This is a genomic window from Brevundimonas sp. EYE_349 (genome assembly GCF_023147505.1).
Lineage (GTDB): Bacteria > Pseudomonadota > Alphaproteobacteria > Caulobacterales > Caulobacteraceae > Brevundimonas.
Genome location: NZ_JAHXPB010000001.1, coordinates 109,468 through 221,595 on the forward strand (window position 1 = coordinate 109,468; position 112,128 = coordinate 221,595).

At 64.6% G+C, this 112,128-nt stretch carries 114 protein-coding genes, 4 tRNA genes and 3 pseudogenes (2 of these 121 cut by a window edge); 75 read left to right on the forward strand and 46 right to left on the reverse strand.

Features of this window, described 5'->3' with window-relative positions; all coding sequences use genetic code 11:
• Positions 1–369, reverse strand: the beginning of a protein-coding gene (gene gor / locus KZX42_RS00615; RefSeq protein WP_248116124.1) for a glutathione-disulfide reductase. 1,014 nt of this gene lie to the left of the window's left edge; only the first 369 of its 1,383 coding nucleotides appear in the window; it begins with the start codon at positions 367–369; its stop codon lies off the left edge, out of view.
• A 167-nt stretch (positions 370–536) separates the two neighbouring features.
• Here gor and KZX42_RS00620 point away from each other — a divergent pair, with 167 nt between their 5' ends.
• From KZX42_RS00620 to KZX42_RS00660, 9 genes are all read left to right on the forward strand, one after another.
• A complete protein-coding gene (locus tag KZX42_RS00620; RefSeq protein WP_248116126.1) occupies positions 537–1,001 on the forward strand; it encodes a hypothetical protein in 465 nt (154 codons plus the stop codon).
• Positions 1,002–1,149: 148 nt separating this feature from the next.
• Positions 1,150–3,498 (forward strand): TonB-dependent receptor, encoded by a 2,349-nt coding sequence (locus tag KZX42_RS00625; RefSeq protein ID WP_248116128.1) that lies wholly within the window; start codon positions 1,150–1,152, stop codon positions 3,496–3,498.
• Positions 3,499–3,577: 79 nt separating this feature from the next.
• Positions 3,578–4,741, forward strand: coding sequence for a metallophosphoesterase (locus tag KZX42_RS00630; protein ID WP_248116131.1), 1,164 nt, complete (start codon positions 3,578–3,580; stop codon positions 4,739–4,741).
• 401 nt (positions 4,742–5,142) lie between these two features.
• Positions 5,143–7,194 carry an AAA family ATPase gene (locus KZX42_RS00635; protein ID WP_248116133.1) on the forward strand — a complete coding sequence of 684 codons (2,052 nt, stop codon included), beginning with the start codon at positions 5,143–5,145 and terminating at the stop codon, positions 7,192–7,194.
• 305 nt (positions 7,195–7,499) lie between these two features.
• The gene (locus tag KZX42_RS00640) at positions 7,500–8,072 is read left to right on the forward strand and encodes a hypothetical protein (protein ID WP_248116135.1); all 573 of its coding nucleotides are present in this window, start codon (positions 7,500–7,502) and stop codon (positions 8,070–8,072) included.
• Complete coding sequence (locus KZX42_RS00645; RefSeq protein WP_248116137.1) at positions 8,062–9,837, forward strand: phage terminase large subunit family protein; 1,776 nt, start codon at positions 8,062–8,064, stop codon at positions 9,835–9,837. Before KZX42_RS00640 ends, KZX42_RS00645 begins: the two co-directional genes overlap by 11 nt.
• Positions 9,838–9,918: 81 nt before the next feature.
• Positions 9,919–10,809, forward strand: coding sequence for a hypothetical protein (locus KZX42_RS00650; RefSeq protein WP_248116139.1), 891 nt, complete (start codon positions 9,919–9,921; stop codon positions 10,807–10,809).
• Positions 10,806–11,261, forward strand: coding sequence for a hypothetical protein (locus tag KZX42_RS00655; RefSeq protein ID WP_248116141.1), 456 nt, complete (start codon positions 10,806–10,808; stop codon positions 11,259–11,261). Before KZX42_RS00650 ends, KZX42_RS00655 begins: the two co-directional genes overlap by 4 nt.
• Positions 11,258–11,803, forward strand: a complete 546-nt coding sequence (locus KZX42_RS00660; RefSeq protein WP_248116143.1) for a hypothetical protein — start codon at positions 11,258–11,260, stop codon at positions 11,801–11,803. Before KZX42_RS00655 ends, KZX42_RS00660 begins: the two co-directional genes overlap by 4 nt.
• A gap of 518 nt (positions 11,804–12,321) precedes the next feature.
• On the opposite strand, the gene KZX42_RS00665 is transcribed toward KZX42_RS00660, so the two are convergent.
• Entirely contained in the window at positions 12,322–12,624 is a 303-nt protein-coding gene (locus KZX42_RS00665; protein ID WP_248116145.1) for a hypothetical protein, read from the reverse strand.
• Between the two features lie 655 nt (positions 12,625–13,279).
• On the opposite strand from KZX42_RS00665, the gene KZX42_RS00670 reads away from it, so the two are divergent.
• The 3 genes from KZX42_RS00670 to KZX42_RS00680 are packed head-to-tail and all read left to right on the forward strand — an operon-like array spanning position 13,280 to position 14,483.
• A complete protein-coding gene (locus KZX42_RS00670) occupies positions 13,280–13,837 on the forward strand; it encodes a hypothetical protein (RefSeq protein WP_248116147.1) in 558 nt (185 codons plus the stop codon).
• Positions 13,834–14,154, forward strand: coding sequence for a hypothetical protein (locus tag KZX42_RS00675; protein ID WP_248116149.1), 321 nt, complete (start codon positions 13,834–13,836; stop codon positions 14,152–14,154). Before KZX42_RS00670 ends, KZX42_RS00675 begins: the two co-directional genes overlap by 4 nt.
• A complete protein-coding gene (locus KZX42_RS00680) occupies positions 14,154–14,483 on the forward strand; it encodes a hypothetical protein (RefSeq protein WP_248116151.1) in 330 nt (109 codons plus the stop codon). Before KZX42_RS00675 ends, KZX42_RS00680 begins: the two co-directional genes overlap by 1 nt.
• Positions 14,484–15,099: 616 nt before the next feature.
• Here the strand turns inward: KZX42_RS00680 and KZX42_RS00685 are convergent.
• On the reverse strand, positions 15,100–15,288 hold the full coding sequence (locus KZX42_RS00685) for a hypothetical protein (protein WP_191559102.1): 189 nt from the start codon (positions 15,286–15,288) through the stop codon (positions 15,100–15,102).
• 9 nt (positions 15,289–15,297) lie between these two features.
• On the opposite strand from KZX42_RS00685, the gene KZX42_RS00690 reads away from it, so the two are divergent.
• Complete coding sequence (locus tag KZX42_RS00690) at positions 15,298–15,558, forward strand: site-specific integrase (protein WP_191559104.1); 261 nt, start codon at positions 15,298–15,300, stop codon at positions 15,556–15,558.
• Positions 15,559–15,589: 31 nt separating this feature from the next.
• Here KZX42_RS00690 and KZX42_RS00695 read toward each other — a convergent pair whose 3' ends face one another.
• The 5 genes from KZX42_RS00695 to KZX42_RS00715 form a co-directional block, all read right to left on the reverse strand.
• Positions 15,590–16,069 (reverse strand): phosphate-starvation-inducible PsiE family protein, encoded by a 480-nt coding sequence (locus KZX42_RS00695; protein WP_191559101.1) that lies wholly within the window; start codon positions 16,067–16,069, stop codon positions 15,590–15,592.
• Between the two features lie 115 nt (positions 16,070–16,184).
• Positions 16,185–16,676: an Hsp20/alpha crystallin family protein gene (locus tag KZX42_RS00700; RefSeq protein WP_191559100.1), complete on the reverse strand. Its 492-nt coding sequence runs from the start codon at positions 16,674–16,676 to the stop codon at positions 16,185–16,187.
• Between the two features lie 20 nt (positions 16,677–16,696).
• Positions 16,697–16,789, reverse strand: coding sequence for an HSP20 family small heat-shock protein (locus KZX42_RS00705; RefSeq protein WP_248117234.1), 93 nt, complete (start codon positions 16,787–16,789; stop codon positions 16,697–16,699).
• Positions 16,753–17,094: an Hsp20/alpha crystallin family protein gene (locus KZX42_RS17295; RefSeq protein ID WP_248116153.1), complete on the reverse strand. Its 342-nt coding sequence runs from the start codon at positions 17,092–17,094 to the stop codon at positions 16,753–16,755. The genes KZX42_RS00705 and KZX42_RS17295 overlap by 37 nt, the downstream gene beginning before the upstream one ends.
• Before the next feature lie 14 nt (positions 17,095–17,108).
• Positions 17,109–17,627 (reverse strand): Hsp20/alpha crystallin family protein, encoded by a 519-nt coding sequence (locus tag KZX42_RS00715; protein WP_248117236.1) that lies wholly within the window; start codon positions 17,625–17,627, stop codon positions 17,109–17,111.
• A gap of 107 nt (positions 17,628–17,734) precedes the next feature.
• Here KZX42_RS00715 and KZX42_RS00720 point away from each other — a divergent pair, with 107 nt between their 5' ends.
• The 12 genes from KZX42_RS00720 to KZX42_RS00775 all read left to right on the forward strand — a co-directional run bounded on the left by KZX42_RS00720 (position 17,735) and on the right by KZX42_RS00775 (position 28,042).
• Entirely contained in the window at positions 17,735–18,163 is a 429-nt protein-coding gene (locus tag KZX42_RS00720; RefSeq protein WP_191559099.1) for a MarR family transcriptional regulator, read from the forward strand.
• 65 nt (positions 18,164–18,228) lie between these two features.
• The gene (locus KZX42_RS00725) at positions 18,229–18,672 is read left to right on the forward strand and encodes an ATP-dependent metallopeptidase FtsH/Yme1/Tma family protein (RefSeq protein ID WP_248116155.1); all 444 of its coding nucleotides are present in this window, start codon (positions 18,229–18,231) and stop codon (positions 18,670–18,672) included.
• Positions 18,651–18,866 (forward strand): AAA family ATPase, encoded by a 216-nt coding sequence (locus tag KZX42_RS17185; protein ID WP_348983602.1) that lies wholly within the window; start codon positions 18,651–18,653, stop codon positions 18,864–18,866. Before KZX42_RS00725 ends, KZX42_RS17185 begins: the two co-directional genes overlap by 22 nt.
• An 8-nt stretch (positions 18,867–18,874) precedes the next feature.
• Positions 18,875–20,029, forward strand: coding sequence for an AAA family ATPase (locus KZX42_RS17190; RefSeq protein WP_282438758.1), 1,155 nt, complete (start codon positions 18,875–18,877; stop codon positions 20,027–20,029).
• Positions 19,911–22,745 carry an AAA family ATPase gene (locus KZX42_RS00740; protein WP_348983607.1) on the forward strand — a complete coding sequence of 945 codons (2,835 nt, stop codon included), beginning with the start codon at positions 19,911–19,913 and terminating at the stop codon, positions 22,743–22,745. Before KZX42_RS17190 ends, KZX42_RS00740 begins: the two co-directional genes overlap by 119 nt.
• 77 nt (positions 22,746–22,822) lie before the next feature.
• Positions 22,823–23,965 carry a sigma-70 family RNA polymerase sigma factor gene (locus KZX42_RS00745; RefSeq protein ID WP_248116157.1) on the forward strand — a complete coding sequence of 381 codons (1,143 nt, stop codon included), beginning with the start codon at positions 22,823–22,825 and terminating at the stop codon, positions 23,963–23,965.
• A gap of 27 nt (positions 23,966–23,992) precedes the next feature.
• Positions 23,993–24,640, forward strand: coding sequence for an HdeD family acid-resistance protein (locus tag KZX42_RS00750; RefSeq protein WP_248116159.1), 648 nt, complete (start codon positions 23,993–23,995; stop codon positions 24,638–24,640).
• A gap of 211 nt (positions 24,641–24,851) precedes the next feature.
• Complete coding sequence (locus tag KZX42_RS00755; protein ID WP_248116161.1) at positions 24,852–25,157, forward strand: hypothetical protein; 306 nt, start codon at positions 24,852–24,854, stop codon at positions 25,155–25,157.
• Positions 25,097–25,468, forward strand: coding sequence for a hypothetical protein (locus KZX42_RS00760; RefSeq protein WP_248116163.1), 372 nt, complete (start codon positions 25,097–25,099; stop codon positions 25,466–25,468). The genes KZX42_RS00755 and KZX42_RS00760 overlap by 61 nt, the downstream gene beginning before the upstream one ends.
• A 1-nt stretch (position 25,469) precedes the next feature.
• Positions 25,470–26,024 (forward strand): NADH dehydrogenase ubiquinone Fe-S protein 4, encoded by a 555-nt coding sequence (locus KZX42_RS00765; RefSeq protein ID WP_191559094.1) that lies wholly within the window; start codon positions 25,470–25,472, stop codon positions 26,022–26,024.
• Between the two features lie 56 nt (positions 26,025–26,080).
• Positions 26,081–27,270 (forward strand): IS3 family transposase gene (locus tag KZX42_RS00770; RefSeq protein ID WP_248116165.1). Its coding sequence is split into 2 segments (ribosomal slippage): positions 26,081–26,339 and positions 26,339–27,270, totalling 1,191 coding nucleotides; the frame shifts between segments, so codons are not numbered across the junction.
• A gap of 145 nt (positions 27,271–27,415) precedes the next feature.
• Positions 27,416–28,042, forward strand: coding sequence for a tyrosine-type recombinase/integrase (locus KZX42_RS00775; RefSeq protein ID WP_191558956.1), 627 nt, complete (start codon positions 27,416–27,418; stop codon positions 28,040–28,042).
• A gap of 545 nt (positions 28,043–28,587) precedes the next feature.
• Here KZX42_RS00775 and KZX42_RS00780 read toward each other — a convergent pair.
• A complete protein-coding gene (locus KZX42_RS00780; protein WP_224762270.1) occupies positions 28,588–30,066 on the reverse strand; it encodes a methyl-accepting chemotaxis protein in 1,479 nt (492 codons plus the stop codon).
• 162 nt (positions 30,067–30,228) lie between these two features.
• Between KZX42_RS00780 and KZX42_RS00785 the strand changes: the two genes are divergently transcribed.
• Entirely contained in the window at positions 30,229–30,690 is a 462-nt protein-coding gene (locus tag KZX42_RS00785) for a MarR family transcriptional regulator (protein WP_191558957.1), read from the forward strand.
• Between the two features lie 195 nt (positions 30,691–30,885).
• Here KZX42_RS00785 and KZX42_RS00790 read toward each other — a convergent pair whose 3' ends face one another.
• From KZX42_RS00790 to KZX42_RS00815, 6 genes are read right to left on the reverse strand one after another with little or no spacing between them, the layout of a single operon-like run.
• Positions 30,886–32,757 carry an ATP-binding protein gene (locus KZX42_RS00790; protein WP_248116167.1) on the reverse strand — a complete coding sequence of 624 codons (1,872 nt, stop codon included), beginning with the start codon at positions 32,755–32,757 and terminating at the stop codon, positions 30,886–30,888.
• On the reverse strand, positions 32,690–33,751 hold the full coding sequence (locus KZX42_RS00795) for a zinc-dependent alcohol dehydrogenase family protein (protein WP_248116169.1): 1,062 nt from the start codon (positions 33,749–33,751) through the stop codon (positions 32,690–32,692). The genes KZX42_RS00790 and KZX42_RS00795 overlap by 68 nt, the downstream gene beginning before the upstream one ends.
• A 16-nt stretch (positions 33,752–33,767) precedes the next feature.
• Positions 33,768–34,223 (reverse strand): cyclophilin-like fold protein, encoded by a 456-nt coding sequence (locus tag KZX42_RS00800; RefSeq protein ID WP_248116171.1) that lies wholly within the window; start codon positions 34,221–34,223, stop codon positions 33,768–33,770.
• A 31-nt stretch (positions 34,224–34,254) separates the two neighbouring features.
• Positions 34,255–34,779 carry a cupin domain-containing protein gene (locus KZX42_RS00805; protein WP_224762272.1) on the reverse strand — a complete coding sequence of 175 codons (525 nt, stop codon included), beginning with the start codon at positions 34,777–34,779 and terminating at the stop codon, positions 34,255–34,257.
• A gap of 12 nt (positions 34,780–34,791) precedes the next feature.
• Positions 34,792–35,856, reverse strand: a complete 1,065-nt coding sequence (locus KZX42_RS00810; protein ID WP_248116173.1) for an alpha/beta hydrolase — start codon at positions 35,854–35,856, stop codon at positions 34,792–34,794.
• A gap of 23 nt (positions 35,857–35,879) precedes the next feature.
• Positions 35,880–36,386, reverse strand: a complete 507-nt coding sequence (locus tag KZX42_RS00815; protein ID WP_248116174.1) for a hypothetical protein — start codon at positions 36,384–36,386, stop codon at positions 35,880–35,882.
• 107 nt (positions 36,387–36,493) lie between these two features.
• Here KZX42_RS00815 and KZX42_RS00820 point away from each other — a divergent pair, with 107 nt between their 5' ends.
• On the forward strand, positions 36,494–37,390 hold the full coding sequence (locus tag KZX42_RS00820) for a LysR family transcriptional regulator (protein WP_248116175.1): 897 nt from the start codon (positions 36,494–36,496) through the stop codon (positions 37,388–37,390).
• 74 nt (positions 37,391–37,464) lie between these two features.
• Here KZX42_RS00820 and KZX42_RS00825 read toward each other — a convergent pair whose 3' ends face one another.
• Entirely contained in the window at positions 37,465–38,295 is an 831-nt protein-coding gene (locus KZX42_RS00825; RefSeq protein ID WP_248116177.1) for an aldo/keto reductase, read from the reverse strand.
• On the opposite strand from KZX42_RS00825, the gene KZX42_RS00830 reads away from it, so the two are divergent.
• The 3 genes and pseudogenes from KZX42_RS00830 to KZX42_RS00845 all read left to right on the forward strand — a co-directional run bounded on the left by KZX42_RS00830 (position 38,294) and on the right by KZX42_RS00845 (position 42,158).
• Positions 38,294–39,841, forward strand: a complete 1,548-nt coding sequence (locus tag KZX42_RS00830) for a hypothetical protein (RefSeq protein WP_248116179.1) — start codon at positions 38,294–38,296, stop codon at positions 39,839–39,841. The two genes, KZX42_RS00825 and KZX42_RS00830, sit on opposite strands and share 2 nt — an antisense overlap.
• Positions 39,842–41,098: 1,257 nt before the next feature.
• Positions 41,099–41,614 (forward strand): annotated as a pseudogene (locus KZX42_RS00840) (TMEM175 family protein); the annotation flags it as partial.
• A gap of 196 nt (positions 41,615–41,810) precedes the next feature.
• Positions 41,811–42,158: an antibiotic biosynthesis monooxygenase gene (locus tag KZX42_RS00845; RefSeq protein ID WP_248116183.1), complete on the forward strand. Its 348-nt coding sequence runs from the start codon at positions 41,811–41,813 to the stop codon at positions 42,156–42,158.
• A gap of 331 nt (positions 42,159–42,489) precedes the next feature.
• Here the strand turns inward: KZX42_RS00845 and KZX42_RS00850 are convergent, their stop codons facing one another.
• Positions 42,490–43,035 carry a nicotinamide-nucleotide amidohydrolase family protein gene (locus tag KZX42_RS00850; protein ID WP_248116185.1) on the reverse strand — a complete coding sequence of 182 codons (546 nt, stop codon included), beginning with the start codon at positions 43,033–43,035 and terminating at the stop codon, positions 42,490–42,492.
• 113 nt (positions 43,036–43,148) lie between these two features.
• On the opposite strand from KZX42_RS00850, the gene KZX42_RS00855 reads away from it, so the two are divergent.
• Both KZX42_RS00855 and KZX42_RS00860 read left to right on the forward strand, forming a co-directional pair.
• Positions 43,149–43,649 carry a ferritin-like domain-containing protein gene (locus KZX42_RS00855; protein ID WP_248116187.1) on the forward strand — a complete coding sequence of 167 codons (501 nt, stop codon included), beginning with the start codon at positions 43,149–43,151 and terminating at the stop codon, positions 43,647–43,649.
• Between the two features lie 186 nt (positions 43,650–43,835).
• Positions 43,836–44,864: a hypothetical protein gene (locus KZX42_RS00860; RefSeq protein ID WP_248116189.1), complete on the forward strand. Its 1,029-nt coding sequence runs from the start codon at positions 43,836–43,838 to the stop codon at positions 44,862–44,864.
• A gap of 8 nt (positions 44,865–44,872) precedes the next feature.
• Here the strand turns inward: KZX42_RS00860 and KZX42_RS00865 are convergent, their stop codons facing one another.
• The 10 genes from KZX42_RS00865 to KZX42_RS00910 all read right to left on the reverse strand — a co-directional run bounded on the left by KZX42_RS00865 (position 44,873) and on the right by KZX42_RS00910 (position 54,364).
• The gene (locus KZX42_RS00865; RefSeq protein WP_248116191.1) at positions 44,873–45,136 is read right to left on the reverse strand and encodes a DksA/TraR family C4-type zinc finger protein; all 264 of its coding nucleotides are present in this window, start codon (positions 45,134–45,136) and stop codon (positions 44,873–44,875) included.
• A 46-nt stretch (positions 45,137–45,182) separates the two neighbouring features.
• A complete protein-coding gene (locus KZX42_RS00870) occupies positions 45,183–46,184 on the reverse strand; it encodes an SDR family oxidoreductase (RefSeq protein ID WP_248116193.1) in 1,002 nt (333 codons plus the stop codon).
• Positions 46,185–46,270: 86 nt separating this feature from the next.
• Complete coding sequence (locus KZX42_RS00875; RefSeq protein ID WP_248116195.1) at positions 46,271–47,449, reverse strand: zinc-dependent alcohol dehydrogenase; 1,179 nt, start codon at positions 47,447–47,449, stop codon at positions 46,271–46,273.
• Between the two features lie 27 nt (positions 47,450–47,476).
• Positions 47,477–48,046, reverse strand: a complete 570-nt coding sequence (locus KZX42_RS00880; RefSeq protein WP_248116198.1) for an SRPBCC family protein — start codon at positions 48,044–48,046, stop codon at positions 47,477–47,479.
• A gap of 1,246 nt (positions 48,047–49,292) precedes the next feature.
• Complete coding sequence (locus KZX42_RS00885) at positions 49,293–49,922, reverse strand: TetR/AcrR family transcriptional regulator (RefSeq protein WP_191559152.1); 630 nt, start codon at positions 49,920–49,922, stop codon at positions 49,293–49,295.
• A 192-nt stretch (positions 49,923–50,114) separates the two neighbouring features.
• Positions 50,115–50,552, reverse strand: a complete 438-nt coding sequence (locus KZX42_RS00890; protein WP_248116200.1) for a thioesterase family protein — start codon at positions 50,550–50,552, stop codon at positions 50,115–50,117.
• Positions 50,533–51,903: a Dyp-type peroxidase gene (locus KZX42_RS00895; RefSeq protein WP_248116202.1), complete on the reverse strand. Its 1,371-nt coding sequence runs from the start codon at positions 51,901–51,903 to the stop codon at positions 50,533–50,535. The genes KZX42_RS00890 and KZX42_RS00895 overlap by 20 nt, the downstream gene beginning before the upstream one ends.
• 1 nt (position 51,904) lies before the next feature.
• Positions 51,905–52,603: a hypothetical protein gene (locus KZX42_RS00900; RefSeq protein WP_191559149.1), complete on the reverse strand. Its 699-nt coding sequence runs from the start codon at positions 52,601–52,603 to the stop codon at positions 51,905–51,907.
• Between the two features lie 17 nt (positions 52,604–52,620).
• Positions 52,621–53,733, reverse strand: coding sequence for a catalase family protein (locus KZX42_RS00905; protein WP_248116204.1), 1,113 nt, complete (start codon positions 53,731–53,733; stop codon positions 52,621–52,623).
• A gap of 412 nt (positions 53,734–54,145) precedes the next feature.
• Positions 54,146–54,364: a hypothetical protein gene (locus KZX42_RS00910; RefSeq protein ID WP_248116206.1), complete on the reverse strand. Its 219-nt coding sequence runs from the start codon at positions 54,362–54,364 to the stop codon at positions 54,146–54,148.
• 342 nt (positions 54,365–54,706) lie between these two features.
• Between KZX42_RS00910 and KZX42_RS00915 the strand changes: the two genes are divergently transcribed.
• On the forward strand, positions 54,707–54,970 hold the full coding sequence (locus KZX42_RS00915; protein ID WP_248116208.1) for a DUF2171 domain-containing protein: 264 nt from the start codon (positions 54,707–54,709) through the stop codon (positions 54,968–54,970).
• Positions 54,971–55,431: 461 nt separating this feature from the next.
• On the opposite strand, the gene KZX42_RS00920 is transcribed toward KZX42_RS00915, so the two are convergent.
• Complete coding sequence (locus tag KZX42_RS00920) at positions 55,432–55,818, reverse strand: hypothetical protein (RefSeq protein WP_248116210.1); 387 nt, start codon at positions 55,816–55,818, stop codon at positions 55,432–55,434.
• A 157-nt stretch (positions 55,819–55,975) separates the two neighbouring features.
• Between KZX42_RS00920 and KZX42_RS00925 the strand changes: the two genes are divergently transcribed.
• From KZX42_RS00925 to mnhG, 6 genes are read left to right on the forward strand one after another with little or no spacing between them, the layout of a single operon-like run.
• Positions 55,976–58,906, forward strand: a complete 2,931-nt coding sequence (locus KZX42_RS00925) for a monovalent cation/H+ antiporter subunit A (protein ID WP_248116212.1) — start codon at positions 55,976–55,978, stop codon at positions 58,904–58,906.
• A complete protein-coding gene (locus tag KZX42_RS00930; RefSeq protein ID WP_248117242.1) occupies positions 58,906–59,247 on the forward strand; it encodes a Na+/H+ antiporter subunit C in 342 nt (113 codons plus the stop codon). The genes KZX42_RS00925 and KZX42_RS00930 overlap by 1 nt, the downstream gene beginning before the upstream one ends.
• Positions 59,244–60,842, forward strand: coding sequence for a monovalent cation/H+ antiporter subunit D (locus KZX42_RS00935; protein WP_248116214.1), 1,599 nt, complete (start codon positions 59,244–59,246; stop codon positions 60,840–60,842). Before KZX42_RS00930 ends, KZX42_RS00935 begins: the two co-directional genes overlap by 4 nt.
• Positions 60,839–61,324: a Na+/H+ antiporter subunit E gene (locus KZX42_RS00940; protein WP_248116216.1), complete on the forward strand. Its 486-nt coding sequence runs from the start codon at positions 60,839–60,841 to the stop codon at positions 61,322–61,324. Before KZX42_RS00935 ends, KZX42_RS00940 begins: the two co-directional genes overlap by 4 nt.
• A complete protein-coding gene (locus KZX42_RS00945; protein ID WP_248116218.1) occupies positions 61,321–61,602 on the forward strand; it encodes a K+/H+ antiporter subunit F in 282 nt (93 codons plus the stop codon). The genes KZX42_RS00940 and KZX42_RS00945 overlap by 4 nt, the downstream gene beginning before the upstream one ends.
• Positions 61,599–61,964, forward strand: a complete 366-nt coding sequence (gene mnhG / locus KZX42_RS00950; protein WP_248116220.1) for a monovalent cation/H(+) antiporter subunit G — start codon at positions 61,599–61,601, stop codon at positions 61,962–61,964. The genes KZX42_RS00945 and mnhG overlap by 4 nt, the downstream gene beginning before the upstream one ends.
• A gap of 771 nt (positions 61,965–62,735) precedes the next feature.
• Here mnhG and KZX42_RS00955 read toward each other — a convergent pair.
• Positions 62,736–62,945, reverse strand: a pseudogene (locus KZX42_RS00955) (IS6 family transposase); the annotation flags it as partial.
• 22 nt (positions 62,946–62,967) lie between these two features.
• Between KZX42_RS00955 and KZX42_RS00960 the strand changes: the two are divergent.
• Positions 62,968–63,309 (forward strand): annotated as a pseudogene (locus tag KZX42_RS00960) (integrase core domain-containing protein); the annotation flags it as partial.
• A 64-nt stretch (positions 63,310–63,373) separates the two neighbouring features.
• Positions 63,374–64,563 (forward strand): IS3 family transposase gene (locus KZX42_RS00965; protein WP_248116222.1). Its coding sequence is split into 2 segments (ribosomal slippage): positions 63,374–63,626 and positions 63,626–64,563, totalling 1,191 coding nucleotides; the frame shifts between segments, so codons are not numbered across the junction.
• A 15-nt stretch (positions 64,564–64,578) separates the two neighbouring features.
• Here the strand turns inward: KZX42_RS00965 and KZX42_RS00970 are convergent.
• From KZX42_RS00970 to KZX42_RS00980, 3 genes are all read right to left on the reverse strand, one after another.
• Positions 64,579–64,773, reverse strand: coding sequence for a hypothetical protein (locus KZX42_RS00970; RefSeq protein WP_248116224.1), 195 nt, complete (start codon positions 64,771–64,773; stop codon positions 64,579–64,581).
• Between the two features lie 167 nt (positions 64,774–64,940).
• Entirely contained in the window at positions 64,941–65,510 is a 570-nt protein-coding gene (locus KZX42_RS00975; protein ID WP_248116226.1) for a hypothetical protein, read from the reverse strand.
• A gap of 306 nt (positions 65,511–65,816) precedes the next feature.
• Entirely contained in the window at positions 65,817–66,548 is a 732-nt protein-coding gene (locus tag KZX42_RS00980) for an OB-fold nucleic acid binding domain-containing protein (RefSeq protein ID WP_248116228.1), read from the reverse strand.
• 532 nt (positions 66,549–67,080) lie between these two features.
• Between KZX42_RS00980 and KZX42_RS00985 the strand changes: the two genes are divergently transcribed.
• Both KZX42_RS00985 and KZX42_RS00990 read left to right on the forward strand, forming a co-directional pair.
• The gene (locus tag KZX42_RS00985) at positions 67,081–67,968 is read left to right on the forward strand and encodes a DNA-processing protein DprA (protein WP_248116230.1); all 888 of its coding nucleotides are present in this window, start codon (positions 67,081–67,083) and stop codon (positions 67,966–67,968) included.
• A complete protein-coding gene (locus tag KZX42_RS00990) occupies positions 67,965–68,612 on the forward strand; it encodes a hypothetical protein (RefSeq protein WP_248116232.1) in 648 nt (215 codons plus the stop codon). The genes KZX42_RS00985 and KZX42_RS00990 overlap by 4 nt, the downstream gene beginning before the upstream one ends.
• Positions 68,613–68,857: 245 nt before the next feature.
• Here the strand turns inward: KZX42_RS00990 and KZX42_RS00995 are convergent, their stop codons facing one another.
• From KZX42_RS00995 to KZX42_RS01010, 4 genes are all read right to left on the reverse strand, one after another.
• Positions 68,858–69,220, reverse strand: coding sequence for a hypothetical protein (locus KZX42_RS00995; RefSeq protein WP_248116234.1), 363 nt, complete (start codon positions 69,218–69,220; stop codon positions 68,858–68,860).
• A gap of 25 nt (positions 69,221–69,245) precedes the next feature.
• Positions 69,246–69,563, reverse strand: coding sequence for a hypothetical protein (locus tag KZX42_RS01000; protein ID WP_248116236.1), 318 nt, complete (start codon positions 69,561–69,563; stop codon positions 69,246–69,248).
• A 359-nt stretch (positions 69,564–69,922) separates the two neighbouring features.
• Positions 69,923–70,183 (reverse strand): helix-turn-helix domain-containing protein, encoded by a 261-nt coding sequence (locus KZX42_RS01005; protein WP_248116238.1) that lies wholly within the window; start codon positions 70,181–70,183, stop codon positions 69,923–69,925.
• Positions 70,184–70,490: 307 nt separating this feature from the next.
• A tRNA-Lys gene (locus KZX42_RS01010) sits at positions 70,491–70,566 on the reverse strand.
• 157 nt (positions 70,567–70,723) lie between these two features.
• Here KZX42_RS01010 and KZX42_RS01015 point away from each other — a divergent pair.
• Positions 70,724–72,139 carry an amino acid permease gene (locus KZX42_RS01015; protein ID WP_248116240.1) on the forward strand — a complete coding sequence of 472 codons (1,416 nt, stop codon included), beginning with the start codon at positions 70,724–70,726 and terminating at the stop codon, positions 72,137–72,139.
• Entirely contained in the window at positions 72,139–72,492 is a 354-nt protein-coding gene (locus KZX42_RS01020) for an Hpt domain-containing protein (RefSeq protein WP_248116242.1), read from the forward strand. The genes KZX42_RS01015 and KZX42_RS01020 overlap by 1 nt, the downstream gene beginning before the upstream one ends.
• A gap of 452 nt (positions 72,493–72,944) precedes the next feature.
• Here the strand turns inward: KZX42_RS01020 and KZX42_RS01025 are convergent, their stop codons facing one another.
• Together KZX42_RS01025 and KZX42_RS01030 are read right to left on the reverse strand one after the other, a co-directional pair.
• Positions 72,945–73,277, reverse strand: a complete 333-nt coding sequence (locus tag KZX42_RS01025) for a chorismate mutase (RefSeq protein WP_248116243.1) — start codon at positions 73,275–73,277, stop codon at positions 72,945–72,947.
• 40 nt (positions 73,278–73,317) lie between these two features.
• Positions 73,318–74,145 carry a ferredoxin--NADP reductase gene (locus KZX42_RS01030; RefSeq protein ID WP_248116246.1) on the reverse strand — a complete coding sequence of 276 codons (828 nt, stop codon included), beginning with the start codon at positions 74,143–74,145 and terminating at the stop codon, positions 73,318–73,320.
• A 109-nt stretch (positions 74,146–74,254) separates the two neighbouring features.
• Here KZX42_RS01030 and KZX42_RS01035 point away from each other — a divergent pair, with 109 nt between their 5' ends.
• The 5 genes from KZX42_RS01035 (at position 74,255) to egtB (ending at position 81,080) form a co-directional block, all read left to right on the forward strand.
• Positions 74,255–76,504, forward strand: a complete 2,250-nt coding sequence (locus KZX42_RS01035; RefSeq protein ID WP_248116248.1) for a S9 family peptidase — start codon at positions 74,255–74,257, stop codon at positions 76,502–76,504.
• Between the two features lie 121 nt (positions 76,505–76,625).
• Complete coding sequence (locus tag KZX42_RS01040; RefSeq protein ID WP_248116250.1) at positions 76,626–76,904, forward strand: SemiSWEET transporter; 279 nt, start codon at positions 76,626–76,628, stop codon at positions 76,902–76,904.
• 261 nt (positions 76,905–77,165) lie between these two features.
• Positions 77,166–77,471, forward strand: a complete 306-nt coding sequence (locus KZX42_RS01045; protein WP_248116252.1) for an SCP2 sterol-binding domain-containing protein — start codon at positions 77,166–77,168, stop codon at positions 77,469–77,471.
• Positions 77,472–77,575: 104 nt separating this feature from the next.
• Positions 77,576–78,787: an acyl-CoA dehydrogenase family protein gene (locus tag KZX42_RS01050; protein WP_248116254.1), complete on the forward strand. Its 1,212-nt coding sequence runs from the start codon at positions 77,576–77,578 to the stop codon at positions 78,785–78,787.
• A 121-nt stretch (positions 78,788–78,908) separates the two neighbouring features.
• Complete coding sequence (gene egtB, locus KZX42_RS01055) at positions 78,909–81,080, forward strand: ergothioneine biosynthesis protein EgtB (protein ID WP_248116256.1); 2,172 nt, start codon at positions 78,909–78,911, stop codon at positions 81,078–81,080.
• 87 nt (positions 81,081–81,167) lie between these two features.
• Here the strand turns inward: egtB and KZX42_RS01060 are convergent, their stop codons facing one another.
• Together KZX42_RS01060 and KZX42_RS01065 are read right to left on the reverse strand one after the other, a co-directional pair.
• Positions 81,168–81,386 carry a general stress protein gene (locus KZX42_RS01060; RefSeq protein WP_248116258.1) on the reverse strand — a complete coding sequence of 73 codons (219 nt, stop codon included), beginning with the start codon at positions 81,384–81,386 and terminating at the stop codon, positions 81,168–81,170.
• Between the two features lie 126 nt (positions 81,387–81,512).
• The gene (locus KZX42_RS01065; protein ID WP_248116260.1) at positions 81,513–81,671 is read right to left on the reverse strand and encodes a hypothetical protein; all 159 of its coding nucleotides are present in this window, start codon (positions 81,669–81,671) and stop codon (positions 81,513–81,515) included.
• A 127-nt stretch (positions 81,672–81,798) separates the two neighbouring features.
• On the opposite strand from KZX42_RS01065, the gene KZX42_RS01070 reads away from it, so the two are divergent.
• On the forward strand, positions 81,799–82,092 hold the full coding sequence (locus KZX42_RS01070; protein WP_248116262.1) for a hypothetical protein: 294 nt from the start codon (positions 81,799–81,801) through the stop codon (positions 82,090–82,092).
• A 3-nt stretch (positions 82,093–82,095) separates the two neighbouring features.
• Here KZX42_RS01070 and KZX42_RS01075 read toward each other — a convergent pair whose 3' ends face one another.
• Positions 82,096–82,797: an MBL fold metallo-hydrolase gene (locus tag KZX42_RS01075; RefSeq protein ID WP_282438743.1), complete on the reverse strand. Its 702-nt coding sequence runs from the start codon at positions 82,795–82,797 to the stop codon at positions 82,096–82,098.
• 204 nt (positions 82,798–83,001) lie between these two features.
• Here KZX42_RS01075 and tig point away from each other — a divergent pair, with 204 nt between their 5' ends.
• The 4 genes from tig to KZX42_RS01095 all read left to right on the forward strand — a co-directional run bounded on the left by tig (position 83,002) and on the right by KZX42_RS01095 (position 86,501).
• On the forward strand, positions 83,002–84,348 hold the full coding sequence (tig, locus tag KZX42_RS01080) for a trigger factor (protein WP_248116264.1): 1,347 nt from the start codon (positions 83,002–83,004) through the stop codon (positions 84,346–84,348).
• A 104-nt stretch (positions 84,349–84,452) separates the two neighbouring features.
• Positions 84,453–85,364, forward strand: a complete 912-nt coding sequence (locus KZX42_RS01085) for a hypothetical protein (RefSeq protein ID WP_248116266.1) — start codon at positions 84,453–84,455, stop codon at positions 85,362–85,364.
• Between the two features lie 96 nt (positions 85,365–85,460).
• Positions 85,461–86,108, forward strand: coding sequence for an ATP-dependent Clp protease proteolytic subunit (locus KZX42_RS01090; RefSeq protein ID WP_150823970.1), 648 nt, complete (start codon positions 85,461–85,463; stop codon positions 86,106–86,108).
• 72 nt (positions 86,109–86,180) lie between these two features.
• Entirely contained in the window at positions 86,181–86,501 is a 321-nt protein-coding gene (locus KZX42_RS01095) for a hypothetical protein (RefSeq protein ID WP_248116268.1), read from the forward strand.
• A 2-nt stretch (positions 86,502–86,503) separates the two neighbouring features.
• Here KZX42_RS01095 and KZX42_RS01100 read toward each other — a convergent pair whose 3' ends face one another.
• Complete coding sequence (locus KZX42_RS01100) at positions 86,504–87,151, reverse strand: HAD-IB family hydrolase (RefSeq protein WP_248116270.1); 648 nt, start codon at positions 87,149–87,151, stop codon at positions 86,504–86,506.
• A 194-nt stretch (positions 87,152–87,345) separates the two neighbouring features.
• On the opposite strand from KZX42_RS01100, the gene clpX reads away from it, so the two are divergent.
• The 4 genes from clpX to KZX42_RS01120 all read left to right on the forward strand — a co-directional run bounded on the left by clpX (position 87,346) and on the right by KZX42_RS01120 (position 91,885).
• Positions 87,346–88,614: an ATP-dependent Clp protease ATP-binding subunit ClpX gene (gene clpX, locus KZX42_RS01105; protein ID WP_087119136.1), complete on the forward strand. Its 1,269-nt coding sequence runs from the start codon at positions 87,346–87,348 to the stop codon at positions 88,612–88,614.
• 386 nt (positions 88,615–89,000) lie between these two features.
• Positions 89,001–91,397 (forward strand): endopeptidase La, encoded by a 2,397-nt coding sequence (gene lon, locus KZX42_RS01110; RefSeq protein WP_248116272.1) that lies wholly within the window; start codon positions 89,001–89,003, stop codon positions 91,395–91,397.
• 102 nt (positions 91,398–91,499) lie between these two features.
• Positions 91,500–91,775 (forward strand): HU family DNA-binding protein, encoded by a 276-nt coding sequence (locus KZX42_RS01115; RefSeq protein ID WP_248116274.1) that lies wholly within the window; start codon positions 91,500–91,502, stop codon positions 91,773–91,775.
• Positions 91,776–91,808: 33 nt separating this feature from the next.
• A tRNA-Val gene (locus tag KZX42_RS01120) sits at positions 91,809–91,885 on the forward strand.
• A 59-nt stretch (positions 91,886–91,944) separates the two neighbouring features.
• Here KZX42_RS01120 and KZX42_RS01125 read toward each other — a convergent pair.
• A complete protein-coding gene (locus tag KZX42_RS01125; protein ID WP_248116276.1) occupies positions 91,945–95,244 on the reverse strand; it encodes an autotransporter outer membrane beta-barrel domain-containing protein in 3,300 nt (1,099 codons plus the stop codon).
• A 311-nt stretch (positions 95,245–95,555) separates the two neighbouring features.
• On the opposite strand from KZX42_RS01125, the gene KZX42_RS01130 reads away from it, so the two are divergent.
• On the forward strand, positions 95,556–96,806 hold the full coding sequence (locus KZX42_RS01130) for a glycosyltransferase (protein WP_248116278.1): 1,251 nt from the start codon (positions 95,556–95,558) through the stop codon (positions 96,804–96,806).
• 214 nt (positions 96,807–97,020) lie between these two features.
• On the opposite strand, the gene KZX42_RS01135 is transcribed toward KZX42_RS01130, so the two are convergent.
• The 3 genes from KZX42_RS01135 to KZX42_RS01145 form a co-directional block, all read right to left on the reverse strand.
• Positions 97,021–97,097: transfer RNA gene (locus KZX42_RS01135), tRNA-Asp, on the reverse strand.
• 82 nt (positions 97,098–97,179) lie between these two features.
• A tRNA-Asp gene (locus KZX42_RS01140) sits at positions 97,180–97,256 on the reverse strand.
• 96 nt (positions 97,257–97,352) lie between these two features.
• Positions 97,353–98,984, reverse strand: a complete 1,632-nt coding sequence (locus KZX42_RS01145) for an AbgT family transporter (RefSeq protein WP_248116280.1) — start codon at positions 98,982–98,984, stop codon at positions 97,353–97,355.
• Positions 98,985–99,189: 205 nt separating this feature from the next.
• Here KZX42_RS01145 and KZX42_RS01150 point away from each other — a divergent pair, with 205 nt between their 5' ends.
• The 15 genes from KZX42_RS01150 to KZX42_RS01220 all read left to right on the forward strand — a co-directional run.
• On the forward strand, positions 99,190–99,567 hold the full coding sequence (locus KZX42_RS01150) for an NADH-quinone oxidoreductase subunit A (RefSeq protein ID WP_248116282.1): 378 nt from the start codon (positions 99,190–99,192) through the stop codon (positions 99,565–99,567).
• Positions 99,537–100,166 (forward strand): NADH-quinone oxidoreductase subunit B, encoded by a 630-nt coding sequence (locus KZX42_RS01155; RefSeq protein WP_248116284.1) that lies wholly within the window; start codon positions 99,537–99,539, stop codon positions 100,164–100,166. The genes KZX42_RS01150 and KZX42_RS01155 overlap by 31 nt, the downstream gene beginning before the upstream one ends.
• Positions 100,167–100,222: 56 nt before the next feature.
• Positions 100,223–100,792 carry an NADH-quinone oxidoreductase subunit C gene (locus KZX42_RS01160; RefSeq protein ID WP_248117246.1) on the forward strand — a complete coding sequence of 190 codons (570 nt, stop codon included), beginning with the start codon at positions 100,223–100,225 and terminating at the stop codon, positions 100,790–100,792.
• An 86-nt stretch (positions 100,793–100,878) separates the two neighbouring features.
• Complete coding sequence (locus KZX42_RS01165; RefSeq protein WP_248117248.1) at positions 100,879–102,057, forward strand: NADH-quinone oxidoreductase subunit D; 1,179 nt, start codon at positions 100,879–100,881, stop codon at positions 102,055–102,057.
• Positions 102,054–102,731 (forward strand): NADH-quinone oxidoreductase subunit NuoE, encoded by a 678-nt coding sequence (gene nuoE, locus KZX42_RS01170; protein ID WP_248116286.1) that lies wholly within the window; start codon positions 102,054–102,056, stop codon positions 102,729–102,731. The genes KZX42_RS01165 and nuoE overlap by 4 nt, the downstream gene beginning before the upstream one ends.
• Complete coding sequence (locus tag KZX42_RS01175) at positions 102,731–102,994, forward strand: hypothetical protein (protein ID WP_248116288.1); 264 nt, start codon at positions 102,731–102,733, stop codon at positions 102,992–102,994. Before nuoE ends, KZX42_RS01175 begins: the two co-directional genes overlap by 1 nt.
• Before the next feature lie 5 nt (positions 102,995–102,999).
• The gene (gene nuoF, locus KZX42_RS01180; RefSeq protein WP_248116290.1) at positions 103,000–104,313 is read left to right on the forward strand and encodes an NADH-quinone oxidoreductase subunit NuoF; all 1,314 of its coding nucleotides are present in this window, start codon (positions 103,000–103,002) and stop codon (positions 104,311–104,313) included.
• 2 nt (positions 104,314–104,315) lie between these two features.
• Positions 104,316–104,807 carry a hypothetical protein gene (locus KZX42_RS01185; protein ID WP_248116292.1) on the forward strand — a complete coding sequence of 164 codons (492 nt, stop codon included), beginning with the start codon at positions 104,316–104,318 and terminating at the stop codon, positions 104,805–104,807.
• Positions 104,807–106,867, forward strand: a complete 2,061-nt coding sequence (nuoG, locus tag KZX42_RS01190) for an NADH-quinone oxidoreductase subunit NuoG (protein WP_248116294.1) — start codon at positions 104,807–104,809, stop codon at positions 106,865–106,867. The genes KZX42_RS01185 and nuoG overlap by 1 nt, the downstream gene beginning before the upstream one ends.
• A gap of 3 nt (positions 106,868–106,870) precedes the next feature.
• Complete coding sequence (gene nuoH, locus KZX42_RS01195) at positions 106,871–107,944, forward strand: NADH-quinone oxidoreductase subunit NuoH (RefSeq protein ID WP_248116296.1); 1,074 nt, start codon at positions 106,871–106,873, stop codon at positions 107,942–107,944.
• 40 nt (positions 107,945–107,984) lie between these two features.
• On the forward strand, positions 107,985–108,476 hold the full coding sequence (nuoI, locus tag KZX42_RS01200) for an NADH-quinone oxidoreductase subunit NuoI (RefSeq protein ID WP_017503987.1): 492 nt from the start codon (positions 107,985–107,987) through the stop codon (positions 108,474–108,476).
• Between the two features lie 172 nt (positions 108,477–108,648).
• Positions 108,649–109,275 (forward strand): NADH-quinone oxidoreductase subunit J, encoded by a 627-nt coding sequence (locus KZX42_RS01205; protein ID WP_248116298.1) that lies wholly within the window; start codon positions 108,649–108,651, stop codon positions 109,273–109,275.
• The gene (gene nuoK / locus KZX42_RS01210) at positions 109,275–109,580 is read left to right on the forward strand and encodes an NADH-quinone oxidoreductase subunit NuoK (protein ID WP_017503985.1); all 306 of its coding nucleotides are present in this window, start codon (positions 109,275–109,277) and stop codon (positions 109,578–109,580) included. Before KZX42_RS01205 ends, nuoK begins: the two co-directional genes overlap by 1 nt.
• A 2-nt stretch (positions 109,581–109,582) precedes the next feature.
• Positions 109,583–111,688: an NADH-quinone oxidoreductase subunit L gene (gene nuoL / locus KZX42_RS01215; protein WP_248116300.1), complete on the forward strand. Its 2,106-nt coding sequence runs from the start codon at positions 109,583–109,585 to the stop codon at positions 111,686–111,688.
• Positions 111,689–111,692: 4 nt separating this feature from the next.
• A protein-coding gene (locus KZX42_RS01220; RefSeq protein ID WP_248116303.1) for an NADH-quinone oxidoreductase subunit M crosses the window boundary here: on the forward strand, positions 111,693–112,128 show its start. 1,049 nt of this gene lie beyond the right edge of the window; only the first 436 of its 1,485 coding nucleotides appear in the window; its start codon is at positions 111,693–111,695; the stop codon falls past the right edge of the window.

Consider the following 112,128-nt stretch of genomic DNA (forward strand, 5'->3'; position numbering starts at 1 on the left):
GACGGTATGGGCGTCCTTCAGCACCGCCCGCCCATGCACCAGTTCCACGCCCGCCTTGCCCAGATTGGCGGCGTAGATGCCCGACAGCCGCGCGATCTCGACGTCCTTGGCCTCCAGGAATTTGGGCCAGTCGAACGTGGCGTCGGCGAACGACCAGCCATAGCCCTCGGCGATCTCCAGCGCGTGGCTGACTTCGGAGGCCATGACCATGAACTTCTTGGGCACGCAGCCGCGGATGACGCAGGTGCCGCCGACCCGAAACTCTTCCGCGATCGCGACCCGCTTGCCATCCAGGGCCGTCAGCCGCGCCGCGCGCACGCCCCCGGAACCTGCGCCGATGACAAAGAGATCGTAGTCGTAGTCGGCCATGGCGTGCGTCCGTTCAGCAGAGACCCCATCCGAAGGGGCCTTGGCATTTAAGCCGCTCGCCGCGAAATCCAACCCCGCCCGCTTGTCGGGTTCGAGGCGCCCTCGGCGGAACGGCCGTCCATCGTTCGGGGTTCTGCCGTTGATCGAGGTCGTGAAGGGACGCGGACATGCAACCAACGAAGCTGGGATGGGCGGCGTCCATCGTCGCGTTGTGCGGATTTCTCGTCGTGGCGGGTTGCGACCGCCAGCCGGGCCAGCCCCGCGCCGAATCGACCACCCCCGCACCGACGCCCAAGCCAATCGAGGACGGGACGACCCAAAGGGCGAGCGAGACGCCGCCGGCTTCATCGACCCAGGCCTGCTACCTATCGGTCGATGGTCAGGTGCGGGTTCAGGGGCCGTGTCTGGTCTTCCCGTTCGGCGATGGCGGATACACGATGAACGCCTGGTCGAACGGCAAGCCGGCGCAGTCGCATTTCGCCGTCGTCACGACCAATGGCGACGGCGCGGCCGACGCCACCTGGAACGCCGACCCCGACGATACGCGCGCGGCGGATCCGCTCGGCACGGTCACATTCGCGGACGGATGCTGGAGCAACGACCGCGCCAGAATCTGCGCCGGGATGCGATGAGGGCGCACCCCTTCTGAAGCGGCGGACTGAACTTTAGCCTGTCTCGAAGTTGTAACGAAAGCGTAGCCGTATCGTATCCGCAGCGGCTTAGACGCGGGCCCCTCAACGGGGGATATGCGTCATGGTGTCACGTTTTAAGGGTCTGAGTTTGGCTAGCCTGCTTGCGGGCACGGCCTTGTCGGGTTGGGCCGGGGCCGCCGTAGCGGAAACCGCGGCGCCCGACCCGGCCGTCGATCAGGTCGTGCAGCGGTCGTCGGTCGATCAGCTGGACGAGATCGTGGTGGTCGGCTCGGGCCAGACCCGTTCGGTTTCGACCTTGACGCCAGCCAATCTGGAAACCCTGCCGCCGGGAACCAGTGTCCAGAAGGCGCTGAACTTCCTGCCGGGCGTCAGCGCCCAGTCGATCGACGCCCTGGGCGTCAACGAGCAGTCCCTGACCCTGCAGGTGCGTGGGTTCAACACGACCCACCTGGGCTATACGCTGGACGGCGTGCCGTTGGGCGACGGCGCCTATAACAACTACAACGGGCTGACGATCAGCCGCGCGCTGATTTCCGAGAACCTGGGCCGCGCCGACCTGGCCACCGGCATCGCGGGCCTGGCCATTCCATCCACCAGCAATTTGGGCGGCGCCCTGATCTACACCTCGCGCAATCCCAGCCGTTCGTTCGGCCTGGCCGCCAGCCAGGGCTTCGGCAGCGAGGCCTCCAAGCGCAGCTTCCTGCGTGTGGACACGGGCGAGCACAACGGGTTTTCGGCTTATGTGTCCGGCCAGTACAGCGAGCAGGACCTGTTCGTGAACCAGGGCGCCTACAAGACGTCCTGGGGGCGCCAGTTCAACGGTAAGGCCATGTACCGCTTCGATCGCGGCGCCATCACCGCCTTCGCCGACCTGTCGCGCACCAACCAGGCGGACGACGCCTATCTGTCAAAGGACATGCTGAACCGGCTGGGCTGGGACTGGGCCGGCTATGCGCCCGACTGGCAGTCGTATCTGGGCGTCGCCTATTGCGGCGTGACCAATCCGACGGCGACGGCCAGATGCGTTCCGGCGCCCGCGCCGCAGAAGAACTCGGACGTGACCTTCACCAATGGTCAGATCCTGCGCAACGACGACCTCTACTATCTGGCAGGCGACTATGATCTGACGGCCAATCTGAAGATCAACGCCAAGGTCTATCGCCACACGGACAAGGGCGCGGGCAACAACTTCATCACCGGCTGGTCCACTCAAGGGACGACGACCACGGCCGACGACGTGCCGGTTCAGATCCGCGACACGCGCTACACCATTGATCGCTCAGGCGTGCTGGGCGGCCTGAGCTGGGTCTTCGGTCCCAACCACGTCCAGGCGGGCTTCTGGTTCGAAGAAAACACCTCCAGCGCCGCGCGCTACATCCGCACCGACGTGACCGGCCCCTTCAGCCTGGCCCACTATCTGGGCGGTCAGCCGGCCCGCGCCCAATGGGTGCAGGAGACGGATTGGGAGACGCGCCAGTTCTACATCCAGGACACCCTGTCGCTGCTGAACGACGCGGTGACGATCGATTTCGGCTTCAAGAGCACCTACGCGAAGTCGGACGCCAAGGCGATCGACGGCGTCGCGGCGACCCCGCCGCCCGCCTCCAGCCAGTTCGCCAGCGGCAGCCTGACGGCCAAGGACGACTTTCTGCCCGAGATCGGCGTCCACTGGCAGGTCGCCGAGGGCCACGAACTGTACGCCAGCTACGCCGAGAACATGGCCATGTTCCAGGGTGGCTTCAAACTAGGGCCGCAGTCAGTGTCGCAGGCCCTCTGGGACCTGCAGGGCCAGTATCTGAAGCCCGAGACCTCCAAGAGCTTCGACGCCGGCTACCGCTACATCAGCGGGCCGCTTCAGATCGCGTTGGCGGCCTATCGGGTCAAGTTCGACGACCGGCTGCTGCAATACAATCCGTGCCCGACCAACCAGCAGCAGAACCCCGGCTGCGGCAACTCCTTCCACAACGCAGGAAGCGTGACCAGCACGGGTGTCGAACTGGGCGTGCTGTGGAAGCCGACCCCCTGGTTCAGCTGGTACAACTCAGCGTCCTACAGCAAGACGACCTATGACGACGATCTGAACTGGTGCACCACGACCTGCGTGGTCAAGGCGACGGCCGGCAAGCAGCAGATCGATACGCCCAAGGAGATGCTGTCCAGCGTGGTCACGGTGAACTGGCGCGGCTTCTCCGGCTCACTGATGGGCAAGTACACGGGCGAGCGGTTCTACACCTACACCAACGACCAAGGCTTCGGCGGCTATACGACCTTCGATCTGGGCCTCAGCTACGACCTGAGCGAAATCGGGGCGACCGGGGTCAAGTTCGCGGTGAACGTGACCAATCTGACCGACAAGCGCTACGCTTCAAACTTCGACGGCAGCGTCTTCGCGCCGGACGATGCGACGGGCAGCATCGTGGTCTTCCACGCATCGGCCCCGCGTCAGGTGTTCGCCACTGTGAGCTACGCCTTCTGACCCCACTCGGCGGCCTCTTTCCGCACCCGAGCGGAAAGGGGCCGTGCGTGATAAGAGACCGCATTCTGGAGACGCACCGATGACGACGCCGCGCTGGATGGTGACCCTGGGGGCGATGCTGGCGGCGTCGTGGCTGGGCCTGGCGGTGGGCGCCCGCGCCCAGGACTTCACCGTCGCGGTCGTGCCGGACACCCAGAACTATTCCGACGTGACGATGGCACAGCCGCGCGGCGAAGAGACCTTCGCCCTGGAGATGCAGTATCTGGTCGATCAGCGCGAGGCCAAGAACATCGCCTTCGTCACCTTCGTCGGCGACATCGTTCAGCACGGCGACGGGCGTTTCCGCATCCCGGCCGTGGGCGATGCCCCGGCGCGGATCATGGACACGCGGGCTGAGTGGGACATCGCCAACCGCGCCGTTTCAGTCCTGAGCCGCAGCGGCGTTCCGTTCGGGATGTCGCCGGGCAATCACGACTACGACAACTATTCCTGGTGGTCCGAGCCGGGCGGACCGGGCGCATCGCGGCCCCTGTCCGGCGGTCGCGCCTGGGGCTTCTATTTCGGGTCGACGTCGCCTCATTTCGTCGGCCGGGACTGGTATGGCGGCGCGTCCGCCAACGGGCTGAACAGCTGGCAGACCTTCGTCGGCGACGGGCAGCGGTATTTGAATCTGTCGTTGGAGATGGACCCGCCCGCCAGCGTGCTGGACTGGGCGCAGGGCGTCGTGGACGCCCATCCCGGCCTGCCGGTCATCGTCACCACTCATGAATGGCTGTCGCCCAGCAAGACCGGCGAAACCCAGCGCAGCGACAGCACCGCCAACAGCTTCGCCGGTACCGATCACCTGTCGCCGGATCAGGTGTGGGATCGCTTCATCCGCAAGAACCCGATGATCTTCCTGGTGCTGAGCGGACACGCCTATCTGCCTGCGGTCGACGGCGTCTCGCTGGGTGAAAACCTGAGGATCGACCGCAATGACGCGGGCCATCCCGTCTATCAGGTGCTTCAGGATTATCAGGCCAATACGGTCGGGCCGGACGGCCAGGCGACCTCGGCCAACGGCGGCGGCGGATGGTTGAGGTTCGTCCGCTTCGACGTGGCGCGGCGCAAGATGCATTTCTACGCCTATTCGCCGCTGCTGGACCGCTACGCCGGCCGGGACGGGGAGGCGACCTTCGGCGTGGCGCCGGGCCTGTCCGATTTCGAATTGGATTTCCCGCCGCAGATCCCGGCGAAGCGCTGAGGCGCCGCGCCAAATCGACGTGGGGAAAGTCGCCCGGGCGATGGGGCGCCGGCCGAAGCGGCGCTGCGGCCGGTCAAAGCCCGTCATTTTCCAAATGGGAAGACGATGGTGGGTGATCACAGGTTCGAACTGTGGACCCGCTGATTAAGAGTCCCCAACGTCCATTGATATTACTGAGTTCCTCCCAACCGGAGGCAAAAACGCCTGTGTCAATTCAATCAGTTAGGTCAGAAAGCCCAACCGAATCCCTGCCGGATTTGCTCGAGTTTGTTAGGCCAAGTCACAGGTCCAGCGGACCACCGGAAACGCGAAACGCCGCCCCGGCTGGTCCCCGGAACGGCGTCGCAATAGCTGAGGAAGCTGGGCAGCTTCAGGTCGAATTATATGACCTTCTCGCGGATTTGCAAACCGCCGATCTGTCGCCGCTGGATCGCCCGCTCACGGTGACAAAGTTCAAGACGGCGGGAGCGACGCGGCAAAGTCGAGACAGCATGAGCCTGCGTGACCTCGCGAACCTGGTTCGTCAGACGCGCGCCACATCCAAGGCGGAGCTGCCTTGGCTGAAGCTGGCGTCGTTCGGCAATGTCCGGACGCTGAAAGGATCTCTCCGCAGCGACCTCAACCTGATCGAGGTTGATGGCGTCGAGGGTGATTACGACGCTGAAAGAGTGAGCGTCGCCGAAGCCTGTGCGATGCTCAAGGCGGCCAATCTTGCGGCGCTGGTTTATACGACGCCGTCGCACACGGATGCAGCCCCTCGCTGGCGCGTTCTGGCGCCCGCATCCGCCGCCCTTTCACCAGAGCAGCGAGATCACCTGGCCGAACGTCTGAATGGAGCGCTTGGCGGCATTCTGGCCAAGGAGTCGTTCACCCGTTCCCAAGCCTACTATTTTGGCGCCGTCGGCAATGGCGATGCCCATGCGGTGCATCTGGTAGACGGGCGGCCGATCGACGCGGCAGCCGACATCAAACCTCTGGACCGATACGGCCGCCCATCGTCCGATGATATCGACCTGCTATCCGAGATCGCATCGATTGCGCCGGTGGCCATGGAAGATGACGAGGACGACCTGTCCGCGTTCCTCACGCCGGAATGGGAGCGGATCAAAGACGCGCTGTGGCATATCCCGGCCGATGACCGCGAGGACTGGTTGCGCATCGGCATGGCGCTGCATGCTGAAGGGCGGGGCGGTGAGGAGGCATTCGACGTCTGGGCCGAATGGTCACGCGGATCGGAGAAGTTCGATCTGAAGGATCAACGTCGCACATGGCGTAGCTTTGTCGACACGCGAGGTCGGTCGGTCGGCATCGGGTCGCTCTTCGATCTGGCCAAAGCTCATGGATGGGGCGCCAAGCTCAAGCTGGAGGTGCCGGCGGGCACCTCTCGACTGACCTTCCTCTCGCCAGCGGAATGTGCGGCGACACCCTCGCGCGGTTACATCCTGAAGGGTCTGATTGCGCCTGGCGACATCAGCTCCATTTTCGGGGCACCAGGCGCCGGGAAGTCGCTCATAGGCCCCCACATCGGATATGCCGTGGCGCAAGGGCGAGAGGTTTTCGGAATGCGGTCGAAGGCCGGCAAGGTCTTCTATGTGGCTGCTGAAGATGCTCACGGCATGCGAGGTCGCGTGACAGCGCTCAAGATGCGCCACGGTGACGCCCCAGACTTCACCTTGGTGGATGGCGTCAGCGATCTCCTTGTGAAGGACTCTCCCGACCTCGCTGCTTTGCTGGAAGCGGTGGAAGCGCAGCGGCCTAAGCTGGTTTTCATCGACACGCTCGCGATGGCATTTCCCGCGCTTGAGGAAAACACCGCCGAAGGGATGGGCCGCGTCGTTGCCGTCGCGCAGATGCTCGCTCAATGGGGCGCTGCTGTAATCCTCATTCACCACGACACCAAAGCCGAGGGCAAGACGCCGCGCGGGAGCAGCCTGCTGAACGGAGCCCTATTCATGGGTATGCACGTCTCGAAAGATGAGACTGGCGTAGTTCGGGCCAAGCTGACGAAGAACCGCAACGGGTCATGCGAAAGCGACATCGCTTTCACCATCAGCACCGAAACCCTTGGGCAGGATGAGGACGGCGATCCGATCACGGCTGCCCTGGTCGATGAGTTGAGCGCATCACCTGAGCCTGTCGCCAAGCTCTCGCCGTCCGCTGTCGCCGCGTTGGATGCTTTGAAGCAACTGGAAGCCGGACAAGGGGCGGACAACGAGCCCTTGTCCGGGTCTGTCCGGGTCAAGGTGACTGAGCAGGAATGGCGTGACGCATGCGTCGCAGGCCGCGCCGTATCGGGCTCAGAGGACATAGAGAACCGAAAGCGGGCCTTCAGGCGTGCAAGTGCGGAACTGGCCAGGGAGGGGCGGACAATCGTGCGTGACGACTTCATTGTGTCGCGTAACCCACTGAATGATTACATCTATGGAGGCGAAGGCGATGGCCTCGATGACTAAGGCGGACAGCCCGGACAAAGGGGCGGACAAGGGCGGACAGTCCGGGTTGCCATGCCGAGTGGGGCGGGCAGCACGGGTAGGCTCTCCCCCTTTAGGGGGAGCCCCCAGTGTCCGCCTTCGATGGCCGCGAAAGATGGATTTAAATCGATGCGGTCGCCGGTCGTCGGCGTCGCTCGCTCAGATCATCGATTTAAACCATCGCCCTGGTGCATCGGCTGGCGGGTCCTTCGCTGCCGGGTGGCCATCGGGGGGGCAAAGAAGCGCGGCATTCCAGTCTGATCAGATTTTTTCATTCGAGGCTTCCCATGCTGGTGGATGATGAGATCGACCTTCTGGCACCGCCAATAGACCCGGTTTCCGCTCCGCTGAGCGGCATTGGCGAGGCGCTCCGCACCGTGGAGCCATCCGCCCCTTCGACCTTGTCAGAGGGCTGGATTTCGGAGGCCGAGTTTTCGGCGCTGATCGGGGTCACATCGCGCCGCGTCCGTGACCTAGTGCGCGATGGCGTGCTGCACAAAACCACACGAAATCGGCGGCTCGGTTTTCTTCTGCCTGACGAAGTTCAATCCTACTGCAAGCACCTCCGAGAGCGGGCCGTCGCTCAGGGGCAAACAGACGAACTGAAGATTGAGCGGGTCCGGAAAGAACGGGCAGCAGCCGAGAAGATCGAGCTGCAAAACGCAGCGCTCCGTGGCGAGTTGGTTTCCGTCGCAGCCGTCAAACAGGAATGGGGCGGCGTCGTCCGCGATGTTCGCGCTGGCATGCTCGCCGTTTCAGCCCGTGTCGGCGCCGTACTGCCGGCGCTCACGCCCCACGACATCAGCATAATCGATCGCGAAATCCACTCAGCGCTGGAGGGCATGGCCGATGACAAGTGAAACCCTGGTGCGTCTGCGTTCTGACACGCTCACGCTTCTCCGTCCGCCGCCGATGATCAGTACGGCTGATTGGATCGAACAAACCATCTATCTGCCCGACTCGGCGTCCGCGTTGCCGGGCCGGATGCGGCTATGGGCATATCAGCGGGGCATTTGCGACGCCCTGGATGATCCCGAGATTGAACGGGTGTCCGTTCTGAAGTCCGCTCGCATTGGATACACAGCCTTGATCCAGGGAGTCATCGCCAACTACGTCGCGAACGCCCCCACGCTCATCATGTCGCTTCAACCGACTTCCGACGACGCCAGGCGGTTCGCCGTCGATCTTGAGGAAGTGTTTGATGCGTCGCCCGCGCTGCGTGGAATGCTGACCTCGGAAGATTCAGCGGACCGCAGCACGATGTACGACCGCCGGTTTCCCGGTGGATCGCTGAAGTTCGTGGGTGCGAGGGCCGCGCGGAACCTTCGTGGTCACACCGTGCGGATCCTGGCGATGGATGAGATCGACGGTTATGAGATGACTGACGAGGGCGATCCCATCGCGCTCGCCGAAACCCGGACCAAAACCTTCGGCCGAAACCGCAAGATCATCGCGGGCAGCACGCCAGTGTTCGACTCGGGTCCGATCACGCGCGCCTATCGCCAATCAGATCAACGCATCTACGAAGTGCCATGCCCGTCGTGCGGCGAGTTTTCCGAGATTAAGTGGGGGGACATCGAGTGGGATGAGGGAGATCCTGCGTCCGCGCACTGGGTCTGTCCGCTGTCAGGCTGCGTGGTGGATGAGCGCGCCAAGGCTGCGATGGTGGCGGCCGGCCGGTGGCGCGCGACGGCGCCGGAGGTGAAAGGTCACGCCGGTTTCAGGATCAACGCGTTGAACTCGCCGCACTACGCGCACCGGTGGTCCGTCCTCGTTGCTGAGTTCCTGGAGGCAAAGAAGAGCCCTGAGACGCTGCAAGCGTTCGTCAACACCGTGCTTGCGGAGCCATGGCAGATCGAGGGTGACGCCCTTGATGAGGATGAGTTGTGCGGACGGCGAGAGCCCTTCAGCCTGGCCGCGCTTCCCGCTGATGTCCTGTTCATCACCGTGGGGGTGGATGTCCAAAATGATAGACTGGAAGCGGTGGTCATGGGGCATGGGCGAACGGACATTTACCTCCTCGCCCATGAGATCTTCATTGGCCCTGTCGATGGCGAGTCAGTTTGGGCGGATCTCGACGCCATGCTGCGTTCGACCTGGTCTCATCCGAACGGCGGCACTATCCGAGTGGACGCCGCCGTGATCGACTCCGGCTCGGGCGGCCACGTCGAGATCGTGCACGGCTTCACCCGCTCACGGTTTGCCCGGCGCATCGTCAGCATCAAAGGCCTGCCCGGTTTCACCAGGCCATTCATCGAGAAATCGAAGAGTGGGGGGCACCCACTTTGGCTTGTCGGCGTCGACGCCGTGAAATCCGCGCTCTTTGCACGACTGGAGCGAGGGCAGGGCGTCAGATTTTCCGAGGCGCTAGGGCCCGTCTTCTTCGAGCAACTCACCTCAGAACGGCGCGTCGTTCGTATGTCGCGCGGCCGGTCGGAAGTTCGGTTCGAACGTATCAAGGGCAAGCGCGCCGAAACCCTGGACGGCGCGGTCTACGCCTGGGCAGCGCGCCATTTGGTCAACGTAAATCTAGACCATCGTGCAGAGGAATTGTCGTCGCGGGTTGAACGTCCGAAATCGCCCCCTAATCAATCACAGCCAAAATGGATTGATCGGTGGCGGTAACCTGCGACCGGGTTTGACGTACCTCGGTTATTGACTGACCACATCGCAGGATAGCAAACCTCTCAGCTCGGGAGGGAATCGATGAAGATCAAAGCGTACAGAGTCCATCAGCTAGGAGCGCGGCCATTAGCGGAGGTTGCCGGGTGGATCGCCGAGCGGCCCCTGCCTGGTCGTCAGTTTGGTGGTCGGTTCGATATCCGCCTTGAGGACATACGGGTCGGTGAACGCATTCTCTGGCTGGACTTCGCCCACCGACGCATAGGGCATGGGCCGGGGAGGATGGCTCCTGACCAACCGATACGAGATATCGATTTGGCTGAAGGCGAGCACTTCGGAGAAGACACCGCTGTCGTTGTCGATATGCAAACTGGCTATGCAGCGGTGCAATATAACCATCACGGCCCGAAGGTGAGTGCCATCGAAGAATATTTAAGATCAGCAGACATGGCCGTGGCGGGCGCTCGCGTTGCAGACGGTATCGATCCTGATCGGTTTGGATTCACTTGGGGGATGCATCTTAATCCGGACGGGTATGATCGCCTTCGCGAACTTGGGATTTATCGAGAGGTCTCCGTCCAAATCAACGTGCCTGGGGCCACACAGCATGACTTCATCCGTGGCCGAGCGCTTGGGCAGATCATCGATCACGTTGTACCCGAAGGGACCGAAACTGTGACTCTCAGCTTCAAGGCGGCGGCGCCACGCAACAGCGCGTTGGGCGATCAAGGCGTTGAAGGTTTGCTTACTGACATCCGACGGCTGGGAGACAGCGTTCAGAAGGCTGTTGTCAAAGGCCGGGTGGCCCCTCGAGAACCTATCGAAGAAATCGACCTTATCGAAGAGCAGCTTTCGCGCGATGTGCCCCTCCGCATTGCCCGAGGTGAACGGTACGCCCGCGAGGATCGATGGGAGGCACTCCGGTCAACACTGCAGCTCTGGACTGAGACAGATCAGCTTCCGGTTGGCGAATGACGTCCGCCTTCAGAGAGCGGATCGGACCTTACGTAATCGGCGCAGTCGTCGTGATCGTTTGGTGGCGAATTTTGAACGGGGCGTTCCCCGCTGACCCGGCAGGGTTGTTGGGGGCTTCGGGCACCTTCGCATCAGTTCTAGTTGGTTTTCTGGCGACGGCAAAAGCAATCATCATGTCGATCTCTAGTTCACCAACTTACAAGAAGATCCAGACGCTAGGTTATTCCGTCCAGCTTATGGATTACATACGGTCCGCGATATATGTCGGCCTATTCTTCCTAGTAGTCGTGACGCTAGGTTTCTTCATTGACTGGAAAAGCATCGGACCAGACGATTGGGAAATCCGAGGCGTGATAGCTTATAAAGCGCTTTGGGTTGCCACAGCAGTCGTCGGTCTGGCTTTGTACATCCGCGTGATCCGGATCATATTTAAAGTGCTAAAGAAGGCTTGAGCGAGCACCCGGGAGACCTTCGCGACTTCATCGCGGCCGCCCGTGAGGCCGCGGCTGCTGATAATTGGTACGCGGCGCTGCCAATGGTTCTCACATTCCCGGATATATGTGCCTCCGTAGACGATCCAGGCATCGGAAAATCCCGCGCACGCTATATCCGTTGGTGGGATCACTATATCGCACCCTCATTCTGGGTTCGGCCGGATCCCGATGAGGACTGGGTGGCGCATACCTATCTCCCTGGTCGCGACGCTTGGGCTTTGCGGAATGCCTATCTGCATGCGGGAACGGACCGCCTCGAGAACCCGGACCGGGTGATGAACCGTATTCGATTTATCGGACCCCCTTCAGCATGGCGGTTCGGGCTAGATGAGCAAACGCGTACTTTGAACATCTCAGTGGAGATGTTCGTCGAGCTGGTTTGCCGTGCCGCTGAAGAGTGGCTGCACGATCGGTCATCTGATGACGGAGCGCTTGCTCGACTTGAGAACCTGGTGAAGGTGATCCCATCGGTTATCCGAATGAAGGGGCGCCGGCCCTAGCCGGTGCGGTATCCTTGGCCCTTTGCGCGCCGTGAATTCACAGCAGCGCGCGCACGGCGTGCGCTTTTTCCACTGTTCTAGGTCACTGTGACCACGATCTGCTTGATCACCGGGCCGGTGCAGTGCACCGTCCTAGACGGCAGGGAGCGCTTCAACCTTCTCCCTGCCGTCCGCTGCGGAGCCATCCGCTGCATCGTGGACCAAGATGCCCTGTCGTCGGAACTTCCGGCGACAGGGCGACCTGCGATCACAGCGGCATCAACACCATCCCACGCTTCGCGGTCCGTGAAAGAGGGAAATCCGCTTCGGTGCCGCCAAACCGGTGGATTAACGAAGAAATGTTCTGTCTTCGTTCCCAATATCTAGTGCGTCAGCGATCCATGCTGTGACGTCGGCTTCAATCCAGACGGAAACTTTGTGGCTGATGCGGCGCCCACGTGGAAAGCGCCCTTGTTGGATGCGGCGATAGACTTCTCGCTTTGAAAGACCGACGCGATCAGCCACCTCCGGCAATCGGATCAGGCGAGTTGAGCTTTCCATTGGGATCCCTGCATTAGCTCTGCGAGACGGTGAAAAAAGCCGACTTCGACACCCGTCCAGGCATCTTGATCGGGGATGTTGCGAGCGACCATGCCTAGTAGGGTCGGGTTATCAGTCGCGGACATGTGGGCGGCTAGTGCGTCGGCGTGTGCGGCGCCGACGGCGTTGTCGGCAGCGTAATCGCCCGTTGATCTCGCCTGCCAAAGAGTAACCGGCCGCCCATCTTCGATGACGACGAAGGGCAAAACGGCCAAGGCATGGGGTTGCTGAGCTTCGAGCATGTATTCGGTCCTAGTTCTCGCGCCGGACTCCGTTTTCACTCGGGTGCCGGGCAGTTGCTGGGGTGAAAAACCGCTAGGACGGCGGCCGGGTTTGCGCCCGCCCATCAACTGCCCGGCTCAGTCACCGGGGTGACTGAACTTGGCTCCTAGCGGGTTTCCACTCCCGGCAGCAAGTCATTTGCTGCGTGATTCATGATGAACGAATAATAATCGTCGTCAATGCAACTTGATTAGTGACAATCGTCACTCAAACAATGACCCGAAATGCAAGAAAGCCGGCGGCCGCATCGCGCAGGCCGCCGGCTTTCCCACAAGGAGTTACCGATTTGACTATCTGACCTAACAGATCGGAAGTTTCCTGCCGCCCGCTACCTGGGAAGGTGATGACCCCATTCCCGACCGTTATGCATCCGCCTGCATAACGGCGCCCCCACGCTTCTCAGGCCGGCCAGCCTCGCGGGGACGATCGATGACTAAGCGATCTGCTTTAGAAAATCAAGTATAGGTATTTTTTGTTGATAGATGTCTCATTTCTATTGACGTTTATCATTCTGAATATTGCGTTTAAGCTTCATATTGTTTTCTCAGTACTATTGACATGGCGTCCGGAAAGTCTGTTTCAGTGACTTAACGCAGTCCTTCAGGCGCTCTCCAAATGTCATTTTCGCTCTCCCAAACCGCCGACGCGATCGCCACGGTTTCGCACCGGCCTGATGCACAGCGCGTCCTGGTTCAGCTTCGTGGCTTGCATCAGCGCGGTCATCTGCGGTCGGCGGCGCGCAATGGACAGGGCCATCACCTGATCAATGTCGAGGAAGCTGTTCTCGCCGCCATACTTACGGAGGCCCTAGATCAGGGCGTGACCTCCGCTGATGTGGCCATGCTGGAGTCCACTTTGCGGAACGGCCGCAATGTCGTGGATCTGATCGCAGGCACCTATCCAATCAGCCTTGGAGCCAATCTGCCGCGTATCGCGGATGGCGAGCGGTGGCTGATCGAGGTCACCCGCCGGCCGGATCCTGAAACCGGCGAGTTGCGGGCGATCCCGATTTGGGCACGAACTAGCAATGATGGTCGAGTGTGGCGGTTCGGCAGGGACCTCTATCCCGATCCGATGCGTCTCGATGCGGAAGGTGCCGTAGCTTCAGTGCTGACGATCAATGTCGCCCACATCGCAACTCGCGTTCAGGCCGCGTTAGGTGCTGTGCAATGACGCCGCTGGAGGCGCATGCGGTGATTGCCGACGTGGTCTGCCGATTGGCTCCGGACCTAGCTGGCGTGCTCGATGACTATTTGCAAGTTGTCGGAGGACGCCCCTTCATCGATGGGCATCGGGTGTCGGCGTTTCGGCAGCATTTACTCACGGCCATCGCATCCCGCGACGATGTGAAACCGCAGCAGTTGTGGGATTTTGGCGTCGCCCTTAACACTCTGCGTGCATCTGGCGATGACGCGATCGTTTGGAGCAAAATCGCTGCCGTACTGCTGCCGTTCAGCGCCGTCGCCGCACTCGCTCAAGAGCGCCGCTGATGGATCGTGTTGCGGCGACGGGCATCGTTGAGGTTACGGTCGTGGGCGCCCTGGACCGTATCGGCGCTCTGCTAGACCTCCACTGGATGACCACCGAAGCCGGGCCGCAGGTACGGCAGCCCGACTTCGACATGGCGCTGATTGCAGCTTTGCTGAAGAGCGCGGAGGCGCACGGTGGAGTCGCGGCCGCAGCCCGCGTGGGCGCTGCTGTCCAGATTCTGCGTGAACCGGGTGAATCTGGATTCAGCTCGAGTGTGTCGGCGGTCATCTGGGGAGAAGTCGCCAAGCACGACAGGCGTCCGGAACTGGTGGAGGGATTGCAGGTCTGATCGGCGGTCTGTTCCGCCACAGCGGTGGCCTGGTCGGCACGGGCGGCGGCTTTGCACCCGTGAATCCCATGCATTTCGCGAATGCCACGCAGCGCTCAGCCTGGCCCTGAGCGGTGTCGGAATAATCTACGGCGCCGAGCCTATCCTTCGGCCCCATCTTGATGACGGCGCCTTGCGGCTCGTCCTTCAGGATTGGGCATCGATGGGGCCCGGATTTCACATCTACTATTCCGGGCGTCGACAGGTGCCGACCGCGTTACGGCTGCTCGTCGATCTGATCCGCGAACTCTCCCCGCTTCGGTGACCAGTTGCGGGCGGAACGAGAGCCCGGAACATCCGCGAATTGTCGAGAGCGGATCATCGCCCAAGGGTGAGGCGGACGCCATCCTGTCTGGTCGAGGTGGCAGAGCGAAGGGGAAGTGAACACGCGGCCGCCAGACGACCGCTTCTGACTCAAAGCGGCGGTCCGGAATATCCGCTTGTAGCTGGACCACTGAGCGCCCGCGAAAGGGCTTGGTTGAACGCGATGCCGTGACCAAGACCGGCCTGCTAGTGAAGGTTCACTGCCACTGCCTGGAGATCGATGCGAAGGGTAGGGTCCGGGTGGCCGATCGGTTCAAAACAACGCCTTGGCTTCGACCTCCTGCTCTACACCGCACAGAGATCCGGCGACGTGCGGCAGATGACCGTCCACCAGATCGCCGGCGACCGGGTGATCGTGCGCCAGGACAAGACCGGCCAGCCCGTGGACATTCCGTAGCATCCACAGCTTCAGGCGTCGCTTGCCGTCCACAAGCTCGGACACCTAGTTGTTCTGACCACGCAGGACGGCAAACCCTACTCGGAAAAAGGCTTCGGAAACTGGATCAAGAAAGCTGCGATGATCGCAGGCTTGCCGCACTGCTCGGCGCACGGACTGCGCAAGGCGGCGGCCAAGCGCCTGGCCGAAGCGGGCTGCTCTCCACATGAAATCATGTCGATCACGGGCCATCAGAGCCTGAAAGAAGTCGAACGCTACACGCGCGAAGCCAACCGTCGTGGCCTCGCTGACGGCGCCATGAAACGCATCGGCTGACCCACCAGGCGGGGGCTGGCGGAGGCCGCGGTCATCGCGTCTCGTCGCCTCCGAGTTCGCGCCGGTCCTGATCGCGCACCAGCCAGTGGACAGCGCCGAGCGCAAGCGCCGCGCCCGCGAGTGCGGCAATCCTGGATGATTCCGTCTCGCCGAGGTCCAGGATGATGAATTTGCGCGCGATGGCGAGGAGCGCGATCAGCACGATCGTGCGGACCTGGAGGATCCCGAAGCTGCGTTCGGTCGCAACAAGAAGGGAGCGCTTGAACTCGAGCGCGATCACCACGGTGAAGATCATGCCGAACACCACCTGGAAGGTGGCGTAATCGAGAGTGTCGAATGCCCCGAGAACCAAGCGGTTCACGACTTCGCGCATCAGCGCCCAGACCGACGCCACGACGATCGCCGCAATGATGACGCTGAGGACGAAGATGACACCTTGCTCGAACTTCTCGTAGAGCGTCATCGCCGACCATTGTTCACGGGTCAGCCCGGATCGTTGCAAGTCTTTCATGATTGCCCCTCGAAAGCCGCCCCGGAGAGACAAGCTCCCCGGGGCTTCGCCAGACGGTGCGATATCGCACGGAGCGGAGGGGACGCCGCAAACCGGCGACACCCAATGTGGCAAATCAGCCGTTCTTGACCTCGATGCGCTTGACCTTGGCCTGCGCCTCGGGAGTCTGGGGCAGCTTGATCGTCAGAACCCCGTTCTTGAACGATGCTTGCGCCTTTTCGCCATCCACACCGGGGGGAAGCGGAATTGTCCGGTAGATCGCGCCGTAGCTGCGCTCGGAGAGATAGTATCCCTTCTTCTCCTCTTGGCGCTCGATCTTCTTCTCCCCCTTCACAGTCAACATGTCATCGTTGACCGTCACCTCGATGTCCTTCATCTCCATGCCGGGCAGCTCGATCGACACTTCGATCGCCTTGTCGGTCTCAACCATGTCAGATTTGGCTTCGCCGCTGCCCCAGGGCCATTCGAACTGACCGACCCGGTTCCAGAAGTTCTCGAACACATGGTTCATTTCGCACTGGAGCGTCGCGATCGGGTTGTCTTCGCTGCTCTTGGCGTCTGGCGCGCCGTCCTTGCGCGCCCAGGGGATCAGGTCCTTGATCTGCATGATGGTGTCTCCTTCGATTTTCAGGCGCCTTTGACGGCGATCCTTTTTGGCTGCGCTTCAGGGGCTCGGGGGAGCGTCAAAGTGAGGACGCCTCCGCGCATCTCGGCCTCGATCCTGTCGGGGTCGAAACCCTCGGAAAGCGTGAAGCCCTCTCGAAATCCCCCTCGCCATATTCGGCATAGGCAAGTTCCAGGTTTTCTGGCCGCATCGGCTCAACCTTGCCGCGGATCGTCAGCACGCGGTTTTCAAGCGTGATCTCGACGTCATCCGATCCGACGCCCGGCATTTCCAGCATCATGGAGACGCCCTGATCGGTTTCGACGATATCGGTCAGCGGGCGGTAGACGCGGCCGCCACCGATGGTCTCGGGCGTGTCGGTCGGCGTCTTTTCGGTGGCTTGCGTGATGTCGGTGCTCATCGTTCCAGCTCCTCTCAGGCTGCCTTGATCTCGATTTTCTTAGGCTTTTCTGCCTCGGGCCGGGAGATGACGATCCGCAATACGCCGTTCGTCATCTTCGCCTCGACCTTGTCATCCGAAGCGGTGAATGGCAGGCGGATAGCGCGGGAAAACTTGCCATAACCGCGTTCGTTGCGGTGCCAGCGCGCACCTTCGGGAACCTCGGGCAGCTTGCGTTCGCCCGACAGCGTCAGGACGTTGTCCTTGACCGAAATTTCAATGTCGCCCGGTTCGATGCCGGGAAGTTCAGCGGTGACGGCAACGGCCTCGGAGCCTTGCCACACATTCACCGCCGGGAACGCCGCGCGGGACGGGGGCCAGAAGCCGCGGTCGAGATCGCGCATCATGGAGCGCATCAGCGCGAAGGGATCGCTGCGGCGCAGATATGTCGGAAGAGCATTGCTGGCCTCCTGTTGCTGATCGATGCCCCCGAACCGCGGCATGGTCCGACCGGGCAACGGTGCCGGCTGGATGTCGGTTCGGAGACCGCCCATCAAGCTAGGCGGATCCATTTATTATGCAAGCAGATATGATGCTTGCATTGCACTTTGGGTGGACCGCAGTCTATCCTGTTGCTCATGCAGACGGAGGAAAGATACCCTTGATCACTTCTGATCTTGCCCTGATCGGGACGACGATCCACCGGGTCGCGCAGCTCATCCAGCAGCGGATCGACAACGAGATCAGCGACAGCGGCCTGACCCGCCTGTCCTGGATGGGGGCGGCACATGTCGAGGATTCGCCCGGGCTGACCATCGGCGATCTGGCCGGGCGGCTGGAGGTGGGCCGGGCCACTGCGGGCCAGCTCGTCGATCGCATGGTACGGGGCGGTTGGGTAGAGCGGGGGGCGTCACCCGACGACCGACGGGCGCAGATCGTCACGGCAACGCCAAAGGCCAGGGCGATGCTGGAGGAACTCACACCGCGGCAATCGGCGCTCGAAGATGAGATCCTGCAGGATCTGACGGCGGACGAGAGGCGCATTCTGCTGGCGCTGCTCGAGCGGATCAGGGCGCGGCTCGGGCGCTAGGGAAAAGGAAAAGCCGTATGGAAAAGAAGACCGAATACAACATCTGATACTGGGTGATGGCTTTCATGGCCGTGATCTTCATCCAGGATCTGATCGCCGGCTGGCAATCCGTGGCTCCCATCAGCTACAGCCAATTCGAAACCTATCTCGAGGACGGCAGGATCGCGTCGGTCGCGGTCGGGTCAGACACCATCACCGGCGCCTTCACCGAACTCGTCGACGGCAAGAGCCAGTTCGTGACGACGGTCGTGGATCCCGGGATCCTGCAGCGGATCGACCGCTCCGGCGTCGAGATCACGGGCGTTCCTCAGAATACTTTTTTCGGCACACTAATTTCCTGGGTGGCGCCAGCGCTTGTCTTCTTCGAAATCTGGATGCTGCTGTTCCGCAAGTTCGCCGACAAGCAGGGTTTTGGCGGCTTCATATCCCCAAAGGCATATTGCTCGTCGGGCCGCCGGGAACCGGCAAGACGCTTCTGGCGCGCGCGGTGGCAGGCGAGACCGGCGTGACCTTCTTTTCGATCTCGCGATCAGAGTTCGTCGAGATGTTCGTGGGCGTCGGTACCGCACGGGTGCGCGACCTGTTCGAGCAGGCCCGGAAATCGGCCCCGGCAATCATCTTCATCGACGAACTCGACGCTCTTGGATGCCGCGCTCCTCCGGCTAGATCGCCGGTGGCCATGATAAGCGTGAGCAGACGCTGAACCAGCTTCTGACCGAGCTCGACGGCTTCGACCCTTCAGAGGGCATCGTGCTCCTGGCCGCCACCAACCGACCCGAGATTCTCGACCCCGCGCTGCTGCGTGCGGGACGCTTCGACCGTCAGATGCTGGTGGATCGGCCCGACAAGACGGGGCGTGTGCAGATCTTGAACGTGCACATGAAGAAAGTGACGCTCGCCCCAGACGTCGATGCCGAGAAGGTCGCAGCTCTTACTCCCGGCTCTTCCGGCGCGGATCTTGCCAATCTCGTCAACGAGGCAGCATTGCTCGCCACGCGCCGCAAGGCTGATGCGGTGACGATGGACGACTTCAACAATGCGGTGGAACGCATCATCGCCGGGTTGGAAAAGAAGAACCGCGTGCTCAATCCGCGCGAACGCGAGATCGTGGCGCACCACGAGATGGGGCACGCGCTGGTGGCGATGGCTCTGCCGGGGGTGGACCCGGTGCACAAGGTCTCGATCATACCGCGCGGGATTGGCGCGCTCGGCTACACCATCCAGCGCCCGACCGAGGACCGCTTCCTGATGACGCGGGAGGAACTCGAAACCAAGATCGCAGTCCTGCTTGGCGGGCGCGCAGCAGAGAAGATCATCTACGATCATGTCTCGACCGGGGCGGCGGACGATCTGGTCAAGGCGACCGACATCGCCCGCGCCATGGTCGCGCGGTACGGGATGGACGAAGACCTCGGGCATGTCAGCTACGACACCGATCGGCCCGGCTTTCTCGGCACCGGCGACCAGTCGTCCTGGCTTAACCGCCGCTACAGCGACGCCACTGCTGAGCGGATGGACGCGAAGGTGCGCGACATTGTGGATGGCGTGTTCAAGCGCACCCTCACCTTTCTTGAAACCAATCTGGATCTTCTCGAGCAATCGGCGCAGGATCTCCTGCAACGAGCAACAGGTCGCTGCGTGACACTGTCACTGGCGCCTGACTGGATAATGAAGGCGGAGAAGACGAATGGCAAAAGGAGCTTGCGATATTTGCGGTCGCCCGGCGACGGCGCGTGTGCGCGCCTCGGTGAACGGCAGGGTTCAGAACATGGAGCTTTGCGACCAGCATTACAGCGAAATGGCGCGCCGGTCGGGGCGCAGCGCCTCGCCACTGGAGTCCCTGTTCGGACGGCGTTCCCTTCTTGACGAGTTCTTCGGCGAGAGCAGTTTCGGCAGCCTCTTTGGTGACAGTCCGCTGCGAGGCGGCACGCTCGGCTCTATGGGTGATGGCGATGACGCTGTCGTCGACGCCACTTTCGGCGAGGGCGCGCCGCGGCGTGGATCGCGGCGCGGCGGCGGACGCACCATCGCCGACCGGCTGAGCGAACAGGGCAACAAGCTGCTGCAGGATGCCGCACAGAAGGCCGGGGAATTCGGGCGCAGCGAGGTCGATACCGAACATCTGCTTCTGGCATTGACCTCGTCTGACGTCGTCAAGACGATCCTGGAACAGTTCAAGGTCGATGTGGACGATCTGCGGCGCCAGATCGAGAAGGAAGCGAAGCGTGGAGAGGCCGAGACGGAAGGCGAAGTCGGCGTCAGTCCTCGCCTGAAGGACGCGCTGAACCGGGCCTTCATCGCCTCGAACGAACTCGGCCATTCCTATGTCGGTCCCGAGCACCTGCTGATCGGCCTTGCCGAGGAAGGTGAAGGCCTGGCCGCGTCGATCCTGCGCAAATACGGATTGACGCCGCAGGCGCTTCGCCAGCAGGTGACCAAGGTCGTGGGCAAGGGAGCCGAGGAGGGCCGCGTGGGGGCGCCTTCCAGCACGCCCGATCTCGACCAGTTCAGCCGTGACCTGACGAAGCTCGCCCGCGAAGGCAAGCTCGATCCCGTCATCGGCCGCGCCCGCGAGATCGAGACGACGATCGAAGTGCTGGCCCGCCGCAAAAAGAACAACCCGGTGCTGATCGGCGAGCCCGGCGTGGGCAAGACCGCCATCGTCGAGGGACTTGCACAACGGATCGTCGCGGGTGAAGTGCCCGAGGCGCTGCGCGACAAGCGGCTGGTCGAGCTCAACATCAACTCGATGGTGGCCGGGTCGAAGTATCGCGGCGAGTTCGAGGAGCGAGTCCAGAAGATCCTCAAGGAGATCACCGAGGAGAAGGACAGCCTGGTCCTGTTCATCGACGAGATCCACACCATCGTCGGCGCCGGCCAGGGCGGCGGCGAAGGTGGTCTCGACATCGCTAACACCTTCAAGCCGGCGCTGGCGCGGGGGGAGCTGAACCTGATCGGTGCGACGACGCTCAACGAGTACCAGAAGTACATCGAGAAGGATGCGGCGCTCGAACGCCGCTTCCAGCCTGTCTATGTCGAGGAGCCCACGGTAGCTCAGGTCATCATGATCCTGCGCGGTCTGCGCGACACGCTGGAGGCGCACCACAAGGTGACGATCACCGACGAGGCCATCGTCGCGGCGGCCGAGCTTTCGGACCGCTACATCACTGGCCGCTTCATGCCTGACAAGGCGATCGACCTGATCGACCAGGCCGCCGCACGGGTGAAGATCAGCGCGACAGCGCGCCCCGTGGACGTCCAGGAGCTGGAGGCCGAGGTAGCGCAGATCAAGCGCGAGCAGGACTATGCCGCCGCCCGCAAGCAATTCGACCGAGCAGCGGAACTGAAGAAGGAGCTGGAGCAGAAGCAGAAGGAGCTGGACGAGCTTCTGGAAATCTGGAAGCGCGACCAGGCTTCGGCGACCGCCGAGGTGCGCGCCGATCACGTCGCGCAGATCGTCTCCAAGATCACCGGCGTTCCGGTCACGGAGCTGACCACCGAGGAGAAGGACAAACTCCTCAAGCTCGAGGAGAAGCTGCACGAGCGCGTCATCGGCCAGGAAGAAGCGATCCGCGCCGTGGCCGATGCGGTGCGCCTGGCGCGTGCGGGTCTGCGCGAAGGTTCCGGTCCGACTGCGACCTTCCTGTTTCTCGGGCCAACCGGGGTTGGCAAGACGGAACTGGCCAAGACGCTCGCCGAGGTGATCTTCGGCGACCAGGATGCGATGATCCGTATCGACATGTCGGAGTATGGCGAGCGCCACTCGGTTGCCCGGTTGGTTGGCGCACCTCCGGGCTACGTCGGATACGACGAAGGCGGGCAGCTGACGGAGAAGGTGCGCCGTCGGCCCTACTCGGTCGTGCTCTTCGACGAGATCGAAAAGGCGCATCCCGATGTCTACAACATCCTGCTTCAGGTGTTCGACGATGGCCGCCTGACAGATGGCAAGGGCCGCGTGGTGGACTTCACTAACACTATCATCATCGCCACCTCGAACCTCGGTTCGGACATCATCCAGCGCAACCTCACGAAACGCGGCAGCAGGGAGTTCGACGAGGCCAAGCAGAAATCCGAACTGATGGAGGTGTTGCGCGGTCATTTCCGGCCAGAGTTCATCAACCGGATCGACGAGATCATCGTCTTTCATTCGCTGAATCAGTCGGAGATCCGCCAGATCGTCGAGTTGCAGCTCAACCGGGTGAAGCGGACCGCCCTCACCCAGGGCGTCGAACTCGAACCCGATGTGAGCGTCGTGGATCACTTCGGCGCGGTCGGCTTCCGTCCCGAATTCGGTGCCCGCGAGCTACGCCGGCTGATCCGGTCGGAGCTGGAGACCGAGTTGGCTCGCGAACTGCTCTCGGGGCGGATCGTGGATGGCGACAAGGTCCGCGTCGCCTGGTCAGCGGACGATCAGAAGGTCGTGTTCGAAAAGATCGCAAGGGACACCGGTGAAGACAGCCCGGACGATCCGGCCCAAGCCGGGATCGGCGAGTCCAGCGCAGTCGCCGAAGACAAGACGGACGTTCCGACGCCCAGCGTTGGGGATGAGGTGCAGTCCAAGGACGACAAGTCCGCCGAGTGACAGCACAAAAGACTGGCCCGGCGCGATATCGGTCGCGCCGGACCATCTCTTCGGAGAGTTATAGGAAGGTCCACGGCATGAACGTCATCAGATCATTCCGCAATCTCGACCGGCACGGCCAACAGCGCGCGCCTGAGGTCATCGAGGAAGAGGTGCGGCAACTTGAACCGCATCTTGTACGCTTCCGCGAGGATCTCGTCCGGCTCGAAGTCGTCGCCTCCCAGACGAGCGTCAAGACGCGCATCCAGGTCAGCCTGCGCCTGCAACTTCCGTCGGGCGTGATCGCGGCGCGGGAAGATGGATTCGAGATCGAGCCTGTCCTGCGCAAGGCCTTTGCCGACCTGCGCCACCAGGTCGATCGGCATGTGGCGCGGCTCAAGCACGAGTCTGAATACAAGCGTCCCGCCCGCCGGCGCCGGATCGGCGCCCCGCTGCCGCCCGCGCGGGATGCGGCGGAAGCGGACCGGCGCCAACTCTTCTTCGACCTGATCGAGGATCATCTCGATACGGTCTACGATACAGTCAGGCGCGAGTTGACCTATCTCGAGTGTAGCGGATCGGTACCGGCTGGCTACCTGAGCGTTGGCGATATCGTCGATGCGACGATCCTCAAGGGGCTCGACCGCTTCGAGCGGCGGCCGACCGAATTCTCCGTCCGGGACTGGCTGACGCAGCTGGCCTTCGAGACCGTCGAGGCCGAGGCGCAGGCTGCGCGCCGCGCGGTGCCCGAGGATGCCGCCTCGATCTACGTAGCGCCCGAGGCGCCTGCCGGGGAGCCTACCGAGGCGGATCAGGCGATGTTCGAGTTCTACCAGCCCGACGAAGTGCTGATGCTGGAGGGCCTCATCGCCGACGACGGCGGCACAGACCCCGAGACCGAAGTGGATCGTCATGATATCGCCGTGACGCTGCACCGGGCAATCGCCGATCTTCCGTCGGTCGAACGCCGCGTTCTCTATCGGCTCCACCTAGACGACGCCACGCTTGCGGAGACGGCGGACCTCCTCGGCCTTTCCGAAGCAGAGGTCGAAGAAATCGCCGAGAAGGCGGGCGAGACACTGCGCAGAAAGCTTGTCGAAGCGGGGTTGATCAGCGAGGCATCGGGGCGCGCGCCCATCGAACGGGAAATTGCCCTGACGCAGCGCCTGCCCCAGCCAGTCGAGTACCGGCGCCGCGTGGCTGCCGCGCTCGCCGGCGCGGAGACAAACGCAGAAAACTGAGTTGAAACAGGAACAGGAGATGGACCAATGAGAACAGCGTATGAAAACCCGACCGACAAGATGCAAGACATGCTGTGCAGCCTGTCCCGGAATTGGTGGGCATTCGTGTTACGCGGCGTGCTCGCATTGATCATCGCAGTGCTAGCCTTCGTCATGCCTGCGGAAGCGCTTCTGGCGCTCACGCTGGTCTTCGGCGCGTTCGCCTTTGCCGACGGCGTGTTCGGCCTCGTCGCCGCGATACGTAAAATCCGCAAGGGCGAACGCTGGGGCTGGCTGATGTTCAGCGGCATTCTGGGCATCGCCACGGGCGTCGTCGTAGTTGTCTCGCCTTTTGTCGCGACGCTTGTGCTTGCGACATTCCTCTGGGCCAGCATCGCCTTCTGGTCCGTGTTCTCGGGTGCCCTCGAGATCGCGGCAGCGATCCGCCTGCGAAAGGAAATCAACGGCGAAATCTGGCTGATCCTAAGCGGCCTTCTCTCGGTCGTTCTCGGTGTCGTCGTGACCTGGATGCTGCTGACGCGCCCGGTCGAAAGCTTCCTCGCGCTCGGCTGGCTGATCGGCTTCTACGCCGCGGTCTTCGGGGTGATGATGATCCTCCTCGGGCTACGGCTTCGCAAGGCGGATCGTTCGGACGGTGCGGCCTTCGATGACGCTCCCCCATCGGCAAAGGCGTGAGGTGCCCTGTGGTGGATGACGAGCGACTTGCCGGCGAGGAGCACGATTTCACCCGATGGGACGAAACGATCTTCGACCGTTGCCTGAGCACCGGCTTCAATCCGTTCGGCAGCGGTCCGACGCCAATCTTCCCGCGGCACCGGGACGCAGAGGCGCCGGACGCCGATGCAAAGCCGTGCATGCCACCTGACACCGAAAATGCGGGGTGCTGATGTCGAACCGCCTGCCTGACTTGGCATTTGCTGCTGCGGCCGCTGCCTTGGGCATCGGAATCGTTTTCGTTTTTCGTTCGATGTATCTTGCCGAAGACATACTGCCTTTCGCGCAGGAGATGACGCTCATCTTCCTCGGCGCTGTCGTGACGATCATTCTGACCGCGGCGCTTCTCAATCGCCAGACCGATCTCGAGCTTCGCAAGGAAGGGTCATCATCCTCCAGCAGCAATGCGACATTTACATGGCCTGTATCGAAAAGGTCGCAGAGATCGTGGAAACCGCAAGGCACGATGCGAAGCTGATCGATGAACTGCGTGTTCTCAGCCACAAGCTGGCTGTGGTCGCGAGTGCAGGGGTCGTGTCCAGCTTCGAGCAGGTACTGGAGAGCTTGCAGTCCGGTTTTGCTGACGGCACGCTCTCGGACGGGGACGGAGAGGGCGTGATGAATGCCGTCGCCGATCTCACGATAGCGATGCGGTCGGACGTCCTGCACGCTGCTGCCTTTCCTTCGCAGAACACCGAACGCGCCGTTCGCCTGAATTCGAGGCGAATGGAAAAACTCGACGATCTCGAACGTCAACTTCTCGTATCCACCGACACCCGGGACAACTGATATGCGCGGCCATAATCGCCCACCATTCCCGCCGAAAATTCCCGGAACCGATCAGCCATCCTGGGACGTGCCGACGGCAATCATCTACCGTCCTGCCCGTTCCGCGATGACATCGGCGCCTCGGCCCAACTACTGGGTTCTCGAGTTCGAGCCGTCCCGGCCGCCGCAGGTCGAGCCGCTGATGGGATATACCTCCAGCAACGATCCCTATCGTTCGATCCGGCTGAAATTTCCCGACCGCGAAAGCGCTGTGGAATTCGCGGAGCGGCAGAACTGGCGCTATTTCGTGCGTGAGGACGTGGCTCACCGGCATGCGCCTGACCGCTGGCGGGGAGAGGAGCGGCATCGCCTCTACAAGGGAGCCGACGCCCCGAACGCCTTTCGCATACCGTCCCGCCTGGATCGGGATCGCACGGACCACCGACTCCGACGCGCAGTCGATCAGGAAGGCTCGGTGGACCTGCCGTCGCAAGAACAGGCGGAATTCGATCCAGTTATCGAAGCCAGTCTTGAATCCTTCCCGGCCTCTGATCCTCCGGCGTGGACGGTGACGTGACCCCCTGAAACTCCTCCAGGAATAGCTAGAGTCCGCCCTAACGAAGGACGGACAGAATGAAGCGATCAAGGTTCACGGAAGAGCAGATCATTGGGATCCTGCGGGAGCAGGAGGCCGGTGTGGCGACGGCGGAGGTGTGCCGGCGTCATGGGGTCAGTTCGGCGACCTTTTACAAATGGAAGGCCAAGTTCGGCGGGCTCGACGTGTCGGAGGCTCGGCGGTTGAAGGCGCTCGAGGACGAGAATGCTCGGCTCAAGCGGATGCTGGCGGACGCGATGCTGGACAACGTGGCGCTGAAGGACCTGCTGGGAAAAAAGTGGTGACGCCCGCCGGCTATCGCGAGGCGGCTGGTCATCTGCAGGCCGCCTACGAGATGAGCGAGCGGCGGGCATGCCGTGTGCTGGGCGTCGATCGGACGAGCGTGCGCTATCAGGCGACGCGCCCGGACGACGGCGCCCTGCGCGACCGGCTGAAGGCCCTGGCCCAGGAGCGACGCCGGTTCGGCTATCGCCGCCTGCACGTCCTGCTGCGGCGCGAGGGTCATGCGGTCAACAGGAAGCGGGTCCAGCGGATCTATCGCGAGGAGCGACTGACGGTCCGTCGACGCGGCGGTCGGAAGCGAGCGATGGGGACGCGGCGACCGCTGGAGCTGCCACTGGCGGCGAACCAGCGCTGGTCGCTGGACTTCGTGGCCGACCAGATGACTGACGGGCGGCGCTTCCGCATTCTGACGGTGATCGACAACTGCACGCGTGAATGCCTGGCGCTGGTGGCCGACACCTCGCTGTCGGGCGCGCGGGTCGTGCGGGAGTTGGACGCCGTCATCCGGCAGCGGGGCCGGCCCGACACCATCGTCAGCGACAACGGGACGGAATACACCTCGAACGCGGTCCTGGCCTGGTCCGACGACACCGGCGTCGGCTGGCATTATATCGCGCCCGGCAAGCCCCAGCAGAACGGCTTCAACGATAGCTTCAACGGACGCCTGCGCGACGAGTTGCTGAACGAGACGCTGTTCCGATCCCTGCCGCACGCCCGCGCAGTGCTGGAGGCGTGGCGACGCGATTATAACGAACGGCGTCCGCACTCGAAGCTCGGGTGGTTGACGCCACAGGCTTATGCAGAAGCGCTCAGCGGACAGATCGGCCGGTCCGCTGCGCTGGTTGGGGGCTGCGCTGACCGGCCTCTTGCCAACCCCGACAACCCCAGTTCAGATCAACCCAGGACTCTCGTTATGGCTGGATGAGAAACGGGGGTCACGTCACCAGTAACCAAACCCACGTCGAGCTTCTAAGTCGCGTTCTTGCAACGCCGACAGTGGCCGCTTCTGGCGCATCAGCGTTGTTTGGAGCGTATCTTGAGGAGGGGGGTGTTGATCGTGGGAGGTGGCCATGAGCCAGCCCGATCTGTTTCGTTTACCCCGCAAACCCTGGAACGCTGGTCGAATGACCGGTGCGAAGGCCCCACTTAAGCCAAAGCACATCTGGGCGATCCGTCAGCACCTGAAGTCCGTTGGATCGACACGAGATCTCGCGATGTTCAACATCGCATTGGACGCCAAGCTGCGGGGCTGTGATCTGGTAAAACTCCGTCTGGGCGATATTGCTCAAGGCGGCGTCATTCGGCAGCGGTCGACGATCATCCAGCAGAAGACCGGTCGGCCCGTGCCGTTCGAGATCACGGAGGCCGCGAGGGAAGCTCTGGCTCACTGGTTGGAGCGCCGAGGAAGACGGCGTGACGACTGGCTGTTCCCCAGCCGCAGCCGGGATGGAGAGCACATATGCACCAGGCAGTACGCCCGGCTGGTCGATACCTGGGTGAGAATGATCGACCTGAATCCCAGCGCCTATGGCACCCATAGCCTTAGACGGACCAAGGTGGCCTTGATCTATAAGAAGACCGGAAACCTACGCGCCTGCCAGCTCCTTCTCGGGCACGGAAAGCTCGAGAGCACCGTTAGGTATCTCGGCATCGAAGTCGACGACGCGCTGGAGATTTCAGAGCAGATCGACCTCTGAGCAGGCTTGGGGCGGCCCGCCGTAAAGCGGACTGCCCTATGTCTCAGAACTGTGGAAAGCGGACGTCACCACCAAACGACGGCGATCAGCGTAGCACAATAGAGGAAGAGGGCTGGCAGGGTCGCAACCGACGACCACATCATCCTGCCTCTCGAAGCCAATTGGAAACCCAATACTGGGGTTCCGAGCAGAACAGCTGTGATGGTCGTTATTCCGGCAAATGCACCGTATTCAGCCGTGCTGAATGTCCATAACCCGGCGATCAAGCACCAGAACGTAGCCAACACTCCCCCTAACGCCGTGGCCACTATCGAGAAAACTGCGGGTGCCTTGGCCCACCGATCTACGTCGGGGAGTGCGGACGACATCTGGATTTCCTTGCCAGCTAGCCGTTACACAAGCAGACGCCGTGAGCGTCTGCAACGGGTGGGAAGCGGCCATTGGCTATGGCTTGCGGTCAGTCCTCCGCTGACCCAGGGCATTCATTCAATGTGCGGCACATTATGGAGGTAAGGGCTCGATCTATGCCGGAAGCGGCTTTTTTCTTAGAACTCCTCCCAACTCGACGCCACGACCGCCAGCGCCGGGCCATTACGCCCTGGCGCCATACGGGCGCGCGAAGGGGCGGTATGAGCGCGGGCGAAGCTTTCGACGCGAGCCTGGGCCTTGTGGATCGGCGTCGGCGCCTTGGCGACTTGGCTGGTTTCGAAGCGGCCGACGAGTTCGGCCAGTTCGGCGGCTTCGCGGCTCAGGCTCAGGCTGGCGGCGGTCGATTGCTCGACCATGGCCGCGTTCTGTTGAGTGACCTGATCCATCTGGTTCACGGCGGTGTTGACCTCGGCCAGACCCACCGCCTGCTCCTGAGTCGAGGCGCGGATTTCGCTCATCAGGGTCGTGATCTCTTCGATCCGCCCCGCAATGCCGGTCAGAGCCTCGCCCGACTGACGCACCAGAACCACCCCGTCCTTGACCTGGCTGGAACTGGCCGAGATCAGCGTCTTGATCTCCTTGGCCGATTCCGCCGAACGCTGCGCCAGGGCCCGTACTTCGGACGCGACGACGGCGAAGCCACGACCGGCCTCGCCCGCACGGGCGGCCTCGACTCCGGCGTTCAGGGCCAGGAGATTGGTCTGGAAGGCGATCTCGTCGATCACGCCGATGATCTGGCTGATCTCATTGGACGAGCGTTCGATCTCGCCTATGGCGGCGACGGCCTTCTGGACCACCACGCCGCCGGTCTCGGCCTGGGTCCGGCCTTGGGTCACGACAGTGTCGGCAGCCTGGGCGTTCTCAGCCGTCTTGCGCACGGTGGCGGTTATCTGGTCCAACGCGGCGGCCGTCTCTTCCAGACTGGCGGCCTGCTGCTCGGTGCGGCGTGACAGATCCTCGGCGGCGCTGCCGATCTCCTGTGCGCCCGACTGCATCGACCCGGCGTTGACGCCGATTACGCCCAGCGCCTGATCCAGCGTCGCCATGGCTTGGTTGAAGTTGTCGCGCAGGACGGCGTAGTCGCTCGGAAAGTCGTCCTGGATGCGATAGGAAAGGTCGCCGGCCGCCATGGCCGACAGCCCCCTGGCTGTGCCTTCGACTACGGCGGCCTGAACTTGCGCGGCCTGACGGTCCGCCTCGGCCCGGCGTTCGCGCTCCTCTTCGACGGCGGTCACGTCCGTGGCGAACTTGACCACCTTGTAGGGACGCCCGTCGCTGTCCAGGATCGGATTGTAGCTGGCCTCGATCACCACCCGATGGCCGCCCTTGCCGAAGCGTACGAACTTGTCCGCCACGAACTCGCCGGCGTTCAATCGACGCCAGAACTCGGCATAGGCCGGCGTCTGCGCCTCGGCCGGATCGACGAACATCCGGTGATGGCGTCCGACGATCTCGCTGAGCTCATAGCCGATGAACGACAGAAAGTTCTGGTTCGCCTCGCGTACCGTTCCATCCAGATCGAACTGGATCACCGCCTGGGAGCGATGCAAGGCGTCCACCATGCTGCGCCGTTCCGCCTCAACAGCCTGCTGCACTGTGCGAGTCTTTGATCCGAAGCCGAACATCATCATCTCCAATCGGCTCCCGAGAGGGCCGATCTCATATTCAGACAAGAACCTTAACAGTGATGGTATCAAACTTGATTTAATTGCGGGCCGCAGTGTTAGCGTTGACCCTTTCCCTCTCGGATCGGCCTGATGAGCTCAACGCGACAGTTTGCAGAACCCGACGATTTGTCGGAGCTTCATGTCGATCAACAGCTCTGCCTGGCGCTCCAAACGAGCAGTAGTCTCATTACGCGGCTTTACCGAAAGCTCCTGGCTCCGCTTGGCCTCACGCACCCGCAGTATCTGGTCCTTATCGCGCTATGGGAACTCGACGGCCCGACGACCATGGGCGACTTGGGAGATCGGATCTCGTTGGAGACGGGATCATTGACCCCCCTCATTAAACGCATGGAGAATGCAGAGCTTGTCACCCGTAAACGCGACGATCGCGATAAGAGACGGGTGTGGGTCCAGGCGACAACAAAGGCGGGGGGACTTCGTCAGGAGCTACTCTCGGTACGACGCGAAGTCGTCCGGCAACTTCCAATCAGACCAGACCAGATCGCAGCCCTCACACGGCTGCTGCAAGACATGAACGAAGCGCTGTCGTAACCACCCGACTATCCCGCCGAGGTTCGAAGCCGACGTCAGGATCGTGGAATAGTGTCTTGGCGACTTCCGCTTGGGTTGCGCCGCCGTGGTCCCTGGCGGAATATGTCTGCTTAGGGTCGATTTCAGTCCAGAGGCCGAAAGCGGACGTTGGCCCCAGTCCGGAAAGCAGTTGCGGTCGACGTCAGCCAGGGGTTGTCAGGCGACGTTGGCGAGCTCAGTTGACCGAACTGCCGTGATCGCCTGACACACTTGGTCCAATAGACGTGTCGCCTCTATCGGCTTGGAGATATGCCCGTCGGCTCCAGCTGCCATAGACTTCGCGACATCTTCTGGCATTGCGTTCGCCGAAAGCACGTAGATCGGTGTGGTGAGGACCTCGCCCGTTGCCTCTAACGCCCTGATTTTGGTGATGGCAGTGAGGCCGTCCATAACCGGCATCTGCATATCCATAAGGATCAGATCGAAGGTCTCGCATTTTGCCGTATTGACGGCGTCGGCGCCATTCTCGACGGACGTCAGACTGGCCCCGGCCGCGCCCAGGATAAGCTCGACGACACGGCGATTGACGGGATGATCTTCGGCCAAAAGAATGCGGACGCCTTGTAAAGGCGCAGCTTCGATTTGATCTTCCTCGTCGGCTCGAACGGCCTGAGTATTTGAAGGGGCCTTGGCTAAATCCAGGATCAACGTGAAGGTCGCCCCCTGTCCGGGAGCCCCATCTGCGGTCAGCTGCCCTCCCATAGCACCCGCCAGTGCATGGGAAATCGACAGACCCAGGCCTGACCCGCCAAAGCTCCGGGTGATTGACCCATCAATCTGCTCGAACCTGGAAAACAGCTTTCCTTGCGCGGTCGCATCGAACCCGATGCCGCTGTCTCGAACCTTAATGGTGAAGCGGGTGTGAGAGGCGTCAGGTTTCGCGGCCACTGTCAGGTGGATGCTCCCGCTGCGTGTGAACTTGACGGCGTTGCTCAGCAGATTGGCAATGATCTGCCTGACCCTCACGGCGTCGCCTATGTAAGCGCCAGCAGCGTCGGGATGGACGACGACTTGAAGGTCCAGCCCCTTTGCCTGGGCCTGAGGGTCGAACAACGCCGCACAGGTATTGACGGCGTCAGCCACGTTGAAGGGCTCGGCCAAGACGGTGAGCTTTCCCGCTTCGACCCTCGCAAGATCGAGAATATCCGTGAGAAGCGTCTCTAGAGTTTTCGCGGACCCCTCGATCAAGTGGACCATTTCACGCTGATTTGAATCAAGATTCGTACGCGCCAGTGCGCCGGCCACCCCCATGACCCCGTTAAGGGGCGTGCGTATCTCATGGCTCATGTTCGCCAAGAATTCCGACTTGGCCTGGTTAGCGGCCCCCGCTTTTTCAGCTGCGGCCTTCAACGCTTCAGACGTCTTTTCCGCGAGATCCAGCGATGCCGATACGGCCCTGCTGTCCGCCAGTCCCCGTCGCGTCGCCGCAGCGAGATGAGCCAAGTACATGAAATTGGCGAGACAGACGAAGGCAGCGGTCGGTTTGCCCGGCTCGGTCACCAGCGAAATCAGAGGCAAGGCCACAAGCAGCAGGCCAAACGGCGCCGTAGCAGCCCAAACCATTGCGGCGGAGGAACTGGCGTGCAACCGCACATTCATCACCCCACCCGCAAGCACAGTGACGGCGAGCACTCGCCCCTGCCAACCTTCCATGAACCATGCCAACGGCGCGACGCTCGCAAACACGGTGGTGCTGACAACGACAGACGCGACAAAAAGCTGTTTACGCCAGTGGGGTGCGACAAACCCCTCCCTACGCATCGGCGCGCTTATCCAGGACGTGGCGAGTTGCGCGGCGACTGTCGCAATCAACCAAATGACCGGCCACGCTGCCGCGTCATGTAGAAAGACGGCTGCCGCGATTCCCACGCTGAATAACAGCCGGATGGGAAACTCCCGGACGCGGCGGCGTGCAATATCGGTCCAGTCTTCATCTCGCATCCAGGCAAGATGAGAGCGTTTAGTTGACTGGCCGTGAACGTGTCCGAAAAATGTCAAAATGATATTTGCCGACTTGGCCGTGGTCATCGGCTGCTTGGCAGCTAACGTCCGCTATGCCCTCGGCCACGTCCTCAATCGGCAAGGTCAGGTCGAAGACCTTGCCGGGATTGATCTTGCGGCTGAGGACGAGGTCCATCAGGTGGGGCAGGAAGCGGCGCACCGGGGCCGGGCCACCCATCAGGCTCTTCTGGGCGAAGAATAGGAACTCGCCGTTCAGTTCGACGCCGTGGGGGACGCCGACGAAGCCGACAGCGCCGCCGGGTCGGGCGCAGTTGATCGCCTGGTGCATGGATTCGTTGGTGCCCACGCATTCAAGAACCGAATCCGCCCCGACGCCCTTGGTCAGTTCCTTGATGCGGGCGACGCCGTCGTCGCCGCGCTCGGAGACGATGTCGGTCGCCCCGTATTCCAGCGCCAGGTTCTGGCGGCTCTTGTGGCGGCTCATGGCGATGATCCGCTCGGCGCCCATCTGCTTGGCCGCCAGAACGCCCATCAGTCCGACCGCGCCGTCGCCGACGACCGCGACCGTCGAGCCGGGCTGAACGCGTGCAGCGTCGGCGGCGTACCAGCCCGTGCCCAGAACGTCCGACACGGCCAGAAGGCTGGGGATCAGATCGTCGTCGGGGATGGTCTCGGTGGCGACCAGGGTGCCGTCGGCCAGCGGCACGCGGGCGTAGGATGCCTGCGCGCCCGACATGAACTCGCGCTGCTCGCAGGAGGACTGGAAGCCGTGGCGGCAATGCGGGCAGGTGTTGTCCGAGATGCAGAAGGAGCCGACCACGAACTGGCCGGGGCGGACGGTCTTCACGTCGGCCCCGACCTCGACCACGACGCCGCAGTATTCATGGCCCATGTGCATGGGGCCTTCCAGCGGTTGGAGGCCGCGATAGGGCCAGAGGTCAGAACCGCAAATGCAGGTGGCCGTCAGCTTGATGATGGCGTCGGTGGGCTTGAGGTTTTGGGGTTCGGCGACATCTTCGAAGCGGACGTCGCCGGGGCCGTGAAGGACAGTGGCAAGCATGGGTTTCGCCTTCTGATCAGGTTCGGGGAGGAATAAGTTCGATGCGGACGGGCGCGTCGATCTTGGCCAGCGCCTCGATGTGGCCTTCGAGGCGGCCCAGGCGGACCAGGCCGCGCGAGTAGCCGAAGTCGCGATAGAAGATCGCGAGATTGCCCCAGGGGGCGTAGTAGGCGATGTCGCCGGCTACGGGGGCGACGCCCTCGGGCGCGCCAGCCGTGGAAAGCGCGCGCGGCAGGTCGGCGATCTTCTCCGTGCGGTTGTAGTCGCTCAGCGTCAGTTCGATCGGCAGGAGGGCGGCGAGGTCCCGCGCCGCCTCGCTGTCATCCAGCACGGCCGTGAACGTCTGATCGGCGGCGATAATTCTGATCTTCATCGGCTCATCCACGGTTTGCTCCGAACGGCTCGGCTCACCGGCCGAGGCGTCGGACGTCGGCCCGCTGCAGGCGGCGGCGAGAACGGCGACGGCCAGCAAGGCGAGCGGCTGTCTCCAGGCCCGCATGATTTCAGCGCCCGCCGTCCGCTGTTGGCGGTCCAGCTAGGTATTGGTCGTCGGTCACATGCTCCATCCACTCGACCATCTTGCCGTCCAGGGCCTCCTGGATGGCGATGTGCGTCATGGCTGTGGTCGGTGACGCGCCGTGCCAATGGCGATGGCCGGGCGGACACCAGACGACGTCGCCGGCGCGGATTTCGACGATCGGTTCGCCTTCGCACTGGGTCCAGCCGACGCCGGACGTCACGACCAGGGTCTGACCCAGCGGATGGGTGTGCCAGGCGGAACGCGCGCCGGGCTCGAAGGTCACGCTGGCGGCGCCGTGACGCGCGGGGGCAGGCGCGGTGTTGAGCGGATCAATACGAACCGTGCCGGTGAACCACTCGGCCGGCCCCTTCTGTGAGGGCTGGGTTCCGTTGCGGTGGAGTATCATAGGGGCCTCCTTGATCGACTGTGCGGCCGTCGGCGCGACGGGCAGGAACAGTGCGGCGATCGTCAGGCCGATCACGAGCCGGATTGGACGACGCGTGATCATAACGCCGCGCCCTTAGACAAGATGCTGCTCGAAGAAGGACTGGAGTTTGTCGAACGGGATCACGTCCAGGCGGTCGTAGAGATCGATGTGACTGGCGCCGGGAATGATCATCAGTTCCTTCGGCTCAGCCGCAGCGGCATAGGCGGTCTCGCTGAAGTAGCGCGAGTGGGCCTTTCCGCCGTGGATCAGCAGGATCGGGCGCGGCGAGATTTCCTTGATGTAGGTCAGGAGCGGCATGTTCATGAAGGACAGCGGGTTGGTGACCGTCCACGAGCCGTTCGAGTTGACCGCGCGCGGGTGGAAGCCGCGCGGCGTCCTGTAATAGTCGTGATAGTCGACCAGGAACTGGGCTTCGCCGCCCTTCAGCTCGTTCATGGCCGGGCCATAAGCGGGCGCGCCGTTTTCTGCATCCTGCCAGCGCTGCCGGCTCAGTTGCTCCAGGGTTTGCGCGCGCTCTTCGGCGGTCACGCTGTCATTGTAGCCCCGGGACATGACGCGGGTCATGTCATACATGGTGCTGGCCACGACGGCCTTGACCCGCTTGTCCACGGCGACGGCGTTCAGGGCCATGCCGCCCCAACCGCAGATGCCGATGACGCCGATGCGCTCGCGGTCGACGGACGGATGCAGGCCGAGGAAATCGACCGCTGCGCTGAAGTCCTCGGTGTTGATGTCGGGCGAAGCGATGTTGCGCGGCTCTCCGCCGCTTTCCCCCGTGAAGGACGGATCGAAGGCCAGGGTCGCGAAGCCGCGCTCCGCCATGGTCTGGGCATAGAGGCCCGATGACTGTTCCTTCACCGCGCCGAACGGCCCGCCGACGACCAGCGCGGCCAGGCGCTGATCGCTGCGAGCCTTGGGCAGATAGAGGTCGCCCGAAAGCGTGAGGCCGTAGCGGTTCCTGAACGTGACCTTCTGGTGGTCGACGATTTCGCTTTTGGGGAAAAGCTTGTCCCAGTCGTCGGGCATGGTCTGCGCCTTTGCATTGGACGTGTTGAAGAGCGACCCGGCGGCTGCGGCGACGACGCCGGCGCTGGTCAGTTTCATAAGGTTGCGTCGGCTCGTGTCTGAGGTGGTCATGGCTATCTCCTCGTTCATGTCGGTCATCGGGGTTTCAGCAGCCTGCGGCCGTTGCCGATCAGGACCAGCGCTGCCCCGGCCAGGACCACGCTGCCGATGAAGGTCGCCCGGATCGAAAAGCCGTCCAGCAGCCAGCCGCCCGCCACAGCGCCGAGCAGGATCGAGGCCTGGACGGCGGCGACCATCAAGCTGCCTGCGGCTTCCGGCGCGTCGTCGGCGTTCTGGGACATCCAGGTCATCCAGATCACCGACATGGCGGTGTTATTTGCGCCCCACAGCGCCAGCAGCACGCCGGCCGCGAACGGTGATCCGCCCAGGAACAGAAGTCCGAGCGTGCAGCCGCCCATCAGCAGGGCTGGCAGCCGCAGAAGGCGGGCGACATCGCCTTTCAGGAAACGGCCGGAGGCCCAGGTGACTGGCATGAATTCCGAGGCGATCAGCATCGCCACGCACAGGGCCATAGACAGGACCGCGCCCCAGGCGGCGGCGGGCTTGACGGTCGTATCGGTAGTGAGGGCGACTTCGATCATGGCCGAACTTCTATCGGCGAACGCACAAAGCGATTAGTCGTCCTAATCGGCATGAACTAATCGATATGAACGAATAGTCTGACGCAGCGCCGAGGAGGAGACCGCCCGTGGAACGGACCGACTTCAATCAACTGACCTGGTTCCAGGCTGTCGCCGAGGAGCGCAGCTTCACCAAGGCGGCGGCGCGGCTCGGCGTGGCGCAGTCGACGCTCAGTCATGCGATCAAGCAGCTTGAAGCCCGGATGGGCATTCGTCTGCTGACGCGGACCACACGCAACGTCGCCACGACCGTCGCGGGCGAGCGGCTGCTGCAGACCGTCGCCCCGCGCATGAGCGAGATCGAGGAGGAGATCGCGGCGCTTACGGCGTTTCGCGACAAACCGTCCGGCTCAATCCGGCTGACCCTGTCCGACCATGCCCTGCAGACCGTAGTCTGGCCCAAGCTGAAGCCCGTGCTCCAGGCCTATCCGGACATCAGCGTCGAACTGCTGCTGGACAGCAGCTTCCGCAACATTGTCGAGGAGGGTTACGACGCCGGCGTCCGGCTCGGCGAAAGCGTCGAGAAGGACATGATCGCGGTCCGTATTGGACCTGACTGGCGCCTCGTGGCGGTGGCTTCGCCCGAATACCTGGCTAGCCATGGGCGGCCCAAGCATCCGCAGGACCTGGTCCGCCACCGATGCATCAACATGCGCCAGGAAAGCGCCGGCGGCCTCTATGCCTGGGAGTTCGAGAAGGACGGGAAGGAGTTGAGGGTCAGGGTGGACGGCCAACTGACCTTCAACAACTCCTACGCCATGATCGACGCGGCGATCAGCGGCTTCGGCATCGCCTATGTGCCGGACAGCATGGCGGAGGCGTCGATCGCCTTAGATAAATTGGAGGTGGTTCTGGACGACTGGTCGCCGCCCTTCGACGGCTACTTCCTCTACTACCCCAGCCGGCGGCAGAACCTCCTGGCGTTCCAGATCATCGTCGACGCCCTGCGGCATCGCGGGAATTGAAGTCCGCTTTCAGGCTTTGATCTAATGACCGCTTCTGGCGCTTGGCCGAACTTGCAAAGCTCGCCAGGCACTCGTCAGAGCATGGCGAGGTGCGTCTTGCGGGTTGGAGCCGGAAAATCAGCGTCGATGGCGGCGAGATCGTCCCGCGTCAGCGCCAGGTCCAGGGCGCGGCGGTTGTCCGCGACGTGCGCCGCATCACCAGCCTTGGGGATGGCGATGACCCGCGGATCGCGTAGGACCCATGCCAAGGCGACCTGGTAGGGCGTGGCGTCGTGACGCCTGGCGACAGCCGATAGGGCAGGGGACGCCGGCAGCGCGCCTTGGCCGATCGGGCTGTAAGCCATGACCGGTATCAGGTGTCGGTTCAGCAGCGGCAGGAGGTCGAACTCCGCGCCGCGCTCGGTCACATTGTAGAGGATCTGGTCGGTCGCGCAGGTCTCGCCGCCAGCGCGAAACAGCTGTTCCATATCCGTATGATCGAAGTTGCTTACGCCCCAGCGCCGGATCTTCCCGGCTTGGACGAGGGCATTCATGCCTTCGATGGTCTCGGCGAGCGGCACGGAGCCGCGCCAGTGCAACAGATAGAGGTCGAGGCGGTCTGTTTTCAGGCGATTCAGACTGGCTTCGCACGCCCGTTCGAGGCGGCCTCTCCCGGCATGCTGCGGATACACCTTGCTGATCAGGAAGACCTGATCGCCAACCCCGGCCAAGGCTTCACCGACCAAGGTCTCGGTCGCGCCGTCGCCATACATCTCCGCGGTGTCGATGAGGGTCATGCCGAGGTCGATGCCGGTGCGAAGGGCGGCGATCTCCTGTTCGCCGCGGCGCGGGTCTTCGCCCATCCGCCAGGTCCCCTGTCCGAGGGCAGAGACTTCTGTGTGGTCGGGAAGCGTCACGGTTCGCATGTCGGTCTCCTGGGCTTGGTCTTTGAAGCGAACGCCCGGGACCGCCTTTCGCCTTCAGCTAATCGCGTCCGACGCCCAGCCATCCATGACGAGGACCCGGAATGTTGCCGTCCCATGCAACCGAACGGGCTGGGCGGGACTAAGAGAAGGTCAGGATTTTTGCATGCGAGACCCCAAGGCCGCCGGCTTCGTCCGCATTCGTGGCGCGCGAGAGCACAATCTCAAGAACATCGACGTCGATGTCCCGCGCGACGCTCTGGTCGTGTTCACAAGCGTGTCGGGATCCGGCAAGTCTTCGCTGGCCTTCTCCACCCTCTATGCCGAGGCCCAGCGCCGCTATCTGGAGTCGGTGTCGCCCTATGCCCGTCGCCTGTTCCACCAGATGGAGACGCCGGAGGTCGATCTGATCGAGGGCCTGCCGCCTGCGGTGGCTTTGCAGCAGCAGAGGGGCTCGCCGACCACGCGGTCGTCGGTCGGCAGCGTGACGACCCTCTCCAATCTTCTGCGCATGCTTTATTCTCGCGCCGGCGACTATCCGCCCGGACAGCCGCATCTCGAAGCGGAATCCTTCTCCCCAAATACGCCCGAAGGCGCCTGTCCGCGATGCCAAGGTCTCGGACGGATCCACGAGGTCACCGAGGGCTCGATGGTGCCTGATCCCTCCAAGACCATACGCGAGCGCGCCGTCGCCGCCTGGCCACTGGCTTGGGGCGGCCAGAACCTGCGAGACATCCTGATCAGCCTAGGCGTCGACGTCGACAGGCCGTGGCGCGACCTGCCGAGGAAGACGCGCGACTGGATCCTGTTCGCCGAGGAGCAGCCTCAGGTTCCCGTCTATCCCGGATGGACCCACGAGGAGATCCAGCACGCAATCAAGCGCAAGACCGAGCCCGCCTATATGGGCACCTTCTCGAGCGCCGAACGCCATGTGATCCACAGCTTCGCCACAACTCAGAGCGCAATGATGAAGGCGCGCGCGGCGCGCTTCATGATCGGCCGACCTTGCCCGGTCTGCGACGGCAAGCGACTGCGTCGAGAGTCCCTGTTGGTCCACTTCGAGGGGCTCGATATCGCCGAGATGAGCGGCCTGCCCATGGCACAATTCTCCAAGACCTTCGCCCCCTATGCCGAGGCGAAGGCCGGCAAGCTGAGGGCGTTACGCCAGAGCCATCCGGAGAAAGCCTTGGTGGTCGAGCGCATCGCCGCAGATCTCTGCCGTCGGCTCTCGGTGTTGCTCGACCTCGGCCTGGGCTATCTGACCCTGGAGCGGAGCACTCCGACCTTGTCGCCGGGCGAGCTTCAGCGCTTGAGGCTCGCTACCCAGGTCGTCTCGAACCTGTTTGGGGTCGTCTACGTCATGGACGAGCCGTCCGCCGGCCTTCATCCCCGCCGACACCGAGGCGCTGTTGCGCGCCCTCGATGGTCTCAAGGCCGTCGGCAATTCACTGTTCGTCGTCGAGCACGACATGGACGTCGTGCGCCGCGCCGACTGGATTGTCGATGTCGGGCCCGCCGCCGGCGAGCACGGCGGCGAGATCCTCTATAGCGGGCCGATCGCGGGCCTCGCCAAGGTCGCCGCGTCGGAGACAAGGCGACATCTGTTCGACGAAAGCGGCGACGTCACGAGCCGGCCGCGCGAACCTGCCGGCTGGTTGCGGCTGGAAAACGTCTCACGCAATAACCTGAAGCAGGTCGACTGCGACATTCCGCTCGGGGTCATGACCACGGTCACCGGCATTTCCGGCTCGGGGAAATCGAGCCTGGTGAGCCAGGCGCTGGTCGAGCTGGTCGCCGGCGCTCTCGGCGCCGCGCCTTCGGCCAGGGATGACGTGGATGGTGAAGCCGGACTCGAGGACGCGACGGCTGTCCCCACCGAAGGTCGGATCGCCGGCGGGCTGGAAGGAGTTCGGCGGCTGATCGAGGTCGATCAGAAGCCGATCGGCCGCACCCCGCGTTCCAACCTCGCCACCTACACCGGGCTTTTCGACCACGTCCGCGCCCTGTTCGCGGCCACCCCCGAAGCCCGCAAGCGCCGCTACGACGCCGGACGATTCTCCTTCAACGTCGCGAAGGGCCGGTGTCCGCGATGCGAAGGGGAGGGCTTCGTCATGGTCGAATTGCTGTTCCTCCCCAGCGTCTACGCCCCGTGTCCCGACTGCCATGGCGCCCGCTACAATCCCAAGACGCTCGAGATCACCTACAACGGCAAGACCATCGCCGAGGTGCTGGCGCTCACGGTCGAGCAGGCCTGGGACTTCTTCGGCGACGCACCCAACGTCTGCCGCTCGCTCAAGGTGCTGCGCGAGGTCGGGCTGAACTATCTCCGCCTCGGACAGCCCGCGACCGAGTTCTCGGGCGGCGAAGCGCAAAGGGTGAAGCTGGCGACGGAACTGCAACGCGCCCAGCGCGGCGGGGCGCTCTATGTACTTGACGAGCCTACTACTGGCCTACACCCGACCGACGTCGAACGCCTGCTGGGCCAGCTCAACGCCTTGGTCGATGCTGGCAGCAGCGTCATCCTGGTGGATCATGACATGAAGGTCGCAGCCGCAAGCGACTGGGTGATCGACATTGGCCCCGGCGCCGGCGACGAAGGCGGGCGGATCGTCGCCACCGGCCCGCCGGCCAAGGTCGCGGAATCACGAGTCAGCCGCACGGCGCTCTACCTAGATCGTGCGCTCCGCGGGCCAACGGGCCCGTCGGATCAGAGCGAAGGGATTTCACCCCGATGACGTCACGCCCTCATGCGAAAACACATGGCGCGGAGCGCGGCCTGACCCGCTTTGTATGATTCAGCGATGCGGTCTTCGCCATCGCCCTGACCTTGCTGATCGTCGAGATCAAGGTGCCGGGGTCGCCTCAAGGGCAGCAGGGCTACACCGATCTGGTCCATGCCATGACGGAGCAGTGGCGCGAGCATCTGGCCCTTTTGCTCTGCTATGTCGTGATCGGCGCCTACTGGCTGCAACACCATTATTCCGGGCGGATCTACGCCCGGAGCGATCACTGGTTCGGCGCGATCAACCTTCTGTTCCTGCTGGCGATCGTCGTCGTCCCTTACCCGATCCGCATCTGGGTCTTCCATCTCGAAACAGCGTTCGAGCCCGTCGCGTCAGTGGTGTTCACAACCGGCGTCGCCCTTATCGCCTGCGCCTGGATGGCCAAATGGTTCTACGGCGTAGTGGGCCAACGGACGATGGACGAGCGGCTCGCGGCGGATTTCATCCAGGAGATGACGCGCCGCTACGGGCTTGCGCGATCACCCAGATCACTGCGGTCCCGATCTCTGCTTTCGGGCCACGCGTCGGCGTGGCCGTGACCCGCCTGTCGGTCGCCTTCTTCTTCCTGCCCCAGCCCAGGCCTCGCTACCATCCGGGCGAGGAACCGAGCGCTCGAGAAATGTCGGACGGATAGTCATCACGTCTAGGGCGATCTGCCACGACTTTGGCGCCTGACGCAGCCAATACCGTGTCGGAACGTTGGCGTGACGCCCAAGGACTTGAAAGGAGACCGAGATGGCCGATGTTGAATCCCGTCCACCCGTGAATAAGGCCCTGTTCGTGCGACTGCGCGCAAAGCCTGGCAAGGAGGCTGATCTAGAGGCTTTCCTGCGCGACGGGCTGGCGGCTGTGAAGGAGGAGCCGGACACGACAACATGGTATGCGGTCCGCTTCGGCCACGACGACTTCGCCATCTTCGACACCTTTCCGGGAGACGCGGGGAGGCTGGCTCATCTGGCAGGAAAGGTTGGCCGTGCACTCGTCGCCAAAACACCGGAACTGCTCGACGGCCTGCCGAAGATCGAAGACGCACAGGTTCTGGCGTACAAGCTTACCGACCAAAGCGGTGAGGTCCGGGACTGAGGCTCCGAGCGGCCCCTGCCTTTGACTGCAAGGCGGGGGCTTGTTGGCCGGGGTCGTGACAAGACCAAGCGTTGGCGGGCAGCTTAAAGCCGCCCAACAGTAAACTTCTCACAAATCACAAACCGCCCTCATTGCCGTGTAGCGGCCAATCCAAGCTAAAATGCTGGCTTTGGATTTGGTCTCCGATGCGACCTCCGCTTCTGGCATCGACCGGCTCGGCTGAATGTCTGGAATCCGGCACCAAGCAACTGGCGCAAAGACGTACTCACTTGGACAATAAGCGAACGGCGCTCTGGTGACCGCGGTCGGTGGTAGCCGGATTAGCCGGCAGTCAGCATCGTTGCGTAGCTTCGCCGAGAAGTTCGATGACGACGCCGAGCGCCGCGAGGCGCACCCGATTGACGCCCAATGCCCCGAAATGCTCAACGCGGCAGCGCGTCGGCAGCCCCGTTCGGGCCAGGGCGAAATGAACAAGCCCCTCCTCGTCTTGCGGCCCCGCCGGCCCGGCGAAACCGGTGACCGAGATGGCGACGTCGGCCGCTGAACGCTCAAGCACGCCTTCCGCTATGGCGCGGGCGACGGGCTGCGACACTGCGCCGATGTCGGCGATCACGGCGGGATCGACATTCAACAACCGGGTCTTCGCATTGTCCGAATAGGTGACGAAGGCGCAGTCGAGAACATGGCCAAGCCCCTCGATTCCGGAGACGGCGCTCGCCGCCAGGCCTGCGGTGCAGCTCTCGGCGAAAGCGACCTTGCAGCCCTGTGCGTCGAGCGGAACCAGCACCTTCCGCAGCGCCTCGACCCAGTCGCCGGGCAGAGGCGCCGCTAGTCCCGGAGCGTCGGTCGACCCTTTCTCACCGCTTTCCCTCGTCATGCTTCGACGGTCCGGAAACGACCCCCGGCTCGCGCGGTTTCAACGTCCGGTCTGCAACACAGGAACCGCGCGCTCGCAATGTGGTTTTTGTCCCGCCGACAGGGAGACTGATTATGGCCGAGAAGACGCTGGACACACTATTCCACGACACGCTCAAGGACATCTACTACGCCGAACGGAAGATCCTGAAGTCGCTGCCCAAGATGGCGCGCGCGGCCCAGGCGCCCGAGTTGAAGGCCGCCTTCGGAAAGCATCAGTCGGAGACGGAAGGCCAGATCGAACGCCTGCAGCAGGTGTTCGAGATCATCGGCAAGCCGGCACGCGGCAAGACCTGTGACGCCATTGAAGGCATCCTCGCCGAGGGCGACGAGATCGCCGAGGAGTACAAGGGCACAGCGGCGCTGGACGCCGGTCTGCTGGCCGCCGCCCAGGCGGTCGAACACTATGAGATCACCCGCTACGGTACGCTGAAACGCTGGGCCCTTGTGCTGGGGCTGAAGGACGCTGCGGCCCTGCTCGACGAAACCCTGCAGGAAGAGTCCAAGACGGACGAGGACCTCACCAAGATCGCCGACGCGGCCGTGAACGCCGAGGCGCTCAAGCCCGCCGCCTGACGGTGTCTCGCTCGAACGAGAGCGAGGCCAACGAAACGCCGGACGCGGTTCTGATGGACCTCGTCCGGCGGCTGGCCGATCGCGGCTTTTACGTCCTCGGCTTACTGCCTTCAGCGCCCCCGAACGACCGGCCGCCGCAAGAGCCCGCGTGACGTCCGCGCTCCGTCACGCCTTCGAGCGCATGACTTGACGGCGTTCGGCGTCGCCGAGTTCGCCGCCGGGCTCCTGCTGGCCTTTCTGACCCTGCGCGATGTCGTGGACACGGCCGTCGTGCCGGGCCGCACAGGGGGCGCGCTGAAGATACTTCGCCGTATCGTGCGGTTCAGCCTGCCGCTCTGGCGCAGGGGCCGCACGCCCGCCCAAGGCATCTCCACCGCCTTCGCGCCCTCCGCTCTGGTCAAGGCCTTTGTGTTGTGGATGGCGTTCCTGACCCTCGGCTTCGGGCTGATGGTTCACGCCTTCGCCTTCTCGTTCGAGCCGGCCCTGCCCAGCTTCCCCCAGGCCCTCTTCGTCGCGGGAAGCGGCCTGGTCACCGTCGGGCTGAGCGAAACGGACGCCATGGGATGGGCGCGGTGGGTGGTGATGGCGTCAGGGTTCTGCGGCTTCGCCGTGGTCACCCTGTCCGTCACCTATCTGCTTCAGCTGCAGGAGGCGCTGGCGGGTCGCGACACCGCGGTGCTCAAACTCATGACCTCGGCGGGCAAGCCGCCGAGCGGGCTCGGCCTTCTGGAGCGCTACGCTGACCTGGGCTGCGTCGACGACCTCGGCGATCTGATGCGGGAGGCCCGCACCTGGTGTGCGCAGACGGCGCAGAGCCACGCCTCCCACCCATCGCTGATCTATTTCCGCTCCGCCGGCACGGCCTGTGGTTGGCCGGCCGCCCTCGGCGCGATGCTTGATCTCTCCCTCATCGTCGAACGGCTGATCGACAGACCGGACTGGCGAGGCCAGGCGGTTCTGCTGCGCGACGAGGGTCGGGCCATGATCGAGCGCGTCATGGACATCGTCGATCTTGATCATCCGCCCGTCGCGGCCGGCGAGGAGGAGGTCGAGGCGCTTCTGCGGCGGCTGGGGGCCGCCGGTTATCCCCTGCGCCCCGACGCGGACCCTGAAGCTTTCCGGATCGAAAGGGGACCGCATGCGGGTTGCGTACGCCGGCTGGGCGATCACCTCGGATCGATGGCGTCTCCTCTGGTTCCCGATCAGACGCGCTGATCCAGGGTTCAGCGCAGTTGACTATCCTTGCTGCCCCGCCGGTTGATGCCGACGAGGACCACACGGCTGTCGCGTCCCGACTGGCAGTCGATGCAGGTTCGCGCACTGGGCAGGGCGCGGCGCCGTGCGTCCGGAATCGGTTCGCCGCATTCCACGCAATCGCGCGTGCCCTCGCCGACCGGCATGCGGGCGCGGGCGGTCAGAACCCCGTCGGTCACCGTGTCTTCGATCTGGTCGAGAACCGCGCCGTCGCGCGTCCATCCGCCGGCCATGGCTTCGCTATTCCTCTGTTTTATTCGTCGCTTAGATAGGAAGCGGTCAGGGCCTTCGCCAGCGTTGGCGAGGGGCGCGCCCCGTCTCGCCGCCGAGCGCCCAGATCAGGCCGGCGACCAGACCGGCGGCGACCAGTGCGAGTCCGGGGTGGAGGACGGCGCCGGTGTAGAGGCTGGACGGGATCGAGGGCTCGGACGGCGAGCGGATGCGGCCGTCGCTGCGCGGATGGTCAAGATTGTTCGAGACGTTCGCCGGCCGACGGCGATCCCGGAGCAGAGGCGGCACGAGGCTCGAGATCCGGTCCGCCAGGCCAGGCGCGAGGATCGCGCCCGCACGCTGAAACGCGCCGACGCCGCCCACGATGATCTCTCGCCGGGGGTGCTGAACGGCATGGAGGGTGGCGCGTGCGGCCACTTCGGGCGAATAGGCGGGAGGCGGGACCTTGGCGGCGGCACCCTGGTGGTTCGCCGCATGTTCGGCGAGAGGCGTGCCGATCCCGCTGGGCTTAACCAGGGTGACGCTGACGGGGGCGCGCTCGGCGAGCAGCTCGATCCGAAGGGAATCGATGAAGCCTTTCACCGCGTGTTTGGAGGCGGCGTAGGCGCCCAGGACCGGCGTGCCGATATCCGACGCCACGGATCCCACGACGACGAAGGCGCCGCCTCGAGGACGGAGCGCCGGGACGGCGACGCGGGAGGCGTTGACCACGCCCCAGTAGTTGGTCCTGAACAGCCGCTCGTGCTCGTCCGCCGGCGTCTCCAGCAAGGGGGCGTAGATCGCCACCCCCGCCGCATGAACCCAGCTGTCGAAGGGGCCGAAGGCGGCCACGGCCGCATCGGCCGCCGCCGACAGGGCCTGGGCGTCCCCGACGTCCGCCACGGCGAAGGCGGCGACGCCTCCGTCTGAAGCGATGTCGTCGCAGATGGCCTGCAGGGCCGGGCCGTTCCGGGAAATCAGGAAGACGCGCGCGCCCCGCCGGGCGGCGGCTTTCGCGGCGGCAAGGCCGATGCCGGAACCGGCTCCGACGATGACGATGGTCTGCGCCACGAGTGGCCTGAGGTTCGGCATGGGTCCTGACGGCGACGAGGACGATCGGACGCGCCGGCTCGCCGCGACGAGCCGGCCGCGTCACGTCAGTGGGGAAGCAGGACCACCTTCGTCCATTCGTTCTGCTTTTCCTTGAAGTTCTTGTAGCCCTCGGCGGCCTGCTCGAGCGGCAGCCGGTGCGAGATCAAATCCGTCGTGTCGATCTTGCCGTCGAGGATCAGCTGCAGGAGGTCGGGAAGATAGTTCTGCACATGGGTCTGTCCTGTTTTCAGGGTCAGCCCCTTTTCCATGAAGGCGCCGATCGGCCACTTGTCCGCGAAGCCGCCGTAGACTCCCGGGACCGAAACTGTACCGCCCTTGCGCACCGCCATGATGGTCTCGCGCAAGACGTGGGGCCGATCCGTGCCGAGGATCTTCGTTTCCTGTTTGATGGCGTCGACCATGTTGTCGGGCGAGAAGCCGTGCGCCTCCATGCCGACGGCGTCGATACAGCTGTCCGGACCGATGCCGGCCGTCATCTCCATCAGGGCCTCGCGCACCTTGACCTCGTGATAGTTGAGGACCTCGGCGCCGTTCTGCCTGGCCAGCTCGAGACGGCGTGGGTGATGGTCGATGGCGATGACGCGTCCGGCGCCCATCAGGATGGCCGACTTGATGGCGAACAGGCCGACCGGGCCGCAACCCCAGATGGCCACTGTGTCGCCTGGCTTGATCTGGGCGTTCTCGGCCGCCATCCAGCCCGTCGGGAAGATGTCGGAGAGGAAGAGCACCCGCTCGTCCTCGATCCCGTCGGGGATCTTGATCGGACCGTAATCGGAATAGGGGACGCGGGCGTATTCGGCCTGGCCGCCGGCGTAGCCGCCCGTCAGGTGCGAATAGCCGAAAGCCCCGGTCATGGCGTAGCCATAGGCGATCTCCGACGCGTCGGCCTTCTCGGCCGGATTGGAGTTGTCGCAGGCCGCCGGCATCTTGTGATCGCAGAAGAAACATTTGCCGCAGGCGATCACGAAGGGGACGACCACCCGGTCGCCGCGCTTGAGGGTGGTGTTGGCCGGGCCGACCTCCTCGACGACGCCCATGAATTCATGCCCGAGGATGTCGCCGTTCGACATGCCGGGGATCATGCTGTCGTAGAGATGCAGGTCCGAGCCGCAGATCGCCGTCGCGGTGATCTTGATGATGGCGTCCCGGGGATTGACGATCTGGGGGTCGGGGACGGTGTCGACCTGAACATTGTGTTTTCCGTGCCAGGTGAGAGCGCGCATGCGTCGGTCTTTCGTTCGAATGGGAAATCAGAAATGGCGGGCGGCGCGGGGCGCGGCGTCAGGCGCCCTGGAGGTCGAGACCTCGCCCGTCTCCATCAGCTGTTTGAAGCGACGCAGCTCGCGGCGAGCCTGGATCCGCGGCTCGCGCTGCATCACCTTGGCGACGACCTTGCCGAGCGCGCCGGCGGGCGGGTCGTAGCTGATGAAGACGCGGACCTCGGTGCCGCGTCCGAAGGCGTTGTCCCTGAACTCGATCCAGCCCTCGTGGTCGATGTCCGACCCCTCGGTCGATCGCCAGGCGATGTATTCGTCCGGGCGGTCCTCGGTGATCTCCGACTCCAGATCGACGTCGCCGCCGCCGGGCGCCGCGATCGTCCACCGAGACCGGGTGGCGTCGACAACCTCGACGGCGCGGACGTTCTCGGTAAAGGCCGGGAGATTGTTGAAGTCGCGCCAGAAGGCGTAAAGCTCCGAACGCGGACGATTGATTAGGGCGGCGCGGATGCTGGTCGCCGAATGCTCGCCGTCCACATTCTTCTTATCGACGAAGGCGGGCGAAGCCACCTCGGCGTCCGTCGAAAGTCCGTTGTCAGACATAGGTTTGGCTCCTCTGAGGGGTCGCAGCTGAAATGCGGTGTCGGGGCCGGGCGTTCCTCAAATCTAACGTGAACGCCGGCGGGGAACCGCCCACGTCTGTGCGGGGTTGCTGATCGAGATCAGGGAGACCCTTAATGACCCAGCGGCTTAAGCCACCGCGATCTACGGCTTACGAACGCATATCCGGCCATTTTCCGGCCAGTGCTCGCGAGCTGCGGTAGGCTAACCATTGAAAAGAATGGTGGACGCGACAGGGATTGAACAAGTGACCCCTACGATGTCAACGAAAGCGCCCCCACAGAGAACACAGCGAGGGCGGGTCTCCGAGGCTGACAGCGTGCCATCTGATGTCATCTCTTCTCATCTGCTCGCAGCTCTTTTTGGGCAGCATCGTGTAAGCGCCGCCGTGGGTCGCCTGGCTTCGATCGACCGCTTCTGACTCCTTGGGGACGTTCGGACCGTCCGCTCTTCGGCGCCATGCCCAGCGCTGGGACCTATGCGCAGTCTGACGCTAAGCTGACGCCGGTTCGCGACGGCGGGTGCGGGTGACCGGACAGCAGATGGCAGCCACGTCACCCAGTCGGCCTACAGACTAGGTCTGGCACATCGTGTCGACCGCCCGGTGGACGGCCAGCGCGAGAGGCCCGGGTCACGCCGGCGTCTTCAGCTGCGCGCGGCCAATCGGCCACGGCGGCGCGAACCTCATCGATGATGACGTCGATCAGGCGGTTGGAGAGGCTGTGGCGACGACCCAGGCCATGAACCTGCGCGCGGGTGGGGTTGCGGCTCCCCCCCCCCTCGATATCGAGATAGTGCTCGCGGCCGGGACCTGCCGAATAGGTCATAGGCCTTCGCGAGCCGCCATTGGCCTTGAGCATCCATCAGGTAGCTGTGCTCCCCGGTATGGTCGTCCCGGTTTCTGGCCGGCACGTTGAAGACGATGCCCGCGGAACGCGGTCCGCAGATCCTCGGCGTGCCGGGTGATTGCGACGGTGGCGCGCAGGAAGAGATCGTACCTTGCGGGCATGCGCCAAGGCGCTTCGACGGCGCCGCTTAGCGACACCATGCGCAGTCGCTGGCCCGGACGCGGCCGGTCGAAGCGGCGGGCGGTCGTGCTCGGCCCCGCCGCGTGCCGCGGCTCATATGGGGCCGCCCCTGCGGGCCTTAGTTTGCCGCCGAAGGTGTTACCCCACGTTGTCAAGCCGTCCTGGCTGCCAAGGCTATTGGCCCGGGGCAGTCACCGCAATTACGGATCATGCCGTATGAAGAGCTTTGCCAAGGCCTTCATCCAATCCTCGCTCATAGGCTGATCTGACTCAGGAGCACGCAGCATTTTCTCCGCCCGGCCGATCAGACATTGCAACAAAGCATGACGGAAGGTCGCAAGATCGAGGCCCGCTAGCGCGATCGCGGCTCCCGGATGTGTTAGCAACGTATCAATCGCGCGTAGACCGACAGTGTAGGTAGAGATCCAGGCAAAATGCCGCGCGTCCGGTAGTTCCGCCAGCACCGCTGCAATCGCCTGACGCTCCGGACTGATCAAGAAGGCCAAGATACGCATCCCGACGCTGCAGAATGCATCGCGAAAGTCCTTCGCATCCACGTCCTCATGAAGTCCACTTTCTTCCAGTTCCAGCTTGCGCCGCAGGAGACGCATCAAAAGATCACTGCGGTCATGGAACCGCGTGTAAATCGTCTTTTTGCTGACAGCAGCCGCACGTGCGATCCGTTCGATCGAGAGTTCGCAGGCACCCTTTGCAAGCAGCAAGTCCCAGGTGGCGGTCAGGATCCGGTCTTCCAGACTGGCCGCCTCTTCGGCACTCGGCCGGCCTATTCGACCGCGTTGGCTTATGGGCATCGTCTTTTCACCGCCCATTGCGGCCCTTCCTTTCATGAGTCCGAGCTTCGATCGGTCCCGGTCAGCATCGGCGACGCCCGCTCGAGCCGTTCAGGTGCCGTCCAGAGGCCGAGCATGAGCGGTCGTTACGCAGTCTGCTCATGGGCTGCCACACAACACGCGATTAATCCCGCCTGCGAGGGATAACCGCCCCTTAAAGGTTCGGACCTGTTACAGGCAGAACGGCTGCGCCAGATCCGGAGTGATGCGGACGAATTGACCCGAGCTGGCGTCGAGACAGCATAGCGTCGAGTGCGCCTCGGCGACCGTCTCGCCGTCCCTGCCGATATGCGTCGAAAACCATGCTCGCGACGCTGTGTGCTTCATAATCTGAACCGTCGCGATGAGACTATCGCGTTGATAGGCCGGTTTTCGATAGAAGATTTCGTGACTAGCGACAATCCAGCGAAGCCGATCGACATCTTCCTTCCTCGCCACCGCGCGCCAATACGCGGTTATCGCCTGCTGCACCCACTGCAGGTACACAGCATTGTTGACGTGGCCAAGTTCGTCGATCGCGTCCGCCGAAACGGTGATCGCATGCCGATGCGAACGGTATTGCGAGCTCCCCCCCGGCCCGCCGGACGGATCAGCGCCAGCCTGCTTCACCGATCCACCGGAGCGCCGTCAGCGACGGCATGAAGAGATATTCGCCGCCCATCAGACGGTTGAAGGTGGTCACGCCGTTGACGCGCCTTCGCGCCGGCTCCTGCGGAATGGTGAAGGTCCCGGGCTCCTCGTGCAGCGCGACGATCGGGTCCCTTTCGGTGCCAAGATCGATGAAGTTGCCCCGGTTGATCCATTCCTGCTGGAGGAACTCGATCGTATCGTACGCCCGCGCGCTGATGAAGATGAAGAAGATGCCGCGATCGCCATTCGCATCGTCGGCCGCCGTCACCTCCGGAGTCCACTTGGCGCCGAAGGTGGAAGAGCGCCGGATGATGCGGTGAATGTTGACGTCGGTCAGGATCGTCAACTGGCTGTCGCGCGGGTTGAGACGGCGCATGTGCGCTGAATGCGGACAGACCAGTCCCTTGGGATCTTCCTCGAAATTGAAGTCGTTGTTGCGTGATCGATCCGCCCCCAGCGCCTCGTCGTCATGATCCGGTGCCAGGATCAGCGGCGCGCCGCTGCGCCAGCGGCCGAACATCTTGGCCGCCAGCTTTTCCTGGTCGGCTTTGCTGTCGGCGTTGGCACGGATGAAATCGTTGAAGGCGCCAACCGCGCTCTGATATTTGCGCAGGACCACGAACGATCCGTTGCGGCCGAGTGGGCCCGGTTCGGGCATTGCGACTGGCGCGCCGGTCTCGCTGTTTTCGCCTAGGATGAACTCGCCCGCCGCGATCGCGCGCTCGTCGCCCCGCGGGTCCACCCCGCCGCCCGCCACTGTCGGCTGCGAAATGGAGTCGCGAAATCCGAAAGGATTCTTGGCATCGGCATCCGCCCCGAAGCTGTGCGTGCCGACGAGCGTGACACCATGCGAGGCTTCCAACGCGGTCATGGCGACTTCGATCGCCTTTTCCAGCGCGGCTTCGTCGCGGGCATAGATCGTCAGCGCGATATGGCAGGTGCCGGGCCGGAAGGCATCTTCCCACCGGTCGGGTGCGTTCGCGCCGAAGTCGCGCAGTTGCTCGGCTCGGGCGGCCATGCCCTGTTGAAACGGCAGGGGAAAGCTCTTCAGCGATGCCTCTGGCACGCCCAGCGCCTTCAGGCCGGCATGGCTGATCGCGACGCCGGTCCAAGCGTCCATGTCGTCCGTCCAAGCGTCGGCCGCGGGGATGTGCGGCGCGAGCCTGCGGACGAGATCGCGACCGCCTTCTGCCTCATCGACGTGCAGCATGGCGTGGAGGCCGACATAGGGCTCGGGCCGCGATCGCAGGATCAGGGCCTGGATGTCGTCGAGCTGCAGCTTGACCCGCTCCCGGCTGAAGCGCGCCTTCAGGTTCGCCAGAACGCTCATGTCAGTAATCCACCCCTTCCGGCTTGGAGATAGCGTCTGTAAGCTGGCCGAGCGCCGCCTTGGTCGTCGGGTCGATGCCCATGTTGGCGGCCTCTGCATCGAGAAACACGTTGAGCGCCTTCTCCATTCGCTGGTAGCGGCGTACGTCGACCACCGTCACCTGCGGATTGGCAACGAACCAGCCGGCAGCGTCGATCTGGTGGTCGGCGATGAAATCCTTCACCTTGGGGCTGTCGATCCCCGGCCAGCCTTCGACGTTGGCGAACAGAAGGTCCATGAGCTCGGGGATCTTGGTCGCAAAGTCATTGATGTAGGCATCCCAGTCGCCATCGTAAGCGGTCGCGAACAGGATGCGCGTATCATCGTCGAAAAAGACGAAGCGCATGTCGTGCAGGGTGGAGACGCGCTGGGCGCCGTCCATGTTGCCGGCGGTGAGATCGAAGATCCGTCGCAGGCGCTCCGCGCCGCCCGGTTTGAGCGTCGCGATGGCGGTGAGTTCGGACACGTTGCCGGATTGCTTGCCGGCGCGGCCGGCCGACCGGGCGCTGCCCTTCAAGTCCGGATTATGTTTGCGGATCATCGCCTCGAGCGCGATCTTGGCGAGGTGGGGTGCATCGGCGGCGACTTCCTCCACCCGGCGACGGATTTCCTGAAGCTTGCTCTCGTCCGCGAGGCGCGGGTCCTTTTTGTCTGTGGTCATCACGACCTCCTGCTTGTTCAATCGGGAATGTCATCGAGCCGGACAGGCTCGATCCGGGGGCGCGCGTTCATCCGATGGCGGTAGCTGGTGGAGTGTTCGTAAGCCGCCCGGCGGATGCGCATGATCTGGCCGAGCGGGCGATGCGCCTCTACGCCATTCCATGGATTGAACGACAGGACGTCGTCGCCATACACCTGGCGTGCCGGGGCGTAGGCGTCCTGTGCTGCGAACCGCAGCGTCGCGATCGGGCGATGCGGCGACACCTTCTCGTCCCAGCGTACCGCCGCATCCTCGACCGGCATCTCCGCCAGATCGGTGCAGAGCTGCGCCGACAGGGCATATTCCGCGCCCTGGCTGGCGAAATGCTCCACCAGAACATCCCGCATCGTGGAGAAATCCGCCTTGCCCACCGGCTGTCCCGTCAAGGCTCGGACGTTATCGGATGCTGGGGACAGCGCCAGCTTGGCGACATGGTCACCGAAGCGGATAGCACCTTGCGTATGATAGCTCTCGCCGAGCGGATGATGGTTGTCGCGCGCCAAACCCTCGAGTGTCGCCCCAGGCGTCATCCCCAACGCCTCCACTGTCTTCTTGGCACCCCGTGCGGTGCCCGCGATCAGCCGCTGGAAGGTGTCGGGCGCATGCGCATTTGCTTCGAGAAGGCTCAGCATCAGCTTGTATTTGGCGATGGTACCAAAGGCGAGAACCGGGAAGTTCACCATCAGGAAATCCTGGTTGGCGCCCCCGATATCGGGCGACAACCGCTCTCCTTCTACGCCGATTACCTTGATCGCGAAGCCTCGCGGCGCAGGGATCGCGTCCGAATGAATGTCGCTAGGCGCTGACGACAGCCGTGCTACCACACCATACGTGGCTGGGCGCACGAAGATGCCCTGCCGCAATTCCGGCGCAAGATCGTCGTGGACCGTCAACGTGCCCTTCAGGACGGCATGGGACTTGGCGTGCGCGTCGCGGATCGCGTGACGGTGGTGCTCGAAAGCGCAGCGGTTTCCGGCCGCCATCTGCTCGACGATCTCGGCCGTCAGGCGCTCTTCATCCTCGGCGATCGTCTCGATGTCGGACGAATAGAGAAGCGGTGCTTTCAAAGCCTGACCTCGTCTGTTGCCCATGTCCCGGCGCCGGTTGCGGCGCTTGGCCCAGCGCTTTCCTGAACATTGCGACCAACAACACCGAAGGGAACTGAATGGTTCCCTTTCTTGCTAGTTCGAGCATGCCTCGGTGGCGGACGTCCCGACCCTCGCGCGGAAGCCGACGAGGCGCGAATACGCCAGCATGGCATAAGCGCCATTCGCGGACCCGGACTGCGAGTAGATGTTGGGCTCGCTACACTCCAGCTCGGCGCCATAAGTGTTTATTCGGACCAAGCCGCTAACGCGACATTTGACGCGTGAGCCAGAGGCCCTTTTTCGGCGCTTGCCTACTTCGCAGACAAGTCTCAGAGAACGTCCAGGCTATCTGCAAAAGCCATCGAGGTGGCCGAGGCCGAGCGCGGGTTGACCTGCCGCAAAGTTCCAGCGCCGACTATTCGATTGACGGCGGGTCGGAGCCCTCAACTGCAGCTATTAAACCTTCCAGGTGCGCAATCCGAGCTTCGGTCGCGGCCTGCTCCGCATCCGTGATATCAATGCCCTTCACCACGACGCGAAAGTTATTCTCCCGCCAGAAGGCGAGCGTCTCACGGCACTGGGTCGCCATACCTCGCCAGCGCGCGATCATCTGAGATTTGAGGCTCACTTCCATCACGGCATTTATGCCGCAGCTTTGCAATAGCGCCAACCACATCGGGACGATATTGCCACTTTCGGCGCTTGGCCGACGACCTCCGAATGCGCCCTGGTCAGACTGATCGAGCGGCGATGGCCGACGGGGCGGCGAGAATGCGACTTTGCGTCGCCATTTCCAGCCTTGGGCGCAACCGTCACTCCCCGAGATGAGAAGCCCACTGCGGTTCTAGCTGGGCTGAGTTGAGCCGATCGCCATCGTAAAGCCCCGCCAGCCGCTCCCGCTGCGGCGACCGTTCACCTCTCGGGGAACGTCGCGGGCCAGTCCCCGTTAGCTGTGGCAGTTAGAAGGATATCCGCCATGACCGACCTCTCGCAGATCAAAGAGCATATGGAAGTCATCGGCGCTGACGGCGTCCACCTGGGCACAGTCGATAAGGTCGAGGGCGACCGGATCAAGCTCACCAAAGCCGACAGCGGGTCGCACAGCGACCACCACCACTACCTCTCCGGCGGTCTGGTTGCCGAGATCGAAGGCGATCAGGTTCGCCTGTCCGCCAACGCCGACAACGCTGCCCTCCTCGAGGAGGAAAAGGCCGGCGAAGCGATTGCCGACCTGAAATAGCCCCACATGACCGCAGATAACGGGGCGGTCGCCGCCCGATCTGGCGACTCGCGAGACGCTAGAAGTTAAAGGTCTGGCCGGCGGCATTCGACGCGGGGGGCGGCGACCACGAACGCGTCCGCGACTTGGTCAAGCTCAAGGTCGACATCGAAGCCATCGATTTCGCGCTTGGACGTCGCCCGACCGGCATTAGGATTTGGTCGGAGGTCCCGTTCAGGTCCGGGCCATCAAGCTCCAACTCTGCGCCGGGAGCGGACTCTCTGAAACCTCCGCTCTGAGTCAGATTCTGCCGTTTTGGCCTGGGAAGCCAGCTTCATCCGTCTCTGACTTAAAACAGCACCTCAGACCGTCGGCTTGTGGTTCCTATGGTATGCCAGATCGCGCTGGCGAAGCGCGGCGTCAAAGACGGAAAGATGGGCAAAGGGCGTCGGCTCGCATCCTTGAAGGTCAGGGGAATTTGATCAGCCCGGCTCTGGCTTGAAGGTATCGCGCGCTCTGACTCCGACGATGCCGCCGCCCGATGCGAGCGTGTCTCGCACACGCTGCAGTTCGGCGTCGTCGGTCAGGTCATCGAAGATGGCCGACAGCGGCGCGGCGGGGTCATGCGCTGCGGCCTCCTGCGCGGCGTCGGCCAGCCAACCGCTGAATCTTATCAGGCCTATCTCCTCGACGTCGATCAACTGGCCCCGGCCATTCGTCGAGGCATCGTCCACCGCATCAAGCGAGTCTTCCCCGACGCGCCACGCGCCGCCGATGTCGCCAGGATTGAGACCGACCTCGCGTAGGGAAGACAGCGCAGCGGCTGCGTCCTGGCGGCTCTGGTGGAAGTCGATCTTCGTCCGGGCCATAGGCATTCCTTTCGTCAGGCCGCTAATAGGAACGGATTGGCCGGTCCCTGTCGCGGGGGCGGATCGACGCGGCCATTTGACAGGGGACGCCACCAACCGGGGTGGTTTAACCTTCAAGCTTCGCGACGACGATGCAGAGGGCTGACGAAGACAACATATGACGGTGAGCCTGCTGCTGATCCTCCTTGTCGTGCTGCCGTTCGTGGGCGCGATCGCAGCCGCTGGCCTGCCGCGTCACGCGAGGACGAGCGCCGCGATCTTGTCGTGGATCGTCGCTTTGGCCAGCGTCGTCTGTCTGGCCATCCTCTGGCCCCGGTTCCAGGACGGCGAGGTCCTGCGTCTCGATATTCCCTGGATCCCCTCGCTGGGTCTGAACCTGGTCATCCGACTAGACGGATTGTCGTGGCTGTTCAGCGCGCTGGTGCTCGGGATCGGCGCGCTCGTGGTCCTCTATGCCCGCTACTACATGTCGCCGAAGGATCCGGTGCCCCGGTTCTTCTCCTTCCTGCTCGCCTTCATGGGGGCGATGCAGGGTCTGGTGCTGGCCGGCAACCTGATCCAGATGGTCGTCTTCTGGGAGCTGACCAGTCTCTTCTCCTTCCTTCTGATCGGCTACTGGACCCAGAACGCCCTGGCCCGCGAGGGCGCGCGCATGGCGCTGACGATCACGGCGCTCGGCGGTCTGGCGCTGCTGGTCGGGATGATCGTGCTGGGCCAGATCGCCGGGAGCTACGATCTCGACATCGTCCTTGCATCACGCGACACGATCCTGGCCGATCCCCGTTCGAACCTGGCCCTCGGCTTCATCCTGGTCGGCGCCCTGACCAAGAGCGCCCAGTTCCCCTTCCACTTCTGGCTGCCCAGGGCCATGGCCGCGCCGACGCCCGTGAGCGCCTATCTGCATTCAGCGACCCTGGTGAAGGCCGGCGTCTTCCTCCTGATCCGGCTTTGGCCGATCTTCGGCGAGACGCCACTCTGGCTGGTCGTCGTCGGCGGCGCCGGGCTGATAACCCTGGTGATCGGGGCCTGGACCGCGATCTTCCAGCACGATCTGAAGGGGCTGCTGGCCTATTCGACCATCAGCCACCTGGGGCTCATCGTCCTGTTGCTCGGTCTCGGCACGGAGCTCGGCGCGATCGCGGCCATCTTTCACGTCGTGAACCATGCGACCTTCAAGGCGTCGCTGTTCATGGCCGCCGGCATCATCGACCACGAGGCCGGATCGCGCGACATGCGAAAGCTCAGCGGCCTGTTCCGCTTCATGCCCTTCACCGCGACCCTGGCGATGGTCGCGGCGGCGGCCATGGCGGGCGTCCCCCTGCTGAACGGTTTCCTGTCCAAGGAGATGTTTCTCGCCGAGGCGGTGGCCGGCGTCGGCGGGCATCCGCTGGCCATCGCCCTGCCTATCCTGGCGACCGTGGCCAGCGCCTTCAGCGTCCTCTATTCGATGCGCTTCATCCACGCGACGTTCTTCGGACCGCCGCCGACCCAGCTCGACCGCGTACCGCACGGGCCGCCGAGCTGGATGCGCCGTCCGGTCGAAATCCTGGTCCTGCTCTGTTTGGTGGTCGGGATTTTCCCGGCCATCACCGTCGGACCCTTCCTGCGCAGCGCGGCCGTTGCGGTACTGGGCTTCGAGCTGCCCTATTACAGCCTGGCGATCTGGCATGGCTTCAACCTGCCGCTGCTGCTCAGCGTGATCGCCCTGACGACGGGCGTGGTCCTCTATGTCCTGCTGCGACGGCGCATCAACGCGGACGCGGGCGGAGGGCCGTTGGCGATCCGCTGGCTCAACGGCGGCTATCTGTTCGACAAGGCCATGACCGCAGTGTTTCGCGCGGCCGAGGCGGGCCTGGCGATCTTCGGCGCATCCGGCGTTCAATGGCAGTTGCGCGTTATCGTCGTCCTGGCGCTGGGCGTCGCGGTCGTCGCGACGGTCGGAGCGGGCGGCATTGTGTTCGCCGACGGAGCGATCCGACCGGCCGCTCCGCAGGACCTGGCCTTCGCCCTGCTGTGGATGGTGGGCGGGGTCTGTGCGGTCGCCGCCGCCTGGCAGGCCAAATATCATCGACTGGCGGCGGTCGTGCTGATGGGCGGAGCGGGCCTAGCCAGTTGCCTGTCGTTCCTGTGGCTGTCGGCGCCCGACCTGGCGATCACCCAGTTGCTGGTCGAGATCGTAACGACCGTGCTGCTGCTGCTGGGCTTGCGATGGTTGCCCAAGCGGCTGGAGTCGATCCGCGTGCCGGACCGGCTGCAGAAGCGGTCCCGGCTGCGGCGCCGGGTGGACCTGGTCATCGCGGCGGCGGCGGGCGTCGGCCTGTCTGCTGCTGCCTACGCCGTCATGACCCGTCCCGCGCTGGTCGACGGGGTGTCCCGATACTACGTCGAACAGGCCTATGCGCTGGCGGGCGGCCGCAACCTGGTCAACGTCATCCTGGTTGATTTTCGGGCCTTCGACACCTTCGGCGAGATCACGGTGCTGGGCATTGTGGGCCTGACGGTGGTCGTCCTGCTCCGGCGCTTCCGTCCCCATGCGGACAGCGTCGCGCACCCGGCCCAGCAGCAGGTCCAGGCCGCGTCCGACCGCAAGCAGGGCGACCGGACCGAGGGCGACACGCTGAATGAAACCATGCTGATCCCACAGGTGGTGATGCGCTGGATGTTTCCCTTCGTGATCCTGTTCGCCGTTCACCTTTTTCTGCGCGGGCATGACCTGCCCGGCGGCGGCTTCGCGGCGGGCGTCGCTTTGTCGATCGCCTTCATCCTCCAGTACATGGCCTCCGGAGCCCGCTGGGTCGAGGATCGCCTGGAGATCCGGCCCGCGATCTGGATCGGCGTAGGGCTGTTGATCGCGGCGGTCGGCGGCGCAGGCGCCTGGCTGTTCGGACGCCCCTTCCTGACGTCCTTCTTCCAGTACGCGGACCTGCCGATCCTCGGCCGCATCCCGATCGCCAGCGCCCTCGTGTTCGATCTGGGCGTCGTGGTGCTGGTGGTCGGCGCCACGGTGATGATGTTGGTCGCCCTGGCCCACCAGTCGTTGCGCAAGCCCCGGCGCCAGCCCCCATCGGACGGCGGAGAAGAGGGATGATCGAGATCGTTCTCGCCCTCGCCATCGGCGTGCTGACGGCTGCGGGCGTCTGGCTCCTCCTGCGCCCGCGCACCTTCCAGGTCATCGTCGGCCTGTGCCTGATCTCCTATGCGGTCAACATCTTCATCTTCGCCATGGGGCGGCTGAAGAGCGCCGCGCCCCCGGTCACCGCGGCGGGGCTGGAGACGCCCGCCCTCTATGACGACCCGACGCCCCAGGCCCTGGTGCTGACCGCCATCGTCATCAGCTTCGCCCTGACCGCCCTGCTTCTCGTGGTGATGCTGGCGGCCCGCGGCGCGACGGGCAGCGACCACATCGACGGCCAGGAGCCGGAGGCATGACCGGCTGGCTGGACCACCTGATCATCGGTCCCATCGTCCTGCCGCTTGCCGCGGCGGCGGGGATGCTGCTGATCGATGAGCGTCGGCGTATCCTCAAGGCGGTGATCAGCCTCGCGGTGATGACCGGCGTCCTCGTCATGGCGATGCTGCTTTTGCACGAGAGCGCGACCGGAGCGGCGGGCGGCGGCGATGTCGCCCAGGTCTACAGTCTGGGCGACTGGGCGGCGCCCTACGGCATCGTGCTTGTCGCGGATCGGCTGTCGACCCTGATGTTGGCCCTGACGGGCATTCTCGGCCTCGGCGCCCTGACTTTCTCGCTGGCGCGCTGGGACCGGGCCGGACCCCGGTTCCACATCCTGTTCCTGCTGTTGATCATGGGGGTGAACGGCGCGGTGCTGACCGGCGACCTGTTCAACCTGTTCGTCTTCTTCGAAATCATGCTGGCCGCATCCTACGGCCTGGTCCTGCACGGGTCCGGCGAGAAGCGCATCCGCGCGGGACTGGGCTATATCGCGGTAAACCTGACAGCGTCGCTGCTGTTCCTGGTCGGGGTCGCCCTCATCTACGGCGTCGCCGGGACGCTCAACATGGCGGACCTCGCGGCCCGGATTCCAGGCATCGGGGCGCGGGACCTGGGCCTGTTCCAGGTCGGGGCGGCGGTGCTGTCGGTCGCCTTCCTGATCAAGTCGGCGGCCTGGCCTCTCGGCTTCTGGCTGGCCCCGACCTATTCCGCCGCCAGCGCGCCGGCGGCCGCCATCCTGGCGATCCTGTCGAAGGTGGGAATCTATGTGATCCTGCGACTGAGCAGCCTGGCCTTGTCTCCCGACGCAGGGGCTTCCGCGGGTTTCGGTCTCGAACTGCTGCTCGCCGCGGGCGTGGCGACCGTGGTCTTCGGCGTGTTCGGCATGCTGTCCTCGCGCGATCTGACCCGGGCGACGGCCTTCGCCGTGATGGTGTCGTCAGGCACCGTCCTGTCGGTCATCGGGGGCGATGGCGGATCGACCGGGCTGGGCGGCGCCCTCTACTATCTGATCGGCTCGACGGTGGCCTGCGCGGCGCTCTTCCTCGTCGCGGAGATCCTGGAGCGCGGTCGCGATCCAGGCGGCGACGCTGAAAAGGCCGTGTTCGATGACGAGTATCGCGATCCGTTCGAGGACACCGAGCGCAACGCGCCGGGGCTGGTCATCCCTTCGGCCGTCGCCGCCCTCGGCGGCGCCGTCATCCTCTGCACCGTGATGATCGCCGGACTGCCGCCCCTGGCGGGCTTCATCGGCAAGGTCGCGATGATGCGCGCGGCGGTCTCAGCCGGCGATGCCGCGGCGTGGACCGTCGTGGCCATCCTCGCCCTGTCGAGCCTGGCCGCGGTGGTCGCCCTGACCCGGCTGGGCGTCGCCGCCATCTGGACGCGCGACGAGACCGCGCCGCCCCTGGTCGTCGGCGCCGCGGAGTTCGTCGGCATTCTCGGCCTCCTGGGCGCCTGCGTTCTGATGTCGGTCTTCGGCGAGCCCATCCTGGCCTACGCCGAGCACACGGCGGCCTGGCTGGGTGACCCGTCCAGCTACATCGACGCGGTCCTCCCGGGAGCCGGACGATGAGGGGATTGTTCCCGCATCCGCTGCTGTCCGCCGGCGTCTTCGTCGCCTCCATCCTGCTGAGCGCCAGCCTGGCTCCCCCTTCGATCCTCCTGGGCCTCGCGATGGCCCTGGCGGCGCCGCAGGTCATGCGGGCCCTGCGGGTCGATCCGGTGCGCGTCAGGGCGCCCGGCGCCATCGCCATTCTGGCGGGCCGGGTGGTCATCGACGTCCTGCGCTCCAACCTGGCCGTGGGGCAGATCCTGGTCGGTCGACGCGCCGGCCGCGTGTCGGGTTTCATCCATATTCCCCTCGATCTGAAGGATCGCTACGGGCTGGCGGTCCTCGCCGTCATCATCACCTCCACGCCCGGAACCCTTTGGGTCGAGTACGATCGCGCCCGAGGTCGCCTGCTGATGCATGTGCTCGACCTCGTCGACGAAGAGACCTGGGTTCGAACCATCAAGGATCGTTATGAACGCCTGCTGATGGAGATCTTCGAATGAGCGCGCGCATCCTCGAGGTCGGTTCGACGGCGGCGCTGTTTCTGCTCGCCCTGGCCCTCGTCTGCGCGGCCTTTCGGATCGTGCGCGGACCTCGGGCTCAGGATCGGGTGCTGGGCATGGACGCCCTCTATCTGAATGGCATGCTGATCGCTCTCGTGTATGGCGTCCGCACGGGCAGCGATCTGTATTTCGAGGCGGCCCTGGTGATCGGCATGCTGGGGTTCGCCGCCACCGTCGCCCTGGCCAAATTCCTGATGCGGGGCGAGGTTATCGAATGAACACGGCATCGATTCCCGAATGGTTGGCGCTGATCATCGCGGTCCTGGCCGTCGCCGGGGCCGGCCTGTCCCTGCTCGGGGTGTTTGGCCTCGTGCGGCTGAAGTCGTTCTACGATCGCGTGCATGCCCCGACCCTTGGGGCCACCCTGGGCATGGCGCTCATCCTGCTGGCGTCATGGCTCTATTTTGGCGCGGCTCAGGGGCGGTGGTTGCCGCGTGAGGTGCTGATTGCGGTCTTCCTGACGGTCACCACGCCCGTGATGCTCATCCTTCTAGCGCGCGCGGCTGTGTTCCGAGACCGGACCGAGTCGTCTGAACCGGGGGAAAAGCCAGTTCCTCGGGATGTCGATAATCCGGCCTAGTCGAGGGCGCTAACCCGAGCGCCTCGTCTCTTCGCGGGGACGGATCTCGCAAGCAATCGCAACGGCGGCTTCCGGCTGGCCATGTTGGCTGTTGGCGCGCAGCTGTTGCGCCTCTTGACCTTATAGGCGCTACAGGGTGCATGTCGCGCCCATGGTGACTTGCTGCTGCGCTTAATTGCCTGCGGATGAAGTTCGCCCAACCCCGGCCGGCTTAAACGGTCGCCCCGCCCAGGAAGCTGGACACCTTTGGGTACTGATGCCGTCCTCGCCTACGCCGAATTGGAGCGAGCCAGGCTGACCCCGCTGGGTTATCGGATGGAGGGCGGATACTGGAAGGCCCCAGAAACGACGAAAGCCGCTCCGGATGAACCGGAGCGGCCTCGATAGCGGAGCCTGAGGGGCTAGCGTGATATAGCCATCATCGTCACGACGATGAACCAGACAACCGGAGCCATGACGGCGACGACGATGGCGGTGATGACGCCGACGAATATCTGGTGCGCGGTAAATTTCATGGCGCCTACCTAGCCGTGACATTCCGCGACGTCCACCGATAGCGGAGCCGGATCGCCGGTCAGGCGTTACCAAATCGTCAACGGTTTCCTTGGCATTGCGCCTCGACCCTCTGCTGATTTGGTCATCATCGCCGCCAGAACCGGCAGGACGATGAGCGTCAGGATCGGCGGTGGTCAGACCGCCGATGACGACGGTGGCGAGAGAGCACTGTCAGGTTAAGCGCCGTGGGCCGCAACTTGCCCATCCCGGCGAAATCTAGGCGAAAGCTGCCGCCCAGGCCGCATCCGCCGTGGCACGGAAACGGCGGAGAGTTGGCCGGCTGACGAGATGTCTCTGAGTGTAGAAGGTGTTGTAGATAGCGGCGTGAGTGGTGAGGAAGCGCTGGGCTGAGGCCTGGGATTTGAATAGCAGCTGCTGTCGCTCTCGTCGTCGGATTGGCAGATGAGAGTTTTCCGCCCGATTGTTCTCCCGCAGACGGCCGGGACTATGCCTGGCGCTGGTGGCCGACACCTCGCTGTCGGGCGCGCGGGTCGTGCGGGAGTTGGACGCCGTCATCCGGCAGCGGGGCCGGCCCGACACCATCGTCAGCGACAACGGGACGGAATACACCTCGAACGCGGTCCTGGCCTGGTCCGACGACACCGGCGTCGGCTGGCATTATATCGCGCCCGGCAAGCCCCAGCAGAACGGCTTCAACGATAGCTTCAACGGACGCCTGCGCGACGAGTTGCTGAACGAGACGCTGTTCCGATCCCTGCCGCACGCCCGCGCAGTGCTGGAGGCGTGGCGACGCGATTATAACGAACGGCGTCCGCACTCGAAGCTCGGGTTGACGTGACCCCCTGAAACTCCTCCAGGAATAGCTAGAGTCCGCCCAACGAAGGACGGACAGAATGAAGCGATCAAGGTTCACGGAAGAGCAAATCATCGGGATCTTGCGGGAGCAGGAGGCCGGTGTGGCGACGGCAGAGGTGTGCCGGCGACACGGTGTCAGCTCGGCGACCTTCTACAAGTGGAAGGCCAAGTTCGGAGGCATGGACGTGTCGGAGGCCCGGCGGCTGAAGGCGCTGGAGGACGAGAACACCAAGCTGAAGCGGATGCTGGCGGACGCGATGCTGGACAACGTCGCGCTGAAGGATCTGCTGGGAAAAAAGTGGTGACGCCCGCCGGCTATCGCGAGGCGGCTAGCCATCTGAAGGCCGCCTACGAGATGAGCGAAAGGCGGGCGTGCCGTGTTCTGGGCGTCGATCGGACGAGCGTGCGCTATCAGGCGACGCGCCCGGACGACGGCGCTCTGCGCGACCGGCTGAAGGCCCTGGCCCAGGACCGTCGACGGTTCGGCTATCGTCGCCTGCACGTGCTGCTGCGGCGCGAGGGCCATGCGGTCAACAGGAAGCGGGTCCAGCGGATCTATCGCGAGGAGCAACTGACGGTGCGCCGGCGCGGCGGCCGGAAGCGAGCGATGGGCACGCGGCGACCGCTGGACCTGCCGCTGGCGCCCAACCAGCGCTGGTCGCTGGACTTCGTCGCAGACCAGATGACGGACGGGCGGCGCTTCCGCATCCTGACGGTGATCGACAACTGCACGCGCGAGTGCCTGGCGCTGGTGGCCGACACCTCGCTGTCGGGCGCGCGGGTCGTGCGGGAGTTGGACGCCGTCATCCGGCAGCGAGGGCGGCCCGACACCATCGTCAGCGACAACGGCACGGAGTACACCTCGAACGCGGTCCTGGCCTGGGCCGACGACACCGGCGTCGGCTGGCACTACATCGCGCCGGGCAAGCCCCAGCAGAACGGCTTCAACGAAAGCTTCAACGGGCGGCTGCGTGACGAGCTGCTGAACGAGACGCTGTTCCGCTCGCTGCCGCACGCTCGCGCCGTGCTGGAGGCGTGGCGACGCGATTACAACGAGCAGCGTCCGCACTCGAAGCTCGGGTGGCTGACGCCGCAGGCTTATGCAGAAGCGCTCACCGGACAGATCGGCCGGTCCGCTGCGCTGGTTGGGGGCTGCGCTGACCGGCCTCTTGCCAACCCCACCAACCCCAGCTCAGATCACCAAAGGACTCTCGATATGGCTGGATGAGAAACGGGGGTCACGTCATAGGGTGTCGCGAAAATTTCTCACGGCAGAAGGCCGATACCCTGCCGCCATCTGCTCGATGAGGGCTTCGAATCGGAACACTTCCTCGCCTGCCATCTGAGGATTTACGCCGGCGAGCCGAATGAGACTGCGCCAGTGGTCCTCGATCATGTGGCGTAGTTCTTGGGGGGCCAGTTCAAAGCTGTCAGACATCCGCTTTCCCCCTCACTCGCGCCACGGTGGCATGTGGACTTGCGCCGTTCAATGCCTCGACAGCGGCGAGAGCCTCAGGTTCACCGGCACTGGCTCGCGAATGTCCGCTCCCTGTCCAGGTTCAATAGTCTTCTCATGGCGCGACTGCAACTCACGGCCAAGAGTGTTCAAGTAGCCCGGTCAGTCTGAAAAATGTGGGCTTTGACCTTGGTTTGGAGAATTAACCGTGCGTGTACTGATCGCTTGATGACAACTCGCTGGTCTGTTGCTCGTGAAAATTCCAACTTGATCGTCACTTGTTTCGTCGAGTTGAGCGGCCGAACGAATATGGCCGCGATCGGTGAATATTTGCCGTCTGCAGCTGCGCCGCCAATTACCCGCGGCCTTTGGGTGAAACTGACCGATTTCTTCCAATCCAGTTCTACCTCTCCGGCCCTCGCTTTCGCAACGGTGTAGCTTAATGGCCTCAAGGCGAGTTCATATTCGTCCGAGACAGACACCCTTTTAAGCAGAGCCGGCTCAGCGAGAAGGCTCACCGCGAAGATGTCGAGCCGCGTCGCTTTCTCTTGGGATGCACGGTGAGAGGTGGTCCAAGTCGAAAAGTTAAACGCGCGAGGTCTGTGACGATCCCAGAGCAAGTAGCCAAGACCCACTGCTGCGGCGACCGCCGTGACCCAATCCGCTGTTGCCGACCAAGTTTGGGGATCGGTAGCCAGAACCCAGGATGGGCAGTTCAAGAGTTCCTCCAACGATTGCCGTGAGCTGTTGATTTCGCACCCGTTGTCGAGCGCGCGGGGCGATGTTGTGCATGCGGGATCGACGTCCGTGAGGATCGACCTGGCCCTCGCGCGCAGGGCCTATGCGGTCTGTCTCATTCATGTGCTCGAAAGACTGGCCCAGGTCCAGACGAGCACGACGACCGCGATCGGAGACATTCTTGGCGAGCTGCGACCGGTGCGGCCGAGCCTCCTTCAGCGGCTCCGCGGCGCTTGGCGTGGGTTCAAGTACGGATGAGATTCGCGCCGCGGTCGGTCCGGCCGCGGTCAGCGGAAGTCGCGCGTCTTGGGACGGATCGTGTCCAGGTGGAGGTCGGGGATATAGATGTCGCGGGCCTTGGGATGCGCCTGGCGCGGGTCCGGGGCGCTGCCGTGGTAGACTTCGTCGCCACGGCCGTGGGGCAGGGGTAAGGCCTCGCCCCGGTCGCCGACCGATGCGAGCAGATCGGACCCGTCGTGCAGACGTGTCGCCACGATGTGGACGACCTCGCCCTCCCGCTGCACCTTGCCATCGACGATGAGCAGGCTCGAGGTGAGGACGATGCGGCGCTGCTGCTCGTAGAGGGTCGGCCAGATCACCAGGTTGGCGACGCCGGTCTCATCCTCGAGGGTGATGAACATCACCCCCTTGGCCGAGCCGGGCTTCTGGCGCACGAGCACCAGGCCGGCGACGCGGGTGATCCGGCGGTCGCGCATCGCCGAGGCGTCCGCACAGGTCATCACATGGCGGGCCTGCAGATCGTCCCGCAGGAAGGCCACGGGATGATCGCGCAAGGTCAGGCCGATGTGGCTGTAATCCTCCACCACCTCCTGGCCGGCCGCCATCGGTCGCAACGCGGGGACCGGTTCGAGGAGTTCGGGCTGGGGCGGCCCGTCGTCGAGGACTGCCGAGAACAGGGGCAGCGGCTCATCCCGCAGCGCCTTGATCGCCCACAGGGCTTCGCGTCGCTCCAGTCCGAGGGCGGGCAGGAAGGCGTCGGCTTCCGCCAGACGGGTCAAGGCGCCGACCGAGCTGCCATCGCGACTGCGGACTTGCCGTGTCGGTGGCCAGTATGGCGATCTGACCTTCGGCCTGATCGGCAAGGTCGCTCCAGCCGAGCCGGCAGTCGCCCTTGCCGGCCCGGGCCTTGCCCAGGCTCAGCAGACGGCAGAGCCGGCTGTAGGCGGCGCGATCGGTCGGGTAGACCAGCACCTCGGCGCCATCATCCAGAACGACGCGACAGCCGACGATGAGCCGCACGCCGACGGCCTTGGCGGCCTCATGAGCGCGGACGATACCCGCGAGGCTGTTGCGATCGGTGACGGCCAGAGCCTTGAGGCCGCAGGCGGCGGCCTGGGCGAAAAGTTCCTCGCAAGCGCTCGCGCCTCTCAGGAATGAAAAGTGCGAGGCACACTGGAGTTCAGCGTAAAGATCGCTTTCGGGTTCTTGATTTGTTCTCACGACCGAAGCGCTCTATCACGACGCCATTGGCGGTCAAGTTGAAGCCTGACGGCCTCTGACGCATTCTGTGGATGTTGGAACGGCGATTCTATGAACCTGGCACGTCGCAGTGAAGGACCAGCCCTCGGGGCTATCTCGCCCAAGCTCGAGCTTGGCGCCTATGAGGCGCTGTGGCTCGAACAGGGCGCGACGTTCAAGACCCTGGCGGATCGCTTCGCCAAGGATCCGACGGCCTTGCCGTCCGATTTCGTGCCGCCCGGCCAAGCCTTGGCTGCGGCCGATGAGGTGCTCGCCAAGCTTAAGGCCTCCGGCGTTCACCAGTTCGGCGTGCGGATCAATCACGCCGGCGACTATCCGAAGAAGCTGCGCGACGCGCGCTATCCGGTCGAGCTCCTCTACTATCAGGGCGCCTGGGAGATCGTCGAAGCCCGGGGCGTCGCCGTCGTCGGCAGCCGCAAGGCCTCACCTGAGGGACGTCAGCGCGCCGCCCAGATCGCCCGCGCGCTGGTGGAACGGGACTTCACCGTGGTGTCCGGCCTGGCCGAAGGGATCGACCGCGCGGCCCATGACGCGGCGCTGGCCGCGAAGGGGCGGACGATCGCCGTCATCGGCACGCCGCTCGGACAATATTATCCGCGAGAGAACCGCGACCTGCAGCAGCAGATCGCCGCCGATCATCTGGTCATCTCGCAGGTTCCGGTCCTGCGGTACGGGCGCCAGGCGCCGCCGCAGAACCGGCTCTTCTTCCCCGAGCGCAACGTGACCATGAGCGCCCTGACGGAAGCGACCGTCATCGTCGAGGCGGGTGAGACCTCCGGAACCCTGACCCAGGCCCGCGCGGCCCTCCATCAGGGGCGCAAGCTGTTCATTCTCGATTCCTGCTTCAAGGATACGCGCCTGACCTGGCCCGCCCGGTTCGAGGCCGAGGGCGCGATCCGGGTGACCCGGATGGACGACATCTGGACGGCGCTGGATTGACCCTGAGGCTCCTGCAGATCGACGAGACGAACGTCGGCGCGCACTGGCATCTCGGTCCGCAGGACCGCTGTTTCTACATCTGGGAATATACGAGCGGGCGGGACTACAGCTTCAGTCAGACCAACAATCTGATCAACAATCTGAAGAAGAAGCCGACCGCCTCCCAGGCCCAGCTCAACTACAAAGCCGGCGCCATCACGCGGTGTGGGCTGGCGCTGCGGCAGACCCTCAATGTCGAGTGGCTGAGAACGGCCACCCTGGTCCCGGTGCCGCCGTCCAAGAGTCCGGATCACCCCGACTATGACGACCGCATGCTCCGCGTGGCACAGGCCATGCCTCACCACGACATCCGAAACCTCGTGCGTCAGGTAGGCGACTTCGTGCCGTCGCACGAGCGAGCCGGGCAGGGCTTGAACCGCATATCCCTGGAGGAGCTGCTGGAAGCCTACAGCATCGATGAGAGCCTCGCCGCGCCGCCGCCCGTGCGGATCGCGATCCTGGACGACGTCCTCACCAACGGCACCCACTATCTGGCGATGAAGATGAAGCTGGCGGAGCGCTTTCCGCAGGCCGAGATCATCGGCCTGTTCATCGCCCGGCGCGTCTTCCCCACGCCCGAGGCGGTCGAGTTTCCGCCGCTGTGACGGACGCCCAGGCTGCGCCCAGGCAGTTGGTCCTCGACCTCGATGAGGTCAGAGCGCCCCTCTCCGTCGGCGTGCGTCGCGCCAAGATGTTCATCACCCTGGGGATCCGCCCGATCGAGGGGGAGCTGGAACTCAACGCCCTGATGGGGCCACGGACCCATTTGAACATCTTCGGCGCGGCCCTGACCGAGGCGCAGCAGGCGCAGGCCAAGGCCGAGTACGCCGCATGGGTGACGGATTCGGCCTTACGCGACCTTGATCTGCATTTTCACCTTTTCCTCGATCGGATCTGGTGGGCCTGGCAGGTCGCTGCGCACGGCCCGCTGGTTCCTGAGGATTTCGTCCCGGAAGGGATCGAGCGTGAAACCAACTCGGCGATCAAGGCGAGCCGGGTCCTCGTGGCGCTCGGCGACGCGGAGCCCGATGTGGCGCATTTCCGGTCGCTGTCCAACGCCCGCAACGTGCTGGCCCATCACGTCGGAATCGTGCCGCCCGACAAGGCCTTCCACGATGGGCATTTGCAGGTTTCCTGGCTGGCCATGGTGCAGCGGTTCATCGACGAGGACGGAGTCGAACACCCTTGGGATGAGGTCACCGGCCAGGTGCATTCGGATCGGCCCACGCGGATCCAGATCACCTTCGAGGTGGTCGCACGGCGTTTCGCGCCGGGTGAACGGGTGCGGCTGACGCCGCATGCCGGATCGGTCGGGCGAGACCGATGCGGACGGGTTCGATCCGGTGATCGACCCGGTAGCAGAGCCAGTCGAGCCGTCGCACGCCCAGCCCGCGTTGCTCCAGAACCGTGCAAAGCGCCTCGGCCAACTGTCCGGCGTAGCGTTCGAGCGTCTCGGGTGCGCCGATCGGTTCGGCGAAGACCCGTTCGACGCGCGGCGTCTCCGGCGCCTCGACCGGCAGGAGCGGCTCCGAAGTTCGACCGTAAGCCTGGTCCAACCGGCGCCCGAGCTCAGGCCCGAAACGGAGCTGGAGCGGTGCGCGCGGCCGATGCGCGACGTCGTCGATACGGTCAAAGCCCATCCGTCGGAGGTGGGACGGGAGGTCCGGGGGCAGTCGCAGCGCTTCCAGCGGCAACGGCCCCAGGGCGCCGTCGATCTCGCTGTCGGCGACGATCTCGAGGCCGCTGCGGAAGCGGGCGACGGCACGCGATCGGCAAGCCCGCGGATCGGGCGCAGACCTATGTGCTTCTCCAACTGTTCGCGCCGTTCGCACGCAAGCTTGAGCAGCTTGAGGCGGCATTCGACTAGCGGAACGCTCCGGAGATAGCGTGCGGGGCGTAGCGCTCTGGAAACGGATCAAAGGGCTGCTCGAGCGTCCGCCTCTCCTGAGACGTTCGGAACCGGCTTCGCAGATTGGGTAGTGGAGGTTCTCACATCCGTGTCCGCCCAGGCGCGGAGGTCAGTGACAGAGTAGACGACCCGGCCTCCCAGTTTGCGGTAGATGGGACCGGTGCCGCTGGTGCGATGTTTCTCGAGCGTACGGCCTGAGAGCCCCAGAAGTCTGCCGGCCTCAGGTGTTCGAACGAAGCGGTTCATCAGATCTCGCGTCTCTGCCATCGTGCTCTCTCATCGCTGACATCGAGATTCTTCCGCGCTTGGCTCGGGAGGGACACCCGGTAGATCCCGGTGGCGAAATGACGGGCCGTCGGTCTCCACCCCGGCGCGGTGCTGACGGGCATGACGCGCTGCTACGATGCGCTCCCGCTCATAAGTTCAGGTTATCGACGGGACCCGCCTCGGCCTGCGCCCACGGCTCATTTCAGCGCGGCTAGCGCCCACCGTTTTTCTCACCGTTTTTCTGGATTGGCTGAAACGGTGAGACTGCCTCCGAAGAGGAAATCATCAGCGATTTCAATGAGAACGATGGTGGGTGATCACAGGTTCGAACTGTGGACCCGCTGATTAAGAGTCAGCTGCTCTACCGACTGAGCTAATCACCCACACCGATCGTCATGTCTTCGGCGGCGATTGGCCTTGCCGAAGGGCGCTCCTACTACCCAGCGGTTCGGGGGTTGGCAAGCGCTTTCGCAAACTTTCTTCGACAGTTTATGCTGATGACGGAATCGGCCGCAGCAAGGCGGCGGGGGGAACAGGCACATGGCATTCTGGAACCGGCGTCGATCAATCGACGCCATGCTGAGGCCCCACGACGGACCGGGCCTGAAACCGACCTTGAGCTGGCCGCACCTGCTGGCGCTGGGCGTCGGCGCCATTGTGGGCACCGGAATCCTGACGCTGATCGGCGTGGGGGCGGGCCTGGCGGGTCCAGCCGTGCTGATCAGCTTCGCCCTGGCGGGTCTCGTCTGCGCCTGCGCGGCCCTGGCCTATGCCGAACTGTCGACCATCATGCCGGCCTCGGGCAGCGCCTACACCTATTCCTACGCCGCGCTGGGCGAGATCTTCGCCTGGGTCGTGGGGTGGAGCCTGATCCTGGAATATTCGCTGGTGGTGTCCACGGTCGCGGTCGGCTGGTCCGGCTATGCCGTGCCCTTCCTGGCGGGGCTGGGGCTGGATCTGCCGCTGGCGCTGTCGGTCGGGCCGCACGTCGAGGGCGGGCTGATCAACCTGCCGGCCATCTTCATCATCGCCGTGGTGACCGGGCTTCTGCTGCTGGGCACGCGCGAGAGCGCGACCGTCAATGCGGTGCTGGTCTTCGTCAAGATCGCCGCCCTGGTCGCCTTTATCGCCATCGCCATGCCGCACTTCGACGCCGGAAACTTCACGCCCTTCATGCCCAACGGCTTTGGCGCCCCCTTTGTCCAGACGGGAGTCATGGCGGCCGCGGCCATCATCTTCTTCGCCTTCTATGGCTTCGACGCCATCGCCACGGCGGCGGAAGAGACCAAGAAGCCCGAGCGCGATCTGGCCATCGGCATCGTCGGCTCGATGGTGGTCTGCACCATCCTCTATATCGCTGTCGCGGCGGCGGCGATCGGCGCGGCGCCCACCGCCAGCTTCTCCGACAGCCCCGAGCCCTTGGCCCACATCATGCGCGGCCTGGGACAGGGCGTCGCCGCCCAGTGGATCGCGGCCGCCGCCGTGATCGCCCTGCCCACCGTGCTTCTGGCCTTTCTGTTCGGTCAGAGCCGCATCTTCCTGGGCATGGCGCGCGACGGCCTGCTGCCCACCCGCCTGGCCAGGATCTCCAAGCGCGGCGTCCCGGCGGTCGTGACTATCTTCACCGCCATCGTGGTGGCCTTCCTGGCGGGTATCATGCGTCTGGACGAACTGGCGTCCCTGGCGAACGCGGGCACCCTGATGGCCTTCATGGCCGTGGGCGTCAGCCTGATCGTGCTGCGGGTGCGTGAACCGGGCCGCGTGCGCCGGTTCAAGGCGCCGCTGTGGCCCCTGGTCGGCGGTGTCGCCATCATCGGCTGCATCATCTTCTTCTTCAGCCTGAAGGGTTCGACCCAGGTCTATTTCCTGCTGTGGAACCTGTTCGGCCTGGCCGTCTATCTGCTTTGGTCGTCGCGCAACTCGCGGCTGGCCAAAGGCGAGGAGCCGTCGGCCTGATGGCGCGACGCGATCTGACGGGCGCGGTCGACTTCTCGGTGCTGGAAGGCATGACCGGGGGCGACCGCGCTATCAACGAGGAGGTGCTGGGCCTGTTCGTCAATCAGGCCGCCCTGTGGTCGGCGCTGCTGGATCCGAAGGTCGAGGGGTGGCGCGACGGGGTCCACACGATCCGGGGCGCGGCGGCGGGCATCGGTGCGCGCGATCTGGCCGCGACCTGCGCCGAAGCGGAGGGGGCGGACCAGCGGCTGGCGGCGCCTGCGGTCGAGCGGGTCCGTGACGCCCTGGAGGCGGCGCTGGCCGATGTGGCGGCCTATCGCCACGAACTGATGCTGAGCGGCCTGAAGGGCTGAGGCCGCCGGGCGGAAGTTGGACCCGGAAAAAACAGTCCAAGTGTCCACGTGGGGCCAACTTCGTCGACTGCCCGGAATTGCACTGCACTTCGGAAATGCGTGCAAAGTGCAAGAGAGTGCAATTTCGGCAGACGAGACGCGCCGCGATGTCAAAGACCGGACGGCCATTATAGGGCGCCTGGACCGGGTGTTGGGTCGATTGACGCTGCTGGGGCGTAAGAAGCTGTTTTCGAAACAGGATGTTTTCGCAGTTGGGATGGCTGAGCCTCGCGGACGCGATCCAGCCAAGGCTCATTTCACGTCCTTCTCCCGCTCGTCACGGCGAAAGTCGGGACCCAGCGCCTTGGCATCCCTGACCGCACCGGATGACCAGCGGCCCGTGATCCCACGCGACGTTCGTCCAAGGGTCTGGCGAAGGTCTGGGGCCCGCCGGGATGAGCGGATAGAGGGGTTTAGCTGCGCGTCCGGTCGTAGGTGGAGAACTCGTGGGCGATGCAGCGGTCGATGAGCAGGCGCCAGACGGGTTCGGCGATGTCGGGCGACAGATTATGCGCTTTAGCCGAAACGAGGACCTTGGCCACCACGTCGTCGATGCGGGCCTGGTCGAAGACGGCGTCGCGGTCGGGCTTGATGCGGGCCGCGGCGTCCATGTAGCGCTGGCGTTCGGCCAGGAGGGCGACCAGGGCGCGGTCCAGGGCGTCGACGCCCTGGCGAACCTCGGCCATCGACTGGCATTCGGCGGGATCGACGCGCGGATCGACGGCGACAAGGGCGGGCTTTGACATGGCCGTGGGTTAGCGGGTCAGACCGCTCAAGCCAAGACGTTCAACCGACGAAGGCGCGTTCCAGGACGTAGTCGGCCGGTTCGGCGTTGGAGCCTTCCTTCAGCCCATAGGTCTCCAGCAGTTCGCCGGCTTCCTTGATCATGGCCATGGAGCCGCACAGCATGGCGCGGTCGCGGGCGGGGTTGAACCCCTCCGGCAGGCCCAGGTCGCGGAAGAAGTCGCCGGACTTGATGCGGTCGGTGATCCGGCCCGGCGTTGCGAAGGCTTCGCGGGTCACGGTGGGGTAATAGGTCAACTGGGCCTTGGCCTCGTCGCCGATCAGGGGATCGTCGTAGATTTCGCGGGTGAAGAAGTCGCGGTAGGCCAGGTCGGCGACGCTGCGGACCGTGTGGATCACATAGACATGACCGAAGCGGGCATAGGTGTCGGGGTCGCGCGCGACGCTGAGCCAGGGGGCCAGGCCCGTGCCGGTGCCGATCAGGAACAGGCGCTCGCCGCCGGTCAGAGCGTCCAGAACCAGGGTGCCGGTGGGCTTCTTGCCCATCAGGACGGTGTCGCCGGGCTGAATCTTTTGCAGGCGCGAGGTCAGGGGGCCGTCGGCGACCTTGATGGAGAAGAACTCCAACTCCTCGGCCCAGCAGGGGCTGGCGATGGAATAGGCGCGCAGGACCGGCTTTGCGCCGTCCTCGCCCGGCAGGCCGATCATCACGAACTCGCCCGATCGGAATCGGAAATCCTCGGGCCGTTTGACGCCGAAGCTGAACAGGCTGTCGGTCCAGTGGCGGACCCACAGAACCTCAAGTTCGTTGAACGGGCTGGCCTTGCCAGGAACCTTGGCGGGGGCGGGGGATACGGCGGCGTCTGTCATCGTGCGGTCTCTGTAAGCTGAGAGCCGGTCGCAGGAAAGAAAAAGCGTTTCGCCCGGCGACGACATTTCCTCGTGACGGCTTGCAGAAGCGCGGTTAGCGTCCCGGCCCATGCGCACCGTCCTTCTCGCCTCGACCATCCTCCTGTCCGCCACATCGGCGCTTGCGCAGGAGACGCCATCCAACATCCTGACGCCGGAGCGGGTGTTCGCCAGCCCCAATCTGAACGGACCGGTGGCCAAGGGCGTCAGCCTGTCGCCGGACGGGCAACTGGTGGCCTTCCTGCGCTCGCGGCCGGACAATGTGGATGTGCAGGACCTGTGGGCCGCGCCGACCGGGGCGGGAGAACCCTATAAGCTGATCGACGCGCGGGCCCTGGTTCCCGATGCGGGCGAGTTGTCGGAGGCCGAGAAGGCGCGGCGCGAGCGGATGCGGATCAGCGCGCGCGGCGTGGTGGAATATTCGTGGGACCAGCAGGGGCGCTATATCCTGGCGCCGCTGGAAGGCGACATCTTCCTGGCCAATCGGGCCGACGGCAAGGTGCGCCGCCTGACCGAGACGCCCGCCGACGAGATCGACGCCAAGGTCTCGCCCAAGGGCAGCTATGTCTCCTATGTCCGCGAGCAGAACCTGATCGTCTATGATCTGGCGAGCGGCAAGGAGACCCCGATCACCGATGACGGCGCCGGCCTGATCACCTGGGCCACCGCCGAGTTCATCGCCCAGGAGGAGATGGACCGCGACACCGGCTATTGGTGGAGCCCGGACGAACGCTACATCGCCATGACCCGCGTGGACGAAAGCCCGGTGGACGTCGTGCCGCGCTTCGAGATCACCGGCGGCGGCGCGACCATGGTCGAGCAGCGCTACCCCCGCGCGGGCCGGCCCAATGCCGTGGTTGAACTGTATGTCCGCGATCTGCAGAGCGGTGCGCGGGTCAAGGTGGACCTGGGCGCCAACACCGACATCTATCTGGCGCGGGTCAACTGGTCCGGCGACGGCAGGACCCTGTATGTCCAGCGCCAGTCGCGCGACCAGAAGACGCTGGACCTGCTGAGCGTCGATCCGACCACGGGCGCCTCGCGCGTGATCCTGAGCCAGAAGGCCCAGGCCTGGGTCGATCTGAACGACGATTTCAGGGTGCTGTCGGACGGGCGTTTCATCTGGTCCAACGAGGATTCGGGGTGGCGGCACCTGTATCTGTACGACCGCAACGGACGACGGCTGCGGGCGATCACGCGAGGCGACTATCCGGTCAAGCATCTGGACGGGGTCAATGAACAGACCGGCGACGTCTATTTCACGGCCTCGATGCGGGACGCCAAGGAACTGCCGATCGAGCAGCAGATGTTCCGCGCCAATCTGAACCGCACAGTCGATCCGGTCGCCGTGACGCCGGGCGGCGGGTGGTGGACCGTGTCGGTGAACGGGCCGGCGACGGCCTATGTCGGCAACTATTCCGACCCCGCCACGCCGCCGCAGTCGGCGCTGTACCGGATCGACGGGACGCGGGTGCGCTGGATCGAGGAGAACAGGCTGGACGCCAGCCATCCGTTCGCCCCCTACGCCTCGCGCCTGCGCGCACCGGAGTTCGGGACGATGCAGAGCCACGGCCAGACCCTGGTCTGGCGCATGACCACGCCGCCCGACTTCGATCCGTCCAAGACATACCCGGTGGTGATGCAGGTCTATGGCGGCCCCGGCACGGGCGCCGGCGTGCAGAAGAGCTGGCAGCCGCTGACCAACCAGTTGCTGACCGAGGCGGGCTACATCGTCTTCCGCGTCGACAATCGCGGCGAGGGCGATCGGTCGCAGGCGTTCGAGACCAGCATCTATCGCCGCCTGGGCATTCCGGCGGTCGAGGACCAGGCCCAGGCCGCGCAATGGCTGAAGACGCTGCCCTATGTCGATCCTGACCATATCGCGGTGATGGGCTGGAGCTTCGGCGGCTTCCTCAGCCTGCTGACCCTGACGGACAAGGACGCGAACCTGGCGGCGGCCCTGGCGGGCGCGGCGCCGACGGAGTGGAGCCTGTACGACACCCACTACACCGAACGCTACATGTCCACGCCGCAGGCCAACCCGGAAGGCTATGCCGCCACCGACATCCTGCCGCGCCTGGACGACATGACCGGCCGCCTATTGCTGCTGCACGGCATGGCCGACGACAACGTCATCTTCGGCAATGCGACGCGCGTCATCGACGCCCTGCAGGCCAAGAGCCAGCCGTTTGAGATGATGCTGTATCCCGGCCAGCGGCACGGCGTTCGCGGCGACCCGAGACAACTGCAGCAATGGCGCACCTATCTGGACTTCCTGGACCGCACGATCGGCAAGCGGGCCGCGCCCAAGGCGGACTGATGCTCGGATCCGCCGGTCGAGCATCCTTTCGCCCCGCCGCGCTTTCGGTGAATGGGGCCTAAGGCTGAGGGTGAGGGTCAAGAATGGCGAGACAGGGCGAACGCACGCGAAAGATCGTTTCATGAGCGACCTGATCGCCAATGTCGTCGGCTCGGCGGCGGCCGTGTGTTCGATCACCAGTTTCGCGCCCCAGGCGGTCAAGATCTGGAAAGAGCGCGATGCGTCGTCGGTCAGCCTGAAGACCTATTCGCTGACGGTGACCTGTTTCGTGCTGTGGGTCGTCTATGGGGTGATGACCCAGGCCTGGCCGGTCACGGTCGCCAACGCCTGCGCCCTGGTGATGGCGTCGGGCGTGTTGGTGATGAAGTGGCGGTTTCGCGACGGCGACCCCGACGCCTGACCATTTGATCTTGATCAAGGCGGCCGTGGGCGTTCGCGCACACACATTCGGCAAAGGAGATTTCCGATGCCCGAAGCCGCCGTTCCCTTCATCGCCGCCATCGTCGCGGCCTTCGTCTTCTTCATGGTCGCCGTGGGCGCGGCCGCCCTCTACGCCCGCGAACCCGATCAGAAGTGATCCAACCTTCCCCGACGTGATCTTGGCGCCCCCGCCGATGCGGGCTAACCCATAGCGACAACGTCCAACAGGGAGACGCCCCCAATGCCTGATCTCGCACAAGTCACCGAACACATCCGCGGCGCCGTCGGCGACAACTCCGGCCTCGGCAAGACCGTCAAGCTCGACCTGGGCGACCAGGGCAAGATCTTCATCGACGGCGCCTCCACGCCGAACACGGTGACGAACGAGGACAAGCCCGCCGACGCCACCGTCTCGATCAAATGGGATGACTTCATGGCTCTGTCGGAAGGCAAGCTGGACCCGATGATGGCCTTCATGCAGGGCAAGCTGAAGATCGCCGGCGACATGATGATCGCCCAGAAGCTGGCGCCGCTGCTGAAGCGCTGATGCCGGTCTGAACGACCATTTAGGGCGGCGCGGCTCCCGATCGGGAGCCGCGCCGTTTTCGTATCGAGCGCTCGGTAGAAGCGCGAACGGGAAGAGGAAACGACATGGACTTCAAACATTCCGACCGCGCCCTGGACTGGCACGCCCGCGTCCGCCGTTTCCTGGACGAGCAGGTGATCCCGCGCGAGCATGAATATTTCGCCCAGGTCCGCGAGGACGCGACCCGCCAGCCGCCCGTGATGGAGGCGATGAAGGCCGCCGCGCGCCAGGCGGGGCTTTGGAACATGTTCCTGCCGGGAGAGCACGGGGCGGGCCTGACCAATCTGGAGTATGCGCCCCTGGCCGAGATGATGGGCCGCCATCTGTGGTCGGCCGAGGTGTTCAACTGCAACGCCCCCGACACCGGCAATATGGAAGTGCTGCATATGTACGGGAATGCGGCCCAGCAGGATCGCTGGCTGAAGCCGCTGATGGCCGGCGAAATCCGCTCCGCCTTTCTGATGACCGAGCCGGAGGTCGCATCCTCGGACGCCACGAACATCCAGACCCGGATCGAACGCGACGGCGATCACTACGTCATCAACGGCCGCAAATGGTGGTCGACCAATATGGGCCACCCGAACGTCGCCATGACCATCGTCATGGGCAAGACCGACCCGGAGGCCGCGACCCACGCCCAGCAGTCGCAGGTGATCGTGCCGGTCGATGCGCCCGGATTCCGCGTCGAGCGAATGCTGTCGGTGTTCGGCTATGACGAGAAGCCCATCGGCCATGCCGAGGTCGTGCTGGAGAATGTGCGGGTGCCGGTCGAGAACCTGATCGCCGGCGAGGGGCGGGGCTTCGAGATCGCGCAAGGGCGGCTGGGGCCGGGCCGCATCCACCATTGCATGCGCGTGATCGGGGCGGCGGAACGGGCCTTGGAGTTGATGGTGACGCGGCTCTTGAACCGCACCGCCTTCAGAAGACAGTTGGCCGAGCATTCGGTGTGGGAGCAGCGCGTCGCCGACGCCCGCACCAATATCGAAATGTGCCGCCTGCTGGTGCTCAAGGCCGCCTGGATGATGGACGAGGTCGGGGCCAAGAACGCCCGCTCCGAGATCGCCCAGATCAAGGTGGCGGCGCCGAAGATGGCGCTTCAGGTCATCGACGACGCCATCCAGGCGTTCGGCGGGGCCGGGGTGTCGGGCGACACGCCTCTGGCCGAGCTGTATGCCGGGGTGCGCACCCTGCGCATCGCCGACGGCCCGGACGAGGTTCACAACCGCACCATCGCACGGCTGGAATACGCCAAACATGGGGGACGCCCGGCGCGCTGACCGAAAGTCGTTTCTGGCCAATCGGTTGGGAACCTTGGCTGGTCGATGGCGTTGGAACGATCAAGGAACGGCAGGGCGTTGAGTCGGGGTCGTCGAGCGGTCTAGCCACGGAACGGCCGGCATGAATGCGCGCTTTGAACCCGATGCGGGGGTTGCGTCTGACGTGGCGCGTTACCGAGCCGTGCGTGCAGTCATGGTCGATCTGGCGCAGGGTTTGTCGACCGAGGACCTGTCGGCCCAGTCCATGCCGGATTGTAGCCCCGGCAAGTGGCATTTGGCCCATACCAGTTGGTTCTTCGAGGCGATGATCCTGAGCGACGACCCGGCCTATCGGCCGGTCGATGCGCGGTTCCAGCAGTTGTTCAATTCCTACTACGAGGCGCTGGGCGAGCGGGTGGCGCGTCATCAGCGTGGCCTGATGACCCGGCCTTCCGTCGACGAGGTGCTGGCCTATCGCCGCGAAATCGACCGTCGCATGGTCGACTGGCTGGCCCAGGCGCCGTCGGGCGGTCAGCATCGCTATCTGCTGGAACTGGGCCTGCATCACGACCAGCAGCATCAGGAGCTGTTCCTGATGGATATTCTGAACCTGCTGTCGCGCTCGCCGCTGGATCCGGCTGGCTATGAGGTCGAACCGCGCACGGAGCCGCTTCAGCCGGCGCGCGGCGGCGTCGTGGCCCTCGACGGCGGTCTGGTCACCGTCGGTCACGACGGGGCGGATTTCGCATTCGACAACGAAGGCCCGGCGCACCGGGTCTGGTTGGAGCCGTTCGCCTTGGCCGCCGATCTGGTGACGAACGGCGACTGGCTGCGGTTCATGGCCGACGACGGCTATGGGCGCGCCGATCTGTGGCTGTCGGACGGCTGGGCGGTGGTGAAGGCCGAGGGCTGGATCGCGCCGCACTACTGGCGGCGCGACGGCGAGGACTGGACCGTGATGGGGCTGACCGGCCGCGCGCCCGTCGATCCGGCCGCCCCGGTGCGCCACATCAGTTTCTACGAAGCCGACGCCTATGCGCGTTGGGCCGGAAAGCGCCTGCCGACCGAGGCGGAGTGGGAGCATGCCGCCGCGACGAAGGGCGACGCCTTCTCCAACCTGTCGGGCGAGGTCTGGCAGTGGACCGCCAGCGCCTATGCCCCCTATCCGGGCTTCCAGCCCACGCCGGGCACGGCCGCCGAATACAACGGCAAGTTCATGGCCAATCAGATGGTGTTGCGGGGCGGCGCCTTCGCCACGCCGCCCGGCCATGCGCGCCTGACGTACCGCAACTTCTACTATCCCCAGCAAAGGTGGGCCTTCATGGGTCTGAGACTAGCCGAAGACGCCGCCGCGCGTCGCGACGATCCGTCCGCGACCCGCGTGGACGACGCCCAGTCCGAGGCCTTCCGCCGCGACATGATCGACGGCCTGTCGCAGCCGCAGAAGGCCGTGCCGCCCAAATGGTTCTATGATGCGGAGGGGTCGCGCCTGTTCGAGGACATCACCGCCCTGACGGAATACTATCCGACGCGGCAGGAGACGGCCCTGCTGCGCGAACGGGCGGCGGAACTGACGGCCGACTTCGGGTCTGATGCGGTGTTGGTGGAGTTCGGATCGGGCGCCAGCGAGAAGACGCGCATCCTGCTGGACGCCGTGCCGGACCTGGGCGCCTATGTGCCGCTGGACATCAGCGAAAGCGCCCTGGCGCACGCCGCTCACCGTATCGGCGCCGACTATCCGCAGTTGCGGGTCGAGCCGTTGCTGGGCGATTTCGAACATTTGTCGCCCCTGCCGGACGACCTGCCCAAGGGGCGCAGGATCGGCTTCTTCCCCGGCTCGACCATCGGCAATCTGCAGCCGGACGAGGCGGTGCGCTTCCTGGCCGCGGCGCGCCGGATGCTGGGGGAGGGCAGTCTGTTCATCCTGGGGACCGATCTTGTGAAAGATGCGGGCGTGCTGGTCGCCGCCTACGACGACGCGAAAGGGGTGACGGCGGCGTTCAATATGAACCTGTTGGTCCGGGCCAACGCCGAACTGGGCGCCGATTTCGATCTGGACGTCTTCGCGCACCAGGCGGTCTGGAACCCCCAGGCCTCGCGCATGGAGATGCATCTTCGAGCGGCCAAGCCCACGACCGCCTTCATCGACGGCCGGACCTTCCGCTTCATGGAGGGCGAGACGATCCACACCGAAAGCTCGCGCAAGTTCACGCCCGAGACCATTACGGCCATGGCCGAGGCGGCGGGGTGGACGGTGTCGCGCCTGGACGTTTCGTCGGAACCCAGTGTGGCCCTGTCGCTTCTGCGCGGCTGATCGGCCGCCTTCGCGACTGTCGCAATAAGAAAGGGCGGCTCATCCTGCGATGGGCCGCCCTTTGATATGGAGTGGGATCTAACCCGCTCAGTCCGGGCTTTCCGCCGGATCCTTTTTCGTGCCGTGCGACGCCTCGCCGCCCTTGCGGCCGGCCTGGGCGGCCAGGCTGCGATCCTGGGAGAAGCTGCGCTTCTCGCTGGGCACGCTGGCGCCGCCCTTACGGGCGATCTCGCGCTGACGTTCGGGGTCCATTGAAGCAAAGCCTCGCTTGGAAACGCCTGAGGGTCGGGTGGGTTGGCTGTCCATCGGTCTTCCTTTCAGTGTCGCCGTTGCGCTTGCTGAAGTGAACCCAGTGACTCGGTGACGGTTCCGTTCGGAACCCTGTTTTACTGTCATGGCTCTGAGCATCTCTTCGCGCCTCGACTTCGGCCATCAGCCATAGGGGCGCGAATCACCTTCATCGCCGCCGCCGGGTTCCATGGGCGGAACTTCGTCCGGCGTATCCGACGGCTGGATTTCGGGTTCGGGCGTGGGGGCGGGCGGGATTTCGGGCTGGGGGGCGCCCGAGGGCGTGGGTTCGATATAGGTCATGGCCATCTCCTTCTGTTGAGGAGACAACGCCCGGCGCGACGCCGCGTTCGACGGACTGGCGCGCCGTCATGCCGCAGGGGAACTTCGTGGGTCGCGGCTGGTTTGATCTGCGAACCCGGAGACCGACATGACACAGAGCCCCATCGCCGCCCCAACCCCCGACGACATCGTCATCGAAGACGACAGCCTGAACCAGCGGCTGGATCGCCAAGCGGACGCCATACTGGCCTCGGGCGAAGACGACAGCTTCGCCCCGACCACCTCTGTGCGTCAGGCGGTCAAGGACGACGCCGAGCGAGTGCGCCAAATGGTCTCGCACCAGATCGACGACGCGCGTGACGGCATCCGCGACGAGCCGATCCGAACGACCCTGTACGCCCTGGGCGTCGGCGTCATCATCGGTATGTGGCTGCGCCGCTGATCGTCAGGCGGGCCCGACCGGCTCTCGCCGGATCGGCGCCTGCCTGAGGGCGGCGTCCGAGACGAACGGATTGGTGCGGCGTTCTTCGCCGAAGGTCGAGATCGGCCCGTGTCCCGGCACGAAGGTGACGTCGTCGCCCAGCGGCCACAGCTTTTCGACCACCGAGCGGATCAGAGCGGACGGGTCGCTCATGGGGAAATCGGTCCGTCCGACCGACCCCTTGAACAGCACGTCGCCGACCTGAGCGAATCGCGCCGTCCGGTTGAAGAAGATGACGTGACCGGGCGTGTGTCCGGGACAGTGGCGCACCTCCCACTGGGTCTCGCCCAGGCTGAGGGTGTCGCCGTCTTCCAGCCAGCGGTCGGGCGTGAAGGGACGCGCGTCGGGCAGGCCGTACATCCGGCCGCTTTCGACGATGCGGTCGATCCAGAACTGATCGGCCTTCTGTGGTCCGATGATCGGAACGCTGCTCTTTTCCTGCATCTCCGCCGCGCCGCCCGCGTGATCCAGGTGGCCGTGGGTGATCCAGATCTGGTCCAAGGTCAGGCCACGCCGTGCAACCTCGTTCAAAATGACATCCACCGATCCGCCAGGGTCGATAACGGCGGCCTTGTTCGTCGCGGTGCACCAGACGGTCGTGCAGTTCTGCTGAAGCGGGGTGACGGGCGTGACGAAGACGCCAATGGGGGAGGCGGGCTGGCTCATCGCGCCAGTATAAGGCCGGCCGATGCGCGAAACCACCGGCGGCGATCACGCCCGCGTTGACCTTTTGGACCCTTCTCGACATAAGGGCGGGCTTCGAGGCGCCGCTGCTGCCCATGACCTGGGCGGGGCGGCCTTCTTGCTTTATCCATTCCGCGCCCGTCGTGTCCCACGATCATGCGCCCCAGAGCGTCAGAAGTCCCGACCATGCAAGTCGTCGAAAAGTCGAACGAAGGCCTCAGCCGCGTGATCGCGGTCACCATTCCCGTCGCGGAGCTGAACGAAAAGCTCGACGCCCGCGTCAAGGAAGTCGCCCCTCAGGTGAAGCTGAAGGGCTTCCGTCCGGGTAAGGTGCCGGTCGCCCACGTCAAGAAGACCTTCGGCCGCGAGTTCATGGGCGAGATCATCAACGCCGAGCTTAACGAAACCAGCCAGAAGGCCCTGGACGAGGCCAAGATCCGGCCTGCTGCTCCTGCCGAGATGAAGCTGACCAGCGACATGGACAAGGTGATCGCCGGTCAGGAAGACCTGGCCTATGAAATGTCGCTGGAGATCATGCCGGAGTTCGAGCCGGTCGATCCCAAGACCCTGAAGCTGGAACGCCCTACCTATGAGGCGTCGGACGCCGATCTGGACGAGGCCCTGACGGAACTGGCCGGTCAGGCCAAGACCTACGAAGACAAGAAGGGCAAGACCGTCAAGGCCGCCGAGGGCGACCAACTGACGATCGACTTCCTGGGCAAGCTGGACGGCGAACCCTTCGAAGGCGGCGCCGCCGAGGATGCGGACCTGGTGATCGGCTCGGGCCGCTTCATCCCCGGCTTCGAAGAGCAACTGACGGGCACCAAGGTCGGCGAGGAAAAGACCATCGAGGTCACCTTCCCTGAGAACTATCAGGCCGCGCATCTGGCCGGCAAACTGGCCACCTTCGACATCAAGGTGAAGGCCATCAAGGCTGAGGCCGAAGCCAAGATCGACGACGAGTTCGCCACCCGCATCGGTCTGGAATCGCTGGATAAGCTGAAGGAACTGCTGAAGTCCAACCTGGACCAGCAATACGCCGGCGCCGCCCGCTTCAAGCTGAAGCGCGCCCTGCTGGATCAACTGGACGAAGCCCACGACTTCCCGCTGCCGCCCAAGATGGTGGACGCCGAGTTCGACGGCATCTGGCAGCAGGTCGAGGCGGACAAGGCGGCGGGTCGCCTGCCGGAAGACGACGCCGCCAAGTCCGAGGAGGACCTGAAGGCCGAATACAAGAAGATCGCCGAGCGCCGCGTGCGTCTGGGCCTGGTGCTGGCCGAGATCGGCCGCGCCAACAACGTCCAGGTCACGGATCAGGAGCTGAACGCCGCCATCCTGCAGGAAGCGCGCAACTATCCGGGCCAGGAACAGGCCGTCCTGAACTTCTATCGCCAGAACCCCAACGCCGCCGCCCAGATGCGCGCCCCCATCTATGAAGAGAAGGTCGTCGACCTGATCGTGGGCGTCGCCGATGTGACCGACAAACCGATCACCAAGGAAGAGCTGCTGAAGGAAGAAGACGAAGAGGGCTGAGCCCGGCGGATTACAATCGTTTAACTGGCGGTTGTGACATCATCTTCGGTAAAGCTTGAAGGGTCCGCGATGCGGGCCCTTTTTGTTTTCCAAGGCTGATCCCCATGTCCCTGCCCGGCGCGTTTTTGGCCGCCCTTCTCGTATCCGGCGCCCAGGCTCAGGATCCCGCGCCCACCGCCCCGCCTGTGGACCTGGAGGACATCACGGTCGAGGGGCGTTCGACGCGGCAGGCGGCGCAGCAGTTCGTCCAGCGCGTCGCCGCCGCGCCGGCCGGCGCCCGACTGGGACGGTGGAATACGCCCGTCTGTGTCAGCGTGGCCAATATGAAGGCGCCCTACGGCCAGATGCTGGCGGATCGGATCGGCGATATAGCCACAGAACTTGGCGTGAGCGTCGGCGCGCCGGGGTGTACGCCCAATGTGCTGGTGATCGCCGCCGACGATGGCCCGGCCGTCGCCTCCGCCTTGGTCGAAGGTTGGCGTCGTCGATTCCGGCCGCCGATCGACAACACCAACATGGGGCTTGCGGCGCTGGAACGGTTCAAGATCAGCGATGCGCCCGTGCGCTGGTGGCATATTTCATTGCCCGTATCCGCCGATACAGGACAACTGGCGGCTCGCGTCGCTGGAGAGGATCCGCCGACCATCGCCTCACGCAACCTCAGCCGGATGCGTTCGCCGCTTCGTTACGACCTCAGCTCGGCCACGGTCGTGATCGATATGGCCAAGGCGAGCGGCGTGATGTTGCCGGCGCTGTTGGATTACACCGCCATGGTGGTGCTGGCCCAGGTCGATCCGCGTTCGGATTATTCGGATCAGCCCACCATCCTGAACCTGTTCAATGCGCCGGAGGGTGTCACGGGGATGACGGACTGGGACCTCGCCTATCTGCACGCCCTGTATGAAGCCGAACCGGATCGCGCGTCGGCCCGCGCCCAGGAGGCGGCGGTGTCCGACAGGTTGGAAGCCCGGCGTCGCCGGTCGGCCGGCGAGCCCGAAGAGTCACAGCCGCGCTGACCGGGCGCTTGCATACGCAGGCGTCGAACGCGATATGCTGAATGCAAAGCCGTCGCATCCACTGCGGCCGCAGTCCGTAAGACCAAAAAGGCATCCATGCGCGATCCGATCGAACTGATGAATATGAACCTCGTGCCGATGGTGGTGGAGCAGTCCAGCCGGGGCGAGCGGTCCTTTGATATTTTCTCGCGTCTGCTGCGTGAGCGGATCATCTTCCTGACGGGGCCGTTCGAGGACGGCATGGCGTCGTTGATCTGCGCCCAACTGCTGTTCCTGGAATCGGAAAATCCGAAAAAGGAGATCAGCATGTACATCAACAGCCCCGGCGGTCAGGTGACCTCGGCGCTCGCGATCTACGACACCATGCAATACATCAAATCGCCGGTCTCGACCGTGGTGATGGGCATGGCGGCCTCGGCCGGCTCCCTGATCCTGACGGCGGGCGCGGCGGGCCAGCGGATCGCCCTGCCGAACGCGCGGGTCATGGTGCACCAGCCGTCGGGCGGGTTCCGGGGCCAAGCGTCGGATATCGAACTGCACGCCGCCGACATCCGCTACACCAAGCGACGTCTGAACGAGATCTACGTCCACCACACCGGACGCACCTATGAGGAAGTCGAGAAGACGCTGGATCGCGACCACTTCATGTCGGCCGAGGAAGCCAAGGCCTGGGGCATCGTGGACCATGTCTATGATCGCCGCGAACAGGCCGACGCCGATGGCGTGAAGACGCCTGGCCACTGATTCGACCGGATCGAAACCGGAAGGGCGCGCCCCTCGCGGCGCGCCCTTTTCATTTGTGCTATCGGAACCGTCATGCAGTTCACGCGAGATCAGACCGGCCAGATCGAGGTCGATGGCGAGGCCTATGTGTGGGAGCTGCGTCGCCAGCCCCGGCCCAAGGGCGGCAATGTCTGGGAGGGGATGGCCGTGTCGCTGCGTCACCTGGACTACAAGCGCGAGGCGATCGTCCAGTTTCCGCCGCCGCTGCGCCCCAACGGCCGCCCGGACGTCGAGAAGCAGCGCGTTAATGTCGATGCGGTGCGCACCGCCGTCGCCTCCATCATGGCGGCGGGTTGGGACCCGACGACGCGCGGCAAGCCCATGGTGTTCGACGTCGACGCCGACGGCAACTGAGGTCAGGGCTTCTCGCGAAAGACGCGGAAGCCGGCCTCCTGGGCCATCGCCAGCATTTCGGCGTCGCCCGAGGTGTCGCCATAGGCGGCGACCAGCGTCATGGTGTCGCCATAGGCCGCCTTCAGCCGCCGCACCTTCTCCGCGCCGCGACAGTTGGGGCCGGCGAAGTCGCCGGTGATCCGGTCGGCGGCGTCAAAGACGAACTCGGTCCCCAGCAGGGCCTCGGTGCCCAGGCGTTTCGCGAACGGGGCGACCGTGGTGACGGGCGAGGCGGTCACGATGACGCGGTGGGCGCCGCGCCGGCCCCAGTCGTCCCAGACCTTGAGCGCGTCAGGCCGCATGAAGCGGGGCCAGATCTGATCGGCGAACCGGGCGGCTTCTTCCTCCAGCGTGTGGCGGTCCACGCCGTGCAGAAACTCGCGCACCGAGGCCGCCTTGATCCGGCCCCGGTCTCTATCGCGGGCATAGGCGGCCAGGGCCGGCGCCAGCTTGACCAGACCCAGCGCCCAGCCGCCCGGTCCGACGCGCCAGCGCAGGAATTCGGTGAAACTGTCGCGAATCGTCAGCGTGCCGTCGAAATCGAAGGCCACGATCGGCTGGTCGGGACGAGGGGACTGGCGCTCCGCACCGCGAATTCCCATGTCAGACATTCGCCTTGATCCCCGTCGACACTGATCCATCCACGCACTGCAACAATCCCCCGTCGCCTTCGGGGTTGTCGTGGAACGTGTGATGGGTGATTGTCATTTTTTGAAGACCTTCGCGTCCAGAGTGCTGGAATCAACGTGAGGGAAGCGCGTTACGGGCCATTTCGGTCCGCACCGCGGGAGTGAGATAAGGGTCTATGACCAAAGCAGCCGGCTCTGACGCCAAAAGCACCCTGTACTGCTCGTTCTGCGGAAAGAGCCAGCACGAGGTCCGCAAACTGATCGCGGGCCCGACCGTGTTCATTTGCGACGAGTGCGTCGAACTGTGCATGGACATCATCCGCGAAGAGCACAAGATCGGCTTCAAGAAGACGACCGATGGCGTGCCTTCGCCGAAGGAAATCCGCGACGTGCTGGATGACTATGTCATCGGCCAGGCCCACGCCAAGAAGGTGCTGTCGGTCGCGGTGCACAATCACTACAAGCGTCTGAACCACGCGACGAAGAACAACGACGTGGAACTGGCCAAGTCCAACATCATGCTGATCGGGCCGACCGGCTCGGGCAAGACGCTTCTGGCCCAGACGCTGGCGCGCATCATCGACGTGCCCTTCACCATGGCCGACGCCACCACCCTGACTGAAGCCGGTTATGTGGGCGAGGATGTCGAGAACATCATCCTGAAACTGCTTCAGGCGTCCGACTACAACGTCGAACGGGCGCAGCGCGGCATCGTCTATATCGACGAAATCGACAAGATTTCCCGCAAGTCCGACAATCCCTCGATCACCCGCGACGTGTCGGGCGAGGGCGTGCAGCAGGCCCTGCTGAAGATCATGGAAGGCACTGTCGCCTCCGTGCCCCCGCAGGGCGGCCGCAAGCATCCGCAGCAAGAGTTCCTGCAGGTCGACACCGCCAACATCCTTTTCATCGTCGGCGGCGCCTTCGCCGGGCTGGAGAAGGTGATCTCGGCGCGCGGCGCGGGGGCCTCCATCGGGTTCGGCGCTCAGGTCAAGGAAATCGACGAACGCCGGACGGGCGACATCCTGAAGGGCGTCGAGCCGGATGACCTGATGCGTTTCGGCCTGATCCCGGAATTCATCGGCCGTCTGCCGGTTCTGGCGACGCTGGAGGACCTGGACGAAGCCGCTTTGGTCACCATCCTGACCGAGCCGAAGAACGCCCTGGTCAAACAGTACAAGCGTCTGTTCGAGATGGAGAATGTCGAACTGACCTTCACCGACGACGCCCTGACCGCCGTCGCCAAGAAGGCGATTACGCGCAAGACGGGCGCGCGCGGTCTGCGTTCGATCCTGGAAGGCATCCTGCTGGAGACCATGTTCGAACTGCCGACCTTCGAAGGCGTCGAGGAGGTGGTGGTCAACGCCGAGGTCATCGACGGCAAGGCCCAGCCGCTGCTGATCTATTCGGAAGCGTCCAAGAAGAAGGCCGACGGCGCGGCCTGATCGAGTCCGAAAACCGAAATACGCAGGCCGGGGAGGGTGACCTCCTCGGCCTTTTTCTTGGGTTTATGGTCCAGGCGTCTCCGCTCCATGCAATGGGGGGCGCGCGCCTAGGGTGGCGGAATGTCATCCCAGCCAGCGCCGCGCTGCGCTTAACCCTCGATGCGAAAAGAGCGCGGCCGAAGACGCTCGTCTGGCCTTCCAGACGGCTTTGCGACCACGCAGATGTGGGCCGTTCGCCCGTCACGCTTGAACCGCGGGTCTTTCAAACCACATACTCATCCGAACGCCGTCGGAATCGACGGGTCGTCACGCGCTGTCCGGGCCTGTTGTCCGGGCGACCGTGGCGGCGGGCCGGAGATACGCAATGGCCCGGGAGTATGTGCATCATGACTGAAACCAAGATCCTGCCCGTCCTGCCGCTGAGAGACATCGTCGTCTTCCCGCACATGGTCGTGCCGCTGTTCGTCGGCCGCGAGAAATCGGTGAAGGCCCTCGACGAGATCATGAAGGGCGAAAAGCAGATCCTTCTGGCCACCCAGAAGAACAGCGTAGACGACGACCCGTCACCCGACGCCATCTATCCCATCGGGGTGTTGGCCTCGGTGCTGCAACTGCTGAAACTGCCGGACGGCACCGTCAAGGTGCTGGTCGAGGGCAAGGGGCGCGCGCGCCTGACCCGCTTCACCGACCGCGAGGAGTATTTCGAGGCCGAGGCCGTCGAGATCGAGGACGAACCGGGCGAGACCTCGCAGGCCGAGGCCATGCTGCGCGCCGTGGTCGAGCAGTTCGAAAACTATGTGAAGCTGAACAAGAAGGTGCCACCCGAGGCCCTCAGCTCCATCCCTCAGATCACCGACGCCTCCAAGCTGGCGGACTCGGTCGCCGCCCATCTGTCGGTCAAGATCGCCGACAAGCAGGGCCTGCTGGAAACCTTCGACGTGCCCAAGCGGCTAGAGAAGGTCTATGGGCTGATGGAGGGCGAGATCAGCGTCCTGCAGGTCGAGAAGAAGATCCGCTCGCGCGTGAAGCGCCAGATGGAGAAGACCCAGCGCGAATACTATCTGAACGAGCAGATGAAGGCGATCCAGCGAGAGTTGGGCGAGACCGACGACGCGCGCGACGAGATCATGGATCTGGAAAAGCGCATCCGTAAGACGCGCCTGTCCAAGGAAGCCCGCGCCAAGGCTGAGGCCGAGGTCAAGAAGCTGCGCAACATGTCGCCGATGTCGGCGGAATCGACCGTGGTCCGCAACTATCTCGACTGGCTGCTGTCCGTGCCGTGGGGCAAGGCCAAGCAGAAGCCGATCGACCTGCAGAAGGCCGAGGACATCCTGGAAGAGGATCACTTCGGGCTGGAGAAGGTCAAGGAACGCATTATCGAATATCTGGCGGTCCAGGCGCGCACCGGCAGTTTGAAAGGCCCGATCCTGTGCCTCGTCGGCCCTCCCGGCGTCGGCAAGACCTCGCTGGCCAAGTCCATCGCCAAGGCGACCGGGCGTGAGTATGTCCGCATGTCGCTGGGTGGGGTGCGTGACGAAAGCGAGATTCGCGGCCACCGCCGGACCTACATCGGCTCCATGCCCGGCAAGATCATCCAGTCGATGAAGAAGGCCAAGACGACCAACGCCTTCGTCCTGCTGGACGAGATCGACAAGCTGGGGTCCGATTGGCGGGGCGATCCGTCTTCGGCCCTGCTCGAAGTGCTGGACCCGGCGCAGAACTCGACCTTCGGCGACCACTATCTCGAGGTGGACTACGACCTGTCGCAGGTCATGTTCGTGACGACCGCGAACAGCCTGAACATGCCGCAGCCGCTGATGGACCGGATGGAGATCATCCGGGTGTCGGGCTACACCGAGGACGAGAAGGTCGAGATCGCCAAGCGTCACGTCCTGCCCAAGCAGTTGGCGGACCATGGGCTGAAGGACGGCGAGCTGATCGTGCCGGACGACACGATCCGCGACCTGATCCGCTATTACACCCGCGAGGCCGGGGTGCGTTCGCTGGAACGGGCGCTGGGCGGACTGGCGCGCAAGGCGGTTCGCGAAATGGCCAAGACCGGCGCCAAGTCGATCACGGTCGATGAGGCCAAGCTGGCCGACTATGCGGGCGTGAAGAAGTTCCGCTATGGCGAGACGGACGAGGAGGATCAGGTCGGCATCGTCACCGGTCTGGCCTGGACCGAGTTCGGCGGCGACATCCTGACCATCGAGGCGATCAAGATGCCCGGTCGCGGCCGCATGACCGTGACCGGCAATCTGAAGGACGTGATGAAGGAGTCGATCTCTGCGGCCGCCTCCTACGTCCGCTCGCGGGCCCTGGCCTTCGGCGTCAAGCCGCCGGTGTTCGAGAAGACCGACATCCACGTCCACGTGCCGGATGGCGCCACGCCCAAGGACGGGCCGTCCGCCGGCGTCGCCATGACGGTGGCCATGGTCTCGGTCCTGACGGGCATCCCGATCAGGAAGGATATCGCCATGACCGGCGAGATCACCCTGCGGGGCCGTGTCACCGCCATCGGCGGCCTGAAGGAGAAGCTGCTCGCGGCCCTGCGCTCCGGCGTCAAGACCGTGCTGATCCCGCAGGAGAACGAGAAGGACCTGGCCGACGTGCCGGACAATGTGAAGTCGGCGTTGGAAATCGTGCCGATCTCCACGGCGGACGAGGCGTTGAAGTGGGCCCTGGTCGGCACCCTGACCCCGGTCGAGTGGGACGAGGCGGCCGAGCCGTTGCCGGCCCCCGTGCCGCCGCTGGACGGACCCGCCACGACCGTCAGTCACTGACGCCGGGTTGAAGAGGAAGCGCCGCCGGTCAACACCCGGCGGCGTTTTCGTTTTTGACGCCACCGGCGATCTGGCCTTTAGTGATTCGGCTTGGAGGGCAGGATGACCAAGGCAGAACTGATCGGCCGCATGGCCGCAGCGGCGAACATCAGCCGCGACCAGGCGAAATCGGCGCTGGAGGCCTTTACCGACGGCGTGGCCGAGGCTCTGACCAAGGGGCAGGACGTCAAGCTGATCGGCTTCGGCAGCTTCGTCGCCGTGGATCGCAAGGCCGGCGTGGCCCGCAATCCCCAGACCGGCGCCGCCGTGGCCCGGCCAGCGTCCCGCACCGCGCGCTTTCGTCCAGGGGAAGGCTTGAAAAGCGCCTTGAACGGTTGAGGCGGGAAGGGCATAAGCCCGTCTCCGATTTGAGGGCGGCTAGCTCAGCTGGTCAGAGCATCTCGTTTACACCGAGAGGGTCGGCGGTTCGAACCCGTCGCCGCCTACCATAACAAAAGGCCGCCGGAGCGATCCGGCGGCCTTTTGCATTTTTGGCTCTCTCTTCAGATCAGAAGCGGAAGCTGGCCCGCAGCAGCAGCGAATAGCGGACGTAGTCCTCCAGCAGTTCCGCGTCGCCCGTCAGCGACAGCATCCCCAGCTCGTTGCCGAAGTTCAGGCGGAAGCCCAGGATCGGTCCGCCGCCCTCGATGGCGTCCGGCGACAGGATGAAGTCCGGGCCGCCGCTGGCGAAGCGGGCGATGGTCTCGCCGGCGTCCACCGAGATGTTCTGGCGATAGCCGACGCGCAGTTCGGGGCGGATCCAGCCGTTGCGGCCGAAACCGTAGCCGATGTTCATCGCCGCCACGGCCGAGAAGATGTGGCTGTCGCGCGAATCGATGTCCAGATCGAAGCCGTCGCCCCCGCCGCTCTCGCTGCGGGCGCCTTCCGACAGGCGGAAATACTCGCCGTAGATTTCCGGCCGCACGTTCAGGCGGCCGAAGTTCCGCTCATAGCTGGCGCCGCCCGCGACGGCGGCGGTCCAGCCGTGCCAGTCGGACTTGTTGTTCAGATAGACGCCGCTGGCGACCAGTGAGCGGTCTGCGTTGAAGCTGGCGTAGCCGCCGGCCGCGCGGGCCCAGGTCGTCCAGTACTGGCCCTGGGCGCGCCAGTAGAGACCCAGTTCCAAGAGGTTGGCGGACAGGACCTCTTCGGCTTCGGACTCGGGGTCCTTGATGTCCGAGGAGGTGAAGGCGGCAGAGATGCCGACCGCGCCGACGCTCGTGCCCTTTTCCACGCCGCCCGCCACGCCGAAACCCTCGGAGCGGAAGCCGTAGGAATCGGTCTTGTCCTTGTCGGCATAGAAGTTGATCTCCTGCACCCAGGCGCTGGTCTCGCCCGGCGCGGCGACGGCGTTGCGGCCGGTCAGGGCGCGGGTCACGGCGTCGACGCCGGCCGACAGCGACATCAGCGGACCGCCCGAGTGGTCGGGCAGCATCTGCTCATAGGCGTCGATGAAGCCGTCTCGGGTCGTCTGCGACAGGAACAGGTTGCGCACCGTCTCATTGGACCCCAGGGCCGCATAGACGGCGTCGTAGGCCGAGGCCTCGACCGGGATCAGACTGGCCTCGGCGGCCGTGCGGCGACGGGCGTCGACATAGACGGTGTTGGCGGCCTGATTGACCCCGGCCTCGACCACATAGAGGTAGGGCGAATTGTCGGTCAGCTGGCTTTGGTTGATCTGGCCGACGTTCAGCGAGCCGGCGGTGATGATGTTGAACCGCTCGGGCCCGTCCAGCAGGGATGAGAAGCGCACGCCCAGCTTGGACCCGGTGGCCAGGGTCGCATTGCCGCTGACGTTGAAGCCGCCGGCGCGGTCGTTGGCCGGGTCCAGATTGACCAGCAGCGACCCCTCGGCGCCCACGTTCAGGCTGGAGATGCCGACGGCGCCGGTCTGGGTCGCGTTCAGCGTCCCCTTGCCGATGTTGATGTCCAGCAGGTTGTCGCCGTTCTTGATCGCGCCGGTCACCACGGCGCCGCCGCTGATGTTCAGCTTGTCCGCCCCGGCGCCGAAGTCGATGTCGCCGTTGACGACGCCGTTCTCGATATTGAGCGTGTCGGCGCCCGAGCCCAGCTTGATCGCGCCGACGATGGCCGGTTCATTGGCGTCCGGCACGCCGTCCTTGTCGGTGTCGACCGCCGTGCTGCCGGCGGGAGCGGGAATGCCATACTGGCGCAGGGTGACGCCGCTGGTGTTGGCCGACAGGTCGATGGCGGTGACGGTTCCCGTCACCGGGTTGGTGTCGGCGGTGTTGGGGGTGAGCGAGCCGATGATGGAGCCGGCGTTGTTCAACTGGGTCAGAGCGCCCGACTGATCGCGGATGACCACGGCCGAACCCTGGTTGCCGCCGAAGGAGGCGACCAGATTGCCGGTGTTGGTCAGGGAGCCGACGTTGGCGCCCGCGCCGATCAGAATGCCCGTCGCACTCTGGGTCTCCTTGCCCGAGGCCACGGCCTGAATGGCGCCGGTGTTGACGATGGCGGGCGCGGTCACGCCCGAGCCGATCCACAGGCCGGTGGCGCTGGCGTCCACGGCGGTGGAGGACACGCCGCCCTCGTTGCGCACGCCGCCCGCGACATTGACCGCCTGGCCGCCCGTGACGCCCAGCTGCACGGCGCGCGATTCGACGCCGGAATACAGGCCGGACGCCGTGATGGAGCCGCGATTGATCAGGCCATAGGCCGCATCGCCCGTTCCGACGGCGCCCAGATTCACCGCCTGGGTGGTCGAACCCACCAGCAGGGCGGGCGCGCCGCCCAGCGAGGTGATCGAGGCGGTCGTCTCGCTGGCGTCGGGGATGCCGTTGCCGTTGCGGTCGGGATCGTCGCGGTTCTTGATGCCGTCGCCGTCGTCGTCCTCGTCGCCGTTCTTGACGCCGTCGCCGTCGTCATCGCCCTCGATGCCTGCGGCGGAATAGGCCAGCGCCTTGTCCAGCAGGACGCCGCCCGCCACGCTCGCGCCGATGCGCACCGCGGGTCCGCCCTGCAGCAGGTCGTCGGCGTCCAGTTCGTCCAGGAACAGGGTCGAGGCGTTGTCGAAGGCGCCCGTCGCCGGACGCGCCGGCGGCGGGGTGGTGTAGCGATAGCCGGTGGCGACGACGGAGGAGTGGATCTTCACCGCCCCGCCCACATCGCCCTCGATCGACACGCCGGTCGCATTGGCCCCCAGGGCCGAGATCGAGCCGGACAGCTCGACATTGCCGGAGACCGGGCCGGTCGTGCGGATGCCGGCCGTATTGTCGCCGGTCACGCGGATCGTGCCCAGGCTTTGCAGCTTGCCGTTCAGGCCGGTCTCGACCGCCAGGCCGTAGGAGTTGTTGCCTTCGACCGTGATGGCGCCGGTGCTTTCGACCAGGACGTTGCCGGTGAAGGGCGCGGGGCCGACCACGCGCACGCCGTAGCGGCCGGTTCCGGTGGCGAAGGGACCGTCCAGGTCGCCGTCGCCGTCGACATCCTTCACGTCAGCCGCTTCCTGGGTGTCGTTGACGGTGATGGCGCCGCCGACGATGACCGATCCGGTGTTGCCGCCGTTGACCAGCAGGCCGGTCGAGCCGTCGGCCGACTTGTCCATGGTGATGGAGCTGCCGCTGTCCAGGTCGACCGTGTGGTTGGAGTTCAGCGTCACGGCCGCGCCGGATGTCACCGCGACGCTGCCGCCGCTGGCCAGGCGAATATTGTCAGGGCCGGTCCCGGTCGCGTTGGACGTCTGGATCGGCGTGGTGCGGGCGTTTGAGATCACGATCTCGGCCTGAGAGCCGGTGGCGACCATCAAAGGGGCGATCGCCACGGCGCTCGCGAGCAGAATACGCATTCGGTAGAAACCCCTGGTGGTCACGCACAACGGTACAGGCGACCCCTTAGCAGGGTCTGCGGCAGCCTTCCTCAAGTTTATCGAATTTGAGGCGAATACAAGGCCGCAACTGCCGGATCGTCGGCCTATGCCGTGACTGACGTTCTGACAAATCCAAGCTTTGCGGCGAATACGGAGCGATTTAGCGGGGCTGCTCTTGAGCTTTGCCACGGCCGGGTTTACGGGCGACGAAAGGCTTGGCGCCGCGTCGCGACGACGCATCCAACGAACCCCTTCGGCGTTCGACAGCCCCAGCCATACGAGAACGCCCCATGAGCATGACCGACCTCGACGTCCAGGAAAGCGAACTCCGGTTGATTCCGGGGCTGGACGTGGAAGTCGCCGACACGCTGCGCGCCCTGAAGGCGGCCGCGATGGACGACCGGCCGCGGCTGGTGGACACCACCATGCTGTATGCGCCGCGATCCGGGGGCGTGAAACGCTATCTCCTGTCCAAGAAGGCGTGGATAGAGGCCAACCGCCCGGGGGTCAGCCATTCGCTGATCGTGCCGGGCGCGCGGCACAAGGCAGGCGCGGACGGGGTGGTGCGGCTGCGCGCCACCAAGCTGCCGTTCGGCGACGGCTACCGCTGGCCGACGTCGGTCAAACGTTGGAGCGCCTGGGTCGCCGCGATGAAGCCGTCGATCATCGAGGCTGGCGACCCCTACACGCCGGGGCAGGGCGCTCTGGAGGCCGGACAGCGGGTCGGATGCCCCGTCGTCGGCTTCTGTCATTCGGACCCGGCGGGTCTGGCGGCGCTGCATTTCGGCGAATGGGCCAAGAAGCCGGTCGAGAAGCGCTGGGCGCGTCTGTTTTCGCAGTTCGACCGGGTGGTTTCGCCGAGTCGGTTCATCGCCCGACGGTTGGAAGAGGCTGGCGTGGACAATATCGTCATCCGCCCCCTGGGCGTCGAGATCGACACCTTCCGGCCCGAACGCCGCGACCGGCAATGGCTGCTGGACCGACTGGGCCTGGACCAGGACGCGCGCCTGCTGTGCTTCGCCGGACGGCCGGCCAAGGAAAAGAACGTCGACGTGCTGATCGAAGCGGTCCAGAAGCTGGGCGCGCCCTATCATTTGGTCTTGGTCGGCGCCGGGTCGGGCATGCCGGACGAGGACCGGGTCATCTCCCTGCCTTACGAGACGGACCCCCGCGCCGTCGCCAAGATCATCGCCAGCTGCGACGCCTTCGTTCACGCCAACGACAAGGAGCCGTTCGGCCTGATCGTGCTGGAGGCCATGGCCTGCGGACGGCCGGTCGTGGGCGTCAACGCCGGCGGCGTGGCCGAAACCGTGGACGATACGGTCGGGCAACTGGCCGCGCGCGCCGAGGCGACGGACTACGCCGAAGCGGTCGAGGCCCTGTTTGCGCGCGATATCGAGGCAATCGGCCGGGCTGCGCGCGAAAAGGCCGTCAGTCAGTTCGCGTGGAACCGCGTGTTCGAGGATCTGTGCGCCGTCTATGGCCAGCTGACCGGCGAGGCGACCTTCATGACGCCTGACGCGGGACTGCAACTGCACTGAGCTTACGACGGTCTTCAGGACAGGCCCTTGGAACCCAGGGCCGAGTTTCCGTCGCTGGGTTCATTCGAACATCGATGCGAGCCCCCTGGGTTCCGGGTTCGTCCTTCGGACGCCACGGAATGACGGCGCTGAGTTATCGACTGAATTCGAGGGCGGGACCCGTCCGCGCAGGCGGGGGCGCGCCACTTCTTTATAACGATGTCAGAAAAAGAAGTGGCGCGAGTGACGGGGCTCGAACCCGCGACCTCCGGCGTGACAGGCCGGCACTCTAACCAACTGAGCTACACCCGCGTACCTGCGACGAAACTTTTGAGCTGTTTCGAAAGCTTCTTGGGAAGGCGGTGTGCGCCACTCTTTCTATCTCTAGAGAGAGTGGCGCGAGTGACGGGGCTCGAACCCGCGACCTCCGGCGTGACAGGCCGGCACTCTAACCAACTGAGCTACACCCGCGTTTCCCGGCCGAAGCGGCTGTGCGCCCCGGCGAGGGGCGTCGTTTAGGCGGCTCGACCCAGCGCGTCAAGCGACCTTTTCGGAGAAAGACGTCGGTCAGCGCGACGGGGCTGTGGACGGCGCCACGACGGCCGCCTGGGGCGGACTGTGCGGACCGGCCAGGCCGCCCGCTGCAGGCTCCTGAGCGGCGACGGCGGGGGCGGGCGGCTCGTAATGGACGCCGACGCCCGGCCCCAGCGGCAGGTCGAAGGCGACCCAGGCCGCCACCATGCAAAGCCCCGCGATCAGAAACGCCCCGGCGTAGGGCAACATGGTGGCCATCAGCGACCCCAGGCCGAATCGCGGATCCCATCGCTGGGCGAAGGTCAGGATCAGCGGAAAATAGCTCATCAGCGGCGTGGCGATGTTGGTCACAGAATCGCCCATGCGATAGGCGGCGGTCGTCATCTCGGGCGAGATGCCCAGGAGCATGAACATGGGCACCACGATGGGCGCCAGGGCCGACCACTTGGCCGAGGCCGATCCGATGAACAGGTCGAAGAAGCAAGAGACGAAGACCACGCAGATCAACAGCAGCGGGGCGGGCAGGGCGATGCTTTTTAGCCCGGCCGCCGCATGGACCGCCAGGATCGGCCCCAGCCCCGACCAGTTGAACATGGCCACGAAATGGGCGGCGAAGAAGGCCAGCACGATGTAGGGCGCCAGCTGGGCGATGCCGTCGCGCATCATGGCCACCAGATCGCGGTGCGACTTGATCGCGCCCGATCCTGCGCCGTAAGCCCCGCCCGCTACGAAGAAGGTGACGGCGAAGAAGGCGACCAGCGAGCGGTACAGAGGGTTGAACCGCTGCTCCGGATCGGCGTCGGGATCCACGAAGGGGGAGCCGGGCAGGGCGGTGATCAGAGTCCACAGCGCCATCATGCCCAGCACCGCCAGGCCGGCGAAGGCCAGGCCGCGCTTCTCGGCTGCGGTCAGGGGCTGTTTCTCGTTGGCGGCGGGGGCGGCGACGCCCTCGGCGGGCTTCCATACCCCCAGGCGCGGTTCGATGACCCGGTCGGTGAGGAACCAGACGATGGGGGTGAAGACGAGGACGACGCCGACGATGAAGAACCAGTTGCCGGCGATGTTGACCGAATAGGATGGGTCGATCAGCCGGGCGGCCGGCTCGGTGATTCCCAGAATCAGGGCGTCGCTGGCGCCCGGGAACAGATTGCCGGCGTATCCGCCCGATACGGCGGCGAAACCGGCCGCAAGGCCCGCCAGCGGATGACGCCCCGCGGCGGCGAAGATCACCGCAGCCAACGGTATGACCACGACGTAGGAGGCGTCCGACGCATGGTGCGAGACCATGCCGGTGATGACCACGACCGGCGTCAGGATCACGCGCGGCGCATTCAGCAGGGCGCCGCGAATGGCCGTGGCGAAGAGGCCCGTCCGCTCGGCGACCGAGGCGCCGTATATGATGGTGATGACGATCCCCAGCGGCGGGAAGTCGGCCAGGGTGCGCGGCATGCCGATGATCAGCCGCTCCAGATTTTCGCCCGACAGCAGGCTTTGCGCCGCCAGCCGGTCGCCGGTGACGGGATTGACCGCCGACCAACCCAGACCCGCCCCGATCAGGCTCAGCACGATCAAGCCGCCGATCAGCCACAGGAACAGGAAGACCGGATCAGGCAGCCGATTGCCGATCCGTTCGACGGCGTTCAGGGCGCGGCTGGCGACGCTCATTCGGATGACTTTCGGTTACGCGAGAGAGGTCGCCATAGGGCTTTGACCACGCAAGACGCGCAAGCGCCGGGCCTGCGACATATGGCGCGCAAACTTGCGATCCATTCTCAATGAAAAGCCAATGTCCGCAGGGGTTTGAACGGCGACGTTGTTGGGTCTAAGAAGCGCCGAATCCCGCCTCTCCCCGGCGGACGAGGTTCTTCGAATGAACGCATTTCTTCTAGAATATCTGCCCGTGCTGGTGTTCGCCGGCGTCGCGGCCTTCATCGGCATCCTGTTCATCGCGCTGCCGCTGCTGCTGGCGCCGAAGAACCCGGATAGCGAGAAGCTGTCGGCCTATGAGTGCGGGTTCAACGCCTTCGACGATGCGCGCATGAAGTTCGACATCCGCTTCTATCTGGTGTCGATCCTGTTCATCATCTTCGACCTGGAAGTGGCGTTCCTGTTCCCGTGGGCGGTGTCGATGTTCGACCTGTCGCATGCCGGCATGGTGTTCGCCTTCTGGTCGATGATGGTCTTCCTGGGCGTTCTGACCATCGGCTTCATCTACGAATGGAAGAAGGGAGCCCTGGAATGGGAGTAGTCGCCGCTTCCAAGCCCGCCGGCCTGGTGTCCGCATCGGGCGCGCCGCTGGTTCCGGCCGGAGCCGCCGCGCGTTCGACCGTCGAGGGCTATGACCCTAAGGTCCACGACAAGTTCTTCGAGGCCGTGAACATGGAGCTGGGCGAGCGCGGCTATCTGGTCGCCGCCGCCGATGACGTGATCAACTGGGCGCGCACCGGCTCGCTGATGTGGATGACCTTCGGTCTGGCCTGCTGCGCCGTCGAGATGATCCAGATGTCGATGCCGCGTTTCGACGTCGAGCGCTTCGGCATGGCGCCGCGCGCCAGCCCGCGCCAGTCGGACCTGATGATCGTCGCCGGCACCCTGACCAACAAGATGGCCCCCGCCATCCGCAAGGTTTACGACCAGATGCCCGACCCGCGCTACGTCGTGTCGATGGGCAGCTGCGCCAACGGCGGCGGCTATTATCACTACAGCTACAGCGTCGTTCGCGGCTGCGACCGCGTGGTGCCTGTGGACGTCTATGTGCCGGGCTGTCCGCCCACGGCCGAGGCGCTGCTGTACGGCCTGCTGCAACTGCAGAAGAAGATTCGTCGCACGGGGACCATCGACCGATGACCTCTTTGGCTGTTCAGGCCCAGCACGAGGCCGTTCTGACGCCGCTGGGCGCCGAGATGGTCGGGGCCTTGGGCGTCGAGGCCCAGGTGGCCTTTGGCGAACTGACGCTGGTGGCGCCGCGCGACCGGATCGTCGAGGTGATGACCGCGCTGCGCGATCAGTTCGGGTTCCAGCAACTGCTGGATCTCTGCGGCGTGGACTACCCGGATCGCAAGGAGCGGTTCGAGGTGGTCTATCACCTGATGTCGTTGACCCGGAACGCGCGCCTGCGCGTCAAGGTGTCGACCGATGAGGTGCAGCCCGTTCCGTCGATCATCGCCGTCTATCCGGCCGCCAACTGGTTCGAGCGCGAAGCCTACGACATGTACGGCATGCTGTTCTCGGGCCACCCCGACCTGCGCCGCCTGCTGACGGACTATGGTTTCGAGGGGCATCCGCTCCGCAAGGACTTTCCCATGACGGGCTATGTCGAGGTCCGTTACGACGAGGAACAGCGCCGCGTGGTCTATGAGCCGGTCAAGCTGACGCAGGAGTTCCGCACCTTCGACTTCCTGTCGCCGTGGGAAGGCGCCGAATACCCTGCGCCGGTCCTGCCGGGCGACGAAAAGGCGGGAGGCCAGGCGTAATGGCTGACGGAAACCCCACCGTGGCGCCGCTGGGCGTGGACGTGTTCGAGGACGACCTGGACACCCGCACCGCCCACGCGCGCGAGATGGAAGACCGCAAGTTCACCATCAACTTCGGCCCGCAACACCCGGCCGCGCACGGCGTGCTGCGCCTGGTGCTGGAGCTGGACGGCGAGATCGTCGAGCGCGTCGATCCGCACATCGGCCTGCTGCACCGCGGCACCGAGAAGCTGATGGAGGCGCGCACCTATCTGCAGAACGTGCCGTATCTGGACCGGCTGGACTACGTCTCGCCGATGAACCAGGAGCACGCCTTCTGCCTGGCCATCGAGAAGCTGCTGGGCATCGAGGTTCCGTACCGGGCGCAGCTGATCCGCGTCCTCTATTCGGAAATCGGCCGCATCCTGTCGCACATGCTGAACGTGACGACCCAGGCCATGGACGTCGGCGCCCTGACGCCGCCGCTCTGGGGCTTCGAGGAACGCGAAAAGCTGATGGTGTTCTACGAGCGCGCCTGCGGCGCCCGTCTGCACGCCAACTATTTCCGTCCGGGCGGCGTCCACCAGGACCTGCCGATGGACCTGATCGACGACATCGGCCGCTGGTGCCAAGAGTTCCCGCCGGCGCTGAAGGACATCGAAAGCCTCGTCACCGAAAACCGCATCTTCAAGCAGCGCAACGTCGATATCGGCGTGGTCTCGAAGGAACAGGCCCTGGCCTGGGGCTTCACCGGCGTCATGCTGCGCGGATCGGACATCGCCTGGGACCTGCGCAAGTCGCAGCCCTATGAGTGCTATGCCGAACTGGAGTTCGACGTTGTGGTCGGCAAGAACGGCGACTGCTGGGACCGATATCTGGTGCGCATCGAAGAGATGAAGCAGTCGGTGCGGATCATGGAGCAGTGCATCCATAAACTGCGCAACTGCCCAGGCGAGCCGGTGATGATCGAGAACAACAAGATCGTGCCGCCGCGTCGCGGCGAGATGAAGCGGTCGATGGAATCGCTGATCCACCACTTCAAGCTCTACACCGAAGGCTTCTCGACGCCCGAGGGCGAGGTCTATGCCTCGGTCGAAGCCCCCAAGGGTGAGTTCGGCATCTATCTGGTGTCGGACGGCACCAACAAACCCTATCGCGTGAAGATTTCGGCGCCGGGCTTCCGCTCGCTGCAGGCGATGGACTGGATGAACCGGGGCCACCAGCTGGCCGACGTGTCCGCCATCCTGGGCTCGCTCGACATCGTTTTCGGAGAAGTGGACCGATGAGCGTTCGTCGTCTCGCCAAGGACCAGCCCGCCTCGTTCGCCTTCTCGGCCGACACGATGGCCAAGGCCGAATGGTGGATCAAGAAATACCCGGAAAGCCGTCGTCAGTCGGCGGTGATCCCGGTTCTGTGGCTGGTGCAGAAGCAGGAAGGCTGGGTGTCCGAACCCGCCATCCGCGCCATCGCCGAGCTGCTGGGCATGGCCTATATCCGGGTGCTGGAGGTCGCGACCTTCTACACCATGTTCATGCTGGAGCCGGTCGGCAAGACCGCGCTGATCCAGGTGTGCGGCACCACGCCGTGCATGCTGCGCGGCGCCAATGAACTGATGCGCGTCTGCAAGGAGAAGATCGGTCCCAAGGATCATCTGTCCGCCGACGGCCGCTTCACCTGGCAGGAAGTAGAATGCCTGGGCGCCTGCTCCAATGCGCCGATGGCCCAGATCAACGACTACTATTTCGAGGACCTGACGCCCGAGACGATCGGCCAGATCATCGACGACTTCGCCGCCGGCAAGACGCCGGAGCGCGGGTCCTATGTCGGTCGCACCAATGCGGCGCCGGAGGGCGGGCCCAAGACCCTGCTGGACGCCAAACTGTATGACGGCTCGGCCGCCAAGCCGATCAAGAAACTGCCGAACAGCGACCCGGCCCCGGCCGAGAAGGCCCCGGCCTGATGTCGCCGCCCGATCTGAACACCGACGAGGGCCGCGCGGCCTATCGCAAGGAACTGCGGGGCGTGGGTCGTCCGTTGCGCGCGGGCGGCCTGGCGATGGTCGTCGGCGCCGCCATGTTGATCCTGATCTCGCGTCAGGGCGTGGTCGGGCCATGGGCGGTCAACGTCTCCTACTTCATGCTGGCGGCTGGCTGGGCGATGGTCATCGGCGCCATCTGGATGCGCACCCGCCACCACAAGCGCCGTCTGGCGGAAGGACTCTGAGGGCCATGGTCGGCATTCTCGAAGACAAGGACCGGATCTTCACCAACCTGTACGGCTTCCATGACTGGGGCGTAGAGGGGGCGAAGCAGCGCGGCGCGTGGAACGCCACCAAGGACATGCTGGACCTTGGCCGCGACTGGATCATCAACAACGTCAAGGCCTCGGGGTTGCGTGGCCGTGGCGGCGCCGGCTTCTCGACCGGCCTGAAGTGGTCGTTCATGCCCAAGGAAGTGAAGGATCGTCCTCACTACCTGGTCATCAACGCCGACGAATCCGAGCCCGCGACCTGCAAGGACCGCGAGATCATGCGCCATGATCCGCACCTGCTGATCGAAGGCGCGCTGATCGCCAGCTTCGCGATGCAGGCCCACGCCTGCTACATCTATCTGCGCGGCGAATACGTGCTGGAGCGCGAACGGATGGAAGCCGCCGTCAAGCAGGCCTATGAGGCCAAGCTGATCGGCGACGGCAACGTCCACGGCTGGGACTTCCACGTCTATATCCACCACGGCGCCGGCGCCTATATCTGCGGCGAAGAGACGGCTCTGCTGGAATCGCTGGAAGGCAAGAAGGGCCAGCCGCGCCTGAAGCCGCCGTTCCCGGCGGGCGCGGGTCTGTACGGCTGCCCGACCACGGTGAACAATGTCGAGTCCATCGCCGTCGTCGGCACCATCCTGCGTCGCGGCGCCGACTGGTTCGCCGGCTTCGGTCGTCCGAACAACACCGGCACCAAGCTGATGTCCCTGTCGGGTCACATCAACACGCCGTGTGTGGTCGAGGAGGCCATGTCGATCCCGCTGCGTCAGTTGATCGAGGATCACGGCGGCGGCGTTCGCGGCGGCTGGGGCAATCTGAAGGCCATCATTCCCGGCGGCGCGTCCTGCCCGGTCATCACCCGCGAGCAGGCCGAGACGGTCCTGATGGACTTCGATTCCATGCGCGAGATGCGTTCGTCGCTGGGCACCGCCGGCGTGACCGTGATGGACGAGTCGACCGATATCGTGAAGGCCATCGCCCGCATCAGCTACTTCTTCAAGCACGAGAGCTGCGGCCAGTGCACGCCGTGCCGCGAGGGCACCGGCTGGATGTGGCGCGTGCTTGAGCGGATGGCCGTGGGTGAGGCCGATCCTTCGGAAATCGACCTGCTGCTGGATGTCGCGGGCCAGGTCGAGGGCCACACCATCTGCGCCCTGGGCGACGCCGCCGCCTGGCCGGTTCAGGGCCTGATCCGTCACTTCCGTCACGAGATCGAAGAGCGGATCGCCAACTACCGCAGCCGCCGCGCGAACTTCGCCGGCCACGCCATCGCCGCGGAGTAGGGATGCGCCTATCACCCGCCATCGTGATCGGAGCCTTCGCTCTCGCCGCTTGCGGCGAGCGTGACCCTGCGCCCACGCCTGCGGAAAAGGTCTCGGCCGAGGTGAAGACGTCGGACGGGGTGCAAACCGCGCCGAAGGTCCTGACCGTTGGCGAACTGCGCCGGGTGTGCCGGGCTGGTCTGGCCCAGATACACGGCCAAACGCCGTCGGCGATCACCCTTGACGGGGTTCAGGACGGGGTGTTGCGCGCCTCGTGGCGGGCGCCGGTCGACGGCGGCCGGATGCGCGCCGAGTGCCGCGTCGAGAACGATCTGATCGTGTGGAAGCCACTCGATCTGCCCGATGCAACGCTCGTTCGCTGGATGAACCAGTCGGGCGATCCGGTGATCCGCTACGTCATGGACGGCGAGACGATCACCATCACACAGACGCTCCCGGATGGGACGACGGAACGCGCCGATCTGGCCGTTCCCGCTGAAGAAGAGGCCCGCTGATGCCAGTCGCCAAGGTCAACGGCGTCGAAACCGAGTTCGAGCCCGGCATGACCGTGCTCCAGGTCGCCGAACGCGCGGGGCAAGAGATTCCGCGCTTCTGCTACCACGAGCGCCTGTCCATCGCCGGCAACTGCCGGATGTGCCTGGTTGAGGTGAAGCCCGGACCGCCGAAGCCGCAGGCCTCGTGCGCGCTTCCGGCCGCCGATGGCCAGGAAATCTTCACCGATACGCCGATGGTCAAGAAAGCCCGCGAGGGGGTGATGGAGTTCCTGCTCATCAACCACCCGCTGGATTGCCCCATCTGCGATCAGGGCGGCGAGTGCGATCTTCAGGACCAGTCGGTCGGCTATGGCCGCGACGGCTCGCGCTATTCGGAGAACAAGCGCGCGGTCGAAGAAAAGGCGATGGGTCCGACCATCAAGACCTTCATGACGCGCTGCATCCAGTGCACGCGCTGCGTCCGCTTCATCACCGAAGTCGCCGGGGCGCCGGACATCGGCATGATCTCGCGCGGCGAGGACGCCGAGATCACGACCTATCTGGAGAAGTCGGTCGCGTCGGAATTGTCGGGGAATGTCAACGATCTGTGCCCGGTCGGCGCCCTGACGCACCGTCCGTGGCAGTATCACTACCGTCCGTGGGAACTGAAGAAGACCGAAACCATCGACGTCATGGACGCCCTGGGCTCGAACATCCGCGCCGACTATCGCGGGTCCGAGGTCATGCGCGTGCTGCCCCGCGTTAATGAGGGCATCAACGAGGAGTGGCTGTCGGACAAGAGCCGCTACGTCGTCGATGGCCTGACCGCCCGCCGTCTGGACCGTCCGTGGATCCGCGAGAACGGCAGGCTGCGCGCCGCATCGTGGAACGAGGCGCTGGACGCCGTGGCCGCCAAGCTGAAGGCCGCGCCGGCCGACCGCATCGGCGTGATCGCCGGCGACCTGCAAGACGCCGAGTCGATGAAGGCCACGCTGGACCTGTTCCGCGCCCTGGGTTCGAAAAATACTGACTGCCGCCAGGATGGCGCGGCCCTGGGCTATGGCCCACGCGAGGGCTGGCTGTTCAATTCCGGCCTGGAAGGCATTGAAAAGGCGGACGCCATTCTGATCGTGGGCGCCAATCCCCGCGTCGAGGCCCCGCTGCTGAACGCGCGCCTGCGCAAGACATGGCTGAAGGGCGACGTCGAGATCGGCGTCATCGGCGAACAGGCCGATCTGACGTTCGACTACGCCTATCTGGGCGCTGGAACCCAGACGCTGGGCCAACTGCCCAAGTCGGCGATGGACATCCTGACCAAGGCCGAGCGTCCCGCGATCATCGTTGGTTCCGGCGCGCTGGGCGGGGAGGGCGGCGCGGCCGTCCTGAACGCCCTGGGCGCCCTGGCCAAGACCGTCGGCGTCGTCACGGATGGCTGGAACGGCTTCAACGTCCTGCACCATGCCGCCGCCCGCGTCGCTGGTCTGGACATGGGCTTCGTGCCGGCCCAACCCGGTGAAAACGGGGGCGGCCTGACGGTGGCCGAGATGCTGAAGCCGGACGCGCTGGACGTGCTGTTCCTGCTGGGCGCCGACGAGGTCGATCCGACCGGCTCAAACGCCTTCCGCGTCTATCTGGGCAGCCACGGAGACCGAGGCGCGCACGGCGCGGACGTCATCCTGCCGGGCGCGGCCTACACCGAGAAGTCGGGCCTCTACGTCAACACCGAGGGGCGGGTGCAGATGGCCGAACGGGTCGTCTTCCCGAAAGGCGAGGCCAAGGAAGACTGGGCCATCATCCGGGCCCTGTCGGCGCGCGTCGACAAGACCCTGCCGTACGACACGCTGGAGCAACTGCGCGCCAAGCTGATGGGCGATCATCCGACCTTCGGCCGGATCGACTATCTGCCCGCGCCGGCGACGTTCGACGTGGCGGCCCTGGGCGCCAAGGGCGATCTGGGCGACCGCGCCTTCGTGTCGGCCGTGGCCGACCCGTATCTTTCCAATCCGATAGCGCGCGCCAGCGCGACGATGGCCGAGTTGTCCGCCCTGCGGATCGCCCCGGTCGCTTTGGCGGCGGAGTAAGTCATGGACCCCGTTTCCTTCTGGGCCACCCCGCTGGGATGGACGCTGATCACGCTCGGTCAGGTTCTGCTGATCACCGTCGGCGTGCTGATCGCCGTCGCCTTCCTGCTGCTGGCCGACCGCAAGGTCTGGGCCGGCGTGCAGATGCGTAAAGGGCCGAACGTCGTCGGTCCCTTCGGCCTGCTTCAATCGTTCGCGGACATGATCAAGTTCGTGCTGAAGGAGGTCGTGATCCCGGCCGGCGCCGACAAGGCCGTCTTCATCATCGCCCCGATCATCACCGTGATCCTGGCCTTCATGGCCTGGGCTGTCATCCCATTTGCGCCCGGCTGGGTGGTGTCGGACCTGAATGTCGGCATTCTGTACATCTTCGCCGTGTCGTCGCTGGGCGTTTACGGCATCATCATGGGCGGCTGGGCTTCGAACTCGAAGTATCCGTTCCTGGGTTCGCTGCGTTCAGCGGCGCAGATGGTGTCCTATGAAGTCTCGCTGGGCCTGATCATCATCAATGTGATCCTGCTGGCCGGCACCATGAACCTGTCGGCCATCGTCGAGAGCCAGAAGGGCATGTTCTGGAACTGGTACGGTTTCGGCGGCGGCGCCGATACCTGGCCGCTGGTCGTGATCCTGTTCCCGATGTCGATCATCTTCTTCATCTCGGCCCTGGCCGAGACCAACCGTCCGCCGTTCGACCTGCCTGAGGCCGAGTCCGAACTGGTCGCCGGTTATCAGGTGGAATACAGCTCGACCCCGTATCTGCTGTTCATGATGGGCGAGTACGTCAACATCGTCTTCATGTCGGCTATGATCAGCCTGCTGTTCTTTGGCGGCTGGAACCCCGGCGTGCCGCAGGCATGGATGGACAGTCTGCCGGCCTGGATCGCCTATGCGATCTACCTGCTGACCTTCATGGCCAAGACGGTCTTCTGGTTCGTCATGATCTCAATGGTGAAGGCCTTCGTGCCGCGCTATCGCTACGATCAGCTGATGCGCCTGGGCTGGAAGATCTTCCTGCCGACCTCGCTGGTGGCGGTCGTCATCGTCTCGGCCTGGCGCGTGTTCGTGGTGGGGTCGTGATGGTCGCGCCGAAGACGCCTGCTTTCAAGGATAAGTGCTGATGTTCACCCGTATCGTCCAGGCGACCAAGGGCGCGATGATGCTGGACGTCATCGGCGCCATCGGCCTGTCGCTGAAATATATGGCGCGGCCGAAGATGACCGTGAACTATCCGTTCGAGCGCAATCCGCAGTCGCCGCGCTTCCGCGGCGAGCATGCGCTGCGTCGCTATGCGAACGGCGAGGAACGTTGCATCGCCTGCAAGCTGTGCGAAGCCATCTGCCCCGCCCAGGCCATCACCATCGAGGCCGAGCCGCGCGCCGACGGCAGCCGCCGCACGACCCGCTACGATATCGACATGGTCAAATGCATCTACTGCGGCCTGTGCCAGGAGGCCTGCCCGGTGGACGCCATTGTGGAGGGGCCGAACTCGGAGTTCGCCGTCGAGACGCGCGAAGAGCTGCTCTACGACAAGCAACGCCTGCTCGATAACGGCGACCGCTGGGAACGGCAGATCGCCAAGAATCTGGAACTCGACGCGCCTTACCGCTAGAGCGTGATCCCGAAAAGTGGCTACCGGTTTTTCGGACAAGATCACGTTCCACTACAGTTGCCGTTCAAGACCTCTTCAAGAGGAAGAGGTCTTGAACTAGGCAGCATCTCGCTAAACGGGTCGCCGATTCCAAACGGGGTCGCGGCCGATACGAAAGGGGCTTCGTCCCGACATGCTGCAAGGCATAGCCTTCTATCTGCTGGCGGCGGTCGCCACGGTTTCCGGCCTTCTGGTCGTGACCGCGCGCAACCCGGTGCACAGCGTTCTGTGGTTGATCCTGGCCTTCTTCTCGTCGGCAGGTCTGTTCGTCCTGCTGGGGGCCGAGTTCCTGGCGATGCTGCTGGTCGTCGTCTATGTGGGCGCGGTGGCGGTGCTGTTTCTGTTCGTCGTCATGATGCTGGACGTGGACTTCTTGAAGCTGCGGGAGGGCTATGCGCGCTATCTGCCGCTGGGTGCGATCATCGCCGCCGTACTGCTGGCCGAGATGATCATCGTGTCTGTCGCCGTGGTTCAGGGCGGGGCTGCGGCGGGCGTGCCGGCGCCAGGCGCGCCGGACGCCAGCGTCACCAATGTCGAGGCCATCGGTCGCGTGCTCTACACGGATTACGTCTACTTCTTCCAGGCGGCCGGGATCGTGCTGCTGATCGCGATGATCGGCGCCATCACCCTGACCCTGCGCCACAAGCCGCATATCAAACGCCAGAACCCTGGCGATCAGGTGAACCGCGACCGTCTGAAATCAGTCGAGATCAAACCCGCCGCGACGGGCGAGGGCGTCAGCGCCGAGGAGCTTCTGTGATGATCGGCCTGACCCACTATCTGACGGTCGCTGCGATCCTGTTCACCATCGGGGTCTTCGGCATCTTCGTGAACCGCAAGAACGTCATCATCATCCTGATGTCGATCGAGCTGATCCTGCTGGCCGTGAACATCAACTTCGTCGCCTTCTCGACCTATCTGAACGAGATCAGCGGGCAGATCATGGCGATGTTCGTCCTGACCGTCGCCGCCGCCGAGGCCGCCGTCGGCCTGGCGATCCTGGTGACTTTCTTCCGTAACCGCGGCGACATCGCCGTCGACGACGCCTCCGTGATGAAGGGTTGAGCGTGACTTTCCATACCCTCGTCATTCTCGGGATTTTCGCCCCGCTGCTGGGCGCGGCCATCGCCGGCTTCTTCGGGCGCCGCATCGGCAACATCCCGTCGCAGGCCGTCACGACCGGCCTGCTGTTCTTCTCGTGCGCCGTCGCCTGGACGGTGTTCGGGCAATGGACCTGGGGCCATCTGGAGCCTTTCACCATCCGCCTGGCGCCGTTCATCAACGTCGGCGACTTCCAGTCGGCTTGGTCGATCCGCATCGACGCCCTGTCGGCGACAATGCTGATCGTGGTGACCAGCGTGTCGTCGCTGGTCCACCTGTATTCCTGGGGCTACATGGCCGAGGACGACAGCCGACCGCGCTTCTTCGCCTATCTGTCGCTGTTCACCTTCATGATGCTGGCGCTGGTGACGGCGGCCGACTTCATGCAGATCTTCTTCGGTTGGGAAGGGGTGGGCCTGGCGTCCTATCTGCTGATCGGCTTCTGGTTCAAGAAGCCGACGGCCAGCGCCGCCGCCATCAAAGCCTTCGTGGTCAACCGCGTCGGCGACTTCGGCTTCGTCCTGGGGATCATGACGATCTTCTGGATGTACGGCACGATCAACTTCGCCGAACTGTTCCCGCTGATCGCCACAAAGGCCGGCACGACTTGGGAGTTCCTGGGCGTCCAATGGTCCGCGCTGGACCTGGCCGGTTTCCTGCTGTTCATCGGCGCGATGGGCAAGTCGGCCCAGTTCTTCCTGCACACCTGGTTGCCGGACGCGATGGAAGGTCCGACGCCCGTATCGGCCCTGATCCACGCGGCGACCATGGTCACCGCCGGCGTCTACATGGTCTGCCTGCTGAGCCCGATCTATGAATATGCGCCGGGCGCGTCGCAGATCATCGCCATCATTGGCGCGATCACGGCGCTGTTCGCCGCGACGGTCGGTCTGACCCAGAACGACATCAAGCGGGTCATCGCCTATTCGACCTGTTCGCAGCTGGGCTACATGTTCTTCGCTGCTGGCGTCGGCGCCTATCAGGCCGCCATGTTCCACCTGTTCACGCACGCCTTCTTCAAGGCCCTGCTGTTCCTGGGCGCCGGTTCGGTGATCCACGGCATGCACCACGAGCAGGACATGCGGAAAATGGGCGGTTTGTGGAAGCTCCTGCCCGTCACCTATGCGGTCATGACCATCGGCACCATCGCCATCACCGGCCTGGGCATCCCTGGCGTCGGCGGTTTCGCGGGCTTCTATTCCAAGGACTCGATCATCGAGAGCGCCTACGCCTCGGCGGCCTCGGGTCACTCGGCCATCGGCCTGTTCGCCTTCTTCGTCGGCATCATCGCCGCCGGTCTGACGGCCTACTATTCGTGGCGCCTGGTCTTCATGACCTTCCACAACAAGCCGGTGTGGAAGGAAGAGGGCGACGCGCATCATGCCGCCCATCACGGGGATGATCACGCCTCGCACGCCCAGCTGGAAACGCACTCCGAACCGGTCACGGACGACCACGCGCACCACGGTCATGCTCATGACGACCATGGCCATCATGGCCCGCTGAAGCCGCACGAGAGCCCGCTGGTCATGCTGATCCCGCTGATCCTGCTGTCGGTCGGCGCGGTCGCCGCCGGCTTCGTCTTCGCGCCGCACTTCATCGGCCATCACGAGGGCGAGTTCTGGCGCGGGGCCATCTTCACCGGAGCGCACAATCACGTCCTGCACGAGAGCCATTCGGTCCCGACCTGGGTGAAGTGGTCGCCGCTGATCCTTACCCTGATCGGTACAGCCTTCGCCTACTGGATCTATGTCGCCCGCGAAGGCATGGGCCGTCGCATGGCCGAGCGGAACGGCGTCATCTACCGCTTCCTCTACAACAAGTGGTATTTCGACGAACTGTACGACGTCGTCTTCGTGCGCGGCTTCCGCGCCGTCGGGAACTTCTTCTGGAAGGTCTGCGATGTGAAGCTGATCGACGGGCTGGGGCCGAACGGCGCCGCCTGGGTGTCGCTGAAATCCGCCGCTCGACTGGCCAAGATCCAGTCCGGCTATGTCTATCACTATGCCTTCGTGATGCTGCTCGGGGTGGCTGGCTTGCTCACCTTCGCCATCCTCGCGTGGGGAGCCTGATCTCGTGCCCTACATCCTGAGCCTCGTTACATTCCTGCCCCTGGTCGGCGCCCTGGCGATCTTCGCCGCTCGGCTGACGTCCAAGTCGGCCGATGCGACCGCGCCGGCCGCCCGCTGGATCGCCCTGATCACGACCCTGGTCGTGCTGGCGGTTTCGGTCGTGCTGGTCTCTGGCTTCGACCCGGCTGACACCGCCTATCAGTTCGTGGAGTTTGCGCCGTGGTTCGCCGGCGCCAGCTATCACCTGGGCGTGGACGGGATTTCGGTCCTGTTCGTCCTGCTGACCGCCTTCCTGATGCCGATCTGCATCCTGGCCAGCTGGAAGTCGGTCGAGACGCGCGTCGTCGAATATATGATCGCCTTCCTGGTGCTGGAGACGCTGGTCATCGGGGTGTTCACCTCGCTGGACCTGTTCCTCTTCTACATCTTCTTCGAAGGCA

Bases quoted from the DNA above. Each gene is read 5' to 3' on its own strand.
- KZX42_RS01100 (WP_248116270.1), bottom strand. From the start codon at position 87,151: ATGTCTGACATGGGAATTCGCGGTGCGGAGCGCCAGTCCCCTCGTCCC.
- KZX42_RS01130 (WP_248116278.1), top strand. From the start codon at position 95,556: ATGAGCATGACCGACCTCGACGTCCAGGAAAGCGAACTCCGGTTGATT.
- KZX42_RS00815 (WP_248116174.1), bottom strand. From the start codon at position 36,386: ATGATCGAAGTCGCCCTCACTACCGATACGACCGTCAAGCCCGCCGCC.
- KZX42_RS01070 (WP_248116262.1), top strand. From the start codon at position 81,799: ATGACACAGAGCCCCATCGCCGCCCCAACCCCCGACGACATCGTCATC.
- KZX42_RS00775 (WP_191558956.1), top strand. From the start codon at position 27,416: ATGAGCCAGCCCGATCTGTTTCGTTTACCCCGCAAACCCTGGAACGCT.
- KZX42_RS00925 (WP_248116212.1), top strand. From the start codon at position 55,976: ATGACGGTGAGCCTGCTGCTGATCCTCCTTGTCGTGCTGCCGTTCGTG.
- KZX42_RS01025 (WP_248116243.1), bottom strand. From the start codon at position 73,277: ATGTCAAAGCCCGCCCTTGTCGCCGTCGATCCGCGCGTCGATCCCGCC.
- KZX42_RS00745 (WP_248116157.1), top strand. From the start codon at position 22,823: ATGAACGTCATCAGATCATTCCGCAATCTCGACCGGCACGGCCAACAG.
- KZX42_RS01115 (WP_248116274.1), top strand. From the start codon at position 91,500: ATGACCAAGGCAGAACTGATCGGCCGCATGGCCGCAGCGGCGAACATC.
- KZX42_RS01060 (WP_248116258.1), bottom strand. From the start codon at position 81,386: ATGGACAGCCAACCCACCCGACCCTCAGGCGTTTCCAAGCGAGGCTTT.
- KZX42_RS00895 (WP_248116202.1), bottom strand. From the start codon at position 51,903: ATGAGCGTTCTGGCGAACCTGAAGGCGCGCTTCAGCCGGGAGCGGGTC.
- KZX42_RS01090 (WP_150823970.1), top strand. From the start codon at position 85,461: ATGCGCGATCCGATCGAACTGATGAATATGAACCTCGTGCCGATGGTG.
- KZX42_RS00630 (WP_248116131.1), top strand. From the start codon at position 3,578: ATGACGACGCCGCGCTGGATGGTGACCCTGGGGGCGATGCTGGCGGCG.
- KZX42_RS00810 (WP_248116173.1), bottom strand. From the start codon at position 35,856: ATGACCACCTCAGACACGAGCCGACGCAACCTTATGAAACTGACCAGC.
- KZX42_RS00695 (WP_191559101.1), bottom strand. From the start codon at position 16,069: ATGAAAGACTTGCAACGATCCGGGCTGACCCGTGAACAATGGTCGGCG.
- clpX (WP_087119136.1), top strand. From the start codon at position 87,346: ATGACCAAAGCAGCCGGCTCTGACGCCAAAAGCACCCTGTACTGCTCG.
- KZX42_RS01160 (WP_248117246.1), top strand. From the start codon at position 100,223: ATGGTCGGGGCCTTGGGCGTCGAGGCCCAGGTGGCCTTTGGCGAACTG.
- KZX42_RS00920 (WP_248116210.1), bottom strand. From the start codon at position 55,818: ATGGCCCGGACGAAGATCGACTTCCACCAGAGCCGCCAGGACGCAGCC.
- KZX42_RS01155 (WP_248116284.1), top strand. From the start codon at position 99,537: ATGGAAGAAGGGAGCCCTGGAATGGGAGTAGTCGCCGCTTCCAAGCCC.
- KZX42_RS00760 (WP_248116163.1), top strand. From the start codon at position 25,097: ATGGCCTGTATCGAAAAGGTCGCAGAGATCGTGGAAACCGCAAGGCAC.
- KZX42_RS00905 (WP_248116204.1), bottom strand. From the start codon at position 53,733: ATGGGCAACAGACGAGGTCAGGCTTTGAAAGCACCGCTTCTCTATTCG.
- KZX42_RS00765 (WP_191559094.1), top strand. From the start codon at position 25,470: ATGCGCGGCCATAATCGCCCACCATTCCCGCCGAAAATTCCCGGAACC.
- KZX42_RS00620 (WP_248116126.1), top strand. From the start codon at position 537: ATGCAACCAACGAAGCTGGGATGGGCGGCGTCCATCGTCGCGTTGTGC.
- KZX42_RS01065 (WP_248116260.1), bottom strand. From the start codon at position 81,671: ATGACCTATATCGAACCCACGCCCTCGGGCGCCCCCCAGCCCGAAATC.
- KZX42_RS01035 (WP_248116248.1), top strand. From the start codon at position 74,255: ATGCGCACCGTCCTTCTCGCCTCGACCATCCTCCTGTCCGCCACATCG.
- nuoE (WP_248116286.1), top strand. From the start codon at position 102,054: ATGAGCGTTCGTCGTCTCGCCAAGGACCAGCCCGCCTCGTTCGCCTTC.
- KZX42_RS00825 (WP_248116177.1), bottom strand. From the start codon at position 38,295: ATGCGAACCGTGACGCTTCCCGACCACACAGAAGTCTCTGCCCTCGGA.
- KZX42_RS01095 (WP_248116268.1), top strand. From the start codon at position 86,181: ATGCAGTTCACGCGAGATCAGACCGGCCAGATCGAGGTCGATGGCGAG.
- KZX42_RS00865 (WP_248116191.1), bottom strand. From the start codon at position 45,136: ATGGCCGGCGGATGGACGCGCGACGGCGCGGTTCTCGACCAGATCGAA.
- KZX42_RS00700 (WP_191559100.1), bottom strand. From the start codon at position 16,676: ATGCAGATCAAGGACCTGATCCCCTGGGCGCGCAAGGACGGCGCGCCA.
- KZX42_RS00755 (WP_248116161.1), top strand. From the start codon at position 24,852: ATGTCGAACCGCCTGCCTGACTTGGCATTTGCTGCTGCGGCCGCTGCC.
- KZX42_RS00985 (WP_248116230.1), top strand. From the start codon at position 67,081: ATGAACCTGGCACGTCGCAGTGAAGGACCAGCCCTCGGGGCTATCTCG.
- KZX42_RS00680 (WP_248116151.1), top strand. From the start codon at position 14,154: ATGGATCGTGTTGCGGCGACGGGCATCGTTGAGGTTACGGTCGTGGGC.
- KZX42_RS00945 (WP_248116218.1), top strand. From the start codon at position 61,321: ATGAGCGCGCGCATCCTCGAGGTCGGTTCGACGGCGGCGCTGTTTCTG.
- KZX42_RS01040 (WP_248116250.1), top strand. From the start codon at position 76,626: ATGAGCGACCTGATCGCCAATGTCGTCGGCTCGGCGGCGGCCGTGTGT.
- KZX42_RS00645 (WP_248116137.1), top strand. From the start codon at position 8,062: ATGACAAGTGAAACCCTGGTGCGTCTGCGTTCTGACACGCTCACGCTT.
- KZX42_RS00875 (WP_248116195.1), bottom strand. From the start codon at position 47,449: ATGCGCGCTCTCACCTGGCACGGAAAACACAATGTTCAGGTCGACACC.
- mnhG (WP_248116220.1), top strand. From the start codon at position 61,599: ATGAACACGGCATCGATTCCCGAATGGTTGGCGCTGATCATCGCGGTC.
- KZX42_RS01015 (WP_248116240.1), top strand. From the start codon at position 70,724: ATGGCATTCTGGAACCGGCGTCGATCAATCGACGCCATGCTGAGGCCC.
- KZX42_RS00885 (WP_191559152.1), bottom strand. From the start codon at position 49,922: ATGGGCGGTGAAAAGACGATGCCCATAAGCCAACGCGGTCGAATAGGC.
- KZX42_RS00785 (WP_191558957.1), top strand. From the start codon at position 30,229: ATGAGCTCAACGCGACAGTTTGCAGAACCCGACGATTTGTCGGAGCTT.
- lon (WP_248116272.1), top strand. From the start codon at position 89,001: ATGACTGAAACCAAGATCCTGCCCGTCCTGCCGCTGAGAGACATCGTC.
- KZX42_RS00850 (WP_248116185.1), bottom strand. From the start codon at position 43,035: ATGACGAGGGAAAGCGGTGAGAAAGGGTCGACCGACGCTCCGGGACTA.
- KZX42_RS00880 (WP_248116198.1), bottom strand. From the start codon at position 48,046: ATGTCTGACAACGGACTTTCGACGGACGCCGAGGTGGCTTCGCCCGCC.
- KZX42_RS01165 (WP_248117248.1), top strand. From the start codon at position 100,879: ATGGAAGACCGCAAGTTCACCATCAACTTCGGCCCGCAACACCCGGCC.
- KZX42_RS00915 (WP_248116208.1), top strand. From the start codon at position 54,707: ATGACCGACCTCTCGCAGATCAAAGAGCATATGGAAGTCATCGGCGCT.
- tig (WP_248116264.1), top strand. From the start codon at position 83,002: ATGCAAGTCGTCGAAAAGTCGAACGAAGGCCTCAGCCGCGTGATCGCG.
- KZX42_RS01005 (WP_248116238.1), bottom strand. From the start codon at position 70,183: ATGGCAGAGACGCGAGATCTGATGAACCGCTTCGTTCGAACACCTGAG.
- KZX42_RS01125 (WP_248116276.1), bottom strand. From the start codon at position 95,244: ATGCGTATTCTGCTCGCGAGCGCCGTGGCGATCGCCCCTTTGATGGTC.
- KZX42_RS01030 (WP_248116246.1), bottom strand. From the start codon at position 74,145: ATGACAGACGCCGCCGTATCCCCCGCCCCCGCCAAGGTTCCTGGCAAG.
- KZX42_RS00655 (WP_248116141.1), top strand. From the start codon at position 10,806: ATGACGTCCGCCTTCAGAGAGCGGATCGGACCTTACGTAATCGGCGCA.
- KZX42_RS00715 (WP_248117236.1), bottom strand. From the start codon at position 17,627: ATGGGCGGTCTCCGAACCGACATCCAGCCGGCACCGTTGCCCGGTCGG.
- KZX42_RS01175 (WP_248116288.1), top strand. From the start codon at position 102,731: ATGTCGCCGCCCGATCTGAACACCGACGAGGGCCGCGCGGCCTATCGC.
- KZX42_RS00790 (WP_248116167.1), bottom strand. From the start codon at position 32,757: ATGACCACGGCCAAGTCGGCAAATATCATTTTGACATTTTTCGGACAC.
- KZX42_RS00970 (WP_248116224.1), bottom strand. From the start codon at position 64,773: ATGTCTGACAGCTTTGAACTGGCCCCCCAAGAACTACGCCACATGATC.
- nuoK (WP_017503985.1), top strand. From the start codon at position 109,275: ATGATCGGCCTGACCCACTATCTGACGGTCGCTGCGATCCTGTTCACC.
- KZX42_RS01085 (WP_248116266.1), top strand. From the start codon at position 84,453: ATGTCCCTGCCCGGCGCGTTTTTGGCCGCCCTTCTCGTATCCGGCGCC.
- KZX42_RS00725 (WP_248116155.1), top strand. From the start codon at position 18,229: ATGGCCGTGATCTTCATCCAGGATCTGATCGCCGGCTGGCAATCCGTG.
- KZX42_RS00900 (WP_191559149.1), bottom strand. From the start codon at position 52,603: ATGACCACAGACAAAAAGGACCCGCGCCTCGCGGACGAGAGCAAGCTT.
- KZX42_RS00910 (WP_248116206.1), bottom strand. From the start codon at position 54,364: ATGGAAGTGAGCCTCAAATCTCAGATGATCGCGCGCTGGCGAGGTATG.
- KZX42_RS17295 (WP_248116153.1), bottom strand. From the start codon at position 17,094: ATGAGCACCGACATCACGCAAGCCACCGAAAAGACGCCGACCGACACG.
- KZX42_RS00935 (WP_248116214.1), top strand. From the start codon at position 59,244: ATGACCGGCTGGCTGGACCACCTGATCATCGGTCCCATCGTCCTGCCG.
- KZX42_RS00670 (WP_248116147.1), top strand. From the start codon at position 13,280: ATGTCATTTTCGCTCTCCCAAACCGCCGACGCGATCGCCACGGTTTCG.
- KZX42_RS01050 (WP_248116254.1), top strand. From the start codon at position 77,576: ATGGACTTCAAACATTCCGACCGCGCCCTGGACTGGCACGCCCGCGTC.
- KZX42_RS00640 (WP_248116135.1), top strand. From the start codon at position 7,500: ATGCTGGTGGATGATGAGATCGACCTTCTGGCACCGCCAATAGACCCG.
- KZX42_RS01020 (WP_248116242.1), top strand. From the start codon at position 72,139: ATGGCGCGACGCGATCTGACGGGCGCGGTCGACTTCTCGGTGCTGGAA.
- KZX42_RS01185 (WP_248116292.1), top strand. From the start codon at position 104,316: ATGCGCCTATCACCCGCCATCGTGATCGGAGCCTTCGCTCTCGCCGCT.
- KZX42_RS01075 (WP_282438743.1), bottom strand. From the start codon at position 82,797: ATGAGCCAGCCCGCCTCCCCCATTGGCGTCTTCGTCACGCCCGTCACC.
- KZX42_RS00940 (WP_248116216.1), top strand. From the start codon at position 60,839: ATGAGGGGATTGTTCCCGCATCCGCTGCTGTCCGCCGGCGTCTTCGTC.
- nuoG (WP_248116294.1), top strand. From the start codon at position 104,807: ATGCCAGTCGCCAAGGTCAACGGCGTCGAAACCGAGTTCGAGCCCGGC.
- nuoH (WP_248116296.1), top strand. From the start codon at position 106,871: ATGGACCCCGTTTCCTTCTGGGCCACCCCGCTGGGATGGACGCTGATC.
- KZX42_RS00995 (WP_248116234.1), bottom strand. From the start codon at position 69,220: ATGCACCTGGCCGGTGACCTCATCCCAAGGGTGTTCGACTCCGTCCTC.
- egtB (WP_248116256.1), top strand. From the start codon at position 78,909: ATGAATGCGCGCTTTGAACCCGATGCGGGGGTTGCGTCTGACGTGGCG.
- KZX42_RS00845 (WP_248116183.1), top strand. From the start codon at position 41,811: ATGGCCGATGTTGAATCCCGTCCACCCGTGAATAAGGCCCTGTTCGTG.
- KZX42_RS00855 (WP_248116187.1), top strand. From the start codon at position 43,149: ATGGCCGAGAAGACGCTGGACACACTATTCCACGACACGCTCAAGGAC.
- KZX42_RS00750 (WP_248116159.1), top strand. From the start codon at position 23,993: ATGAGAACAGCGTATGAAAACCCGACCGACAAGATGCAAGACATGCTG.
- KZX42_RS01045 (WP_248116252.1), top strand. From the start codon at position 77,166: ATGCCTGATCTCGCACAAGTCACCGAACACATCCGCGGCGCCGTCGGC.
- KZX42_RS01150 (WP_248116282.1), top strand. From the start codon at position 99,190: ATGAACGCATTTCTTCTAGAATATCTGCCCGTGCTGGTGTTCGCCGGC.
- KZX42_RS00795 (WP_248116169.1), bottom strand. From the start codon at position 33,751: ATGCTTGCCACTGTCCTTCACGGCCCCGGCGACGTCCGCTTCGAAGAT.
- KZX42_RS00665 (WP_248116145.1), bottom strand. From the start codon at position 12,624: ATGCTCGAAGCTCAGCAACCCCATGCCTTGGCCGTTTTGCCCTTCGTC.
- KZX42_RS00805 (WP_224762272.1), bottom strand. From the start codon at position 34,779: ATGATCACGCGTCGTCCAATCCGGCTCGTGATCGGCCTGACGATCGCC.
- KZX42_RS00830 (WP_248116179.1), top strand. From the start codon at position 38,294: ATGTCGGTCTCCTGGGCTTGGTCTTTGAAGCGAACGCCCGGGACCGCC.
- nuoF (WP_248116290.1), top strand. From the start codon at position 103,000: ATGGTCGGCATTCTCGAAGACAAGGACCGGATCTTCACCAACCTGTAC.
- nuoI (WP_017503987.1), top strand. From the start codon at position 107,985: ATGTTCACCCGTATCGTCCAGGCGACCAAGGGCGCGATGATGCTGGAC.
- KZX42_RS00675 (WP_248116149.1), top strand. From the start codon at position 13,834: ATGACGCCGCTGGAGGCGCATGCGGTGATTGCCGACGTGGTCTGCCGA.
- KZX42_RS01145 (WP_248116280.1), bottom strand. From the start codon at position 98,984: ATGAGCGTCGCCAGCCGCGCCCTGAACGCCGTCGAACGGATCGGCAAT.
- KZX42_RS01205 (WP_248116298.1), top strand. From the start codon at position 108,649: ATGCTGCAAGGCATAGCCTTCTATCTGCTGGCGGCGGTCGCCACGGTT.
- KZX42_RS00650 (WP_248116139.1), top strand. From the start codon at position 9,919: ATGAAGATCAAAGCGTACAGAGTCCATCAGCTAGGAGCGCGGCCATTA.